Annotated in this window: 79 protein-coding genes (1 of these 79 cut by a window edge); 53 read left to right on the top strand and 26 right to left on the bottom strand. The window is 72.6% G+C overall.

Annotated elements, in window-relative coordinates; all coding sequences use genetic code 11:
* The 3 genes in view from CLV70_RS15645 to pseB are tightly spaced (at most 4 nt apart) and all read right to left on the bottom strand, a layout consistent with a single transcriptional unit that may run on beyond the window.
* Nucleotides 1-656: the 5' portion of a hypothetical protein gene (locus CLV70_RS15645; protein WP_106127205.1), read on the bottom strand. Its footprint begins 154 nt before the window's first position; 656 of the gene's 810 nt are visible here — the first part of the coding sequence; it begins with the start codon at nucleotides 654-656; its stop codon lies off the left edge, out of view.
* Between the two features lie 4 nt (nucleotides 657-660).
* Nucleotides 661-1,785, bottom strand: a complete 1,125-nt coding sequence (locus CLV70_RS15650; RefSeq protein ID WP_106127206.1) for a DegT/DnrJ/EryC1/StrS family aminotransferase — start codon at nucleotides 1,783-1,785, stop codon at nucleotides 661-663.
* A complete protein-coding gene (gene pseB, locus CLV70_RS15655; protein ID WP_106127297.1) occupies nucleotides 1,785-2,759 on the bottom strand; it encodes a UDP-N-acetylglucosamine 4,6-dehydratase (inverting) in 975 nt (324 codons plus the stop codon). Before pseB ends, CLV70_RS15650 begins: the two co-directional genes overlap by 1 nt.
* A gap of 194 nt (nucleotides 2,760-2,953) precedes the next feature.
* On the opposite strand from pseB, the gene CLV70_RS15660 reads away from it, so the two are divergent.
* From CLV70_RS15660 to CLV70_RS15695, 8 genes are all read left to right on the top strand, one after another.
* The gene (locus tag CLV70_RS15660) at nucleotides 2,954-3,196 is read left to right on the top strand and encodes an acyl carrier protein (protein WP_106127298.1); all 243 of its coding nucleotides are present in this window, start codon (nucleotides 2,954-2,956) and stop codon (nucleotides 3,194-3,196) included.
* Nucleotides 3,189-3,926, top strand: a complete 738-nt coding sequence (locus CLV70_RS15665) for an SDR family NAD(P)-dependent oxidoreductase (protein ID WP_106127207.1) — start codon at nucleotides 3,189-3,191, stop codon at nucleotides 3,924-3,926. Before CLV70_RS15660 ends, CLV70_RS15665 begins: the two co-directional genes overlap by 8 nt.
* A complete protein-coding gene (locus CLV70_RS15670) occupies nucleotides 3,923-5,254 on the top strand; it encodes an AMP-binding protein (protein ID WP_106127208.1) in 1,332 nt (443 codons plus the stop codon). Before CLV70_RS15665 ends, CLV70_RS15670 begins: the two co-directional genes overlap by 4 nt.
* Nucleotides 5,251-6,288 carry a LuxE/PaaK family acyltransferase gene (locus CLV70_RS15675; protein WP_106127209.1) on the top strand — a complete coding sequence of 346 codons (1,038 nt, stop codon included), beginning with the start codon at nucleotides 5,251-5,253 and terminating at the stop codon, nucleotides 6,286-6,288. The genes CLV70_RS15670 and CLV70_RS15675 overlap by 4 nt, the downstream gene beginning before the upstream one ends.
* Complete coding sequence (locus CLV70_RS15680; protein ID WP_425440158.1) at nucleotides 6,285-7,481, top strand: acyl-CoA reductase; 1,197 nt, start codon at nucleotides 6,285-6,287, stop codon at nucleotides 7,479-7,481. Before CLV70_RS15675 ends, CLV70_RS15680 begins: the two co-directional genes overlap by 4 nt.
* A complete protein-coding gene (locus CLV70_RS15685) occupies nucleotides 7,478-8,464 on the top strand; it encodes a glycosyltransferase family 2 protein (RefSeq protein WP_106127210.1) in 987 nt (328 codons plus the stop codon). The genes CLV70_RS15680 and CLV70_RS15685 overlap by 4 nt, the downstream gene beginning before the upstream one ends.
* Nucleotides 8,461-10,677 (top strand): hypothetical protein, encoded by a 2,217-nt coding sequence (locus CLV70_RS15690; protein ID WP_106127211.1) that lies wholly within the window; start codon nucleotides 8,461-8,463, stop codon nucleotides 10,675-10,677. The genes CLV70_RS15685 and CLV70_RS15690 overlap by 4 nt, the downstream gene beginning before the upstream one ends.
* Nucleotides 10,678-10,751: 74 nt before the next feature.
* Nucleotides 10,752-11,648, top strand: coding sequence for a LysR family transcriptional regulator (locus tag CLV70_RS15695; RefSeq protein WP_106127212.1), 897 nt, complete (start codon nucleotides 10,752-10,754; stop codon nucleotides 11,646-11,648).
* On the opposite strand, the gene CLV70_RS15700 is transcribed toward CLV70_RS15695, so the two are convergent.
* The gene (locus tag CLV70_RS15700) at nucleotides 11,640-12,494 is read right to left on the bottom strand and encodes an SDR family NAD(P)-dependent oxidoreductase (RefSeq protein WP_211303772.1); all 855 of its coding nucleotides are present in this window, start codon (nucleotides 12,492-12,494) and stop codon (nucleotides 11,640-11,642) included. The two genes, CLV70_RS15695 and CLV70_RS15700, sit on opposite strands and share 9 nt — an antisense overlap.
* Before the next feature lie 97 nt (nucleotides 12,495-12,591).
* On the opposite strand from CLV70_RS15700, the gene CLV70_RS15705 reads away from it, so the two are divergent.
* Nucleotides 12,592-13,101, top strand: coding sequence for a MarR family winged helix-turn-helix transcriptional regulator (locus CLV70_RS15705; protein WP_106127300.1), 510 nt, complete (start codon nucleotides 12,592-12,594; stop codon nucleotides 13,099-13,101).
* A 36-nt stretch (nucleotides 13,102-13,137) separates the two neighbouring features.
* Here the strand turns inward: CLV70_RS15705 and CLV70_RS15710 are convergent, their stop codons facing one another.
* Nucleotides 13,138-14,445, bottom strand: coding sequence for a sensor histidine kinase (locus CLV70_RS15710; protein WP_106127214.1), 1,308 nt, complete (start codon nucleotides 14,443-14,445; stop codon nucleotides 13,138-13,140).
* A 118-nt stretch (nucleotides 14,446-14,563) separates the two neighbouring features.
* Between CLV70_RS15710 and CLV70_RS15715 the strand changes: the two genes are divergently transcribed.
* The 5 genes from CLV70_RS15715 (at nucleotide 14,564) to CLV70_RS15735 (ending at nucleotide 19,172) form a co-directional block, all read left to right on the top strand.
* Nucleotides 14,564-15,667: a serine hydrolase domain-containing protein gene (locus tag CLV70_RS15715; RefSeq protein WP_106127301.1), complete on the top strand. Its 1,104-nt coding sequence runs from the start codon at nucleotides 14,564-14,566 to the stop codon at nucleotides 15,665-15,667.
* Between the two features lie 145 nt (nucleotides 15,668-15,812).
* Nucleotides 15,813-16,775: a hypothetical protein gene (locus tag CLV70_RS40405; RefSeq protein ID WP_211303773.1), complete on the top strand. Its 963-nt coding sequence runs from the start codon at nucleotides 15,813-15,815 to the stop codon at nucleotides 16,773-16,775.
* Nucleotides 16,776-16,818: 43 nt separating this feature from the next.
* Entirely contained in the window at nucleotides 16,819-17,130 is a 312-nt protein-coding gene (locus CLV70_RS15725) for a hypothetical protein (protein ID WP_245908266.1), read from the top strand.
* Nucleotides 17,131-17,308: 178 nt separating this feature from the next.
* Nucleotides 17,309-17,908: a DUF8175 domain-containg protein gene (locus tag CLV70_RS42220; protein ID WP_483880085.1), complete on the top strand. Its 600-nt coding sequence runs from the start codon at nucleotides 17,309-17,311 to the stop codon at nucleotides 17,906-17,908.
* Nucleotide 17,909: 1 nt separating this feature from the next.
* Entirely contained in the window at nucleotides 17,910-19,172 is a 1,263-nt protein-coding gene (locus CLV70_RS15735; protein ID WP_106127216.1) for a hypothetical protein, read from the top strand.
* A 355-nt stretch (nucleotides 19,173-19,527) separates the two neighbouring features.
* Here the strand turns inward: CLV70_RS15735 and CLV70_RS40410 are convergent, their stop codons facing one another.
* On the bottom strand, nucleotides 19,528-20,934 hold the full coding sequence (locus CLV70_RS40410; RefSeq protein WP_211303775.1) for a glycoside hydrolase family 19 protein: 1,407 nt from the start codon (nucleotides 20,932-20,934) through the stop codon (nucleotides 19,528-19,530).
* Between the two features lie 115 nt (nucleotides 20,935-21,049).
* On the opposite strand from CLV70_RS40410, the gene CLV70_RS15745 reads away from it, so the two are divergent.
* A complete protein-coding gene (locus CLV70_RS15745) occupies nucleotides 21,050-21,694 on the top strand; it encodes a response regulator (RefSeq protein ID WP_106127217.1) in 645 nt (214 codons plus the stop codon).
* A gap of 88 nt (nucleotides 21,695-21,782) precedes the next feature.
* Nucleotides 21,783-23,972, top strand: a complete 2,190-nt coding sequence (locus CLV70_RS15750) for an MMPL family transporter (protein ID WP_106127218.1) — start codon at nucleotides 21,783-21,785, stop codon at nucleotides 23,970-23,972.
* Nucleotides 23,973-24,030: 58 nt separating this feature from the next.
* On the opposite strand, the gene CLV70_RS15755 is transcribed toward CLV70_RS15750, so the two are convergent.
* Nucleotides 24,031-24,204: a CsbD family protein gene (locus CLV70_RS15755; protein WP_106127219.1), complete on the bottom strand. Its 174-nt coding sequence runs from the start codon at nucleotides 24,202-24,204 to the stop codon at nucleotides 24,031-24,033.
* 141 nt (nucleotides 24,205-24,345) lie between these two features.
* On the opposite strand from CLV70_RS15755, the gene CLV70_RS15760 reads away from it, so the two are divergent.
* On the top strand, nucleotides 24,346-24,900 hold the full coding sequence (locus CLV70_RS15760) for a M10 family metallopeptidase domain-containing protein (protein WP_146164073.1): 555 nt from the start codon (nucleotides 24,346-24,348) through the stop codon (nucleotides 24,898-24,900).
* 8 nt (nucleotides 24,901-24,908) lie between these two features.
* Nucleotides 24,909-25,484 (top strand): hypothetical protein, encoded by a 576-nt coding sequence (locus tag CLV70_RS15765; protein ID WP_146164074.1) that lies wholly within the window; start codon nucleotides 24,909-24,911, stop codon nucleotides 25,482-25,484.
* Nucleotides 25,485-25,538: 54 nt separating this feature from the next.
* Here the strand turns inward: CLV70_RS15765 and CLV70_RS15770 are convergent, their stop codons facing one another.
* On the bottom strand, nucleotides 25,539-27,815 hold the full coding sequence (locus CLV70_RS15770) for a putative bifunctional diguanylate cyclase/phosphodiesterase (protein WP_245908247.1): 2,277 nt from the start codon (nucleotides 27,813-27,815) through the stop codon (nucleotides 25,539-25,541).
* Nucleotides 27,816-27,960: 145 nt separating this feature from the next.
* Between CLV70_RS15770 and CLV70_RS15775 the strand changes: the two genes are divergently transcribed.
* The 8 genes from CLV70_RS15775 (at nucleotide 27,961) to crcB (ending at nucleotide 35,002) form a co-directional block, all read left to right on the top strand.
* Complete coding sequence (locus CLV70_RS15775; RefSeq protein WP_106127305.1) at nucleotides 27,961-29,004, top strand: glycosyltransferase family 2 protein; 1,044 nt, start codon at nucleotides 27,961-27,963, stop codon at nucleotides 29,002-29,004.
* Between the two features lie 21 nt (nucleotides 29,005-29,025).
* On the top strand, nucleotides 29,026-29,502 hold the full coding sequence (locus CLV70_RS15780; RefSeq protein WP_425440159.1) for a GNAT family N-acetyltransferase: 477 nt from the start codon (nucleotides 29,026-29,028) through the stop codon (nucleotides 29,500-29,502).
* Nucleotides 29,499-30,539, top strand: coding sequence for a pseudaminic acid synthase (pseI, locus tag CLV70_RS15785; protein ID WP_106127224.1), 1,041 nt, complete (start codon nucleotides 29,499-29,501; stop codon nucleotides 30,537-30,539). Before CLV70_RS15780 ends, pseI begins: the two co-directional genes overlap by 4 nt.
* A 15-nt stretch (nucleotides 30,540-30,554) precedes the next feature.
* The gene (locus tag CLV70_RS15790; RefSeq protein WP_106127225.1) at nucleotides 30,555-32,135 is read left to right on the top strand and encodes a hypothetical protein; all 1,581 of its coding nucleotides are present in this window, start codon (nucleotides 30,555-30,557) and stop codon (nucleotides 32,133-32,135) included.
* On the top strand, nucleotides 32,132-33,094 hold the full coding sequence (locus tag CLV70_RS15795) for a hypothetical protein (protein WP_106127226.1): 963 nt from the start codon (nucleotides 32,132-32,134) through the stop codon (nucleotides 33,092-33,094). Before CLV70_RS15790 ends, CLV70_RS15795 begins: the two co-directional genes overlap by 4 nt.
* Nucleotides 33,091-34,113, top strand: a complete 1,023-nt coding sequence (locus tag CLV70_RS15800) for a right-handed parallel beta-helix repeat-containing protein (protein ID WP_106127306.1) — start codon at nucleotides 33,091-33,093, stop codon at nucleotides 34,111-34,113. The genes CLV70_RS15795 and CLV70_RS15800 overlap by 4 nt, the downstream gene beginning before the upstream one ends.
* Before the next feature lie 104 nt (nucleotides 34,114-34,217).
* Entirely contained in the window at nucleotides 34,218-34,646 is a 429-nt protein-coding gene (locus tag CLV70_RS15805) for a fluoride efflux transporter FluC (RefSeq protein ID WP_245908248.1), read from the top strand.
* The gene (crcB, locus tag CLV70_RS15810) at nucleotides 34,643-35,002 is read left to right on the top strand and encodes a fluoride efflux transporter CrcB (protein ID WP_106127227.1); all 360 of its coding nucleotides are present in this window, start codon (nucleotides 34,643-34,645) and stop codon (nucleotides 35,000-35,002) included. The genes CLV70_RS15805 and crcB overlap by 4 nt, the downstream gene beginning before the upstream one ends.
* A 21-nt stretch (nucleotides 35,003-35,023) precedes the next feature.
* Here the strand turns inward: crcB and CLV70_RS15815 are convergent, their stop codons facing one another.
* Entirely contained in the window at nucleotides 35,024-37,273 is a 2,250-nt protein-coding gene (locus CLV70_RS15815; protein WP_245908249.1) for a putative bifunctional diguanylate cyclase/phosphodiesterase, read from the bottom strand.
* Nucleotides 37,274-37,667: 394 nt separating this feature from the next.
* On the opposite strand from CLV70_RS15815, the gene CLV70_RS15820 reads away from it, so the two are divergent.
* From CLV70_RS15820 to CLV70_RS15845, 6 genes are all read left to right on the top strand, one after another.
* Nucleotides 37,668-38,429 (top strand): DeoR/GlpR family DNA-binding transcription regulator, encoded by a 762-nt coding sequence (locus CLV70_RS15820; RefSeq protein ID WP_106127229.1) that lies wholly within the window; start codon nucleotides 37,668-37,670, stop codon nucleotides 38,427-38,429.
* Nucleotides 38,430-38,509: 80 nt separating this feature from the next.
* Nucleotides 38,510-39,871 (top strand): ABC transporter substrate-binding protein, encoded by a 1,362-nt coding sequence (locus tag CLV70_RS15825; protein WP_106127230.1) that lies wholly within the window; start codon nucleotides 38,510-38,512, stop codon nucleotides 39,869-39,871.
* A gap of 59 nt (nucleotides 39,872-39,930) precedes the next feature.
* Entirely contained in the window at nucleotides 39,931-40,860 is a 930-nt protein-coding gene (locus tag CLV70_RS15830) for a carbohydrate ABC transporter permease (protein WP_106127231.1), read from the top strand.
* A complete protein-coding gene (locus CLV70_RS15835) occupies nucleotides 40,857-41,696 on the top strand; it encodes a carbohydrate ABC transporter permease (protein WP_106127232.1) in 840 nt (279 codons plus the stop codon). Before CLV70_RS15830 ends, CLV70_RS15835 begins: the two co-directional genes overlap by 4 nt.
* The gene (locus CLV70_RS15840) at nucleotides 41,693-42,682 is read left to right on the top strand and encodes a zinc-dependent alcohol dehydrogenase family protein (RefSeq protein ID WP_106127233.1); all 990 of its coding nucleotides are present in this window, start codon (nucleotides 41,693-41,695) and stop codon (nucleotides 42,680-42,682) included. The genes CLV70_RS15835 and CLV70_RS15840 overlap by 4 nt, the downstream gene beginning before the upstream one ends.
* An 82-nt stretch (nucleotides 42,683-42,764) precedes the next feature.
* Nucleotides 42,765-44,219, top strand: a complete 1,455-nt coding sequence (locus CLV70_RS15845) for an APC family permease (RefSeq protein WP_106127234.1) — start codon at nucleotides 42,765-42,767, stop codon at nucleotides 44,217-44,219.
* Nucleotides 44,220-44,228: 9 nt separating this feature from the next.
* On the opposite strand, the gene CLV70_RS15850 is transcribed toward CLV70_RS15845, so the two are convergent.
* Nucleotides 44,229-44,771, bottom strand: coding sequence for a hypothetical protein (locus CLV70_RS15850; RefSeq protein ID WP_245908250.1), 543 nt, complete (start codon nucleotides 44,769-44,771; stop codon nucleotides 44,229-44,231).
* Nucleotides 44,772-44,842: 71 nt separating this feature from the next.
* Nucleotides 44,843-45,436, bottom strand: coding sequence for a TetR/AcrR family transcriptional regulator (locus tag CLV70_RS15855; protein WP_106127236.1), 594 nt, complete (start codon nucleotides 45,434-45,436; stop codon nucleotides 44,843-44,845).
* A gap of 77 nt (nucleotides 45,437-45,513) precedes the next feature.
* Here CLV70_RS15855 and CLV70_RS15860 point away from each other — a divergent pair, with 77 nt between their 5' ends.
* The 6 genes from CLV70_RS15860 to CLV70_RS15885 all read left to right on the top strand — a co-directional run bounded on the left by CLV70_RS15860 (nucleotide 45,514) and on the right by CLV70_RS15885 (nucleotide 51,298).
* Nucleotides 45,514-46,743: an MFS transporter gene (locus tag CLV70_RS15860; RefSeq protein ID WP_106127237.1), complete on the top strand. Its 1,230-nt coding sequence runs from the start codon at nucleotides 45,514-45,516 to the stop codon at nucleotides 46,741-46,743.
* A gap of 101 nt (nucleotides 46,744-46,844) precedes the next feature.
* Nucleotides 46,845-48,428, top strand: a complete 1,584-nt coding sequence (locus CLV70_RS15865; protein WP_106127238.1) for an alpha/beta hydrolase — start codon at nucleotides 46,845-46,847, stop codon at nucleotides 48,426-48,428.
* A 263-nt stretch (nucleotides 48,429-48,691) separates the two neighbouring features.
* A complete protein-coding gene (locus CLV70_RS15870; protein WP_106127239.1) occupies nucleotides 48,692-49,279 on the top strand; it encodes a TMEM165/GDT1 family protein in 588 nt (195 codons plus the stop codon).
* Nucleotides 49,280-49,289: 10 nt separating this feature from the next.
* Nucleotides 49,290-50,252, top strand: a complete 963-nt coding sequence (locus tag CLV70_RS15875; RefSeq protein WP_106127240.1) for a cyclase family protein — start codon at nucleotides 49,290-49,292, stop codon at nucleotides 50,250-50,252.
* On the top strand, nucleotides 50,249-50,506 hold the full coding sequence (locus CLV70_RS15880; protein ID WP_146164075.1) for a hypothetical protein: 258 nt from the start codon (nucleotides 50,249-50,251) through the stop codon (nucleotides 50,504-50,506). Before CLV70_RS15875 ends, CLV70_RS15880 begins: the two co-directional genes overlap by 4 nt.
* Before the next feature lie 54 nt (nucleotides 50,507-50,560).
* On the top strand, nucleotides 50,561-51,298 hold the full coding sequence (locus tag CLV70_RS15885; protein ID WP_106127242.1) for a tetratricopeptide repeat protein: 738 nt from the start codon (nucleotides 50,561-50,563) through the stop codon (nucleotides 51,296-51,298).
* On the opposite strand, the gene CLV70_RS15890 is transcribed toward CLV70_RS15885, so the two are convergent.
* From CLV70_RS15890 to CLV70_RS15900, 3 genes are read right to left on the bottom strand one after another with little or no spacing between them, the layout of a single operon-like run.
* A complete protein-coding gene (locus CLV70_RS15890; RefSeq protein WP_245908251.1) occupies nucleotides 51,258-52,286 on the bottom strand; it encodes a lysylphosphatidylglycerol synthase transmembrane domain-containing protein in 1,029 nt (342 codons plus the stop codon). The genes CLV70_RS15885 and CLV70_RS15890 overlap by 41 nt on opposite strands.
* A gap of 19 nt (nucleotides 52,287-52,305) precedes the next feature.
* Nucleotides 52,306-53,460, bottom strand: a complete 1,155-nt coding sequence (locus CLV70_RS15895; RefSeq protein ID WP_106127244.1) for a PD40 domain-containing protein — start codon at nucleotides 53,458-53,460, stop codon at nucleotides 52,306-52,308.
* The gene (locus CLV70_RS15900; protein WP_106127245.1) at nucleotides 53,457-53,987 is read right to left on the bottom strand and encodes a SigE family RNA polymerase sigma factor; all 531 of its coding nucleotides are present in this window, start codon (nucleotides 53,985-53,987) and stop codon (nucleotides 53,457-53,459) included. The genes CLV70_RS15895 and CLV70_RS15900 overlap by 4 nt, the downstream gene beginning before the upstream one ends.
* Nucleotides 53,988-54,407: 420 nt before the next feature.
* Here CLV70_RS15900 and CLV70_RS15905 point away from each other — a divergent pair, with 420 nt between their 5' ends.
* The 10 genes from CLV70_RS15905 to CLV70_RS15950 all read left to right on the top strand — a co-directional run bounded on the left by CLV70_RS15905 (nucleotide 54,408) and on the right by CLV70_RS15950 (nucleotide 64,077).
* Nucleotides 54,408-55,475 carry a PTS transporter subunit EIIC gene (locus CLV70_RS15905; RefSeq protein ID WP_425440160.1) on the top strand — a complete coding sequence of 356 codons (1,068 nt, stop codon included), beginning with the start codon at nucleotides 54,408-54,410 and terminating at the stop codon, nucleotides 55,473-55,475.
* Between the two features lies 1 nt (nucleotide 55,476).
* The gene (locus CLV70_RS15910; protein ID WP_106127246.1) at nucleotides 55,477-55,797 is read left to right on the top strand and encodes a PTS lactose transporter subunit IIB; all 321 of its coding nucleotides are present in this window, start codon (nucleotides 55,477-55,479) and stop codon (nucleotides 55,795-55,797) included.
* A 14-nt stretch (nucleotides 55,798-55,811) separates the two neighbouring features.
* Complete coding sequence (locus tag CLV70_RS15915; protein WP_146164076.1) at nucleotides 55,812-56,564, top strand: magnesium transporter MgtE N-terminal domain-containing protein; 753 nt, start codon at nucleotides 55,812-55,814, stop codon at nucleotides 56,562-56,564.
* The gene (locus tag CLV70_RS15920) at nucleotides 56,561-57,010 is read left to right on the top strand and encodes a PTS mannitol transporter subunit IIA (RefSeq protein WP_245908252.1); all 450 of its coding nucleotides are present in this window, start codon (nucleotides 56,561-56,563) and stop codon (nucleotides 57,008-57,010) included. Before CLV70_RS15915 ends, CLV70_RS15920 begins: the two co-directional genes overlap by 4 nt.
* Nucleotides 57,007-57,279 carry an HPr family phosphocarrier protein gene (locus CLV70_RS15925; protein WP_106127248.1) on the top strand — a complete coding sequence of 91 codons (273 nt, stop codon included), beginning with the start codon at nucleotides 57,007-57,009 and terminating at the stop codon, nucleotides 57,277-57,279. Before CLV70_RS15920 ends, CLV70_RS15925 begins: the two co-directional genes overlap by 4 nt.
* The gene (locus tag CLV70_RS15930; protein WP_106127249.1) at nucleotides 57,272-58,891 is read left to right on the top strand and encodes a putative PEP-binding protein; all 1,620 of its coding nucleotides are present in this window, start codon (nucleotides 57,272-57,274) and stop codon (nucleotides 58,889-58,891) included. The genes CLV70_RS15925 and CLV70_RS15930 overlap by 8 nt, the downstream gene beginning before the upstream one ends.
* 46 nt (nucleotides 58,892-58,937) lie before the next feature.
* Nucleotides 58,938-60,215 (top strand): hemolysin family protein, encoded by a 1,278-nt coding sequence (locus CLV70_RS15935; RefSeq protein WP_106127250.1) that lies wholly within the window; start codon nucleotides 58,938-58,940, stop codon nucleotides 60,213-60,215.
* Nucleotides 60,216-60,288: 73 nt separating this feature from the next.
* On the top strand, nucleotides 60,289-61,614 hold the full coding sequence (locus CLV70_RS15940; protein WP_106127251.1) for an NAD(P)/FAD-dependent oxidoreductase: 1,326 nt from the start codon (nucleotides 60,289-60,291) through the stop codon (nucleotides 61,612-61,614).
* 104 nt (nucleotides 61,615-61,718) lie between these two features.
* Nucleotides 61,719-63,224, top strand: coding sequence for an MFS transporter (locus CLV70_RS15945; protein ID WP_106127252.1), 1,506 nt, complete (start codon nucleotides 61,719-61,721; stop codon nucleotides 63,222-63,224).
* Between the two features lie 37 nt (nucleotides 63,225-63,261).
* On the top strand, nucleotides 63,262-64,077 hold the full coding sequence (locus CLV70_RS15950; RefSeq protein ID WP_106127253.1) for a LamG-like jellyroll fold domain-containing protein: 816 nt from the start codon (nucleotides 63,262-63,264) through the stop codon (nucleotides 64,075-64,077).
* Nucleotides 64,078-64,080: 3 nt separating this feature from the next.
* On the opposite strand, the gene CLV70_RS15955 is transcribed toward CLV70_RS15950, so the two are convergent.
* From CLV70_RS15955 to CLV70_RS15970, 4 genes are all read right to left on the bottom strand, one after another.
* Nucleotides 64,081-64,494, bottom strand: a complete 414-nt coding sequence (locus CLV70_RS15955; RefSeq protein ID WP_106127310.1) for a VOC family protein — start codon at nucleotides 64,492-64,494, stop codon at nucleotides 64,081-64,083.
* 10 nt (nucleotides 64,495-64,504) lie between these two features.
* Nucleotides 64,505-64,879, bottom strand: a complete 375-nt coding sequence (locus CLV70_RS15960; RefSeq protein WP_245908268.1) for a helix-turn-helix transcriptional regulator — start codon at nucleotides 64,877-64,879, stop codon at nucleotides 64,505-64,507.
* An 83-nt stretch (nucleotides 64,880-64,962) separates the two neighbouring features.
* Nucleotides 64,963-66,180, bottom strand: a complete 1,218-nt coding sequence (locus tag CLV70_RS15965) for a glycoside hydrolase family 18 protein (RefSeq protein ID WP_106127254.1) — start codon at nucleotides 66,178-66,180, stop codon at nucleotides 64,963-64,965.
* A gap of 34 nt (nucleotides 66,181-66,214) precedes the next feature.
* Nucleotides 66,215-66,682 carry a DUF6174 domain-containing protein gene (locus CLV70_RS15970; RefSeq protein WP_211303776.1) on the bottom strand — a complete coding sequence of 156 codons (468 nt, stop codon included), beginning with the start codon at nucleotides 66,680-66,682 and terminating at the stop codon, nucleotides 66,215-66,217.
* A 127-nt stretch (nucleotides 66,683-66,809) separates the two neighbouring features.
* Here CLV70_RS15970 and CLV70_RS15975 point away from each other — a divergent pair, with 127 nt between their 5' ends.
* From CLV70_RS15975 to CLV70_RS15985, 3 genes are read left to right on the top strand one after another with little or no spacing between them, the layout of a single operon-like run.
* A complete protein-coding gene (locus tag CLV70_RS15975; protein WP_106127312.1) occupies nucleotides 66,810-68,915 on the top strand; it encodes an alkaline phosphatase family protein in 2,106 nt (701 codons plus the stop codon).
* A gap of 7 nt (nucleotides 68,916-68,922) precedes the next feature.
* Nucleotides 68,923-70,065, top strand: a complete 1,143-nt coding sequence (locus CLV70_RS15980) for an NHL repeat-containing protein (RefSeq protein ID WP_245908253.1) — start codon at nucleotides 68,923-68,925, stop codon at nucleotides 70,063-70,065.
* A gap of 47 nt (nucleotides 70,066-70,112) precedes the next feature.
* Nucleotides 70,113-73,283 carry an ATP-binding protein gene (locus CLV70_RS15985; RefSeq protein ID WP_106127314.1) on the top strand — a complete coding sequence of 1,057 codons (3,171 nt, stop codon included), beginning with the start codon at nucleotides 70,113-70,115 and terminating at the stop codon, nucleotides 73,281-73,283.
* Between the two features lie 9 nt (nucleotides 73,284-73,292).
* On the opposite strand, the gene CLV70_RS40415 is transcribed toward CLV70_RS15985, so the two are convergent.
* The 4 genes from CLV70_RS40415 to CLV70_RS16005 all read right to left on the bottom strand — a co-directional run bounded on the left by CLV70_RS40415 (nucleotide 73,293) and on the right by CLV70_RS16005 (nucleotide 76,850).
* On the bottom strand, nucleotides 73,293-73,883 hold the full coding sequence (locus CLV70_RS40415; protein ID WP_211303777.1) for a hypothetical protein: 591 nt from the start codon (nucleotides 73,881-73,883) through the stop codon (nucleotides 73,293-73,295).
* A gap of 268 nt (nucleotides 73,884-74,151) precedes the next feature.
* Nucleotides 74,152-74,982 carry an ABC transporter permease gene (locus CLV70_RS15995; protein ID WP_106127256.1) on the bottom strand — a complete coding sequence of 277 codons (831 nt, stop codon included), beginning with the start codon at nucleotides 74,980-74,982 and terminating at the stop codon, nucleotides 74,152-74,154.
* On the bottom strand, nucleotides 74,979-75,941 hold the full coding sequence (locus tag CLV70_RS16000; protein WP_106127257.1) for an ATP-binding cassette domain-containing protein: 963 nt from the start codon (nucleotides 75,939-75,941) through the stop codon (nucleotides 74,979-74,981). Before CLV70_RS16000 ends, CLV70_RS15995 begins: the two co-directional genes overlap by 4 nt.
* Before the next feature lie 66 nt (nucleotides 75,942-76,007).
* Nucleotides 76,008-76,850 carry an SDR family NAD(P)-dependent oxidoreductase gene (locus CLV70_RS16005; protein ID WP_245908254.1) on the bottom strand — a complete coding sequence of 281 codons (843 nt, stop codon included), beginning with the start codon at nucleotides 76,848-76,850 and terminating at the stop codon, nucleotides 76,008-76,010.
* Nucleotides 76,851-76,889: 39 nt separating this feature from the next.
* On the opposite strand from CLV70_RS16005, the gene CLV70_RS16010 reads away from it, so the two are divergent.
* On the top strand, nucleotides 76,890-77,849 hold the full coding sequence (locus CLV70_RS16010; protein ID WP_106127258.1) for a Dyp-type peroxidase: 960 nt from the start codon (nucleotides 76,890-76,892) through the stop codon (nucleotides 77,847-77,849).
* Here the strand turns inward: CLV70_RS16010 and CLV70_RS16015 are convergent.
* The gene (locus CLV70_RS16015) at nucleotides 77,840-78,505 is read right to left on the bottom strand and encodes a DedA family protein (protein WP_106127259.1); all 666 of its coding nucleotides are present in this window, start codon (nucleotides 78,503-78,505) and stop codon (nucleotides 77,840-77,842) included. The genes CLV70_RS16010 and CLV70_RS16015 overlap by 10 nt on opposite strands.
* A gap of 153 nt (nucleotides 78,506-78,658) precedes the next feature.
* Complete coding sequence (locus CLV70_RS16020; protein ID WP_106127260.1) at nucleotides 78,659-81,520, bottom strand: GH92 family glycosyl hydrolase; 2,862 nt, start codon at nucleotides 81,518-81,520, stop codon at nucleotides 78,659-78,661.
* Nucleotides 81,521-81,685: 165 nt separating this feature from the next.
* On the opposite strand from CLV70_RS16020, the gene CLV70_RS16025 reads away from it, so the two are divergent.
* Entirely contained in the window at nucleotides 81,686-83,614 is a 1,929-nt protein-coding gene (locus CLV70_RS16025; RefSeq protein ID WP_245908255.1) for a sulfatase-like hydrolase/transferase, read from the top strand.
* On the opposite strand, the gene CLV70_RS16030 is transcribed toward CLV70_RS16025, so the two are convergent.
* Both CLV70_RS16030 and CLV70_RS16035 read right to left on the bottom strand, forming a co-directional pair.
* Complete coding sequence (locus CLV70_RS16030) at nucleotides 83,611-84,867, bottom strand: alpha-amylase family protein (RefSeq protein ID WP_106127316.1); 1,257 nt, start codon at nucleotides 84,865-84,867, stop codon at nucleotides 83,611-83,613. The two genes, CLV70_RS16025 and CLV70_RS16030, sit on opposite strands and share 4 nt — an antisense overlap.
* A gap of 82 nt (nucleotides 84,868-84,949) precedes the next feature.
* Nucleotides 84,950-85,150 (bottom strand): sigma-70 family RNA polymerase sigma factor (locus tag CLV70_RS16035; protein WP_146164077.1); only part of this gene is annotated, 201 nt, incomplete at its 5' end.

Raw genomic sequence — 85,150 nt, forward strand, 5'->3', positions numbered from 1 at the left:
GTGCGGACCTCGCCGGCCAGCTGCATCGGGTCGCCGTAGACGGCGGGCTCGCAGCCCACCGCGGCGCCGTAGAGGACCGCGCTGCTGAGCCGGTTCGACGCCACCCGGCGGTGCCGGCGCAGCTCGGTCAGCTGGTGGTGCAGGAACCGGGTGTCCGTGTCGCGCCAGCGCAGGCCGCGGTAGCCGTGGCAGATGACCCGGCCCGCTTCCTCGTACCGGCGGCGGGTGCGGTCGTCGCGGTACTCGTGCCAGTAGAGGCAGAACGTCACCGGGCCGTCCTCGGTCTCGAGGATCTCGTCGATCAGCCGCTGGTGGTCGCCGGCGATGTGCTGGCCCTCCCAGCCGTGGAACGGGTACCAGATCGTGCCCTCGCGTGAGGTGCCGTCGCCGGGCTCGGCCATGCTCAGCAGGTAGAGGAAGGGCGCGCCGACCGTGGTGGCGTACCGGCGGCCCATCGACCACGCCCGGCGCCGGGTCTGCTCGGACCAGACGTAGATCGGCCGGCCGGAGACGTACGGCGTGCCCGCCCCGAGCCCGTCCACCACGTTCCAGCCGTGCTGCAGGTAGCCGTTGATCCGGGGCGGATCCTCCGGGTCCAGCCCGCAGTACGCGGCCAGCACGTGCGCGTGGCCGTAGAAGTGGTTCGCGTGGTGCACGGCCTCAGCTCTCCAGGATGGTGCGCAGGGCCTCGACTACGCGGTCCTGGTCGGCGTCGGTGAGGTCGTAGAAGAGCGGCAGCGACAGCTCCTCGGCGTAGAAGGCCTCCGCGTTCGGGCACATGCCCCGCCGGTACCCGAGGTCCTTGTAGACCGGGTGCCAGTACGCCGGCACGTAGTTGACCTGCACCCCGATGCCGGCGGCGCGCATCCGGTCGAACACCTCGCGGCGGCGGCCGTCGAGGACGCGTACGGGATAGAGGTGCCGCATGGGGTCGACGTGCCCGCGCGTGACCGGCAGCCGCAGCCCCGGCACGCCCGCGAGCAACTCGTCGTAGCGGGCGCACAACTCCTGGCGGCGCGCCTTGAAAGCGGGGAGCCGCACCAGCTGGGAGCTGCCCATCGCGCAGAGCACGTCGGGCAGCCGGTAGTTCAGCCCGAACTCGTGCACCTCCTGGTGCCAGCCGCCCTCGTCCGGGTGCCGCATCCGGTCCCGGTCGCGCACCAGGCCGACCGTGCGGAACACGCGGGCCCGCCGCAGCAGCTCCGGGTCGGCCGTCGCGACCGCCCCGCCCTCGCCGGTGGTGAGGTTCTTGGTCGGGAAGAACGAGAAGGTGGTCAGGTCGGCGAGCGTGCCGACCGGCCGCCCCCGGTACGCCGACCCGATCGCGTGCGCCGCGTCGGCGATCAGCACCGCGTCCGCGCTGTCCGCGACCTTGCGCAGGGCGTCGTACTCGGCGGGATGCCCGGCGTAGTCGACCGCCGCGATCGCCCGGGTGCGCCCGGTGACCGCCGCCTCGGCCGCGTACGGGTCCAGGTTGGCGGTGTCCTCCTCGACGTCCGCGAAGACCACCGTGGCGCCGAGCATCGAGGCGGTGCCGGCGGTCGCGTAGAAGGTCATCGGCGTGGTGACCACCTCGTCGCCGGGCCCGACCCCGGCCGCCGCGTACGCCGTGTGCAGCGCCGCCGTTCCGTTGATCACGGCGACGCAGGGCGCGCCCGCGACCCGGGCCAGGTCGTCCTCGAACGAGACGACCCGGGGGCCGGTGGTGAGCCAGTCGCTGCGCAGCGCCGACGTGACCGCCTCGACGTCGGCGTCGGTGACGTTCTGCCGTCCGTACGGCAGCATCACTTCTCACCGATGAGGTCGCGCATCTCGTCGACCTCCAGCCAGAGGTCGTTGTTGTCGGAGCGGTAGTTGAAGCCGTCGGCGACCGGCTCGCCGCCCCGCGGGGTCTCGTAGCCCCAGCTGGCGACGACCGGCTGCACCACGTAGCGGTCCGGGAAGCGCAGCGTCCGGCGGCTGTCGTCGGAGGCGATCATCTCCTCGTGCAGCTTCTCGCCGGGCCGGATGCCGGTCTCGTGCGTGGGCGCGTCCGGCGCGACGGCCTCGACCAGGTCGAGGATGCGCATGCTCGGGATGCGCGGCACGAACAGCTCGCCGCCCTGCATCACGTCGAAGGAGTCGACGACGAACTTGACCGCCTGGTCGAGGGTGATCCAGAAGCGGGTCATCCGCTTGTCGGTGATCGGCAGGCTCTTGCCCTCGGCGTTGAGCTTGCGGAAGAACGGCACGACCGAGCCGCGGCTGCCCATCACGTTGCCGTAGCGCACCACCGAGAAGCGGGTCGGGTGGGTGGCCGCGTAGTGGTTGCCCGCGATGAACAGCTTGTCGGCGACCAGCTTCGTGGCGCCGTACAGGTTGATCGGGCTGGACGCCTTGTCGGTGGAGAGCGCGACGACGCGCTGCACGCCGGCGTTGATGGCGGCGTCGATGACGTTCTGCGAGCCGTTGATGTTCGTCGCGACGAACTCGGAGGGGTTGTACTCGGCGGTGTCGACCTGCTTGAGGGCGGCCGCGTGGACGACGTGGTCGACGCCGTGCATGGCCCGGTCGAGCCGGTCCTTGTCGCGGATGTCGCCGAGGAAGAACCGCAGCCGGGGATCGTCGCCGAACATCTGGCGGACCTCGTACTGCTTGAGCTCGTCGCGGCTGAACACCACGATCCGCTGGGGGTCCAGGTGCGCCAGTGCATGGCCGAGGAAGGCCTTCCCGAACGAGCCGGTCGCACCGGTGACCAGGATCGAGGATCCGCTCAACACACTCATGAAATTGCTCCCGGGGGTGGGCACGGGCAATGAACGGCGAAAGCATAACCACGCCGATCGACTATTCCAGGGGCTGCGGAAAATGCCAGGCGCAATTCACGCCGAGTTCAACTCGGCTTTGTCGCCGCGTCGTGACCGCTGAGGCAAGGTGGTTTCCTTCGCCCATCCGCCCTTGGAGTCATACCGTGATTGAGCTGCAGAGACTACGTGAAGCGTTCCGGACCTCGCTGGACCTGCCGCCGGACGCCCCCGTGGACGATCTGCACTACCAGGACAATGAGAAGTGGGACTCGCTGGCGCACATGTCGCTCGTCGCGGCCATCGAAGATGAATTCTCGGTAATGATCGACACCGATGACGTGATCAATATGTCCAGCTTCCACGAGGCCATGCGAATTCTGGGTAAATACGGGGTGGACTTCGATGCCTGATCGGGTTGCGCTCGTCACCGGCGCTTCCCGGGGTATCGGCCGCGCGGTGGCCCAGCGGCTCGCCGAGCAGGGCCACCACCTCGTCGTGCACGGCCACCGCGCCGACGTGATCGAGGAGGCGGCGGCCCAGCTCGCCGACAAGTACGGCGTCGAGGCCGTGCCGGCCCACGGCGACATCGCCGACCCGCAGACCAGCCGCGCGATGATGCGCCTGGCGTTCGAGCGGTTCAAGCGGCTCGACGCCCTGGTCGTCAACGCCGGCACGCACGCCGCCGGGATGCTCGGCATGACCGACGACGCCACGGTCCAGCGGCTGTTCGCGGTCAACGCGGCGGGTGCGGCGTACACGTTGCAGGGCGCCGTACGCCTGCTCGGCCGCGGCCGGGACGCCGCGGTCGTGCTGGTCTCCTCGGTCACCGGCACCCACGGCATCGCCGGCCAGGCGGTCTACGCGGCGTCGAAGGCCGCGGTCAGCGCGCTGGCCCGCTCGGCCGCCAAGGAACTCGGCCCGCGCGGCATCCGGGTGAACGCGGTGGCGCCCGGCTTCATCGCCACCGACATGCTCGGCTCGCTCGACGACAAGGGCCGCGCCGAGCGGATCGCGGACACCGCGCTCGGCCGGCTCGGCGAGGCCGACGAGGTCGCCGACGCGGTGACCTTCCTGCTCTCCGGGCAGGCCCGGTTCGTGACCGGCCAGGTGCTCGGGGTCGACGGAGGACTCACGCTGTGAACCTGCTCCATCCCCGGGCCCGGGTGATCGACGACGCGACCGGTGAGGTGCTGCACTCAGCCCAGGTGGACGCCGCCGCGGCCAGCTTCGAGAAGCTGCCGCCCGGCGTCGTCTTCGCCCTCACGCCCACCGAGATCGGTGCGGTCGCCCGCTACCTGGGCGCGCTCGTGGCCGGCCGGCCCATCGCCCTGCTCGACCCGGACCTCGACCGGTCCGTGCTGCTCGCGCTGCTCGAGCGGTTCGCGCCCGTGCAGGTCACCGGGGTGACCGGGGCGCCGCCGGACGGCTACCGCGCCGATGCGGACACCTGGCTCCGGGAGACGCCGGCCGCCGAGCCGCACCCCGAGCTGGCGCTGCTGCTCACCACGAGCGGCTCGACCGGCAACCCGAAGCTGGTCCGGCTGTCCCGCTCGGCGGTGCTCACGAACGCCGCCGCGATCGGCGACAGCCTCGGCATCAGCGGCGACGACGTGGCGCTGACCACGCTGCCGCTGTTCTACACGTACGGGCTGTCGGTGCTGAGCAGCCACCTTCTGCGCGGGGCGACCGTGGTCCTCGAACGCGGCGGCATCCTCCAGCGCGACTTCTGGACGGCGGTCGGCACCCACGGGGTCACCACGCTGGCCGGGGTGCCGTACCAGTACGAGATGCTGCGCCGGCTGCGCTTCGACCCGGCCGCGCACCCGAGCCTGCGGACGCTCACCCAGGCGGGCGGCCGGCTCCGCCCCGAGCTGGTCGAGGACTTCGCGCACCGGATGGCGTCCGTCGACGGCCGGCTCTTCGTCATGTACGGCCAGACCGAGGCGACCGCGCGGATGGCGGTGCTCCCGCCGGACCGGATCGCCGACAAGCTCGGTTCCGCCGGGCTGCCGATCCCCGGCGGGTCCTTCGCCGTCGCCGACGGCGAGGTCGTCTACACCGGACCCAACGTCATGCTCGGGTACGCCGAGAGCGCCGCGGACCTGGCCCGGGGCGACGACCTCGGCGGCGTGCTGCGCACCGGCGACCTGGGCCGCCTGGACGACGAGGGCTTCCTGTTCCTCACCGGCCGGCTCAAGCGGATCGGCAAGGTGTTCGGCGTCCGGGTCAACCTCGACGACGTCGAGCGCACCCTCGCGGCCCACGGCGCGGTGGCCGCCATCGCCGGCGACGACAAGCTGCACGTCTTCGTCGAGGGCGCGGACGCCGCCCGGGCCCGCTCGGTCCGCGGCGAGCTGGCCGGCTTCCTCGGCACCCACTTCACCGGCCTGGACGTCCGCGGCATCGACGCGCTGCCCCTGCTGCCCACGGGCAAGATCGACTACCGCTCGCTGGAGGCCTCGGTATGAGTGTGTTCACGCTGGCGCAGGAGGCCCGCGAGGCGCTGCTGCACAAGGAACTGGCCGAACTGACCGAACACCACCGGGCCCACTGCGCCGAGTACGACCGCATCCTCACCGCCTCGGGCTTCACCTCCGCCGCCACGGTCGCGGACCTGCCCTGGCTGCCCGTACGCCTCTTCAAGAACCTGAAACTGAAGAGCATCCCCGACGACGAGGTGTTCAAGGTCCTCACGTCGAGCGGCACCACCGGCGAGGTGAGCCGGATCTACCTGGACAAGGCGGCGGCCGCGACGCAGACCCGGCAGCTCGGCGCCACCCTGCAGACGGTGCTCGGCCGCAAGCGGCTGCCGATGATCCTCGTCGACTCGCGGGGCATCCTGAAGGACCGCCGCTCGTTCAGCGCCCGTGGCGCCGGGGTCCTCGGCATGGCGACCTTCGGCCGCGACCACGCCTGGGCGCTCGACGCCGACGGCGAACCGGACGTGCCCGCCCTGCGGAGCTTCCTCGAGAAGCACGGCGCGGAACCGTTCCTCGTCTTCGGCTTCACCTATCTCGTCTGGCTGCACCTGTACGAGGTCGCCCGCGAGCACGGCCTGGACCTCAGCAACGGCATCCTCATCCACTCCGGTGGCTGGAAGAAGCTCGTCGACCGGGCGGTGTCGCCCGGGGAGTTCCGCCGGCGCCTGCGCGAGGACACCGGCCTGACCCGGATGCACAACTTCTACGGCATGGTCGAACAGATCGGCACGATCTTCCTCGAGGGGCCGTCGGGCGGCTCGCTGTACTGCCCCGACTTCGCCGACGTCATCATCCGCGATCCGCACACGTGGGCGGAACAGCCGGTGGGGGAGCCGGGGCTGATCGAGGTGGTGAGCACGCTGCCCACGTCGTACCCGGGCCACGTGCTGCTCACCGAGGATCTCGGGGTGCTCGACGGGATCGACGACGGGGACTGGCCGGGCAAGCGCTTCTCGGTGCTCGGGCGGCTTCCCCGCGCCGAGGCCCGCGGCTGCAGCGACACGTACAGGGAGGCGTCGTGAGGTTCCGTTTCGGCGAGCCGGGGGAGCTGACCGCGCCCTCGGACGAGCGGCTGGCCGTCGGCGACCCGCGGGTCATGGACTTCCTGAGCCGCTTCGCCCGGCGCCTGCTCGCGCCCGCGATGGCCCGCCGTCACCCCGAGCTCGGCTCGCTCGGCTACTTCCTGCGACCGGCCGAGCTCGCCCGGGCCACCAGCCGGATGCGGCGCGACGACGACACGTACGTCTTCCCGCGCGGCACCGTCTTCCACGTGCCACCGGCCAATGTGGACACCATCTTCGTCTACTCGTGGGCGCTGTCCGCGCTGGCGGGCAACCACAACGTCGTCCGCATCTCGTCGCGTTCGGCCGGTGCCGCCGAGACCGTGCTCGAGACCCTCAACGCGACGCTCGCCGACGCGGACCCGGTGATCGGGCGTACCCAGCGGATGGTCACGTACGGCCGGGACGACCGGCTGACCGCGGCGCTGAGCGCGTGGTGCGACCTGCGGGTCATCTGGGGCGGCGACTCGGCGGTGGAGGCGATCCGGCGGCACCCGCTGCGGCCCTCGGCCCGTGACCTCACGTTCCCGGACCGCACGTCGTGGGCCGCGCTGTCGGTGCCCGGGTGGCACGCCGCCGACCCGGCCGCCCGTCGCGCCGCCGTGGTCGGGTTCTCCAACGACGCGTACTGGTTCGACCAGGCGGCGTGCTCGTCCCCGCGTACGGTGTTCCTGGTCGGCGGCGGACCGGCCGAGGCCGGGACGGCGCGCAAGGAGTTCCTGACGCTGCTCGGCGACGTCGTGGAACAGCGCGGCTGGGTGATCGACGCCGCGATGGCGGTGGAGAAGCGGGTCAACGCGTACGGGCTCGCGGCCACCGGCGCGGCGTCCGCCCTGGCCTTCCCCGGCAACGCGGTCACCGCCCTGTCGCTCACCGGGATCGACGCGGCCCCGCGCCGCTGGATCGGCGCGGGCGCGTTCCCGTTCGCCCACGTCAGCACCCTGGCCGAGCTGGTGCCCGCGATGAACCGGCAGGACCAGACGTTCAGCCACTTCGGCTTCGCGCCGGACGACCTGCGCGGGTTCGCCGCCGCGCTGGGCGGCCGCGGCGTGGACCGCATCGTGCCGTTCGGGTCCGCGCTCACCTTCAGCGCGATCTGGGACGGCTACGACCTGCCGCGGGAGTTCACCCGGCTGACCACCCTCGAGACGTGACCGGCGTCGTCCTGTCGGTCGTCGTGCCGATGTTCAACGAGGAAGCGGTCGTCCCCGCGCTCGTCGCCCGGCTGCGTCCGGTGCTCGACGGGCTGGCCGTCGCGTACGAGGTGGTCGCGGTGGACGACGGCAGCGGCGACCGGACCGCCGCGCTGCTGTTCGAGCAGGGCCGCACCTGGCCCGAGCTGAGGCTGCTGCGGTTGCGCCGCAACAGCGGACACCAGGCGGCGCTCACCGCCGGGCTGCACCGGGCGCGCGGCGACTGGGTGGTCAGCATCGACGCCGACCTCCAGGACCCGCCCGAGGCCATCGCGCCGATGCTGGCCGCCGCCCGCGAGCGGGGCCTCGACGTGGTCTACGGCGTGCGCTCCGACCGCAGCAGCGACAGCCTGTTCAAGCGGAGCACCGCGGGCGCGTACTACCGGCTGATGCGCCGGCTGATCGGCGGCGACGTGCCCGCGCAGGCCGGCGACTTCCGGCTGCTCAGCCGCGAGGTGGTCGAGGTGCTCAAGGTGCTGCCCGAGCGCACCCCGGTCTACCGGCTGCTGGTGCCCTCCCTCGGGTTCGCCTCCGGCTCCGTCTCCTACGTCCGCGAGAAGCGCGCGGCGGGCGAGACGAAGTACCCGCTGCGCAAGATGGCCGGCCTCGCCTGGGACAGCGCCGCGGACTTCTCCGCCGCACCGCTGCGGCTGGCGACCTGGCTGGGCGCGCTCGCGTTCCTCGCCTGCCTCGGCCTGATGGTCTTCGGCCTCGTCGTGTGGGCCAACGGCACCGTGATCCCCGGCTGGACCTCGCTCTTCCTGGCCGTGCTCCTGCTCGCCGCGGTGCAGCTGATCTGCCTCGGCCTGCTCGGCGAGTACGTCGCCCGGATCTACCGCACCGTGCAGAACCGCCCGGCGTTCCACATCGGATTCGACTCGCTCGCGCCGGATCCCGGCCCGGTCGACATCCCTCGGCAACGGCCGGCGGCCGCGGCCCGGTGATCCGCGCCCTGCCGTGGCTCCTCGTCCTCGCCGGGTGGGCCGGCACCCTGCTGGGCACCGGTACGCCCGGCGACGAGATCGCCGTCTACGCCGCGTACCTCGTCCTGGCGGTCGTGCTGCCCGGGACCCTGCTGCACCGGGCGCTGCGGGGCAGCCGCGGCAACCTGCCCGAGGATCTGGGGCTGGGGGCCGCCACCGGGCTGCTGATGCAGCTCGTCGCCTGGGCGCTCGCCGCGGCGGCCGGGCTCCAGCCGCTGCTGCGGTGGTGGCCGCTGCCGGTGATCGCGGCGTTCGTGGCCGTACCCGCGCTGCGGCGGCACTGGCGGATCGCCGAGCCCCGGCCGCTGCCGCGCCGCTGGTCCTGGATGATCTGCGGGGTGCTGGCCGGCGTCCTGGTCCTGGGCGCGGTCGCGTGGACCACCAACCCGCTGCCGCCCGCGGACACCGTCTACTACCCGGACGTGCTCTACCACCTCGCGCTGGTGCACGAGATGACCCGGTCGATGCCGTTCGAGGTGCCGCAGCTCGCCGGGGAGACCCTGCGCTACCACTACCTCTCCGACGCCGACATGGCCGCCGCGAGCATGATCACCGGCATCGATCCGGCGACCGTGCTGCTGCGGTTCTGGATGGTGCCGATCGGCGCGATCGCGGTGCTCGTGTTCGCCGCGCTGACCCGCGACGTCAGCGGCAGGTGGTGGGCCGGGCCGCCGGCCGCGGGGGTCGCGCTGACCGGGCTTCCGCTGGTGCTGGGGGCGCCGGTGCAGGCGTACGGCGGCACGTCGTTGTCGTTCTCCAGCCCGTCACAGACGTACGCGATGCCGCTGCTGGGTCTGCTCGTCACGATCGCCGTCGACGTGCTGCGCGGCGGCCGGCCGCGGGCCGCCTGGTTCCTGGTGCCTCCGCTCGCCCTGGCCTGCGCCGGCGCCAAGGCCAGCACGCTCCCGCCGCTGGTCGCGGGCCTGATCCTGGCAGGTCTGGCGGCGATCCGGCGTCGCGCGATCCTGCCGCGGCTCGCCCTGTTCACCGCCCTGGTGGTGGCGGCGATGCTGGCGGGGCTGCGACTGTTCGCCGGCGGCGGCGCGGGCACCCTCGGCGTGCAACCGCTGAGCCTGCTCCGCTGGATGGAGCCGTACGCCGACACCCTCGGCCGCTTCGACGGCGTCGTCCCCGGCGGCCCGCTGCCACCCGGGGTGCAGCAGGCGGACGAGCCGGGCCGCTACCTCATCGCCGGCATCGTCGTGTGGTGGCTGATGTCCCAGTCCCCGCGCCTGTTCGGCGTCGCCGGCCTCGGCACCCGCGGCCTGCGCCGCGACCCGGCGGCCTGGCTCCTCGGCGGGATGGCCGCCGCCGGTACGGGCGCGGCCTGGCTCCTCTGGCACCCGTCGGCGAGCCAGCTCTACTTCTTCCTGTGCGCGGCGCCGTTCGGGGTGGTGCTGACCACCTGGCTCCTAGCCGGCCTGACCCGCCGCTGGTGGCTGCCGGCGGCGGGCTTCACGGCCGGCGCGCTGTGGGCCGTCTTCGCGCCCGGCGTGGATCCCCCGGCCGACCCGGCGTCGGTGTCCGGCTGGGGCTGGGCGATCGCGCTGCCCGGCCTGCGCACCCTCGCCTTCGTGGCGGCGGCCGCGGTCGTGGTGGCGATCCTGCGCAGGCCCGTACGGGTCCTGGCCGCCGCGGTGGTCGCGGCGGTGCTGGGCGCGAGCCTCGCCACCGGCCTGGCGGCCTCCGTCCGCGACCTGACCCGGCAACCCGTTCCGGAACCGTTCCCCAACCCGCGCGTGGTGACGGCGGCCGAGATGAGCGCCGCCCGGTGGCTCGACGAGCACGCCGCACCGGACGACGTGGTGGCGACGAACGTGCACTGCGTACCGATCGACCGCACCCCGCCGTGCGACGCCCGCGCCTTCTGGGTGGCCGGCCTCGGCGGCCGGCGAACCCTGGTGGAAAGCTGGGCCTACTCCGACGCCACGGTCGCGGCCAACGGCTACGAGGGCCGCAAGTACATGTTCCAGCCGGCCCCCGACCCGGTGCGCTACGAGAACAACCAGCGCGTCTTCACGGAGGCATACCCGGCGGGGTTGTCCGAACTCCGCACGGCGGGCGTCCGCTGGCTCTTCGCCGACAGCCGAGCCACCGCGATCTCCCCCCACCTCGCCGACGCGGCCCCGATCCGCCACGTCTCCGGCCCGGTGACCATCTACGAACTCCGCTGACCCGGCTCAGGGCTGTTCGTAATGGATGTTCATCGACATCCAGGAGGGTCGAGTCGGCGTGGCAGACTCGGGTGATGGCTGAGGTGGATCTGCGGCAGTTGCGCTATCTCGTGGCCGTCGCCGACGAGGGGGCCTTCACCGCGGCTGCCGATCTGCTGGTCATGACGCAGCCGGCGCTGTCGCGGGCCGTGGCCGCGCTGGAGCGGGCCGTCGGGGCCACGCTGCTCGACCGGACGCCGCGCGGCGTGGAGCTGACCGCCGCCGGCAAGGTGCTCGTGGACGAGGCGCGGGACATTCTCCGGCAGGTGGACCTGGGCGTGGCGCGTACCCGCCGGGTGGGTGACGCCGCGCCCCCGGTGCGGATCAGTGCCCGCGGGTGCGACCTGGTCTTCCTGCACGGGTTGGTGCGGGGCTACGGCGACCGCCACCCCGGGGAGGGGTGCGAGCCGGTCGAGACGGACTGGCACCGGCAGATCGGCGAGTTGCGCGCCGGCGAGGTGCAGGTCGCGCTGTTCGGCGGGGAGTTCGAGGCGGACGGCCTGGACTCCGAGGTGCTGGCCGTGCAGGAGCGGGTCGCGCTGGTGCCGGCGTCGCACCGGCTGGCGCACCGGACGGTCGTCGACCGCGCCGAGCTGCTCCCCGATCCGGTGGTGAACTGGTCCGGTCACAGCGCGGCCGAGCGGGCGTACTGGCTGGGTGCCAAGGGGGTCGAGGGCGAGGTCGTCGCCGGGCCGCAGGTGAACGACGTGCTGAAGCTGATGGCCCACCTCCGGCTGGGCACGGCGATCGCCTTCGTGCCGCTCGTGCACGTCGAGCACGTCGGGCTGCCGCCGGACATCGCGGTCCTGCGCGTCGACGGCCTGGCCCCCTGCCGGCTCCGGCTCGTGTGGCCGGAGCACGAGACCTCGCCCGCCGTGGCCCGCTTCGTCAGGTTCGCCGCGGACCGTTCAGCCCTGGCCCGCTCAGCGTAGGGCAACCGCCAGGGTACGGGCGGTGAGCAGGGCGGCTGCCTCGCGCAGGGCCGGGGTCAGCGGCTGGACCAGCGCGTCGGCGGGTTCCCGGTCCAGGCCGACGACCAGCCCGCCGCGGCCGGCGAGGTCCGGGTTCGTCGCGGCCCAGATGATCGGGTCCGCCGCCACCTCGGGCGGGGTCTGCACGCCCAGCATGATGTCGTCCCAGTGCGGCCGCAGCGCGGGCGGCACGATCTCCGGGGTCATCTCGGCGGCGTTCGGGGTGGCGGCGTGGCGGGGGTCGGCCGCCAGGACCGTCACGCCGCGGCCGGCCAGCCGGTCGGCGAGGTCCAGCACGTACGCGAGGTGGGCGAGCTTCGCGCGGCCGGACGCCGGCATGCCGTAGTAGTCGCCGGCCACCCGGGTCTCGCGGTATTCGAGCTCGCCCGCCAGCGGCAGGGAGCCGATCGACGCCGAGGTCACGGCCACCACGCGGCCGCCCGGCGCGAGCGAGTCCACGAGGTTCTCGGTGAGGACCAGCGGGGACAGGTGGTTGAGGGTGAAGACCCCGTCGAGGCCCTCCGCCGTGGTCCAGGGGCGTACCCACATGCCGCCGACGTTGGTGACCAGCAGGTCCAGCGGGCCCTCGCCGGCGAGCCGGGCGGCCAGCGCGCGTACCTCGGTGAGCAGGGAGAGGTCGGCGCGCAGGAACCGCCCGTCGATCTCCTTGGCCGCGGCGGCCCCGCGGGTCTCGTCGCGGCCCACGACCGTCACCTCGTACCCGGCGGCCGCGAGCGAGCGCGCCACCGCCAGCCCGATGCCACCGGTGCCGCCGGTCACCACTGCCTTCTTCATCGTTTTGCTCACGGCTCAAGCGAAACGCCGGGAGGCCCCACGCGCCAATGCCGTCTGGTCATGGCTGCCATGCCGGAACGGTCCGGCCCGAAATACATAGGATGTGGCGGTGACCGATGCCTCGTCGCTGGACGCCGGACAGCTCGCCGCGTACCTGGCGTTGAAGGAGGTCGGCAGCCTGATCGAGCACGCCGTCGAGCAGCAGTTGCGGGCCGACGGCGGGCTGAGCGGCCCGCAGTTCCAGATCCTGGCGTCGCTCGCCGACGCGCCGCGCGGCCGGCTGCGGATGACCGATCTCGCGGACGGCCTGGTCTACAGCCGCAGCGGGCTCACCTACCAGGCGGCCCAGCTCGAGAAGGCGGGGCTGGTCACCCGGGCGCCGGCCGAGGAGGACGAGCGCAGCATCATCGTGACCCTGACGCCGCGCGGCCGCGAACTGCTCGGCAAGGTCATGCCCGGGCACGTCGAGGTGGTGCAGCGGCTGCTCATCGACGTGCTGGACCCGGCGGACCTGGCGACCATGGCCGGGATCCTCAACCGGGTCCGGGACCGGATGCGCACCGGCCCGCCACGCTCGGCCGCGCCCCGGCGCTCGGCCGGGGCGCGAAAGCCGCGGTAGAGCTAGCGGGGCGCTCGGCCGGGCTCGGAAGCCGCGCTAGAGGGGCAGCACCACGGTGACGGTCGTGCCGCCGCCCGCCGGGCTGGCCAGGTCCATCACGCCGCCGGCGGCTTCCACCCGGTCGGCCAGCCCCGCCAGGCCGTGGCCCTTCGCCAGGCTCGCCCCGCCCACCCCGTCGTCCGCGATGGTGATCAGCAGGCCGGTCGGCGCGCGGCGGACGCCCACCTGGACCTCGGCGGCGTGGCTGTGCTTGGCGACGTTCGTGAGCGACTCGGCGACCACGAAGTAGGCGGTGGTCTCCACGGCGGCGTCGAGGCGCTCCAGCGGCGGTGCGTCGAGGTCCACCGGGACGGTCGAGCGGCCGGCCAGCGCGGTCAGCGCCGCCTGGAGCCCGCGGTCGACCAGGATCGGCGGCGCGATGCCGCGGGAGAGCGCCCGCAGTTCGTCGAGCGTCTCCCGGGTCTGGGTCAGCGCCTCCGCCACAGTGGCCCGCGCGGCCTCCGGGTCCGTGCTGAACTGCTGCTCGGCGCGGCCCAGGTCCATCGCCAGCCGGACGAGGCGCTGCTGCGGGCCGTCGTGGATGTCCCGCTCGAGACGGCGCAGCGCGGTCGCCTCCGCGGACACCGCCGCCGCCTTCTGGGCCTGCGCGGTGTCCCGGGCGGCCTCCGCCTCGGCGACCTGCTCGCGCAGCTCGTTCACCCCGCTGAGCAGCCCCCGGGCGAACCACGCCTCCAGCAGGGCCGTCCCGCGCAGCACCGGGTAGAGGGTGCCGAGGAAGAAGAACCCGACGGCCAGGTAGAAGACCACCCGGGTGCCCCACGCGTCGCCCATGCCGAGCAGCTCGGGCAGGTCGGTGTCGTCCGGGCCGCGCGGGATCGACCAGTCCCACAGCGGGAAGGTGAGCCCGCCCAGCGTGCCGGCCCACCAGGTCACCGCGAAGGCGAACGCGATGGTGCTCGGGATGATCCGGAAGATGCCGTGCAGGAAGTCCAGCCACACCTGGCCGTCGGAGAGCGGGGTGAACACCCGGCGGACCAGGGAGGCGCCCGCGGCGGCCCGCTTGTAGTACGGGTGCGGCAGCCGCCGGCCGAGGACCGGGGCGATCCGGATCCGCTCGATGGCGGCGAAGCCCCGGGCCAGCATCAGCGTGCCGAGCAGGATCGGGACGCCGACCCAGATCACGACGGTGCCCAGGCCGACGGCGAAGCCGGTCACGAACAGCACGAGGGTGATGAGGCCCAGCGGGAAGCCGAGCAGGATGAACTGGGTGTCGAGCCCGATTCCCCGGAGGATGCGCCAGGCGGGGGACCGGTGCTCCGGCGCGGCGGCGATGCTGGTGGTCATGCCGTTGACGCTAGTCACCCGACGCCGGTCCACCGATCCCGCTGACCGGCCGATCGACAGTAGGGTTAACCCCACCGGAATCGCTGCTGCACGTTTCGCCATGAGCGATGCTGAGCTGATGAGGGACCTGGCCGGGCTGCAGACCGCCGTGCAGCGGCGGCTCGACGAGCTGGTAGCCGGGGGACGCGAGCTCGGGGTGCAAGTCGCTGCCTACCTCGAAGGGCGACTGATCGTCAGCGCCGCCTCCGGGATCGCCGACGAGTCCACCGGGTTGCCCGTCACGCCGGAGACCCCGTTTCTCTGCTATTCGGTCGGCAAGGGTCTGACCAGCGCGATCGTGCATGTCCTGGCCGAGAGGGGAGAGCTCGACTACGACCTGCGTATCGCGGACGTGTGGCCGGAGTACGCCCGCCACGGCAAGCGGGACACCACCCTCCGGCACGCCTTGACCCATATGGCCGGCGTTCCGGTTCTGCCCTCATACACAATGCCGGAGGATTTGCTCGATTGGGACAGGATGTGCCACGTCATCGCGGGTACTACGCCGGTGTGGGAGCCCGGCACGCGGCACGGCCTGCATGAGTGGACGTACGGATGGCTCGTCGGGGAGGTGGTCCGTCGCGTCACGAGCCGGCCGATCGGGCGGGTCCTCGCCGAGGAGATCGTCCGTCCCCTGGACATCGACCGGGAAGTGTTCTTCGGCGTGCCGCCGGAGTTGGCGCACCGCGTCGCCCGGCTCAAGGATCGGACCTGGGCCGCGGCGCTGGAGCGGCTCAGCGCGGACCTGGAGAATTTCGACCGGGCCGTCCCACCGGGCATCCGCCCGGATGCCGCCCTGGCGAACCGCCACGGCCTTGTGCGCGCCGACATCCCGTCGGCTGCCGCCGTGAGTGCCCGGGGCATCGCTCGGGTATACGCCGCGATGACAGCCGAGGTCGACGGCGTCCGGCTGGTTTCGGCGCAACGGCTCCGGACGATAAGTGCCGTGCGGACCGCCGGCCCGGACTGGACGACCGGCCGGGACCTGCCCAAGACCCTCGGCTACGCGGCCGTCCCCGGCACCACGCGCGTCGGATGGAACGCCGCCGGCGGTGGACTGACCGGCTTTTATCCCGAAGCGGGCCTAGCGGTAGGGGCAACCCGTAACCAACTTCGCGCGGACGACAACGACCCGTTGGAGGGCATCGTTGCGGCGATTCATGCCGCCGTCGTCAAAGTGTGACTTCCTCACGAAGAGAATCCGGCCGGTCGTGAACCTGCGCGCCCGGGCGCCCGTTGTTGCAGTCCGAACCACCCGCCCGCACGGCGGGCCCAGCCCCAGGACCGCTCAACAGGCTTCCCGGACCACGAGGAGGAGTGAACCCCGCATGCACAAGACGGTGAACCGGTCAAGGATGTGGCGGTGGATCGCCTTCGTCCTCCTCGGCTCGCTGATGGCGGCCGGAATGGGTGCACTTGCGCCGACACCTGCCGTTGCCCGCGCCGAGAAGTACAAGCTCGACGTCGAGAACAAAATGGGCGCGGACGTGGAGTTCTGTCTCCGGAGCGTCTCTTCCGGTGTGGTCCGGGACTGCACCGGCAAGATCAACACGGCGAAGACCGATACCCTCTACATCGACTTCAATCAGGGCGAACAGATCTACCTCGACTACGAGGTCTTCGGCGAGCACACCCACGACGGCAACCTGATCACGGGTGCCAGCCAATGCACGCTGACCGGGACCGTCACCTCGCCGAGCCTTTCCTGCAACATTCCGAACTCCGGGAACGTGTACAAGGTCGATGTCGACAACAAGATGGGCGCGGACACCGAGTTTTGTATCCGGACCACCACGTCGGCTACGAAACGGGCCTGCTCGGGACGGCTGCAGGCGCGCAAGACAGCGACTCTCTACATTGAGTACAAAGAGGGTGACGTCGTCTATCTGGACTTTGAGATCTTCGGCGAGCACACCCACGACGGCAACGTCATCACGGGCGGACACCAGTGCACCGCTGAAGGCATCATCAACTTCGCCAAAGTGGACTGTCACATCCCCAAAGAAGCCGGGGCCGGGCAGAAGTTCACCCCCGCACCGATGGCACCGTATGCGCTCGACGTCGCCAACCCGAACGCCGGGGTGATGGCGTTACTCGGTCTGCTGGCCTGGTGCGTCAGCGCCTGCTGCGTCGCGGGCCTGCTCCTGATCGGCATCAGCATGGCCCTTCAGCTCAACCGGGGTGTACCGGGCGAGTTCGGCGAGCATTGGCGCGGCACCGCACTCGTCGCCATCGCCTGTTTCATCGGGACGACGGCCGGGCCGATCGTCGCCTTCCTCGATCTTGTTTGACCGGTACGCCACGACCATCAACACCTAGGGAGTAATCGTGTCCATGTCGGGTCTGTACTACAGCGCGCTGGGCCGGGTCCTCGCCGAGCCTGCTCCGGCTCCCGGGGGCGCCGGAGTCCCGACCCCCGTGAAGAACGCCCCGAGCGAACTGGTCACCGCGGTCGGCAAAGGGCTCGGCCTGGTGGCCTGGGCCGGTACCGCGGCCGGGGTGGCCGGTGTGCTGATCACGGGCTTGATGATGGCGATCTCGCACAAGCGTGGCGAGACGTCGGAACACATGAGCCGGCTGGGCATGGTCCTCGGAGGTTGCGTCCTGGTCTCCGTCGCTGGCCCGGTCGTCAACTTCTTCTTCTGATCGGACCGCCAACGGTTATCAACCAGGGAGCGAACTTGTGAGGCGCGTCACCGAATCCGGTGCGGTCGACGACCGGCCGTTCTGGCAGCAGCGGGGATGGCAGTTGTCAGCTGCCTTCCTTGTGCTCGTGCTTTGTTCGGGCGTCGTCACCGCCGTGGCCAGGATTTCCGGCAGCGAGGTGGACAACCGGCAGCGGCCGGTAGCTGGGCCTCTGGCCGCCGGCGTCGCCTCCGGTCAGTCGCGTCCGGAAGGTTGCCGGACCGACGACGCGGATCAGGACCCGCCCCGGAAGGCGCCGGCAGACGTCAAGTGGCAGAACCTGAACGGTGCGAAGGTGCCGTTGTCCGCGTCGGCTGGTCCGGTACGCAGGAGCGGCCCAGTTCTGTGGTGTTTCGCCCACACGCCGCTGGGCGCCGTCATGGCGGCGAACGTCATCCCGCGGCACATGAGCGGCGCCGACTGGGAGACCGTGACGGTCCAGCAGGTCGTGGCGGGCACCGACCGAGATGTCTTCGTTGCCCGGCGATCCTCCATGCCGGCCGTGTCGGCGCAGTACACGGCAAGCTCCCTGGCCGGCTTCATGCTGGTCGAGTACGGGCCGGAGAAGGCGACGGTACGCCTGCTGATCCGGCAGGCCGCGACCCTGTACGTCCGGACGGACTACACGGTCGTCTGGGACGGCGGTGATTGGAAGCTGAGGCCTTATGAGGGCGGAGAGCTGCACTCGCAGGTCACCGAGGTGGCGGGCAACGGCGGCTTCGTGATGTGGACGGTGTGAGATGGCTGACTGTTCCACTGGCGACCCGATGTACTTCGGTGGCGGGTCGGGCGTCACCAAGTTGTTCGATCAGGGTATCGACGGCATTCTCAGCTCCCTCGCGAGCGCGATTCTCAAGGCCGCGATCAGCCTCTTCTCGGATGCCGCGAGCAAGATCGACACCTTCGACAAGGACGGCACCTCCGTCAAGACGATAGCTATGCAGCTGAACTGGCTGGCCGTCGCTATTGCCGTCGCCTCGCTGCTCTTCGCCGCCGCCCGGATGGCGCTCGAACGCCGTGGTCAGGCCGGCATCACCGCGCTCAAGGGCCTCGTCAAGATGATCCTCGTCGGCGGTGCCGCGTCGGTCGTCCTGCTCAACTTGGCGCAGGAGGGCGACAAATACACGAACTATCTGTACGAGGCCGGCGTCAAGGAGCAGATCAAGGTCATCGCCGATTGCGGCACCAGTGGCGGCACCGCGTTCCTGCTGATCATTATCGGCTTGCTGCTGATCATCGCCGGAATCATCCACGTCATCCTGCTCTACATCCGCCTCGGCGTGATGGTCGTGCTGTCCGCCACCTTGCCGCTGGCTGCCGCGGCCTCAATGACTGAGTGGGGCGCCTCCTGGTGGCGTAAGCACATCGCCTGGACGGTCGCCTGGCTGGTCTTCAAGCCCGCGACCGGGTTGGTCATCTACGCGGGCACCGTCATGATCAATTCGACGAGCTCCAACGCCGACCAGCAGAAGATCGCCGGCTGCGGTGTCCTGTTGCTGTCCGCGGTCGCACTCCCCGCGCTGCTTCGCCTGGTCGTCCCGGCCGCAGCCGCTCTCGGCTCCTCCGACGGCGCCTCCGGCGTGGCAACGGCCGCCGCGGGTGGCGCTGGCAAGCTGGCTACCGGTGCCATCGCCGCGGGTGCCGGCCGGGCGGCGCAGCTGGGTGCCGGTGGCGGACAGAAGAGCGGCCCCAGCGGCGCGCCGTCTGCTGCCGGCAGCGGCTCCAGGGGGCCGGCCGGCGGCCAGGGGCCGTCCGGCGGCAACGGCTCGTCGGGGCCCGGCGGTTCTTCCGGCACCAACGGGTCGTCCAGCGGTGGCTCGTCCAGCGGCGGCTCGTCGGGCAACCGCGGCGTGCGGATCGCCTCCGGCGCCGTACGTGGTGCCGCCGCAGCGGTCGGTTTCGTGGCCGGGGCGGCATCCAAGTCCGCGCCCGCAGCCGCCCAGCACGCCAGCCACGTGGTATCGGGCGCGTTGCCAGGCGTGCACGACGGCGACGGTCACTAGTCTCACCCGGACAGGAACAGCCGGCGCAAGGCCGGCGAAGGTAGAACCCGAGGGCCGGGCGCTCACACAGAGCGTCCGGCCCTCGGTGTTTGCACCCCGGATCGCGAAGCAGTCGAAGGTTCGGAGCACTCCAGGGCCGCACGCGTTCGGGGGAGGGCCATACGAGCGATCCTGGTGCGTCGGGACCCGCCCGGGCCGGCATGGCCGTGAACAGCCTAGCCATGCCGGGTCCCCTGCGGGCTGAGCCGTGCCGGTCCGGAAGGTGCAGGTTCGGAGAGATGGTGCAGGTTCGGAGATGGTGCACAGTTCCGGAGACGGTCCGGCAGCAGGCTCGGTAGAGCGCCCCGAGCCCGGGTCAGCAGCTGATATTGTCGCCGGGCTCGACGCCCAGTTTCTTCGTGATGGCGCGGTACGAGGCGATCCGGTTCTCCACCTGCGCCGGATTTCCGCCGTTGCACTCCAGCGAGCCGTTGATGCTGCGTATCGTTCCGCCGAATCCGGCGGTGCCGGTGATGGCGGCGTGCGCTGGCATCGGTCCCGCGCCGCTCTGGGTCATCCAGAACCACATAGCCGTCTGCCACGCCACGGCGGATTCGGTACTGACCTTGTCCGGTTCGTTCAGCAGGTCGACACCGATCGCATCGCCGGCAGCCTTGTAGTTGTTGTTCCAGCTGAGCTGGATGGGACCGCGGCCGTGGTAGGCCGTCTGGCCGGCCGGGCAACCGTAGGGTTGCGCAGCATCACAGTAGTTGCCCCAGTTCGCGGTGTTCACCTCTTCGGTGTACTTGAAGCCTCCGGACTCGTGGTCCAAGTTCGCGAGGAATGCCGCTATCTCCCGCTTGCGTACGGTGTCGTCGCCCGTGCCGGCGAAGGCGGGGAATTTCGCCATCGCGGCTTGCAGGCCGGCGTACGTGTACAGCGGGTCGCGTGCCGGGAACAGCTCGTCGAACTGTTTCGCGGACAGCCGAGCCGAGCCTGCCGCGGCCAGCGGGTCCTCGAGGTCAGGGGCGGACGAGCCCGATGAGGCAGCCGAACTGGGCCCAGCCGACTCCCCGGACAGATAGTTGGCGAACATGGACCGTACCCGGAACGGGTAGCCGCTCAGGTCGAACTGGCCGGCACCCCCGGCTTCCTTGACGTAGTCGATGCCCTTCTCCCAGGCGAGCAGCGTGAGGGTCAGCTTGTCGCCGATCGCCTTCTTGTCGTCGAGGAGTTGCTGCACCTCCTTGGCGAGAGAGCACAGATAGCGCGCCTGAGCGAAGATCGAGTCCTCGGCGTCGAGAGCGGAGACCTTGCCGTTGTTGTCGTCGTCCTTGCCGAACTTCTCGAACGCCTTGGCCGGCACCTGAGAGATGCCCTTCTTGCCGTCCGGGCCTTCCTTGTCCGCCCGGAAGCCCGATTCGACCTCGATCTGGGCCGCGAGGATGGCCGGGCTGAGCAGGTCACACTCCTTCGCCGCATCCTTGAGCGGTTTGACGAGGTTCTTGTCCGGAATCTTGTCCTCGGCCAGGGTGCCCTTGCCGTCGCCGCCGACGGTCGTACTCATGTAGTCGGAGCCACTGGACGAGAAGGGGTTGGGCGACGATGCGGCGTTGCCGGTGATTGCGATGATCACGATGAGCAAGATCATCGCCAGGGCCACCACCGGCCAGAAGCCGATGAGACTGACGATCGCGAGGAAGATGTTGGTGGCGTTGGGCTGCAGGATGGACTTTGTCGCGTCGTGCGCTTGGGCCGCTTTGCGCAGCTTACCGGCCGCCATCTCATCTCCGCATTCGTCGGCTGCCGCCGAGCGAGTCCGGCGGTCATCGCAACAACGGCTGGATCTTGCCGCCGGTTCACCCCGCCGGGCCGTCGTCTGCCGTTAGGCTCTCGGCATGCGGGTGGTGATCGCCGACGACGCGGTGCTGTTGCGAGAGGGCCTGGTCAGGCTCGTCGAGGAGAACGGCTGCACCGTCGTGGCGGCGGTGGGCGACGGGCCGTCGCTCGTCGAGGCCGTCGTCGAGCACCAGCCGGACGTGTCCATCGTGGACGTACGGATGCCGCCCACGCACACCGACGAGGGCCTGCGCGCCGCCACCGAGGCCCGCAAGCGGGTGCCGGGCAGCCCGGTGCTGGTGCTCTCCCAGTACGTCGAGGTCGAGTACGCCGACGACCTGCTCGCCGACCGCGTCGGCGCGGTGGGCTACCTGCTCAAGGACCGGGTCGCCGAGGTGGCGGACTTCGTCGACGCGCTGCGCCGGGTGGCCGGCGGCGCGACGGTCCTCGACCCCGAGGTGGTCGGCCAGCTGCTGGTCCGGCGCCGGCGCGACGATCCGCTGCGCAACCTGACGCCGCGCGAGCGCGAGGTGCTGGCCCTGATGGCGGAGGGCCGGTCCAACACCGCGATCGCCCGGAAGATCGTGGTGACCGAGGGCGCGGTGGAGAAGCACGTCCGCAACATCTTCACGAAGCTCGACCTGCCGCCGGACGACGAACAGCACCGCCGCGTGCTCGCCGTGCTGGCCTATCTGCAGGGCTGACCGCCGGCCGCGGTGGTGCTAGCCCTACCGGGCACCGGGTGGCTGGCCGGGTCGTTTCCGCCCTCCCCGCTTCATAGCGTCGGATGTCATGAAGCACAGGGAGAACGTCACGGGCATGGCGGCACGCGCCGCGGTGTGGAGCGCCCGGCACCGCACTCTGGCGATCCTCGGCTGGATCGCGTTCGTCGTCGGGGTAACCATCCTCAGTGGACACCTCGGCCTGCGCGAGGCCTCCGCCGGTGACCAGGGGCACGGCGAGTCCGGCCGGGCGGACCGGATCGTCGAGCAGGCCGGCTTCCCGGTCCGGCCGGCCGCCGAGATGGTCATCGTCCAGGGCGCCGGACGGGACGCCGCGGTCAAGGACGCGACGCGGACGCTCGAGGCGCGGCCCGAGGTGGCCACCGTCGCCGCCCCGCTGGTCTCGCCCGACCGCACCTCGACGCTCGTGTCCTTCACCCTGAAGGGCGACCCCGAGACGGCGAAGGACCGGGTGCAGCCGGTGCTCGACGCCGTCGCCGGAGTGCAGGGGCGGCACCCCGGCCTGTACGTCGCCGAGGCCGGTGACGCCAGCGGCGACAAGTTGATCGGCGACTCGCTCGACGAGGGCCTGAACCGGCTGTCGATGCTCTCCATCCCGATCACCCTCGGCATCCTGCTGGTGGCGTTCGGCGCGGTGGTCGCCGCGCTGCTGCCGGTCGGGCTGGCCGTCACCGCCGTGGTCGCCGCCGTCGGACTGCTCGCGGGGGCGAGCCGACTGGTGCCGGCCGTGGACACCACGATGCACGTGATGCTGCTCGTCGGCCTGGCGGTCGGCGTCGACTACTGCCTCTTCTACATCCGCCGGGAACGCGACGAACGCCGCCTCGGCGCCGATCCGCACCGGGCCCTGGTCATCGCGGCGCAGACCTCGGGCCGCTCGATCTGGGTGTCCGGGCTCACCGTGATCGTCGCGATGGCCGGCATGTTCCTGACGTACGACGCGACGTTCCAGAGCTTCGCGGTGGGCACGATCCTGGTGGTCTCCACGGCCGTGCTGGGCTCGCTGACCGTGCTGCCCGCCCTGCTCTCCGCGCTCGGCGACCGGGTCGACTCGATCAAGCTGCCCGGGCTGTACCGGCGGCGCAGCGAGGGCAGGGTGTGGAACGCGGTGCTCCGGGTCGTCCTCGCCAAGCCGCTGCTGTCCGCCGTGGTCGCGGTCGCGGCGCTCGCCACGCTGGCGGCACCGATGCTGGACCTGCGGACCAAGGGCGAGGGCCTGGCCGACCTGTCCCCGAAGGCGCCGATCGTGCAGGCGTTCACCCGGATCAACGCGGCCTTCCCGAGCGAGACGTCGCCCGCCGAGGTGGTGGTGCGGGCCACCACGGTCCGCGGCCCGGCCTTCGCGAAGGCCCTGGCGGACTTCAAGCGCACCGCGGTGCGCACCGGCGGGCTGCGCGAGCCCTTCGAGGTGCGGGTCAATCCGGCGGGCACGGTCGCGGTCGTGTCGGTGGGCCTGCCCGGCGACGGCAGCGACCGTACGTCGGAACGCGCGCTGGAGACCCTCCGGACGTCGGTGGCGCCCCAGGCGTTCGGCCGGCTGCCGGGTGCGACGGTGGCGGTCACCGGCGAGACGGCCGGCAACGTCGACTTCAACCGGCGGCTCGACGCGTCGCTGCCCTGGGTGTTCGGCTTCGTCCTGGGCCTGGCGTTCCTGCTGCTGCTGGTCTCGTTCCGCTCGGTCGTGGTGGCGGCGACCGGCGTGGTGCTCAACCTGCTGTCCGTCGCGGCGGCGTACGGAATGCTGGTCTACGTCTTCCAGTACGGTCACTTCGAGTCGCTGCTGGACTTCCGGGCGGCCGGCGGCATCACCAACTGGATGCCGCTGTTCCTGTTCATCATCCTGTTCGGGCTCTCGATGGACTACCACGTGTTCGTCCTGAGCCGGATCCGTGAGGGCCACGACCGCGGCCTGCCCACCCGGGAGGCGGTGGCCCGCGGCATCGGCGGCACGGCGGGCGTCATCACCAGCGCGGCGGTGGTCATGGTGGCGGTGTTCGGGCTGTTCGCGACCCTGCCGCTGATCTCCACCAAGCAGCTCGGGGTGGGCCTGGCCGCCGCGGTCCTGCTCGACGCGACGATCATCCGGGCGGTGCTGCTGCCGGCGGTGATGGCGCTGCTCGGCGAGAAGAACTGGTGGCTGCCGCGCTGGCTGGGCTGGCTGCCGCAGGTCGCGCACGAGCCGCCGCCGGCCGCGCCCGCGCCGGTCGCCGGCGACCGCGAGCTCGTGCCCGCGGCCTGATCGCCGGGACGAGGGGCGACCGCGGAAGCGGTCGCCCCTCGTGGTGTCCCGGGGGACGTCAGCTCTTGAAGGCGTCCTTGATGTTCTCGCCGGCCTGCTTGAGCTTCGAGCCGGTCTGGTCGGCCTTGCCCTCGGCCTCGAGCCGCTCGTCGTCGGTGGCCTTGCCGACGCCCTCCTTGGCCTTGCCGCCCAGTTCCTCGGCCTTGTTGTCGATCTTGTCGTCGATGCCCACGGAAACCTCCTGGGGAGCGTTGTCTACGAGTTCTCCCTACCCCCGGACGCGGCACCCAATCCTGCGGGGACGGGGCAGCGGGGCGTCGTTCGCTTCTCTACACTCCGTCGATATTGATCGACGTCGACGAATGGAGACCGCGTGAGACGCTTCCTCAGGGCCGTGATGGCCGCCGCGCTGCTCGGCTCGGCGGCGGTGATCGTCGCGCCGGGTGCCGCCCAGGCCGCGGTGCCACCCTTCGACGCTTGCCGGTATTCGGGCAGCAATCCCACCATCAAGGTCAACAGCCATGCCACGACCGCCTACCACGACGCGCTCGGCGCCGGCATGAACCGGTGGAACGCCACCTCGGCCCCCGGTGTGTTCCAGTTCGCCGACCGGGGCGCGAACATCGAGGCGTGGACGATCTACAGCGCGGAGGACTGGTGGGCCGAGACGGGGGCCCCGTGCAACTCCCAGCGGTACTGGACGTCCACGGTGCAGATGAACTTCAACGACCGCATGATGGCGGGCTTCAGCGTCCGGGAGAAGTGGGTCGTCGCCACCCACGAGCTGGGCCACGCCTACGGGCTCGGCCACGTGGAGATGAGCTGCGCCGGCCGGCCCTCGGTGATGGAACAGGGCACGGACAAGTTCGGATGCCCCGGCACGCCGCCCTGGGCCGACGACGTCGTCGGCGTCGACAACATCTACTAGGAGGCGTCGTGAGAATTTTCCGAGCAGTGACCGTGCCGGCCGCCGTCGCGCTGATCGCCGCCCTGAGCGCTTGTGGCAGCACCGCGGGCCCGGCAGCGAGCGAGCCCGGCGCGAACACCAGGAACGTCGCGCACTTCGACGGCCCGGTCTACCGGACGGTCGACGCCCTCGACGCCGCCGCCGACATCGTGGTGCGGGGCACGGTGACGCGGTTGCGGGCCACCACGACGGAGCAGCGGTTGCAGCACGTCAGCACGCGGGCGAGGGAGCTCCCCCTGGCCCTCTACGAGGTGAGCACCGCCGAGGTGCTCCGCGGCTCGGCCGCACCGACGATCCTGGTCACCAGGATCGACACCGAGCGGCTCGCGACGGATGCGCAGACCCCGTTCGAACCGGGCGGCGAGGTGGTGCTCTTCCTGCGCGACACGACGTACGAGTGGGAGGGCGCCGACGTGTACTCGGTGGTCGGCATGGATCAGGGGTTCTTCGCCGTCGAGGGCGGCAAGCTGCGCGGCGTGCAGAAGTCGGGCACCCCGGCTGCCGGGGGCCGCACGGTGGCCGAGGTCGCCCAGCAGGTGCGGTGACCTCCGGCGGCCCGGGGCGTGACACTCCCCGGGCCGCCGGCCGGCCGCGACCGGTCAGGCCGGGGACACCGCCGGCGAGGGCATCAGCGAGGTCTTCGCCGCGAGGAGCTCGCTGAGCCGGGCCGGGGGCATCGGCCGCGCGAAGTGGTAGCCCTGCGCCGCGACGTAGCCCAGCGACAGCAGCTGCTCGGCCTGATCGGCCGTCTCGACGCCCTCGGCCACCGCGTGCAGGCCGAGCGCCTGGGCCAGGTGGATCACCGCGGCCGAGACCGGCGGGCGGTCGTCGACCTGCGACTGGGTGAAGGAGCGGTCCAGCTTGATCTCGTCGATCGGGCAGTCGTGCAGCAGCGTCAGCGTCGAGTGCCCGGTGCCGAAGTCGTCCAGGGAGACGCGGACGCCCATCCGCCGCAGCCGCAGCAGGTTGATCACCGACGGCCCCGGCTCGAGCGCCATCGTCTCGGTGATCTCCAGGACCACCCGGTCGGCGTCGATGCCGTACTCGGCGAGCAGCGTGCCCACGTGCTCGGCGAAGCCGGGTTCGCGCAGGTCGCGGGCGGAGACGTTGACGTTGAGCACCCGCGGGGCGGCGTCGCCGTGGATGACGTTCCACTCGGCGAGCTGGGCGAAGGCCGTACGCATCACCCAGTGCCCGAGCTGCACGATCAGGCCGGTGCGCTCGGCGACCGGGATGAACGCGTCGGGGGCGAGCGTCCCGCGCAGCGGGTGGGCCCAGCGGACCAGCGCCTCGGCGCCCATGATGTGGCCGTCGTCCAGCGAGACGATGGGCTGGTAGAGCAGGAACAGCTGGCCGTCCTCGATCGCGCCGCGCAGCTCGGAGCCCAGGTCGTTGCCGGTGACCGCCATGGTCGGGTCGTAGTGCAGGCAGGCGGTGCCGGGGATGGTCTTGGCCGCGTACATCGCGATGTCGGCGTGGCGCAGCAGCACCGAGGGCCGGTCGCCGGTGCGCCCGTCCGCGATGCCGATGCTGGCCCGGATGGGCAGCTCGTGGCCGTCGGCGTACACGGGCTGCTTGAGGGCGTTCATCATCCGCTCCGCGGCCAGGTCCGCGGCGGCCGGGTCGGCGTCGTCCAGCACGACGACGAACTCGTCGCCGCCGAGCCGGGCGACGGTGTCCTCGGCGCGGACGCAGCCCTCCAGCCGCTTCGCCACCCCGACCAGCAGCAGGTCGCCGACCTCGTGTCCGAGGGTGTCGTTGACCTCCTTGAAGTCGTCGAGGTCGATGAGCGCCACGGCGACCGGGCGGTCGCCGGGCGCGTTGAGGGCCTTCTCGAGCCGGGTGTGGAACAGCACCCGGTTGGGCAGCTCGGTCAGCCCGTCGTGGGTGGCGCTGTGATCGAGGCGGGCGAGCAGCCGGCTGTTGTCGCGGAACGCGGTCAGCTGGCGCAGCACCACCAGCGCGGTGAGCACCACCGCGGAGGCGACCACGACCGCCGCGTCGGAGCTGCGCGTCGCGGTCACGTAGATCAGCAGCCCGTCGACGGCGGCGACGGCCACGTACGGCAGCACGCTGAACGACCGGCGCCGGGGCTCGACCACGCCGCGGCGGGTGCCGCCGGGGGTGGTGCGCTGGCGGGCGGCGGCCAGGACGGCGAAGTAGTAGACGATCGGCGTGCTCACCATGTCGGGGAAGAGGTGCGCGTCGACCGCCTCGAACGTGCCGCGGAACAGCGGCGCGACCGCACCGACGAACATGGCGACGGCGAGCAGCCGCAGCGCCTCGTTGTCGATGTGGGAATGACTGGACAGTACGAACTTGGCCACCGCGAACACGGCCAGGATGGCGATCATCGTGACGAACAGCGACAGGTAGAAGCCCGCGTCGTCGCCGTTGCTCAGGGCCGTACGGGTGGAGAAGTGCCAGAGGAACACCGCGGCGGCCAGCATCATCGTGCCGGCGTCGAGCACCACCCGGAGCAGCTCGCCGGCCGACCGGCGGCCGAGTGGGAGCCGGAAGAGCGCGTACATGATGATCAGCACCCCGGTGCCGCACATGATCAGCATCACCGGCCCGGTCTGCGCCCCGCGCGGGTGGTCCTCGGAGAGGACGTCCACCGCCTGCGCGGCCACCCCGAACGCGATGAACACCGCGGCCGCCGTCAGGTGCCGCCAGAACCGCCGGGCGGCCGGCAACAGCGTCTCCGTCCGCGCGGTCCGGCGCAGGCCGACCACCAACAGGGCGCCGCCGACGATCGTGGGCAGCCAGAGGAGCAGGCGGGGCCCGACCGGGTGCACCACATTGACGGCGAACCAGAGGGTCGCGACGAGTGCGGACACGCCGGACGCGCGCAGCAGCCGGTCCGATCCGTGCACGGTGACTCCTTCAGCTTCCGATCCGATACCGCTCCATCGGTCGCCGAGGGCCCGGGGTGAGAGATTGCGGCCCGACTCACCGCGGACGCGTCCCGGACAACTCCGGTTCCGCCTTTCGTCACCCGGGGGGACGAGCGTGATCGGCATGAATACCGTGCTGCTGTCGGTGGTCGTGCCGGTGTACCGGGTCGAGGGCTACCTCTATCAGTGCCTCGAGTCGATCCGGGCCGGGCTGACCGCCGCGGAGTCGGCGTCGGTCGAGGTCATCGCGGTCGACGACGCGTCGCCGGACGGCTGCGGGGCGATGCTCGACGGGTACGCCGACCGCCACGGCGACCTGCGGGTGGTGCACCTGAGCCGCAACGTGGGCCTGGGGCTCGCGCGCAACGCCGGGCTCGCCGAGGCCCGCGGTGACTACGTCTGGTTCGTCGACAGCGACGACTGGCTCCCGCCCGGCTCCGTCCGCGCCGTGCTCGACCGCCTGCGCGCCGACCGCCCGGACGTGCTGCTCGTGGACCACCTCCGGGTGCACGAGAACGGCCGCCTCGAGCCCGACGCCAGCAGCGGCGCGCTCAAGGACCCGGGCCTGCCCAGCCTGATCAGGCTCCAGCACACCGCCTGGAACCGGATCGTGCGCTGCGGCCTGCTCGAGGAGCTCGACCTGCGCTTCCTGCCCGGTTGGTACGAGGACGTCCCGTTCAGCAACCCGGTGCTGATCGCCGCCCGGAGCGTCTCCGTGCTCGACCGGGTCTGCTACCACTACCGGATCGGCCGGCTCGGGGCGATCACCGCGACCCGCAGCGAGCGGCACTTCGAGGCCTTCGACCAGTACGACCGGATGCTCGCCTGGGTCGCCGCGCGCGATCCCGAGCCGTGGCTGCGGCACCAGCTGTTCACCTTGATGGTCAACCACCTGCTGGTGGTGGCGGGCAACGACGGCCGCCTGCACCCGGGCCGCCGGCGGGCGTTCTTCAAGCGCCTGGTCGCGCACTACCGCCGCTACCTGCCGGCGGGCTATCCGGGCCACCCGGGGATCAAACACCGCCTGGTCCGGCTGGGCAGCTACGCGCTGTACGCGGCGCTGCGGCAGGCGTACCGGATCGGCAAGCGTGACCCCGAGCTGTCACCTGCGGTTCGCCCGGTCCTCGCCTCGGCGCCACAACCGGCTCAGGCGGCGACCATACGGTGACGCCTCCACAACGTGAGAGGTGTGCCAAGAGTGCTCCGTGCTGCCGTCGATGCTGATCGCGACACCGTGCTCGCCTGGCGCAACCATCCGGACGTGCGCGCGGTCAGCCTGACCACCCACGTCATCACGCCGGAGGAGCACGCCCGGTGGTGGGACGCCGCGATGGGCGACCCCCGGCGGCACCTCCTGATCTTCGACGACAAGGGCGTCGTCATCTTCGACCTGCGGGAGGACCCGCCGAGCTGGAGCTTCTACCTGGACGTCGAGGGGCTCGGCGGCGCGCTGCTGCCGACCTGGATGCGGCTGGAACAGGCCGCGGTCCGGTACGCCTTCGACGACCTCGGCCTGCGGCGGCTCGGCGGCGAGACGCTGGCGGGCAACACCCAGGTGCTGGCCCTGCACCGGCGCTTCGGCTTCCGCGAGACGAAGCGCTACGAACGGGTGATCGACGGCACGCCGCAGACCGTGGTGTGGACCGAGAGAGGGACCGACCAGTGATTGTGAACGACGTGGAGATCGGCGCCGGGCGGCGGCCGTACATCGTGGCCGAGATGTCCGGCAACCACAACGGGTCCCTGGACCGGGCGCTGGCCCTGGTCGACGCGGCCGCGGACGCCGGCGCGCACGCCATCAAGATCCAGACGTACACGGCCGACACCATGACCGTGGACGTGAAGCACCCGCGGTTCCAGATCTCCAAGGGTCACGAGCTCTGGGGCGACGAGTACCTCTACCAGCTGTACGAGCGCGCCCACACGCCCTGGGAGTGGCACGAGGCGATCTTCGAGCGGGCCCGTACGCGCGGCCTGACCCCGTTCTCCAGCCCGTTCGACCGCACCGCGGTGGAGCTGCTCGAGAAGCTCGACGCGCCGATGTACAAGATCGCCTCGTCGGAGATCACCGACCTGCCGCTGATCCGGCTCTGCGCGAGCACCGGCAAGCCGCTGATCATCTCCACCGGCATGGCGAGCGTGCAGGAGATCGCCGCCGCCGTGGACGCCGCCCGCGGCGCCGGCTGCGCGGACCTCGTCGTGCTGTCCTGCACCGCGTCGTACCCGGCCCCGCCGGAGCACACGAACCTGCGGCGCATCCCGGTGCTGGCCGAGGCCTTCCGGGTGCCGATCGGGCTGAGCGACCACACCCTCGGCATCGGGGTCCCGGTGGCGAGCGTCGCGTTCGGCGCCTGCCTCATCGAGAAGCACGTGACGCTGGACCGCGGGGACGGCGGCGTGGACTCGGCCTTCTCGCTCGAGCCGCAGGAGCTCGCCGCGCTCGTCGTGGAGTCGGAGCGGGCCTGGCAGGCGCTCGGCACCACGTCCATCGGCCCCACCGAGGCGGAGCGGGAAGGCCTGCGCTTCCGCCGCTCGCTCTACGTGGTGGCCGACGTCCAGGCGGGCGACGTCCTCACCGAGGAGAACGTCCGCTCCATCCGGCCCACCGGGGGCCTGGCCCCGGACGCCATCGGCATGGTGCTCGGGCGCACCTTCCAGCGGGACGCGGCCAAGGGCACGCCGCTGTCCTGGGACCTGATCTGAGAGGCACGAGTAACGGTGTGGCTGAACGCGAACGGCAAGGAACTCCAGTGGTTCCTGGAGTCGGCGACGGTGTACTGGGAGAAGAACCTCCCGAAGCCCGCTGACGACGCGGTGATCGTGGTGGAGGCATTCCACCAGGACATCCGCGTGAACCTGCGCAACCTGGCGTTCGCGAACGCCATCCGGCGGCTGCACCCGGCGCGGATGGTGGTGCTGACCGGCGTCGAGGACCAGTGGATGAAGACGCTGTGGAGCGGCTTCGACGTGGACGTGGTCCGCAAGGTGTCGGAGGCCTTCGCCGCCTCCGAGGTGATCGACGTCTGGGAGCGGGTCCGCCGCTCGGAGGCGCCGGCCCGCGACGAGGAGACGATCGTCGCCTACACCGACGCGACGTACTGCCGCCTCGCCAAGGTGCCGCGGCTGCCCGAGGACTACCGGTCGCGGCCCGACTACCGGCTGCGGCACGCGTACGCGACCCGGCTCGCCGACTACTACGGGGAGCTGATGCGGCGCAACGTCGTCGCCCTCGTCACCAGCCACGTCGACTACGACCAGTGGGGGCTCGCGGCCGAGGCGGCGCGGCGGGCCCGGGTGCCGATCATCCACACCCAGCAGACCGGCTGCCTGAAGGCGTACGGGCTCTACCCGGAGACCGACACCGGCACCGGCACGTTCCGCGAGGAGCTGACCCGGCAGATCGGCGACGTCTTCGAGACGCAGGTCTGGACCCGGCGCGAGGAGCTGCGGTCCAGCGCCGAGCTGGTGGCGTGGCGGGCCAAGGTCAACCTCGGCCGGCCGAGCTGGTGGCGCGGCGGCGTGACCGCGTCCGTCGACCTCAACAATCCGGCCGAGCGGGCGCGGCTGCGTACCCACGTCGTGGACCGGCTGGGCTTCGATCCGGCCAGGCCGGTCGTCACGGTCTTCAACCACGCGGTGTCCGACGCGCTGGGCACCAACCGGGAGCTGTTCCCCAGCCTCGCCGACTGGTTCGCGGACACGGCGGCGCACGCGGCGGAGAACACCGGCGCCCAGTGGCTCTTCCTCGACCACCCCAGCCAGGCCCTGTACGACTCCACCGGCTTCTTCGACTCGCTCGCGGCGAAGTACAAGCGGGTGAAGCACCTGGCGTTCCGGCCCAGCGCGACGCTCAGCAAGAACGCGCTGTGGAGCCTGACCGACCTGGGCGTCACCGTGCGGGGCAGCGTCAGCAACGAGCTGCCGGCGTACGGGATCCCGGTGATCCAGGCCGGCTGGTCGGAGTGGAGCTCGTGCGGGCTGTCCACGGTCGTCGACGATCAGGACGCGTACTGGAAGACGCTGGAGCAGAGCATCACCGCGATCCGCGACGGCGCCGAGCTGGTCACCGAGGAGCAGGTCCGGCGCGCCCGGCTCTGGCTGTGGCTCTACCGCAGCGGCACCGACGTGGTGACGCCGCTGGTGCCGCAGTGGGAGGTCTGGCCGGCCGACACCCTGCTCAAGACGATGCGCGCCACGTTCCGGCACATCGAGGCCGACGCCGACCCGCTGTTCACCGCGGTCGAGCGGATGTGGACGCGCCGGGAGCCGATGCTGACCCGGACGGACTTCCGCGCATGATCGGCTCCTGGTTCGCCACCGACTACGACGAGCCCCAGCACGTCATCGAGGGCCTGCCGGTCGAGGTGGGCAGCGGCCGGGACCCCGGCCTGTGCATCGTCGACCAGGTGGTGCGCGGCGCCGCCATCCTGGGCCGGGTGACCGGGGACTACGGCGCGGCCGGGCTGAAGGTGAGCAGCCCGGGCGTGCCGACCCGGGTCTCGGTGGTGATCCACCTGGACGAGACCGGCACCCGGTGGTGGTCCGACCGGGTGCGCCCGCCGCGGCTCGCCCCGGAGCTGCCCCGGCTGGTGCTGGTCCGGGCGCAGGGCGAACTGCGCGGCGCCGCCGTCCTCGCGCGGCGGCAGGGCCTGCGCCGCGCCGGGGGAGCGAAGGTCACCGTCGAGTTCGACCTCACCGCGGCCGAGCTCGACGGCGACGGCCTGCTCATGGTCGAGCTGGCCGAACCCCCGCGACCGGACTGGCTGCGGGACCGGGTTGCCGCGCGGTCCGCGCTGGGCGTGCGGATCGACAAGATTTCGGTACGGGCACAGCCTCCCACGACCGCAACCCCGGTGCCGGCCGGTCCGACGGGTTGCGACCTGGCGCTGCTGCCCCCGTCCGGCCCCGAGCGGTTCCGGCTGGAGCTGGCGCCGGTCACCCCGGCACCGCCCCTGCCGCGGTCGCCGTCGACGAAGCTGACCCGCCGCAAGCCCGCCCGGGCCGGCTTCAAGGTGCTCCGCGCCGCCCGCCGCGCCGGCACCCGGGTCATCGCCGAGGTGAACAAGTCGCGGCCCGGCTCGGGAACCGGTGTGCGGGCGGTCGACCTGCTCACCGGCGTACCCGTGGAACTGGAGCTCGTGCGCCGCGAGGCCGCCGCCCTGGAACTGCGCCGCACCGGCCCGGCCGCGGGCCCGGTGCTGATCGGCCTGGACCCGGCCGACCGGGGGTTGTCGTGCCGCGTGGTGCCGGGCCGATGATCCATCGCCCGGCGCTCGGCGCCGACCCGGAACGCAACCGCCGCCTGCTCCAGGAGGCGCTGGACACCTCGCCGCCCGGGAAGCTGGAGCTGCCGCCCGGCACCCACGTCGTCGGCGACGGCCTGCGGGTTCCGGGCGGCTGGACGATCCGCGGCGCGGAGGTGGCCGGCGCGAACGGCGGCCGCCCGGCCACCTGGCTGGAGTCGATCGGCACGACGGGGCATCCGGTGCTGCACATCACCGGCTCCGACGTCGCGGTGAGCGACCTGGGGCTGCGCCCGCCGCCGGCCGACCCGGGCGAGCACGGCGGCGACCGCGGCACGGCCGTCACGATCGGCGACTACCTCTACCGGGAGACGCCGGAGTGGATCGCCCGCGTCGACGTGCGGCGGGTGCACGTGGAGCGGCCGTCCGAGAAGCACGCCAACTGCGTCGCCCTGATGGGGGCGGTCCGCGACATCACCCTGCACGACCTCACCGTCCGGGGCGGCTACACCGGCGTCGCCGTGCACTGGGGAGCGGTCGGTACGGACGTCTCCACCATCAGCGGGCCGACGTACCACCCGCACCGGCTCACCGTCACCGACCTGCGGGTCAGCGACGCGATCGAGGGCTTCTACCTCAGCTCGGTGCACGACGTCCGGGTCGAGGGCGCCTGCCTGCGGGACGTGGAGATGGGCTTCCGGCTGCTACCCGGCGACAACACCGACCGTTTCGTCCCCGAAGGCGTCGTCGGCTCCGGCATCCACGTCTCGGACGTCTGCGTGCGCTGGCGCGGACCCCGGTACGCCATCCGCGCCGCCGGCTGGGGCCGCAGCGAGGTCGACGGCGTGGTGAGCGTGCTGCGCTACCGCGACACCGTGATCCGCGACTGCCGTCTCCGGGGCACCGGCACCGGGGAGTCGTGGTCACCGATCGTCATGGAACGGGCGGAAGGTGTCGAACTGCGCGACAACTCCTTCGAGTCCGATCTTCTCGGCGAAGCCGCAGCGTGCTGCCCCCGGGCGGCCCGCCCCTGAGCACCGGTCACCCGGCGTCGCGGCGCCGCCTCCCCTACAGTGGACGGCCAGCCGGGGGTGGACGCCGCCACGTCCACCCCCGGCCCCTGGGTTAGCGTGATCGGGTGGATCCCGATGTCGACCTCCGCGTCGCCGCCGATCGCACGGAGCTGCGGCCCAGCCCCTGGCCGGTGCTGGGGATGATCTCGGCCGGCGGGATGCTCGGCGCGCTGGCCCGCTACGGCATCGGCGCCGCCTGGCCGCACGCACCGGCCGGCTTCGCCTGGGCGACCTGGACGGTCAACGTCACCGGCTGTTTCCTGATCGGCGTCCTGATGGTCCTGATCCACCGGTTCCGGCCGGAGCAGCGGCTGTTGCGCCCGTTCTGGGGCGTCGGCGTCCTGGGCGGCTACACGACCTTCTCCACCGCGACCGTGGACGTGCTGCGGGCCGCGCCGGCGACGGCCCTCGGCTATCTCGCGGCGACCCTGGCCGGTGCGCTGATCGCGGTCTGGCTCGGCACCGCGCTGACCGAGGCCGTGGTGCGCCGGTGACCGTGCTGCTGGTCGCGCTGGGCGCGGCGATCGGGGCGCCGCTGCGCTACCTGACGGACCGGTTCGTGCAGTCGAGGCACGAGTCGCCGTTCCCGTGGGGCACCTTCGCCGTCAACGTGGTCGGCTCGCTGCTGCTCGGCTTCGTCGTCGGCCTGCCCGTCGCCCCGCCGCTCGCCGCGCTGCTCGGTACGGGCTTCTGCGGCGCCCTCACCACGTATTCGACGTTCGGCTTCGAGACGCTCGGGCTGGCGCGCTCGGGGCAGCGGTTCCTCGCCGTTGCGTACGCCCTCGGCAGCGTCCTGGCCGGCCTCGGAGCCGCCTCGATCGGCTTCCTGATCGCCCACGCCGCGGCCTGAGCCCCGCCGCGTGGGAAAGGCTCAGTCCTTGCGGTCGAGCAGGTCGCTCATTGCCTGCTCGGTGAGCGGCTCGGCGAAGTAGTAGCCCTGTCCCAGCTCGCAGTTGCCGTCGGTGAGCTCGAGCAGCTGCCCGGCGTCCTCGATCCCCTCGGCGATCGTCGACAGGCTGAGCGCCTGCCCGAGCTGGATGATGCCCAGGGTGAGCGCGGCGGCGGCCGGGACGTCGCCGACGTCGTCCACGAAGCTCTTGTCGATCTTGATGATGTCCACCGGGAAGCGGCGCAGGTACGCCAGCGACGAGTAGCCGGTGCCGAAGTCGTCGATGGCGAGCCGCACCCCGAGCTCCTTGATCCGTTCCAGCTGGCGCAGCGTCGACGGCCGGTGGTCCACCAGCAGCGACTCGGTCAGCTCGATGACCAGGTTCGCCGCGGGCAGCCCGCCGCCCTCCAGCGCGGCCGCCACCACCTCGGGCAGGTCCGCCTGGTCGAGCTGGACGGCGGACATGTTGACGCTCACGGTCAGCGGGCGGCGGCCGGCCCGTTGCGCGTTCCAGTCGGCGGCCTGGCGGCAGGCCTCACGCAGCACCCACTCGCCGATCGGCACGATCATCCCGGTCTCCTCCGCGAGCGGGATGAAGTCCAGCGGCGGGATCAGCCCGCGCTCCGGGTGCTGCCAGCGGACCAGCGCCTCCAGGCCGGTGATCTCGCCCGTACGCAGGTGCACGATCGGCTGGTAGCGCAGCTCGAACTCGTGACGTACGACCGCACGCCGCAGGTCCGCCTCCAGCCGCAGCCCGGCCTGGAACGACGCCTGTAGCTCCGGCCGGAACACCTCCACCCGGTCCTTGCCCTGCTTCTTCGCCTGGTACATGGCCAGGTCGGCGCGGACCATGAGCTCCTGGACGGCGTCGACCTCCTCCGGCGCGGCGTACGCGATGCCGACGCTGCCGCTGACGTACGTCTCCTTGCCGGCCAGCACGAACGGCTCGCGCAGCGACTCGAGGATCCGCTTCGCCACCGGTACGGCCTCGTCCGCGTCGTGCGCCAGGGGCAGCAGCACCGCGAACTCGTCCCCGCCCAGCCGCGCCGCGGTGTCGCCCGGGCGCAGGCAGGCCGTGATCCGCTCGGCCACCCCGACCAGCAGCTCGTCGCCGGCCGCGTGCCCGAGCGAGTCGTTGACGACCTTGAAGCGGTCGAGGTCGGCGAAGACCACCGCGACCCCGGCCCGCGCGTCGCGGGCCGCGGCGAAGGCCCGTTCCATCCGGGTCAGGAACAGCGCCCGGCTGGCCAGCCCGGTGAGCGAGTCGTGGAACGCCTGGTTCATCGCCTCGAGGGTCTGCGCGTCGGTCAGGGCGAGGCTGACGTGCTCGGCGAACGCCCGCAGGATGTCCTGGGACGGCTTGTCCCACTCCCGCGGCCCGGCGTACGTGCCCACGGTCAGGCAGCCGACGGCCGCGCCGTTCTCGTGCACCGGCACCGCCATGACGGCCTTGAGCTGCGTACGGATGTCCGGGATGGCGATCGGCGAGTTCTCGTAGTCCGTCACCATGACCAGCTCGTCGCCCAGCACCGCGAGGCCGGCGACGCCCGCCGACGGCAGCGGGATGCGGTGCATCCGGGGCAGGACGTCGGGGGCGAAGCCGATGCTCGAGACCATGCTGCCGACCGACGGGTCGTCCTTCTCCAGCAGGTTCAGCGAGGCCATCTCGACCCCGAGCAGTTCGGCGGCAGCCGAGGTGATGGAGTCGAGGATGTGCTGGAGCGGGGCGCGGCGGGCGATCAGCCGCTGGATCCGGCTGAGGTGTTCGAAGAGCCGCTGCCGTTCCTGGAGGGAGTCGACGAGCCGGCCGTTCTCCCGGGCCTGCCGGCGTTCCGCCTCGATGACGTGCAGCGCTTGCAGGCTCAGTTCGAGCACCCGGGTCATGCCGCGCAGGAGGCAGATCTCCTCGTCCGAGAACGGCTCGTCGCGGCGGCCGAGGACGAGCAGGCCGGGGGTGGGATCGGCGAGCGGGGCGTGGGCGATCGCGTACGGCCGGCCCGCCAGCTCGAGGCTCAGCTGCTGCTCGGCGGCGGCCCGGTGCAGCGCGGCGATCGGCACCTGTTCGGCGCGCAGCCCGGCGCAGGCGACCACGCCCGCGTCGACGACCAGCATGGCGACGTCCGCCCGCAGGGCACGCGCGGCGCACTCCACGGCCGCATGCTGGGCCGCGGGCCCGTCCGGCCGATCAGCCACGGCGGAGAGGAACTCCGTCAGTTGCTGCGTTGCGCGCATGCCCATGACCCCGTCTGTCGGTACGGGCCGTACGGAGCTGAGCCTTTCGCATGACCGTTTTGGTCACGAGCCCTCCGGTAAAGGTCCGGTAACGACGGGCCGGAGGGCCTGCCGGGGGTCGTCCGCGCCCGAACTCACACGTGGAGCCCTACCGAGCTCACACCCTCGGGCACGACCCGGGCAGGATTTCCGGGCATTCGGGCACCACGTTCGTCCGGATTTTTCCGGCGGTGAGATGATATCGGACGGGCCGTGGCCGCGGGTGAACGGGCAGAGACACACCGAATCCGCCTGGCTTGTGATGGGGACCACACGTTTCTCCGGTGTTACAAATGGTCCACACGGCAGGCGCGATAGGAGCGACCGCCCGGGGCGGGGCGGCCGGAGGTGCGGATTGAATGCGGAAGAGCGGCAGCATCAGATCGTCGCCCTGGCGCGGCGTCAGGGCGAGGTCGATGTCGCCAAGCTCTCCGCCGAGCTGAGCGTTTCCGCGGAAACGATCAGGCGTGATCTGCGACTGTTGGAAAAGCACGGACTGCTCCGCCGTACGCACGGCGGCGCGTATCCCGTGGAGACCGCCAAATTCGAGACCGACCTCGCCATACGGACCACCCGCGGGGTTCCGGAGAAGCGGCGCATCGCGGCCGCGGCCGCCGGGCTCATCGGCGACGCGGAGACCATCTTCATCGACGAGGGCTTCACCCCGCAGCTGATCGCGGAGGCGTTGCCCACCGACCGGCCGCTGACCGTCGTGACGGCCTCCCTCCACACGGCGGCGTGGCTGTCCACGAACACGCCGGTCACCGTGCTCCTGCTGGGCGGCCGGGTGCGCGGCCGCACGCTGGCCACGGTCGACCACTGGGCCAGCGGCATGCTGGCCGGCTTCGTCATCGACCTCGCCTTCGTCGGCGCCAACGGCATCTCCCGCGAGGTGGGCCTGACCACCCCGGACCCGGCCGTGGCGGACGTGAAGGCGCAGGCGGTGCGCGCGGCCCGGCGCCGGATCTTCGTCGGCATTCACACCAAATTCGGCGTACGCACGTTCTGCCGTTTCGCCGAGATATCGGATTTCGAGTCCCTGGTCACGGACACCGGGCTGCCGGCGTCCGAGGCGCACCGCTATTCACGGCTCGGCCCCCAGGTCATCCGCGTCTGACGCTAATTCGTCTTCGTTTTCGTTCACGGTCGGCGATTGCCCGGCCCGGTGGTGCATGTCTTCAATACGGAGGATCTGCTGTGCAAAAACCAGGTAAGAAACTCTCCTTTCTCATTGCCGGTGCGACCGTCGGCGCGCTCGTGCTCTCCGGGTGTTCCGGGGCCGGATCGAGCGGCAGCGGCGACTCGGCGGACAACACGATCACCGCGCTGATGGTGGGCAACCCGCAGATGGAGGACATCCAGAAGCTGACCGCGGACAACTTCACCAAGCAGACGGGCATCACGGTCAAGTTCACGATCCTCCCGGAGAACGAACTGCGCGACAAGGTGACGCAGGACGTCGCCAACCAGGGCGGGCAGTACGACGTCGCCACCGTTGGCGCGTACGAGGTGCCGATCTGGGCGAAGAACGGCTGGCTGCACGAGCTGTCGACGCAGGCGAACGCGGACAGCGCGTACGACACCGCCGACCTGATCAAGCCGATGGTCCAGTCGGTCACCGGCGACGACGGCAAGATGTACGCGGCGCCGTTCTACGGCGAGTCCTCGTTCCTCATGTACAACAAGGAGATGTTCGAGGCCAAGGGCCTCACCATGCCGGAGAAGCCGACCTGGGCGCAGGTGGCCGAGTTCGCGCAGAAGCTCGACGACAAGAAGAAGGGTGTGGCCGGCATCTGCCTGCGCGGCCTCCCCGGCTGGGGCGAGCTCTTCGCGCCGCTGACCACCGTGGTGAACACGTACGGCGGCACCTGGTTCGAGAAGGACTGGACCCCCAAGGTCGACTCGCCGGAGTTCAAGGAAGCCACGAACTTCTACGTCAACCTCGTCAAGCAGTACGGCGAGTCGGGCGCACCGCAGGCCGGCTTCACCGAGTGCCTGAACACGTTCGGCCAGGGCAAGGCCGCCATGTGGTACGACGCCACCTCCGCCGCCGGCACGCTCGAAGACCCGAACGCGTCCAAGGTCGCCGGCAAGGTCGGGTACGCGTACGCCCCGGTGAACAAGACCGAGTACTCCGGCTGGCTGTGGACCTGGGCGTTCGCCATGCCCAAGACGACCAAGAAGGCCGACGCCGCCTGGAAGTTCATCTCCTGGGCCACCAGCAAGGACTACGAGCAGCTCGTCGGCAAGAACCTCGGCTGGCCCCGGGTGCCGTCCGGCAAGCGCACCTCGACGTACGCGATCCCGGAGTACAAGGAGTCCGCGAAGGCGTTCGCCGACGTGACCCTCGGCTCGATCGAGCACGCCAACCCGCAGAACCCGGGCGTGCAGCCGCGGCCCGCGCTGGGCGTGCAGTTCGTCGGCATCCCGGAGTTCGCCGACCTCGGCACCAAGGTGTCGCAGGAGGTCAGCGCCGCCATCGCCGGCAGCACCACGGTCGACAAGGCCCTGGCCGACGGCCAGAAGCTCGCCGAAGACGTGGCGAAGAAGTACAAGTAGCGCGCACGCCGGGCGCCGCCACGGCGCGGCGCCCGGCACGCCCACCGGAAGGCCGACCAATGACCGATGTCATCACCCGGACGGATCCGAAGCCGGAGGTCGTGGCGCCCGTCAAGAGCGGTAGCGCGAAGGACCGCTGGGTCCGCCGGGCACCCCTCCTGCCCGCTCTGATCTTCGCCATCATCGTGACCCAGGTGCCGTTCCTGGTCACCATCTATCTCTCCACGCTCAGCTGGAACGCCCTGCGCCCGGGCGACCGTTCGTTCGTCGGCCTCGAGAACTACGTGACCGTGCTGACCGACCGGCGGCTGCGTTCCGCGCTGACCAACACGGTGCTGCTGACGGCCGGGGCGGTCATCTTCTCGATGATCCTGGGCCTGGCGCTCGCGGTCCTGCTGGACCGCAAGTTCTTCGGCCGCTCGGTGGTGCGGACCCTGCTCATCACCCCGTTCCTGGTGATGCCGATCGCGGCGGCCCTGCTCTGGAAGCACGCCATCTACAACCCGGCGTACGGCTTGATCAACGGCATCTTCGGCGGCTCGACGGACTGGATCTCGTCCTACCCGAAGGCGGCGGTCATCACCACGCTGGTGTGGCAGTGGACGCCGTTCATGATGCTGATCCTGCTCGCCGGGCTGCAGTCGCAGAGCGAGGAGGTGCTCGAGGCGGCCCGGGTCGACGGCGCCAACGCGTGGCAGATCTTCACCCGGATGACCTTGCCGCACCTGCGCCAGTACCTCGAACTGGGCGCGCTGCTCGGCTCGATCTACCTGGTCAACACGTTCGACGCGGTGTTCACCATCACGCAGGGCGGCCCCGGCTCGGCGACCACCAACCTGCCGTACGAGATCTACCTGACCACGTTCCGCAAGTTCGAGTACGGCGAGGCCTCGGCCGCCGGCGTCATCGTGGTGATCCTCACGATCATCGTGGCGACCTTCGCCCTGCGCGTCATCTCGAGCCTGTTCCGGATGGAGGAGAGCCGATGACCACGCTCGCCGCGCCGCGGAGGAAGCGCAGGCCGGCGAACTCGGTCTGGGGCGTCGTCGCCTGGGTCGCCGGGATCGTGTTCGTCTTCCCGGTGATCTGGATGGTGCTGACCAGCTTCAAGCAGGAGCAGGACGCGGCCAGCAACCCGCCGTCCTGGGTCTTCAGCCCGACGTTCGACCAGTACGCGCAGGTCTTCGACCGCAACATCACGCCGTTCCTGCTCAACTCGCTGATGGCCAGCGTCTTCTCCACGCTGTTCGTGGTGCTGCTCGCCACGCCGGCCGCGTACGCGCTCTCGCTGCGCCCGGTGGCGAAGTGGACGGACGCCCTGTTCTTCTTCATCTCGACCAAGATGATGCCCGCGGTGGCCGCCCTGCTCCCGGTGTATCTGCTGGTCAAGAACCTGGGCATGCTCGACAACGTGTGGACGATGGTCGTCCTCTACACCTCCATGAACCTGCCGCTGGCGGTCTGGATGATGCGATCGTTCCTGCTGGAGGTGCCCCGCGAGGTGCTCGAGGCGGGCGAGGTGGACGGCGCCGGCCTGATCACCTCGATCCGGAAGATCATCCTGCCGATCGTCTCGCCCGGCCTCGCGGCGACGGCCCTGATCTGCTTCATCTTCGCCTGGAACGAGTTCTTCCTCGCGGTGAACCTGACCGCGACGAACGCCGGTACCGCGCCGATCTTCCTGGTCGGCTTCATCTCCTCGGAGGGCCTGTTCCTCGCCCGGCTGTGCGCCGCGGCGACGCTGGTCTCGCTGCCGGTGCTGATCGCCGGCTGGCTGGCGCAGAACAAGCTGGTCCGCGGCCTGTCGATGGGAGCCGTCAAGTGAAGGCAGCGGTGGTCGTCACCCCCGGGACGATCGAGATTCTCCAGGTGCCGGATCCGGCGCCCGGACCCGGCGACGTCGTCGTGCGACCCGCCGCGGTCGGGATCTGCGGCACCGACCTGCACATCATGGACGGCGAGTTCGCGCCCGCCTTCCCGATCATCCCCGGGCACGAGTTCGCCGGCGAGATCGTCGAGGTCGGCTCCGCGGTCACCGGCTACGCCGTCGGGGACCGGGTCGCCGTCGACCCGTCGCTGTACTGCGGCCACTGCTACCAGTGCAAACGCGCCCGCGGCAACCAGTGCGAGAACTGGAACGCGATCGGGGTGTCCAGGAGCGGCGCGGCGGCCGAGTTCGTCGTCGCGCCGATGGCCAACCTGTTCCGGCTGCCGTCCCACCTGGCGGCCCGGGACGCCGCCCTGATCGAGCCGCTCTCCTGCGCGGTCCGCGGCTTCGACGTGCTGCCGCGGCGGATGGCCGACACCTTCCTGATCTACGGCTCCGGCACGATGGGCCTGATGATGCTGGAGCTGGCCAAGCGGGCGGGGGCGGCGACGGTGTCGATGGTGGACCTCAACCCCGAGCGGCTGGAGACGGCCAAGCGGCTGGGCTGCTCGGCGGCGGTCACGAACGCCGAGGAGCTGGACGCCCCGCACGGCTGGGACGTCGTCATCGACTGCACCGGGGCGGCCGCCGCCATCCGCGACGGGCTGCGGCGGGTCGGGCGGGGCGGCACGTTCCTCCAGTTCGGGGTGTCCGCGTACGACGCCCGGGTGGAGATCGAGCCGTACGAGATCTATCGCCGGGAGCTCACCATCACCGGGTCGATGGCGGTGCTGCACAGCTTCGACCGGGCCGGCGAGCTGATGGCCTCAGGAGTGCTCGACCCGGAGGTCTTCGTCAGCCACCGCTTCCCCCTGGACCGGTACGCCGACGCCCTCGCCCAGTTCCGGGCCGGTGTCGGCAGGAAGACCCTCATCGAGCCGTGAGGCGTGCCATTCTTTTCACCTTCAGTTAGTAATAGGTCACGTGGTGTTGTCGGCACCGGTCCGGATGGGTCTCAATGGATCGGTGCCTTCGCCACCCTCACCGGCGGCGAGACGCTTCGGTGGCGCGTCCGTCGTCTTCCTCGCGCTCGCCGCTGCCGCTCCGCTGACCGTCGTCACCGCCGTCGTCCCGGGTGCGTACGCCGACAGCGGCCTGCTCGCCCTCCCCCTCCTCTTCGTCGCCCCGGGCCTGCTGCTGCTCACCTTCACGGCCGGGCACACCGCGATGATCCGGCGCCTGCCCGGGGCCGGGGCGCTGTATACCTTCGTCGCCCGGGGACTGGGCCGGCCGGCCGGCGTCGGCGTGGCCTGGCTCGCCCTGCTGTCGTACAACGCCCTGCAGATCGGGCTCTACGGCGTCGTCGGCGCGGCGGCGGCGCCCCTGCTCGCGGTGCCGTGGTGGGCCGCCGCCGGGGCGTGCTGGCTGGTGGTGGCGGTCTGCGGGATGCTGGGCCTGCACCGCACGGCGTGGCTGCCGGCGGTGCTCGTGCTCGGCTCGGTCGTGGTGATCGCCGGGTACGCCGCCGCGAACCTGCTCGACCCGGCCGGCGGGCGGATCACGTGGGCGGCGCTGGAGCCCGTACACCTGGCCGACGTCTCGCGGCCGGTGCTCGGGCTGCTGCTCGTGGCCGCCGCGTTCGCCTTCGTGGGGGTGGAGACCACGGCCGCGTACGCCGCGGACGTCCGGGACCCGCGCCGCGCCACCGCCCGCGCCGCCGTCCTCGCGGTCCTGTTCCTGACCGTGCTGTACGCCGTCGCCGGCTGGGCGATGACCGTCGCCGCGGGGCCGGACCGGATCGTCGCCGCGTCGGCCGGCCGCGGCTCCGAGCTGGCCTTCGACCTCGCCGCCGAACGCCTCGCGCCGTGGGCGGTCACGGCGGGCCGGGTGTCCGTCGTCGCCGGCCTGCTCGCCGCCATGCTGTCGCTGCACTTCATCGTCACCCGCTACGTCATGGCGCTCGGCCGCGAGCACGTGCTCTCCGCCGGGCTGGCGCGACCGCGGCCGGCCTCGCTCACCCAGAGCCTCGCCGCGGGCCTGGTGATCGGGGTCTGCGCGGCGTTCGGCCAGGATCCGGTGGTGTCCCTCGGGCGGCGGCTCGCCGTCGGGGGCGGCCTGGGCATCCTGCTGCTCCTGCTGGCGACGTCGCTGGCGGCGCTGCTGTTCCTCAACCGGCATCCGGCGGGGGAGGGGTTCTGGCGGCGGTTCGCGGCGCCCGGGCTGTCGACCGTCGGATTCGGGGCGCTGGCGTACCTGGCGTACCTGAACTTCCCGGATCTGATCGCCGTGGCCGGCGGGATCGTCCTGCTGGGCCTGCTCTACGGCCTGGTCCTGCGGTTCGCCCGGCCGGTGGTCTACGCGGGCATCGGCCTCGGCGGCGCGGCGGTGGTGGTGGCGCCCTCGCCCTCGGCGGTCGTGCTGCCGCAACCCCGCACGCCGGGCGCCCACCGGCCGGAGCGGATCAACCGCCTCGCCGGTTAGGCCGGGGGCCTACGGCCGGTGCGGGGCCGGGTCGTCGCCGAAGAACTCCTGGATCTGGGTGAGGGTCAGGTAGCCCTGCTGCTCGACCTCGTCGGTGTCCGGCGGCAGCGGCCGGCGGGTCACCTCCAGCTCGCCCGGGTGCTCGGGCAGGTCGGGCAGCGGCGGGACCGGCGGGAGGTCGCCGAGGCCGATCGCCTCCCGGATGACCTCGAACATGCCGGTCACCTCGCGCACGGCCAGCGGGAACAGCTCGGCCGGGCGGCGGCCCGCGGCGGCCGGCGCGGCGCAGGTGAAGTTGGCCCGGATCTTGCCGCGTACCTGGCGGATGTCGGCGCTCGGCCGCAGGTGGTCCAGGTGGTTCTCGGCCACGATCCCGAGTTCGCAGCTCGCCACGCCGGAGTCGCGCCACCACTGCCGCCACCCGGGATCCCCGTCCAGCGTGACGACCACGTGCTGCAACGCCAGCATGTACGCCTGCGGGACCCGGCCGTCCACCGTGATCGTGCCCATGTGCGGGTGCAGCCAGCAGGGCTGCCGGCCCCAGGAGTCCATCACCGCATGGTGGCATCCGCATCACACCTTGTGGGTGCATATGGGTGGGCGCGTACGGGTGGTCCCGGCGGTCAGGCGCGGCCGGCGGCCAGGGCGGCGTCGAGCAGGGCCTCCGCCACGACCCGGGCGGTGGTGGCCGCGGCCGGGCTGCGGTCCATGCGCGCGCCGACGGTGGAGCCGTCGTACAGGATGACGAGCCGGTCGGCCAGCCCGGCCGGGTCCGGTGCGCCGGCGTCGCGCGCCAGCTCGGTGAGGAGGCCCCGGGTCCAGGCGCGGCTGGTGTCGCTGACCTCCTGGACGGCGCCGCCGGTGGACTCGGCGCTGGCGTTGTAGAAGGCGCAGCCCCGGAAGTTCGCCGCGGCGGCCTGCTCGGCCAGCACGTCGAAGACGCCGAGGAGCCGGTCGCGCGGGGTGGTGAAGCGTTCGAGGCCCGCCCGGAAACGCTCCTGGCGGCGCCGGTGCCGGCCCTCGAGATAGGCCCGGACCAGGCCTTCCTTGTTGCCGAAGCAGGAGTAGAGGGACGCCTTGGCCACGCCGGCCCGCTCGATGACCCGATCGATGCCGACGGTGTGCACGCCCTCGGCGTAGAACAGCTCGTCGGCGGCGGCGAGCAGCCTGTCCCGCGCGGAGGGCCGGCGCAGGGCAGGGGGTGATGCGGCAGACATGCGTTTGACGATAGCAGACAGGTCTGTCTAGTGTCGGGTGTCGCCAGACAGACCTGTCTGTTCAGTTCGGGAGTGTCATGAACACCTCACTTACCCTCGCGCCCACCGCCGCCGACGAGCGCACGGTGCGCCGCAGACGCCTGTCCCACCCGGCGGCGTTCGCGGCGATCGCGGCGATCCTGGTCGCCTTCACCGCCGCGTCCAGCGCGCCCTCGCCGCTCTACGTCGTCTACCAGCAGCTGTGGTCCTTCTCCGCGGTCACCCTGACGGTCGTGTTCGCCGTGTACGTGGTGGGCCTCATCGGCGCGCTGCTCGTCCTCGGCGCCCTCTCCGACCACGTGGGCCGCCGCCCGGTCCTGGTCGCCGCGATCGGGCTGGAAGCGGTCGCGCTCGTGCTCTTCCTAGCCGCCGGCGACGTCGGTGTCCTCCTGGCCGCCCGCTTCCTCCAGGGCATCGCCACCGGCGCGGCGCTCACCACGCTGGGCGCGACGCTGATCGACCTCAATCCGCCGCACGCGCCCGGCCGGGCCGGCCTGGTCAACAGCATCGTGCCGCCGGCCGGCCTCGCGCTCGGCTCGCTGGGCACCGGTGCGCTCGTGCAGTACGCCCCCGGCCCCACCCACCTCGTGTACGCGCTCCTGCTCGCCGGCATGGTGCTCGCGGCGGTCGTGGTGCTGCTGATGCCCGAGACCTCGCGCCGCCGCCCGGGTGGCGCGCGGTCGCTGGTGCCGCGGCTGGGCGTACCGGCCCGGCTGCGCGCCGACATGCTGGCCCTGGTGCCGATCATCGTGGCGAGCTGGGCGCTGGGCGGCCTCTACCTGTCGCTCGGCCCGTCCGTGGCGGTCGAGGTCTTCGGCCTGTCCAGCCACCTCATCGGCGGCCTGGTGGTGACGCTGCTCTGCGGCACCGGCGCGGTGACCGCCTTCGCGCTGCGGAGCTACCCGACCCCGCGGGTGCTCACCCTGGCGGGCGCCCTGCTCACCGCCGGTACGGCCGTCACCCTGCTCGGGGTCCAGGCCGGATCGGTCCTCCTCGCCGCGGCGGGCACCGTGATCGCCGGCGTCGGGTTCGGCGCCTCGGCCCTGGCCTCGTTCGGCACCCTGGCGGTCCTGGCGGCGCCCGCCGAGCGCGGCGAGCTGTTCGCGGTGGCGCTGACCATCGCGTACGTCGCCTTCAGCCTGCCGGCCGTGGTCGCGGGGCTGGCGGCCACCTCGTACGGGCTGCACGGCACCGCGCTCGCGTACGGGCTCGTCGTGGTCGCCCTCGGCGGCACGGCGCTGGTCGCCCAGCGGAGCCGCCGCGCCTGACCTCCTGCCTGCTCTTTCGTGGTATGTCCCCGGCGTGGACGGCCTCCGATCCGCCGTTCCCGCCGGAGCATAAGGGACGAACCCGACACGAAAGGCTGGGGATGAGAAGACTTCTGGCGGCCGTTGCCACGTTGGCCCTGGTGACCGGCGGTGCCGCCGCGGCCTCCGGCGCACCGGCCGGGCCGCTCCGCGAGAGCGCCACCCACCCGGGCATCGCCTGGGGCAAGTGCGAGAGCGCGGGCCTGCAAGCGCGCAAGGCGGAGTGCGGCTTCCTCAGCGTGCCGCTCGACCACGCCCGCCCCGGCGGCAAGCGGATCAAGCTCGCCGTCTCCCGGATCAGGCACACCGTCGCGGACGCCGACTACCAGGGCGTCATGCTGGTCAACCCCGGCGGCCCCGGCGGATCCGGGCTCACGCTGTCGGTGCTCGGCGACTACGTGCCGCACGGCGCCGGGGCGGCGTACGACTGGATCGGCTTCGACCCGCGCGGCGTCGGCTCCAGCAAGCCGGCCCTGGCCTGCGACGGGGACTACACCGGCTACGACCGGCCGCCGTACGTGCCGACGAGCGCCGCCATCGAGAAGGCGTGGCTGAAGCGGGCGAAGGGTTACGCCGCGGCGTGTGCCCGCCGTGGCGGCGACCTGCTGAACCACCTGCGGACGACCGACTCCGTCCAGGACATGGACAGCCTGCGGGCGGCGCTCGGCGCGGAGCAGATCAACTTCTACGGCTTCTCGTACGGCACCTACCTCGGCCAGGTCTACGCGACCCGTTACCCGGACCGGGTACGCCGCATGGTGCTCGACGGCAACGTCGACCCCCGGCGCGTCTGGTACGACGCCAACCTCGACCAGGACGTGGCGTTCGACCGCAACATGAAGATCTACTTCGGCTGGCTCGCCACCCACCACGACGTCTACCATCTCGGGCGTACCGGCAGGGCGGTGGAGAAGCTCTTCTACCGCGAGCAGCAGCGGCTGATCGCGAAGCCGGCCGCCGGGGTGATCGGCCCGGCCGAGTTCACCGACGTGTTCCTCCAGGCCGGCTACTACGTCTTCGGCTGGGAGGCGGTCGCCTCCGCCTTCTCGGCGTGGGTCAACGACCGCGATCCGGCGCCGCTCAGGGCGCTGTACGACCAGGCCAACCCGCAGGAGGAGGGCTCCGACAACGGGTACGCCATCTACCTCGCCGTCCAGTGCACGGACGCCCGCTGGCCGCAGTCCTGGAGCACGTGGCGCGCGGACAACTGGCGGGTGCACCGCCGGGCGCCGTTCGAGACCTGGGGCAACGCCTGGTTCAACGCGCCGTGCCTGACCTGGGCCGCGAAGCCCGGCAAGCCGGTCGCGGTGACCGGCCGCGGCGTCGCGCCGATCCTGTTGATCAGCGAGACGCTGGACGCGGCGACGCCGTTCACCGGCAGCCTCGAGGTGCGCAAGCGGTTCCCCCGGGCGGCCCTGATCGAGGGCGTCGGCGGCACCACCCACGCCGGCTCGCTGTTCGGCAACGCCTGCGTGGACGACGCCGTCGCGGACTACCTCGCCACCGGCAAGCTGCCCAAGCGGGTGAAGGCGAACACGTCCGACAAGCGCTGCGCGCCCCTGCCGCAGCCGGACCCCTCGGCCGCGGCGGCCAAGCGCGCCGCGGACGGCCGGGGCGAGCTGCAGAAGCTGATCGCCGCGCACTGAGCGTAAGGTCACAGGCCTGCCCGGTCCGTCGTCGCCGCCGGACCGGGTAGGCTCCCTCTCGCGAAGGGGAGTAGCTCCCAACGTCGTGGTCGACATACTGATCCGCCGAATCTGCCGGTCCGTCCGGTCGCCGGCGGCTCCGGCCACACGGCCTCGGTCCGCCGGGGCGAGCGAGACCTTCGACTTGGCCAGATCCCCTGGCCGGGTCGAGGCCGCCCCCGCGTCTGAGTCCCGGCCCGAGAGTGCACCGGGAGTTTCCCCTCATGGACGGTTTCCTCGTCGCGACGGCGGTCAGCTTCGCCGTCATCTTCGTGGCCGAGCTCGGCGACAAGTCGCAGCTCATGGCCCTGACCTTCGCCACCCGCTTCCGCACGATGCCGGTGCTGATCGGCATCACGGTCGCGACCGCGGTGGTGCACCTGGTCTCGGTCGGCATCGGGTACGGCCTCGGCGCCGCGCTGCCCACCGGCTGGATCTCCCTGGTGGCCGGCGTGGCCTTCCTGGCGTTCGGGGCGTGGACGCTGCGCGGCGACAAGCTCACCGACGACGAGAAGTCGAAGGCCGAGCGCTCCACCGGCTCGGCGATCCTCGCCGTCGGCGGCGCGTTCTTCCTCGCCGAGCTGGGCGACAAGACCATGCTGGCCACGATCACCCTGGCCACCCAGTACGGCTGGTTCGGCACCTGGCTCGGCTCGACCCTCGGCATGGTGGCCGCCGACGCCCTCGCGATCCTGGTCGGCCGCCTGCTCGGCCGGCACCTGCCGGAGAAGGTCATCAAGTACGGCGCCGCCGCGCTCTTCGCTATCTTCGGCATCTGGCTGCTCGTGGAGGCGGTCATCGAACTGTCCTGAGGGGGACGCCGTGTTGCAGTATCGCGCCGAGTTCGACGCCGTCGTGACCTTCAGCAACGGCGGCGGCCTGCGCGCGCACGGGTTCCGCGTGGACGTGCCGCACCCGGACGTCACCGAGGCCGAGATCGCCGAGCTGTTCGTCACCGCGTGCCGGCTGCTGCTCGCCGAGAGCGTCGAGCTCAGCGGCGTCCGGATCTTCGCCGAGCCGCACCTGGGCACCCCGGGCGGGCCGTCCGAGCGGCGTTCGCGTACCCGCTGGGTGGAGCTCAGCCACGTGATCTCGGCGGGGCTCGTCACGTACCCGGGCCTGCCCGCGCCGGTGATCACGCCGCACCTGACCCGGGAGGCGTCGCGGTCGGTGTACGCCGAGGGCACCGAGTTCGCCATCGACACGATCAGCATGGTCGGCAACACCGGCACCTACCTGGACAGCCCGTTCCACCGGTACGCCGACGGCGCCGACCTGGCCGGCCTCCCGCTGGAGCGCCTCGCCGACCTGCCCGCCGTGGTGGTCCGTACGGCCGGCGCCGGCCCACGCGGCGTCGGCGTGGCCCAGCTCGAGAACCTCGACGTCGCCGGCCGGGCGGTGCTGCTGCACACCGGCGGCGACGCGCACTGGGCCACCCCGGCGTACGCCGAGAACGCGCCCTTCCTGACCGGCGAGGGCGCCCGGTGGCTGGCCGGCCACGGCGCCGCGCTGGTGGGCATCGACGCCGTCAACATCGACGACATCTCCGCCGGTGCGGCCGGCGGCCGGCCCGCGCACACCCTGCTCCTGGCCGCCGGCATCCCGATCGTCGAGCACCTGACCGGCCTGGCGGACCTGCCGCCGGCGGGTGCCCGGTTCACCGCCGTGCCGCCGCGGGTGTCCGCGTTCGGCACCTTCCCGGTGCGGGCGTACGCGGCGGTCCCGGAGCTCGAGCCGCACGACCACCTCAGGTCCGGAGGGTGGCTGCCGACTGCACGCGCATGATCCCGAGCCCCGGCGAACCGGCCGATCTCCGGGCCGAACTGGCCCGCCGGGCGGCGCTGCGCCGGTCCACGCCGGAGCCGGCCCGCGCGCCCGGACGGCTGCGCGCCCTTTTGCTGGTCCTCGGCGCGGCCGGACTCGGCGGCGGTACGCTCATGCTCTCCCGCGGCAGCACCGGCGCGGCGCTGGCCTGCTTCGGCGTGGCGATGGCATTCCTGATCGGTGGTTTTCCCCGAAACCGCTCAGAAGCGCCGTGACGCTGCCGATGATGACCGTGTGACCTTTATCTTCGCGAGGCCCCGGGCACGCCGATGACCGATGTCGACGCCGCGCGCCAGGCGCCGCCACGGCCGCAGGAAGCTCCCCGCACCGGGCCCGCCGGGCTCAGCACGCCCACCGAGATCGGGGTGGCGCGCGCCGCCGCGTACTTCGAGCGGGTCGACCCGCGGGCCGCGGCGCAGCACCTGGAGCCGATCCTCGCCGCCGACCCGTCGTCGGCGGCCGGCTGGATCCTGATGGCCCGCATCCGGCTCGTGCTCGACGAGGTGGAGAGGGCGCTGGACGCGGCCGGCCGGGCGATCGAGCTGGCGCCGGAGGACCCGCGGCCGCTGGCCACCGCGAGCCGGGCGCTGACCCTGCTCGGGCGGCACGAGGAGGCGGTCACGATGGCGTACCGGGCGGTCATCGTCGAGCCGAAGAACCCGCTCTGGCACGACCGGGTGGCCTGGTCGCTGCTGGCCGCCGACCGGCAGTACGCGGACGCCGAGCAGGCCGCGCGCACGGCGGTGGGGCTGGACCCGAACGAGGCGCACTACTACTTCACCCACGGCGTGACGCTGGACGCGCTCGGCCACACCGACCAGGCCCGGCAGGCGTTCCTGGTGTCGCTCAAGCTGGAGCCGGAGAACCCCGTCGCGCAGCACCGGCTGGCCGTCCTGAACGGCGAGAACGTCCGCGAGCCGGAGAAGAAGAAGCGGGGCTGGAAGCTCTTCGGCCGTCGCAACGGCGCTACGGGTGGGCCGGCCCGCCCCGAGGAGTTCCTGCCGTGACGCGGGCGCGCAGCACCAGCCACACCAGCCAGCCCGTGCCGATGATGAAGCCGAAGCTGATCAACCGGTAGAGCACCACGGCCGCGACGGCCGAGCTGCTGGTCAGGCCGCCGGCCACCAGGCCGAGGATGAGTGCGCCGTCGACCACCCCGAGCCCGCCCGGCACGATCGGTACGCTCGCCGCCGCCATGCCTGCGCAGTACGCGATGACGAGCTGGGCCGGCCGGATGTCGTCCGCCCCCACGGCGATGCAGCACATCCAGAGGCACAGCGCGTCGAGCAGCCAGTTGGCGATCGCCAGGAGCACCGCGTACCCGAGGTCGAGGGGCCGGACCCGCACCGAGCGCAGCTGGTCGACGAAGCCCGTCAGCCGCGCGTGGCCGGCGTCGGCGGGCCTGCGGCGCACCCGGTTGACGCCGCTGAGCAGCCGCCGGGCGGGATTGATCAACCACTCCGGATGCTGCGCCACGAGCCGTACGCCCACCGCCACGACCAGCGCCCCGCCCATGTACGTCAGCAGCGTCTGCCAGCTGCCCGTGCTGCGGGTCAGGATGCCGAACACCGCGCCGATCACGACCAGGGCGCCCGCCGACAGCACCCCGCTGAGCGCGATGCACCAGGACGCCACCGCGGAGGATGCCCCGAAGCGCCGCATGTGCTGGAAGTTGAACGTGGTCGAGAACACCGGGCCGCCGGGCAGCGTGGCGCTCAGCGAATGCGCCGCGTACGCCAGCGCCACATGCCGCCGCATCCGCACCGTCGTGCCCGCCCCGCGCAGCAGGGCCCGTTGCATGCGGGCGTACGTCCCCATCGACGCGATCTCGGCGACCACCGCTCCGGCGACCCAGTTCCAGTGCGGGGTACGCAGCTGCCCGACCGCCTCGACCAGCGGGCGCCAGCCCAGCACCAGCTCGACGAGCAGGATGGCCACCACCACCGCGACCACCACGGGTGCGCGGCGCCACCAGGGCGGGGCGGGGGCGCTCATCGTCATGATCGTCGCACCCTCAGCGGGTGTACGCGACCAGATCGAGTCCTCTCAGCGATCTGGGCTCCCTGGCCTGCACGAGCAGGCTGAACGCGGGGTCGAACAGGGACAGCCGGGTCCGGCCGTCGCGCACCGAGCGCACCAGCAGGTTGCCGTCGGGGTCGAAGACCGCGCCGACGATCGTCCCGCGGACGGGCAGCTCGACCAGCTCGCCGGTCCGCGTGTCCAGCACGGCGTCCGCGGGTGCGTCGGCGGCCGCTCCCGCGGCGGGCGCTCCGGTCTGCACCGTGACCAGGTCGCCGGTGGCGTCCACGCTGACCGGACGGCACGCCGCCGGACCGGACGTGGCCGTCTGCTCCGGCACCGGCGTGCCGGTCTGCGCGTCCACGCCGGCCACCTCCAGCCCGCAGGACGGTGTGGCGTACACCAGCGTGGTGCCGTCGCCGGACCAGCGGTAGTGCTCGCCATCGAGGCCGCTGGGCAGGGGTTCCAGGTGCCCGGTCGCGACGTCCAGCACGCCGGGGTCGGCGGCGTCGATGAGCAGGCGGTTGCCGTCCGGGGACCACGCGGGCGCCTGGTCGGAGGAGGTGGTGCCGGCGTACACCTGCTGGGCGTCGGAGCCGCCGGTGCCCACGACCATCAGCTGCCCGTCGGTCACGTACGCGATCCGCTCGCCGTCGGGGGAGACGCCCGCCGTGGAGAAGGGCGCGGAGAGGACCCGCTCCGGCACGCCGTGCCGGGTCAGCCGGAAGAGGCCTCCGCCGGTGCCGGCCTCCTCGTAGAACGCCTTGCCCGGGAGGGCCGCCAGCGACGTCGACCGCGGCTTGAGCGAGATGGTCGACGTCGGCCGGGGCCGATCGGGGCGATCCGGCCGGCCGGTGGGCGTGCCGGGGCTCACGGCCGAGCCGGCGGCGTGGCTGGTGGCCGGCGCGTGCGCGGACGGGCTCAGCGGGGCGCTGACCACGCCGTCCGCCCGGGGCCCGGTCGAATGGGGGAGCTGCCAGAGACCGCTGCCGAGCAGGCCGAGTGCCAGCAGGACGGCGCCGGTGCCGACCGCGGCTTCCCGGCGGCCGATGCGGCGCGACCGGCGCAGCGAGCGCTCGTACAGGTCCGCCGGGGCGACGGTGCCGGCGAGATCCTCCAGAGAGGTCCGTAGCGGGTCCTGGCCGGTCATCGCGGGCCTTCGCGGGCGTCGGCGAGCAGGCGCAGGTCTGGCACGAGGGTGCGCAGCCGGTCGAGCGCGCGCGAGCACTGGGTCTTCACGGTGCTCACCGACACGCCGAGGATCTGCGCGGCCTCCACTTCGGTGTGGTCCTCGAAGTACCGCAGCACGATCACCGCGCGCTGCTTGGGGCTCAGCGACAGCAGCGCCCGGCGCAGGGCGACCCGGTGCACCGCGGCGTCCGCCGGATCGTCGGTGCGGCCGCCCTGCCGCTCGAGGTCGTCGCCGGGGAGGATCTCGGCGACCCTCGGCCGCCGCCAGAAGGAGACCTGGGCGTGATACATGACCTTGCGGGCGTACGCCTCGGCGTTGGCCCGCCTCTCCAGTCGCGACCAGGCGCGATGGGTGCGGGCGAGCGCCTCCTGCACGAGGTCCTCGGCGAGGTGCTGGTCGCCGGTCAGCAGGAACGCCGAGCGGAGCAGGGCGTGCGAGCGATCACGGACGAAATCCGCATAGGCGGCATCGCTCGTATCGTCCATTCCCCGCGATCCGATCGGCGTACGGAAAGAGAAGTGAGCGTATATCGGACGGTCAATTGCCGCCTCTGGGCTCACGACGCTCCCCTCTCGTCCGCCGCGTCGTCCGGGGCGGGGCCGGTACCCCCCGTTTTCGGTACCGGCCCGCACTCCGTACGTCTGCAAGGACGCGGAGCGGGGCCGGGCCGGGTGACAGGCCGTTCGGCTGATTCCGATCGGCCGATCGGCCCGGCTGTTCCGCAACCGGTCGCCCCGATGCGCGGGACGGGGGTGAAAACCGGCGTCGTGCGCAGCTTCGCGCAGGCGCGCGCAGATTTCCGGGGGTGATCGTCCGCGTCGATTGACAGTCGGTGATCTCGTCGGTACAACATAGCCACTTCCCCCCTCCCGGCCTCCCTCTCGGCCTCCGGTTAGGAGCAGTCTGTGGCAGAGCTGTACGCGCCCGCTGCCCAGGACACCAGCGTCAAGGCGCGCGTGCAGCGCTTCGGGGGACATCTCGCCGGCATGGTGATGCCGAACATCGCCGCATTCATCGCCTGGGGACTGATCACCGCGCTGTTCTTCGAGAACGGCTGGCTGCCGAACGAGAAGTTCGCCGCGCTGATCGACCCGATGTCGCACGTGCTGCTGCCCGTCCTCATCGGATACACCGGCGGCCGGATGGTGCACGGCCAGCGCGGCGCGGTCGTCGGCGCGGTCGCCACGATGGGCCTGGTGGTCGGCTCCGACTCGCCGATGTTCTTCGGCGCCATGATCGTCGGGCCGCTCGCCGCGTACGTCCTCAAGCTCGTCGACGGCCTCATCGCCGAGCGCGTCCGCCCCGGCTTCGAGATGCTGGTCGACAACTTCTCCGCGGGCATCGTGGCCGGCCTCGCCGCGCTGGCCGGCGTGCTCGCGATCGGGCCGGTCATGCGGGTGTTCACCACCGCGGCCGGCGACGGCGTGCGGTTCCTCGTCGAGCACCACCTGCTGCCCGGCGCGGCGCTGCTCATCGAGCCGGCCAAGGTGCTGTTCCTCAACAACGCCATCAACCACGGCGTGCTGGGCCCGCTGGGGATCGCGGAGTCGTCGGACAGCGGCAGGTCGATCCTGTTCATGCTGGAGACCAACCCGGGGCCGGGCTTCGGGATCCTGCTCGCGTACCTGCTCTTCGGCCCCCGGGCGTTGCGGCCCAGCGTGCCCGCGGCCATGGCGATCCAGTTCCTCGGCGGCATCCACGAGATCTATTTCCCGTACGTGCTGATGAAGCCGAGCATGGTGTTCGCGGCGATCTCCGGCGGGGCCGCCGGCATCCTGACGTTCATGGTGACCGGCGCCGGCCTGGTCGCCACGCCGTCGCCCGGCAGCATCTTCGCCTACCTCGCCGAGACCCCGCGCGGCGGCTACTTCGGCGTGCTGGCGGGCGTGGTGGTCGCCGCCGGGGTGTCCTTCGTGGTCGGTTCCCTGCTGCTCGGCTTCGGCCGGTTGGCCCGCGACGAGGAGGGCATGTGACGTGAGCAGCATCGAGGGTGAGCGCATCCGCAAGCTCGTGGTGGCCTGCGACGCCGGCATGGGCAGCAGCGTCATGCTCGCGGGTCAGTTGCGGCGGGAGCTGCGCAAGCTGCCGGTGACCGTCGAGCATCACCCCGTCGCCGCGATCCCGCCGGACGCCGACGTCGTGCTCTGCCAGGCCGGGCTCGCCGAGCGCGCGCGGGCCGGCGCGCCGGGCTCCGTCGTGGTGGGCTTCCGGATGTTCCTCGGCGACCCGGCCGTGGCGCGCGTCGTCGCCGCCGTCAAGCAGGGGGGCGTGGTCGTCGGCACCACGGGGAACTGACCGTGCTCGGCGCCATGCCGACGGAACACGTCGTCACGATGCTCACCGCGTCGCCGCCGCAGCGCGCGGTCGGCGTGCTGCTCGCCATGCCCCGCGACCGGATCGACGCGCTGCTCGCCGCGATGGACGGGCGGCTGATCGCCAAGATGCTGATCGCGGCCGAGCCCGAGCGCCGGGCCGCGCTGCTCCACCACCTCGACGACGCCCGGCTCGCCGCCGAACTCGCCCTGCTCCCGCTGGTCGAGGCGGCCGCCGTGCTGGCCGCCCTGCCCGCGGAACGGGCCCGGCCGCAGCTCGAACGGGTCACCTCGGAGAACCTGGCGATGCTGCTCGACGCCATGCCCGGCCCGCAGCGGCGGCGGCTCGTCGACGTGCTGGAGCCGATGCGCCTCGCCGACCTGCGCCGGGTGGCGTACGAGAAGAGCGTCATCGAATCGCTCCGCCGCACCGCCGCGGGCCTGCACTGGGTGCCCGACGACCACGGCAGCAACCTGCTCGCCGGGGTGCTGCACCGGCTCTTCGGCGTCTCGCTGTGCTATGTGGACAGCGGCCCGCTGCGGTCCACGGCCGTCGTCGCCGCCCAGCGGGTCTTCGCCGGCCAGCAGGTGCACGGCCTGCTGATCGTCACGAACGCCGTGCCGAGCGTCCGGGCCGTCGAGCTGGTGACCGATCCCCGTTACGGCGGCGCGCCCGCGCTGGTGGTCAGCTGGGACGCCGACGACAACGACGGCGTGCTGGCCCGCGCGCTGGTGAGGCTCGCCGGATGATGCCGCGCTGCCGTCCCGTCCTCGAACCCCGCGGCGTCCGGGTACGGGAACACGCCGCCGACCGGGTCGCCGCCGTCCACCGCTGCGCCGACGTGCTCGAGGAACTCGGCGCCGTCCACCCCGCCTACCGCGAGGCCATGCTGGACCGCGAGTGGGCGATGTCGACGTACGTGGGGGAGGGCGTGGCGATCCCGCACGGGCTGGACCGGTCCCGCGCGCTGGTCCGCCGCGACTCCCTGGCCGTGCTGCGGTTCCCGGACGGCGTCGAGTGGGACGGCGCCACCGTGACCGTCTGCGTGGCCATCGCCGCCCGCGGGGACGGGCACGTGGCGCTGCTCTCCGCGCTGGCGCGGATCCTGCTCGACCCGCTGCGCGCGAAGGGCCTGCGCGAGGCGACCGATCCGGCGGAGATCGTCGGGATGCTCAACGCGGAGGACGAGCCATGATCCGTACGGTTCTGCTCGCCGGGCGGGCCGGGCTGCACCTGCGGGCGGCGTCCCGGATCGCCGTGGCCGCCGCGCTGCTCCCGGCGGCGGTCACCGTGCGCACCCTCGACCGGCCCGCGGTGCCGGCGGACAGCGTGCTCGCCCTGCTCAGCCTCGGCGCGCTCTGCGGCACCGAGCTGATCCTGGAGGCGCACGGCGCCGGGGCGGCCGAGGCGCTCGACAGCCTGGCGGACCTGTTCGCCACCGACCTGGACGTCGCCGGTGCCTGAGCTGCTCCGCGGGCTCGGCGCCAGCGCCGGGACCGCCACCGGGCCGGCGTACCGGCTGGCCGACCCGCCGCGCCTGCCCGCGCCCCGGCCGGTCACCGACCCGGACGCCGAGGTGGACCGGGCGTACGCGGCCATCGACGCGGTGTGCCGCGACATCGGCCTGCGGGCCGCGGCGGCCGGGGACGCCACTGCCGCCGAGATCCTGCGGGTGCAGGCCACCCTGGCCGGCGACCGGACGCTGCGGGACGGCGTCGCGATGGCCGTACGCGCCGGCCACGAGGCGCCGCACGCGGTGGCGGCCGTCCTCGCCGAGCACCGGTCCGCGCTGCTCGCCGCCGGGGGCCTGCTGGCCGCCCGCGCCGCCGACCTCGACGACCTGCGCGACCGGATGGTGGCGCACTGCCTGGGCCTGCCGATGCCGGCCCTGCCCGAGCCCGGCTGCCCCTTCGTGCTGATCGCGGTCGACCTCGCGCCGGCGGACGCGGCCCTGCTCGACCCGGCGCGGGTGCTCGCCGTGGTGACCTCCGCGGGCAGCTTCGTCAGCCACACCGCGATCCTGGCCCGCACCCGCGGCCTGCCCACGGTCGTCGCGTGCGGGGGCGCCCTCGACATCGCCGACGGCACGGTCGTCACCGTGGACGGGACCGCCGGCCGGGTCACGTTCGGGTTCACCGCGGCGGCGCCCGTCGCGGTGCCCGCGCCCGACGAGCCCGCCGACCTGCGCGGGCGTACGGCCGACGGGCACCCGGTCGCGCTGCTCGCCAACATCGGCCGCGCCGCCGAGCTGAGCGGGGTCGCGGTCGAGGGAGTCGGGCTGTTCCGCACCGAACTGCTCTTCCAGCACCACATCGATCCGCCCACCGACGCCGAGCAGGCCGCCGCGTACGCCGAGGTGTTCGCCGCGATGCCCGACCGGCAGGTGGTCGTGCGCACCCTCGACGCCGGTTCGGACAAGCCGCTGCCGTTCCTGCGGGAGCACGACGAGCCCAACCCGGCGCTCGGCATCAGGGGGCTGCGGATGGCCCGGCGGCGCGCCGACATCCTGCGTACGCAGATCGCCGCGATCGCCGCCGCCGCGCGCGAGTCGACCGCCCGGGTCTGCGTGATGGCGCCGATGGTCACCACGGTCTCGGAGGCGGCCCAGTTCGCCGCGCTCTGCCGGGACGCCGGCCTGCCGACCGTCGGCGTGATGATCGAGGTGCCGGCCGCCGCCGTCCGCTCGGCCGAGATCCTCCAGGTGGTCGACTTCCTGAGCGTCGGTACGAACGACCTGAGCCAGTACACGTTCGCCGCCGACCGCCGCAGCGGCGAGCTGGCCGACCTGCTCGACCCGTGGCAGCCGGCGCTGCTGTCGCTGATCGCCCTGTGCGCGGCCGCGGGCGTGGCGGTCGGCCGTCCGGTCGGGGTGTGCGGGGAGGCGGCGGCGGACCCGGCCTTCGCGGTGGTGCTCGCCGGGCTGGGCGTGACCAGCCTGTCCATGTCGCCGCCGGCGGTGGGTGCGGTCCGGGCCGCGCTGGCCGCGTACACGCTGGACGAGTGCCGTGCCGCCGCGCAGAAGGCGCTGGCGGCGAGCGACCCGGCAGCCGCCCGCGCGGCCGTCACCCGTTGCTGAGCGGCGGCGGGAATTCACCGGGCCACAACTGGGTAAAGCAGCGCGGGTGGGTGGTTATGGCTGGCAGATAGCGCTCGTCGCGGTCCTCGTTCTGCTCAACGCGGTCTTCGCCGGAAGTGAGATGGCCCTCGTGTCGCTGCGCGAGAGTCAACTGCAACGGCTGGAGCGCGAGTCGCGTACGGGCGGCACGCTGGCCCGCCTGGCCCGCGACCCGAACCGCTTCCTCGCCACCATCCAGATCGGCATCACGCTCGCCGGGTTCCTCGCCTCGGCCGCGGCGGCGGTGTCCCTGGCCCAGCCGCTGATCGGCCCGCTCGGCTTCCTCGGCGGCGCCGCCGAGCCGGCCGCGATCGTCCTGGTCACCGTCGTGCTGACGTTCTTCACGCTGGTGATCGGCGAGCTCGCGCCGAAGCGCATCGCCATGCAGCGCGCCGAGGGCTGGGCGCTGGCCGTGGCCCGGCCGCTGGACGTCCTCGCCACGCTCACCCGGCCCGCTGTCTGGCTGCTCGGCAAGGCCAGCGACGCCGTCGTCCGGATCACCGGCGGCGACCCGTCCGCCGCCCGCGAGGAGGTGACCAGCGAGGAGATCCGCGACATGGTCTCCGCGCAGGAGAACTTCTCCGCCGAGCAGCGCACGATCATCAGCGGGGCGTTCGAGATCGCGGACCGTACGCTGCGCGAGATCGTGATCCCGCGGCGCGACGTGGTCACCCTGCCGGCCGTCCTGCGCGCCGACGAGGCCCTGCGGCAGCTGGTCGCGGCGGGCCACTCGCGGGCGCCGGTCACCGGCCCGCTCGGCCTGGACGACGTGCTCGGCGTGGTGCACCTGCGCGACCTGGTCGACGCGACGGGGCCGGTGATCGGGTACGTCTTCGAGCCGCTCTTCCTCCCCGAGACGCTGAAGGTCTCCGACGCGATGCACCAGATGCGCGTCCAGCGCCAGCAGTTCGGGCTGGTGGTGGACGAGCACGGCACCGCCGTCGGCATCGTCACGATGGAGGACCTGGTCGAGGAGGTGGTCGGCGAGATCTACGACGAGACCGACCGGGACCTGCGCTCGGTGGTGCACGAGGACGACGGCGCGATGCTGCTGCCGGGCACGTTCCCGATCCACGACCTGCCGGACATCGGCGTCGACGTGGAGCGGCCCGAGAGCGACTACACCACCGTGGCCGGGTTGCTGCTGTCCCGGCTCGGCCACATCCCCACCCGGACCGGCGAGATCGTCGACCTGGACGGGCACACCGCCGAGGTCACCGAGATCACCGGACGGGCCATCACCGGCGTGCGGCTGCGGGCCGTACCCGCCCGGGCCGAGGAGTAGAACTCACCGTCCGCGCGGGGTCCCTTTTCGGTAGCGTCGACCGGTGTCCCCGACGCTTGACGGAAGGACCAGGATGGCCCGCCCTCGGATCGTGATCGTCGGCGCCGGTTTCGCCGGCTTCGAGACCGCCCGGACGCTCAGCCGGCTCTCCCGCGGAGCGGCCGACATCGTCGTCATCAACCCCACCGACTACTTCCTCTACCTGCCCCTGCTGCCGGAGGTCGCGGCGGGGATCCTGGAACCGCGGCGGGTGTCCGTGTCGCTGGCCGGGGCGCTGCCCGGGGTCCAGGTGATCCTCGGCGAGGTGGACGGCTTCGACTTCTCCGCGCGTACGGTCTCGTACGCCGACCCGGACGGCGGCAAGGGCAGCATCGGCTACCACCGCCTGGTGATCGCCGCGGGCAGCGTCAACAAGCTGCTGCCGGTGCCCGGCGTCACCGAGTACGCGCACGGCTTCCGGGGCATTCCCGAGGCGCTCTTCCTGCGCGACCACATCACCCGGCAGATCGAGATGGCCGACACCGCGACGGACCCGGCCGAGCGCGAGGCCCGCTGCACCTTCGTCGTGGTCGGCGCCGGCTACACGGGCACGGAGGTCGCCGCGCAGGGTGTCCTTTTCACCGAGGCGCTCACCCGGCACCGCCACGGCCTGCGCGGGCGGCCCCGGTGGCTGCTCGTCGACACCGCCGACCGGGTGCTGCCCTCGCTGGACGTCCGCCTCGCGCACGCCGCCGACGAGGTGCTGCGCCGGCGTGGCGTCGAGGTGCTGCTCGAGAGCTCGGTCAAGCAGGCGACCCCGGACGGCGTGCACCTCAGCGACGGTGACTTCGTGCCCACCCGCTCGCTGATCTGGTGTGTCGGCGTGCGCCCCGACCCGCTGGTGGCCGGCCTCGGGCTGGCGACCGACCACGGCCGGCTGGTGGTCGACGAGTTCCTCAACGTGCCCGCGATGCCCGACGTGTACGCCTGCGGGGACGCCGCCGCCGTGCCCGACCTCACCCGCCCCGGCGAGGTCACCGGCATGACCGCCCAGCACGCCACCCGGCAGGGAAGGACCGTCGCGCACAACATCGCCGCCTCGTACGGTCACGGCCGGCGGCGCGCGTACAAGCACCACGACCTCGGCTTCGTGGTCGACCTCGGTGGCCTCGACTCGGCGGCGAACCCGCTGGGCGTCCCGTTGCGCGGGGTGCCGGCCAAGGTGGTGACGCGCGGTTACCACCTGCTGTCGATGCCGGGGAACCGGGTGCGGGTGGCGGCGGACTGGGCGCTCGACGCGCTGCTGCCGCGCCAGGGTGTCCAGCTCGGACTGGTCGCCGCGACGGCCGTGCCGCTGGACAGCGCGCTCCCGCAAGGCCTTCCGGACACCGGCGCGACGAAACGGACGACCGGCGACTGAGACCGCGATCACGGTGCGAGCCGCGTCTCATTCGCAGCTCAGGGGCCTGATCGCGGACGGCTCGTCAGTAGCATCGCGCAGGTCCCACCGTGAAAGGACCGCCGATGTCCGCTGCCCCGCAAGCGCCCGAGACCGACCGCGAGGTGCCGGGGCCGCATCCCCGCCGCTGGGCCGCGCTCGGCGTGATCGCGATCTCCCAGCTGATGGTCGTGCTCGACGCCACCATCGTCAACATCGCGCTGCCCAGCGCCCGCGTCGACCTCGGCATCACCGAGGCCGACCAGCAGTGGGTGGTGACGGCGTACACGCTGGCCTTCGGCGGCCTGCTGCTGCTCGGCGGCCGGATCGCCGATTACTGGGGGCGTAAGCGCACCTTCATGGTCGGCGCGATCGGGTTCGCCGCGGCGTCCGCCGTCGGCGGCCTGGCCACCACCGGGCCGCTGCTGTTCGGCGCCCGCGCCCTGCAGGGTGTCTTCGGGGCCCTGCTCGCCCCCGCGTCGCTCGCGCTGCTCACGGTGCTGTTCGTCGAGGCCCGGGAGCGCGCCAAGGCCTTCGCCGTGTACGGCGCCATCGCCGGCGGCGGTTCGGCGGTCGGCCTGCTGCTCGGCGGCGTGCTCACCGAGTACGCGAGCTGGCGCTGGTGCCTGCTGGTGAACATCCCGATCGCCCTGCTCGCCCTCGCGCTGGCGATCCCGCTGGTGCCGGAGAGCAAGGCGCACGGCGACACCTCGTACGACGTACCCGGCGCGGTGGTCGTCACGCTGGGCCTGGCCTCGCTGGTGTACGGCTTCACCGAGGCCGCCAAGCCGGACAAGGGCTGGGACGCGGGCACGACCTGGGCCTTCATCGGCGCCGGCCTGGCGCTGCTGGTCGTCTTCGTGGTGATCGAGCTGCGCAGCCGCAACCCGTTGCTGCCGCTGCGCATCGTGCTCGACCGCAACCGCGGCGGGGCGTACCTGACGTCCATGCTGGTCGGTGCGGGCCTCTTCGGCGCGTTCCTGTTCCTGACCCTCTACCTGCAGAACGTGCTCGGCTACACGCCGCTGCGCGCGGGCTTCGCCTCGCTGCCGGTGACGGTCGGCGTGCTCATCTCGGCGACGGTCGCCTCGAACCTGCTGCCCCGTACGGGCCCGAAGCTGCTCATGATGGTCGGCCCGGTCCTGGCGGCGGCGGGCATGCTGTCGCTGCGCTTCATCGACCTGGACACCTCGTTCTGGGCCCACCTCATGCCCGCGCAGGTGCTGCTCGGCCTCGGTCTGGGCTTCACCTTCGTGCCGCTGTCGAGCCTGGCCCTGGTCGGCGTCCCCGAGCACGACGCGGGCGCGGCGAGCGCCGCGCTGAACGCGACCCAGCAGATCGGCGGCTCGCTCGGCACCGCGCTGCTCAACACGATCGCCACCAGCGCCATCGCGGCGTACCTGGTGGCGCACCCGCCGGCGGGCCCGGAGGAAGGCCGGCAGGCGGCGCTGTCGGCGCAGGTCGACGGGTATGCCGACGCCTTCACGTGGGCGGCGGCGCTGATCCTGGTCGCCGGCCTCATCACGGCGGTCTTCATCCGGGTCGGCAGGGAGGACCTGCCGACGGGCGAGACCGTCGCGCACGTCGGTTGACCGAGCGGTAAATCACACCACAAGTAATAATTCGGGCATGGGATCTCGTCGCACCGCCCTCGCCGCAGCCCTCGCCGGTCTCCTCGCCGGAACCGCCGGTGTCACCCCCGCGGCCCCCGCGCAGGCCCGGGCGACGGCCGGCCTCATGCCGGCCCGGGCGCTGGCCGGGCCCACGCCGGCCCGGGCGGCCACCGCGCCCCTGCCGGCCCGGGCGGTGACCGGCACGGTCGTCGCCCGGTACGCCTTCGACGGCGGCCGGTCCAGCCAGATCCGGGACGACTCCGGGCACGGGCACACCCTGCGCCTGATCGCCGGCAACGGCGGCACCGCCCGGCCGGTGCCGCACCGCAGCGGTCAGGCCCTGCGCTTCCCGGCGAAGTGCCGGGCCGGCCGGTGCCCGCACGCCGCCCTGCAGAGCCCCACCTCGGCGCGCCTCAACCCCGGCACCCGGGCGATCGCGTACGGCGCCTCGGTGCTGCTCGCGCCCAGCCAGACCAGCAAGGGCCAGAACGTCGTGCAGAAGGGCTACTCGACCACCAGCAGCCAGTGGAAGTTGCAGATCGACGGCGTCGCCGGCCGGCCGAGCTGCGTGCTGGTCGGCGCGCGCCCCGGCATCAAGATCGTGCGGAGCGCGGTGTCGGTCGCCGACGGCAGCTGGCACACCGTCGAGTGCCGCCGGACCCCGACCGCGCTCACCGTGCTGGTCGACGGTGCGGTCCGCGGCACCCGGGCCATCTCGGCGCGGCTGTCCATCGCCAACAACCGCCCGCTCAGCATCGGCGGCAAGGGCGCGTACGCCGACAACGACCAGTTCCACGGCATCCTCGACGACGTGTGGGTCAGGATCGGCTGACCGTCAGGCCCGCGGCTGGTTGAAGCGCAACATGTTGCCCGACGGGTCGCGGAAGGAGCAGTCGCGCACCCCGTACGGTTGATCGATCGGTTCCTGGATCACCTCGGCCCCGGCGGCGCGCAGCCGCTCGAAGGTGGCGTCGCAGTCGTCGGTGCGGAAGATGACGCCGCGCAGCAGGCCCTTGGCCAGCAGCTCCGCCATGGCCTCCCGGTCGGCGGGCGAGGCGTTCGGGTCGGCCAGGGGCGGCTCGAGGACGATCTCCACGTCCGGCTGGGACGGCGAGCCGACCGTGACCCAGCGCATGTTCTCGAAGCCGACGTCGTTGCGGACCTCCATGCCGAGGACGTCGCGGTAGAAGGCGAGGGCCTTGTCGTGGTCGTCGACGGCGAGGAAGCACTGCGAAAGCCTGATGTCCATGCGGCTCACGCTACGGCCGGGAGGCGGCCCCGGCTTCTCCGTTCCTGACCGGCCGGGTGAAAATCTTGGCGACGCAGGCCGGGATGGCGGCGCCGTCGTCGTGGCTGCGGGCCCGGTACGCGCTCGGGCTCTCGCCCACCAGCTCGGTGAACCGGGAGCTGAACGACCCCAGCGACGTACAGCCGACGGCGAAGCACACCTCGGTCACCGACAGGTCGCCGCGCCGCAGCAACGCCTTGGCCCGTTCGATCCGGCGGGTCATCAGGTACGTGTACGGCGTCTCGCCGAACGCGGCGCGGAAGCTGCGGGCGAAGTGGCCCGTCGACATGAGGGCCACCCGGGCCAGCGCCGGCACGTCGAGCGGCTGCGCGTAGTCGCGGTCCATCGCGTCGCGGGCCCGGCGCAACCGGACGAGGTCCTCCAGCGTCGTCACCCGACCACCATCCCACAGCGCCCGGGCGCCGAGCACTACCTGGTCAGGCCGTCCGCCATCGCCGACACCAGCTGCGCGTCCGGGGTGTCGCCGGACAGTTCCCAGGCGAAGGCGCCGCCCAGGCCGGTGCTGCGGGCGTACGCCATCTTGGTCTTGATCGTGCCGGGGGTGTCGTAGCTCCACCACTGGCCGCGGCAGAGGGCGTAGGCCGTGCCGCCCACGATGCCGGTCGGCGGGCAGGACTCGCGCAGGACGTCGTAGTCCTCCATGCCCTTCTCGTAGCTGCCGGGCGCCGGGCCGGCCGCCGGGCCGCCCGGCTCCGCCGAGGTCACCCCGGCCCAGCCGCGGCCGTAGAAACCCAGGCCGAGCAGGATCTTCTCCTTCGGTACGCCCCGGCCGGCGAGTTCACGGACGGCCGCGTCGGTGGTCGCGGTCTCGCGCGGAATTCCCGGGTACGCGGTCAGCGGCGAATGCGGCGCGGTGGGGCCGGGCGTGTCGCCCGTACCGAAGAAGTCGTAGGTCATCGCGCTCAGCCAGGTGGCCGGCCGGGCCGCCGCCGCGTAGTCGGTCGCGGCCAGCTTGCCGGGGTCGGCCGGCACCGCGGCGGTGACCAGGGCGTCCGGGCCGAGTTCGGCGCGCAGCGCGGCGAGCAGGCCGGCGAGCGCGGACGGCCCGCTGCTGTCGCAGGTGAGGCCGCACGTGTTGGGGTACTCCCAGTCCACGTCGATGCCGTCGAACAGCCCGGCCCAGCGCGGGTCGCGGAGCAGGGCGGCGCACGAGCGGGCGAAGGCGGCCGGGTCCCGCGCCGCGTCGGCGAAGCCCTTCGAACCGGTCCACCCGCCGAACGACCAGAGGATCCGCAGCCGGGGGTGCCGCTCCTTGAGCTTGCGCAGCTGGCCGAAGTTGCCGCGCAGCCCGGTGCCGCGCGTGTCGGCGACCCCGTCCACGGCGGCCGCCGCCCCGATCGGTTTCTGGAAGTCGGCCCAGGCGTCGCCGGTGGTGCAGGCGCCGCCGGAGACCTTGCCGAAGGCGTACACGAGGTGGGTGAGCCGGTCCGCCGCGCCGCTGCGGTCGACGTCGCGGACCTGGAAGTTCCGGGCGTAGACGCCCCAGTCGGTGAAGTACGCCACCACGCTCGGCGCCGGGGCCGGCGCGGCGGCCGACGGGACAGCCGGAGCGGGCGCGGGGCCGGCGGCGGCCGAGCATCCGGCGAGCAGGGCCGCCACGGCGGCCAGAACGGGCACGACCCGCACGCGGGCCTCCCCATCCCTCGCAGGTCCGGCGAACCTACCTCGAAGCGGTGGCCGACGGCTCGGCCGCTAACCCGATCGTGTAGTCCTGGATCGTGTAGCACTCCTCGTCGTCGGTCGCCGCGGACGACGGGTCGATCACGATCCGGGTCGGGTGTGCGTCCGACGGCTCCCGGTCGACCTGGACCACGTCGGCGCCCTCGCCGCGCGCCGTCTCGGCCTGCTTCTCCAGCTGGCGCAGGGTGGGCACGAGGTCGGCCAGGCGCAGCAGCAGCGCCCGCCGGGCCGAGTCGTCCAGCCCCTCGGCGTGTGTCACCTTGTCGCCGACGACGGTCACCCGGAACCGGCCGATCAGGGCCCGCTCGCCGCACTCGGACGTGAGGGTGAACGCGTACTTGTCGGGCACCGTCCAGGTCGCCGGCGCTTCGTTCATGACACTCGGTCCGGGCTCGCCGCAGCCACCCAGCAGCAGGGAGAGCAGGGCACAGGGGACGAGACGACGCATAGGGCCCTCCACGGGTTCGACGCTATCGCCTCCGACCGCCCCGGTGGCAGTACGGTTCCGCCGAGCGGGTGAGTGTCCTTCGCTACGCGGCGGGCGCGGGCCCGCCCGGCTGTGCGATCGTGTGCCGGTGGCCGTACAACCAGGGGGAAGCCGCGGAGCCGAGCTGCGCGCGCTCTTCGCCTGGCCGCGTGTCCTCGACCGGATACGGGCGGTCCTGCGCAACGGCGTGACCACCTTCGTGGTGCTCACCGTGACCCTGTGGCTGATGCCGGGCGTGCGCGCCACCGACGTGGTCGACACCATGGGCCTGGTCGTGCAGGTGGCCGTCGTCGGCGCGGTGCTGCGCCCGCTGCTGCTGGCCGGCGTGACGGCGCTCGGCGGCTGGGGCGCGATGCTGCTCGGCGTGGTGGCCCAGGTCATCGTCATGGCCGTGGCGCTCGAACTGGACCCGTCGAAGCGGCTCAGCGGCTGGCCGACCGTCGGCGTCGCGGCCCTGCTCGCCGTCGTCTGCGCGGCGATCTTCGACTGGATGGTCGACAGCGGCACCGAGGACACGTTCCTCAAGGAAGCCAAGCGGCTGATGCGGGGGATCCGCAGGCGGCAGGCCCGGCAGGACGGCGCCCGGCTGCTCACCCTCCGCCGTCCGCCGCCCGGCACCGAGCCCGGCCTGCTGGTGATCCAGCTCGACGGGGTCAGCGAGCCGGTGCTGCGCTGGGCCGTACGCGCCGGCAACCTGCCGACCATCGGCCGCTGGCTGCGGTCGGGCACGCACTCGATGCGCGGCTGGCACACCGGCCTGCCGTCGACCACCCCGGCCGCCCAGGCGGGCATCCTGCACGGTTCCGCCCGCGAGATCCCCGGCTTCCGCTGGTTCGAGAAGGAAACCGGCAAGGTGATGGTCTCCAACCGGCCCCGGGACGCCGCGGTGATCGAGCCGCGCCTCTCCGACGGCCGCGGCCTGCTGCGCGACGGCGGGGTCAGCATCGGCAACGCGTTCTCCGGCGACGCCACGATCAGCCTGCTGACGGTGAGCCACGCCGCGCTGCCCGGCCGCTCGGCCCGCGGCTGGGCGGCGTTCATGGCCAGCCCGTTCGGCTTCACCCGGGCGCTGGTGCTGGGCGTCGGCGAGGTGTTCACCGAGCTGCACCAGGCGCGGTTGCAGCGCCGCCGCAACCTGCAACCGCGGGTCAGCCGGTCCGGGGTCTTCCTGGCGCTGCGGCCGGCCTCGATCCTGCTCCGGGACGTCAACGTGTCGCTGGTGGCGGAGCAGATGGCCCGCGGCGCCCCGGTGGTCTACTGCGACCTGGTGGATTACGACGAGGTGGCCCACCACGCGGGTCCCGCCCGGCCGGAGTCGATGCTCCAGTTGGAGAGCCTCGACCGGATGCTCGGGGTGCTGGAGAGGCTGGGGCCGGAGGCGGCGCGGGCGTATCGGATCGTGGTCCTCTCCGACCACGGTCAGAGTCAGGGGCCGACGTTCCGGCAGCGGCACGGCGAGACCCTCGAGGCCGCGGTCGCCCGGTTCTGCGCGCCCGACCCCGCCGAGGCCACGTCCGCCCTCGCCGAGCGGGAGGCGCCCAAGGAACCCGAGGTGCGGCGCTCGCCGGTCGCGCCGGTGCTGGTGGTTCCCTCCGGCAACCTCGCCCTGGTCTACTTCACGCGCTTCCGTGAGCGGCTCGACCGGGAGCGCATCGACGCCGTCTATCCGCAGCTGATCGGCGGGCTGGCCGGGCATCCCGGCATCGGCCTGGTGGTGGTGCGGGAGGGCGACGGGCCGGTCGCGTACGGCGCCGCCGGCTCGCACCGGCTGGTGGACGGCGCGGTCGAGGGGCAGGATCCGCTGCTGCCGTACGGCCCGCACGCGCGCGGCGACCTGCTGCGCCACCAGGACGCCCGGCACGTCGGCGACCTGGTGCTGATCAGTGCCGTCGACCCGGTGACCAGCGAGGTGTCGGCCTTCGAGGAACTGGTCGGCTCGCACGGCGGCCTCGGCGGCTGGCAGACCGAGGGCATGCTGGTGCACCCCGCCGAGTGGCAGATCACGCAGGCCGGCCTGATCGGGCCGGACGCCGTGCACCGGCAGTTGCTCGAGTGGCTGGAACTGCTCGGCCTGCGGACGCGGGACGAGGAACAGCTGACCGCCGGGGAGCCGGTGGAGGTCGAGGACGCCGTCCCGCTCTCCACGGACCGGGACGGCGCGGCGGCGAGACTTTCGCCCAGCCGGGATGGTTGATTGAAATGTGCGCTTTATCCACTTTGCCCGCAGGGCACTGCTGACCACCGTCGCCGCCACCACCCTCGTCGCCGCCGGCAGTGCGCCCGCCCTCGCGGTGAGCGCCGTTCCCGACAAGGCACCGCTGTTCAACGGCTCCGTGTACGCGATCGCGTACCGCGGCAGCACCGTCTACGTCGGCGGTTCGTTCACCAGCGTCGCGTGGGGCGGCCGCAACTACCCGCGCGCCCGCCTCGCCGCCTTCGACGCCCGCTCGGGCGCGATGCTGGCCTGGTCGCCCACCGCCAACAGCACGGTACGGGCCCTCGCGATCAGCGGCTCCGCGGTGTACGCGGGCGGCGACTTCACCAAGGTCTCCGGCTCGTCGCGCGACAACCTGGCCCGGATCGACGCGGCGTCCGGCGCGGTCGGCTCCTTCTCGCACCGGGTGAGCGGCGTGCCGTACGCCCTCGCGGCCGGCAACGGACGGCTCTACGCGGGCGGCAGCTTCACCGCCGTGGACGGCAGCACCCGGCGCAACGCCGCGGCGTTCTCGCTCTCCAGCGGCGCCCTCGACGGCGGCTGGCGGCCCAGCGCCGACGACTCCGTGCACGCCCTCGCGGTGACGAGCGCACGCGTCTACCTCGGCGGCGCGTTCCACAAGGTCAACGGGGTCAGCCGGACCCTGCGCATCGCGGCGGTCGGCCCGTCCGGCGGCGCGGTCGACCGGGGCTTCCTGCCCACGGCTCCGGCCCAGGTCAACGGGCTGGCCACCGACTCCGCCGGGGTGTACGCGGCCACCGGCGGGCAGGGCGGCCGGGCGATCGCGTACGGCTCCGGCGGCGGGATGCGCTGGCAGCGGGTTTTCGACGGCGACGCGGTGGCCATCGCGTCGCTGGGCGGGACGATCTACGTCGGCGGCCACTTCGACCGGGCCTGCACCACGGTCCACAACGGCGCGCACGGCGCCTGCTCCGACGGTTCGGTCGCGCGGGTCAAGCTCGCTGCGATCAGCTCCGGCGGGGCGCTGACCGGCTGGGCGCCGCAGGCCAACGGGATCATCGGGGTGCGTACGCTGGCCGTCGACCGCAATCGGGGCGCCCTCGGCGCGGGCGGCGACTTCACCACGATCGGCGGCCAGAACCGCAAGCGGTACGCGTCCTTCGACTGACCGGCCGCGGCCCGGGGCGGTGACCTCCTCCGGCTATAACTGTGCAGGTGCGGATCACGACGCTCGGCCCGCTGGCCGTGAACGGGCAACCCGTGCGGGGCGAGCGCCTCGCCGCGGTGATCCGCGAGCTCGTCGGCGCGCGCGGCCGGGCCGTCTCGACCGCCGGGCTGGCCGACGCGGTCTGGCACGGTGCGCCGCCGGAGGACGCCGGCGGGGCCGTGCAGGCGCTGATCTCCCGCGTACGCCGTCTCGGGGTGCCGGTCGTGGCCGGGCCCGGCGGCTACCGGGTGCCGCCCGACCGGGTGGAGAGTGACGTCGTCGCGGCCCGGGCGCTGGCCGACCGGGCCCGCGCCGCCCTGGGGGCCGGCGACCCGCGGAGTGCCCGGCGCGACGCGGATGCGGCCCGCGCGCTGTTCCCCGAGGTGCCCGAGCTGGCCGACGACGAGGCCGTCCGGCTCTTCGGCGACGTGGCCGCGGTGCGGGCCGAGGCGGCGCTGGCCGGTGCCGGGGCGTACGACGAGGTGGACCTGCGCCGGCTCGCCGCCCGTACCCCGCCCGACGAGCCCGCCGTGGCGCTGCTGGTGCGGGTGCTGGCCGCCCAGGGCCGCGACGCCGAGGCGATGGAGGCCATCGAGCGGCTCCGCGCCGAGCTGGCCGACCGGTACGGCACCGACCCGTCCGCCGTGATCGCGGCCGTGCATCTCGCCCTGATCCGCGGGGAGCTGACGGCCGGGCTCCCCGCCGCCCGTCCGGCGCGGGTGACCATGCCCGGCTCGTGGCGCCGGCCGGGCACCGCGCTGATCGGCCGGGACGGCGACGCGGCGGCCGTCGAGCGCCTGCTGGCCGAGGCGCCGCTGGTGACCGTCGTGGCGACCGGCGGCGCGGGGAAGACCCGGCTCGCCGCCGAGGTGGCCCGGCGGGCGACCGGCCCGGTCCGGGTGGTCGAGCTCGCCGGTGTCCGTACCCCGGCCGAGGTCCTGCCCGTGGTTCTGGCCGCGCTCGGCGGCGCGGAGACGGCCGGCGGCGCGTCGGCGATCGGCCTGGACCGGCGGGTGCTGGGGCCGAGGGACCGGCTGCGCATGGTCGCCCCGGAGCTGGACGGCCTGCTGGTGCTGGACAACTGTGAGCACGTGCTCGACGCCGCCGCCGTCGTGGTCGCCGACCTGCTCGCCGCCGCGGGGCCGGGCCTGGCGCTGCTGGCCACCAGCCGGGCGCCGCTGGGCCTGGCGGGCGAGGCGGTGTACCGGCTCCACAGCCTGCCCGACGCCGAGGCGCTGTGCCTGCTCGAGAGCCGTGCGCGGGCCGGCGGCGCGGCGGTGACCTGGGACGACGAGCGGATGCTGGCGCTGTGCCGGCGGCTCGACCACCTGCCGCTGGCCCTGGAGCTGGCCGCCGCCCGGCTGCGGCACATGCCGATCGACGACCTGCTGGCCAGCCTCGGCGACCGGTTCGCGCTGCTGGACGACGCCCTGCGCGGGCTGCCCGAGCGGCACGCGAGCCTGTGGGCCATGGTGGACTGGAGCCGGGAGCTGCTCGCCCCGGCCGACCGCGACCTCTTCGCCCGGCTCGCGGTGATCCCGGCGCCGTTCACCGCCGAGGCGGCGGCCGCGGTCGCCGGCGCGCCCGAGGTCCGGCGCGGGCTGGCCGTCCTGGTCGAGCAGTCGCTGCTGAACCTCGAGGAGGGCGACGGCGGCCCGGCCCGCTACCGGATGCTGGAGACCGTCCGCGAGTACGGCGAAGCGCGGCTCGGTGACCGCGACGCCGCGATGGCCGGCCTGGTGTCCTGGGCCAGGGCCCGCGCGATCGAGCTCGCCTCCGGCCACGTCGGGCCGAGCCAGGTGGAGAGCCTCGACGCCACCGCCCGGGAGCAGGAGAACCTGGTCGCCGCGCTGCGCTGGGCCGTGGCGCACGGAGACGACCGGGCCGCGGTGGACCTGGCGGCGGCGGTCTTTCAGCTGTGGAGCATCCGCGGCCTGCACCTCGAGGTCTCCACCTGGGCGCGCACGCTGTTCCTCGTGGACGACCCGGTGGCGCGGCGGGGTTCGGCGATCGTCCGGGGCCGGGCCTCCGGGCGGCCGCTGCCGGACGCGGACCGGCTGGCCCGGCTCTGCCTGATCGTGGGCGTCAACTCCGGGATCACCGGCCCGGTGCGGCTGACGGTGCTCGCCCGCCGGGCGCTGACCCGGCTGATGACCGAGCGCCGCGCGGAGGTCTCCGGGCGGCACGCGGCGCTGGCGGAGGCGATGCCCGGCTTCGACCGGTTCGACGCCGAGGCGAACCTGCGCGGCGCGGAGCAGCTCGTCGGGCACCCGGACGCGTACGTGCGGGCCTTCGGCTTTTTCATGCGCGCGGTGATGCGCGAGAACGGTGGAATGCCCGAGGCCTCCAGGGCGGACGCCGAGATCGCGTACGGGCTGTTCGGCACCGAGGGCGACCACTGGGGCATGGCGATGGCGGCCCAGGCGATCGGCCACTCCTTCAGCGCGCGGCGCGACTCCGCGGTCACCTGGATGGCCCGCAGCGTCCGGCACATGGAGCTGGTCGGCGCCGAGCAGGACGCCCGCTCGATGCGGATCATGCTCGACGCCCGGCTGGCGCTGGACGGCGACGCGGAGGCCGAGCGGCGGCTGCGCGAGACGGTGACCGCCCGGGGCGCCGGCGAGAACCAGGCCGAGCAGGGTGACGCCGCGCAGGCGTACCTGGGCCTGGCCCACCTCGCGTGGCAGCGGCGCGACTTCGCCGGGACCCTCGCGTGCGCCGACGAGGTGGTCCGGATGACCGGGGACTTCTCGATCCCCATGCCGCAGCCGCGGATCATGTTCCGGGTGGCCGCCGCGGTGCTGTACCTGACCGTGGCGGCGGAGCATCCGGTGGCGCACGCGGACGCGTACGCGACCGATCTGCTGCGCCGGTCGCGCGACGACACCCTGTCCGCCCAGGACATTCCGCTGGCCGGGGCGTGGGCGATGGGCGGGGCGATGCTGGCCGCGTACCGGGGCGACCCGGACGCCGCGGGTGAGCTCTGGGCGCTCGCGATCCGGGCCGGCGCCACCATGAGCATGCTGCTGCCGCCGGGGGACGACGGCCGGCTGACGGCGGCCCTCGGTGACGAGGACCGCCGTCGTGCCGTGCTCGACGAGCGCCGCGAGGAGCCCGTCGCCGTCACCGTGGCGCTCATCCGCGACCTGATGGACAGGTTGCTGGGCGCCGGCGACTGAGCGGAGCGGTTACAGCGCCAGCAGCGCCAGGATCTGGTTGAGCAGGTTCGAGAGCAACGGCAGCGGGAGCGGCAGGCCGCCGTTCAGCAGGTTGGTGATCGCGCACAGCAGGTTGCCGAGCAGGTTGCCCGGGCCGGAGACCGCGGTGATGTCGAGCACGACCCGGTTCAGGTGCACCTGGAGGCCGAGCAGGTCGAGGTCCAGCGGGCCGAGCACCAGGTCCAGGACGGGACATTCGGCCCGCGCGCCCGCGGCGCCGGCACCGGGCAGCTGCACCGGCAGGGTGGCCGTGGTGTCCGTCGTGCCGACCGCGGTGCCGGCCGAGTCGGTGAGGACGCTGTGCAGGGTGCCGGTGGCGAGCAGGCGCTGGCCCTGGGCCACGAACCGGGTCGGGGTGAAGGTGCCGGTCACGGCCCCGGTCCCGCCCAGCGCGTCGGTGAAGGTGCCGGTGACCGTCGAGGTCATCGTGCCGGCCGTGGCCCGGGGGGCCGCCGGAGCCGCCGGGGCCGGCGCCGCGGCTGCGGAGACCCCGGTGGCCAGCACCGCGGAGAGGGCGACGGCGCCGGCGAGCAGGGCCTGGGTGAGCTTGTTCGGTCGCATGTGCGAGTCCTTTCATCGACGAACTTCGTCACGCCGCCAGTGCCCCGCCGCCTTCCGCCCAATCAGCAGATGTATCGATAGAAACTCATTTAGTGCGATGTCGATGTTGCGCCGGCCAATCGGTCCGTGGGCGCACTGAGCTGCGCAACCGTCAAGGACGGTCGCGTGCGGGGAAGCGGGCCGCACGAGGACCCGCGATGTCCCGGGCGCCCCGAGGGGGCGGCCGGGCATCAAACGGGTCCCAGGGTTCACCCGCGGTGCAAAGCTGTCAAGACGCCTTTTTCCGGTACGCCCGCAACGCCAGCGGCATGAAGACCACCACCAGGCCCGCGCACCACGCCAGCGTCCACCAGACGTGATTGCCGATCGGCGCGCCGAGGAACAGGCCGCGTACCGCCCCGACGAGGTGGGTGAGCGGGTTGACGTCCACGAAGCCCTGCATCCAGCCGGGCAGCGTGGCGGTGTCCACGAAGACGTTGGAGGCGAAGCTCAGCGGCATGATCAGGGCGAACATCAGGCCCTGTACGGCGCCGGGCGTACGCACCTTCATCGCCACGTAGACCGGCAGCCAGCTCAGGCACAGCGCGAACAGGACGGCGAGCAGGCAGCCGGCGAGGGCGCTGAACGGGTCGGTGGTGATCCGGAAGCCCAGGACGTAGCCGAAACCCACGGTCACCATCGTGACGATGACGTAGCGGACGATGTCGCCCAGCACCGCGCCCAGCAGCGGCGCGGACCGGGGCACCGGCAGTGACCGGAACCGGTCGAAGATGCCCTTCTCCAGGTCGGTGTTCAGATTGACGCCGATCGCGATGCAGCCGGTGGCGATCGTCTGGGCGAGGATGCCGGGCAGCAGGAACTGGAGGTAGTCGTGGGTCGAGCCGGCCACCGCCCCGCCGAAGATGTAGACGAAGATGACCAGGAACAACGCCGGCTGGAGGCTGACGTCGATCAGCGCCTCGGGCGTGCGCCACATCTTGATCAGGCTGCGCTTGGCCAGCGCGAGGGAATGCCGCAACAGCCGCAGCGGGCGTGGATTCGGTGCCGCCCGCGCGGGGCGCAGCGGTGCGGGCGTACGGGCCTCGGCGACGGTGGTCATGCCGCCACCCCTTCCTTCTCGATCGTGGGAGCGCCGGTCAGCGTGAAGAACACCTCGTCGAGGCTCGGCAGGTGCAGGGAGAGCTCGGTGACCGCGATGCCGGCGCCGGCCAGGCGGGCGACGACCTCGGTCAGCGCGGCGTCGCCGGCGACCGGTACGGCCAGCACGCCCTTGCGGATCTCGTCGGCCGCCGCACCCGACGAGACCCCGGAGAGGATGGCGGCGGCGCGCCCCAGGTCGGCCGGGTCGTCCGGGCGTACCTCGAGGGTCTGGCCGCCGACGATCCGCTTGAGGCCCTCGGGCGTGTCGTGCGCGATGACCCGGCCCTGGTCGATCACGGTGATCTCGTCGGCGAGCGCGTCCGCCTCCTCGAGGTACTGGGTGGTGAGCAGCACCGTCGCGCCCTGTGCGACCAGCGTGCGGACGACCTCCCACATGTCCTCGCGCTTCGCCGGGTCCAGCCCGGTCGTGGGCTCGTCCAGGAAGATCACGTCGGGGGAGCCGACCAGGCTCGCGGCCAGATCGAGCCGGCGCCGCATGCCGCCGGAGTACGTCTTCGCCGGCCGGTCGGCCGCGTCGGTGAGGCCGAACCACTCGAGCAGTTCCACGGCCCGGGCCCGCGACCCGGCCCGGCCCAGGTCGAGCAGGGTGCCGAAGAGTTCGAGGTTCTGCCGGCCGGTGAGGTCCTCGTCGACGGAGGCGTACTGGCCGGTGAGGCCGATCGCCTGGCGGACCCGCTCGGCCTGGCGGACGACGTCGAAGCCGCTGATCCGCGCGTGGCCGGCGTCGGGCACGAGCAGGGTGGAGAGGATGCGTACGGCCGTGGTCTTGCCGGCGCCGTTGGGCCCGAGGACGCCGAGCACCGTGCCGCGCCGCACGGCGAGGTCGACGCCCCGCAGCGCCGTGGTGCTGCCGAAGCGTTTGACGAGGCCTTCCGCCTCGATCACGAGTTCTGTCATGCCGCCAGCGTGCGCGCGCCCGCTGACACCGGGCCGACACGGCGCCGACACGGGCGCCGGCGGCCGTCAGAGGTTCTTGCCGCGCAGCCCGCGCTCGATGACGGACCAGTAGCGGCCGGGCGCGACGCGGGCCAGCAGGTCCGCCAGCTTCGCCGCCCGGGTGATCACCAGGCGTGGCCTGCGGGCCTGGACGGCGGCGACGATCTGCCGCGCCGCCTCCTCCGGCGGCAGGGTCAGCGCCCGCTCGGTGAACCGCTCGTGCTGCGCGGCCTGCGCGCCGTCGTCGTCGGGCAGGCTCATCCGGGCGTTGCGGGCGATGTTGGTGCGTACGCCGCCGGGGTGCACGACGGTCAGCCCGACCCGGCGACCGGCCAGCTCGTGCCGCAGCGCCTCGGAGAAGCCGCGGACGGCGTACTTGCTGGTCACGTACGCGACCTGGGTCGGCGGCGCGACCAGGCCGAAGAGGCTGGAGATGTTGACCACGTGCGAGCCGGGGCGCGCGAGCAGTTGCGGCAGGAAGGCCTTCGTCAACCGCACCACGGCGTGCAGGTTGATCTCCATGAGCCAGTCGAAGTCCTTCATGCTGACCTGCTCGAAGGTGCCGCTCAGCACCACGCCCGCGTTGTTGATCAGCAGGTCGGCGCCGCCGTGCCGGGCGGCGACCTCGGCGGCCAGGTCGAGCCGGTCGCCGCCGTCGGAGAGGTCCACCACCCACGTGCTGACGTCCCCGGCGCCGACCTCGCGGGCCAGCGCCGAAACCCGCGCCAGGCCGTCGGCGTCCCGGTCGACCAGCGCCAGGACCGCCCGCCGCTTGGCGAGTTCCAGCGTCAGCGCGGCGCCGATGCCGCTCGCCGCTCCGGTGATCACGCACGTACGCCCGGCGAACGCGAACCGCTCCATGGTGGCCATGGCATCGATTATGGCGGTCGGACCCGTAGGCTGCGGTCCGTGACCGCGCCCAGATCAGTCGGACCCACCGTCACGTCGCAGGCGGTGCTCGCGCCCCTGACCGACGCCGCCATCTTCCTGGTTGCCACCGTCCGCGAGGGCGGTGAGGAGACCGTACGCGAGCTGCTGGAGGATCTCAGCGGCCTGCAGCGGTCGGTGGGCTTCCGGGTCCCCGCCGCGCAGCTGTCCTGCGTCACCGGCATCGGATCGGACCTGTGGGACCGGCTCTTCGCCGGGCCGCGCCCCGCGGGCCTGCACCGCTTCCGGCAGTGGAAGGGCCCGGTGCACACCGCCCCCGCCACCCCGGGCGACCTGCTGTTCCACCTGCGGGCCGGCCAGGTCGACGTCTGCTTCGAGATGGCCACGAAGATCGTCCAGCGGCTGGCCGGCGCGGCGGACGTGGTCGACGAGACGCACGGCTTCAAGTATTTCGACGAGCGGGACCTGCTCGGCTTCGTCGACGGCACGGAGAACCCGACCGGCGTGACGGCGGAACGGGCGGTGCTGGTGGGCGAGGAGGATCCCGGTTTCGCCGGGGGCAGCTACGTGCTGGTGCAGAAGTACGTGCACGACATGGCGGCCTGGAACGCGCTCACGGTCGAGCAGCAGGAGGCGGTGATCGGCCGGACCAAGCTCGACAACATCGAGCTGGCGGAGAAGCCCGCGAACTCCCACGTGCGGCTGAACGTGGTCGAGGACCACGAGGGCAACGAGCTCAAGATCCTGCGGGACAACATGCCGTTCGGATCGCCCGGCTCCGGGGAGTTCGGCACCTACTACATCGCGTACGCGGCCAGCCCCGACGTGCCGGAGCTGATGCTGCGCCGGATGTTCCTGGGCGAGCCGTACGGCACGTACGATCGCATCCTCGACTTCTCGACGCCGCTGACCGGCTCGCTCTTCTTCGCGCCGACCGGGGACTTCCTCGACGACCTGCCCGGTCCGCCCGCTCAGGCCTGAGAGTCCTGGACCACGGTCTGCGCCTCGCGGGCCCGGCGCCGGCGGATGTGGCGCACGTGCAGGAAGACGTATGTGCCCACGGCGAGCACGCCGGCCGCGATCGCCCACCACTTGTACCGGTGCGCCTGATCGATGATCTCGACGAGATGGGTGCCGAGCAGGTACGCGACCGTGGTCCACCAGCCGACCCAGAGCGCCGCGCCGATCGCGTTGTAGAGCAGGAACGCCCGCCAGGGCATCGCCGTGATGCCCGCGATCACGCCGTTGAGCTGCCGCAGGCCGTCGATGAACCGGGCCACCACGACGATCCGGTTGCCGCGCCGGGCGAAGAACTTCTCGGCGCGTTCCAGGCGGGCCGGCGTGATGAAGATGTACCGGCCGAACCGGTGCACCGCCTTGCGTCCGCCGCGCACCCCGATCCAGTAGCCGATGTTGTCGCCGAGTACGGCCGCCACGAACGAGATCGCCGCGACCGCGAAGATGTCGAGGCGTCCCCAGCTGGAGTAGATGGCCGCCGCCACCATGATCGTCTGGCCGGGCGCGGGCACCCCGAAGCTCTCCACCCCGATCACTCCGGCCACCGCGAGGTAGCCCCAGCGGTCCAGGATCGGGGCGACTCCGTGCAGGAAGCTCGGCAGATCGTCGGTCGGCGGCATGGGGTCGAGGGGCTCCCGTCATCGGTGTCGGGCCGGCGGCTCCGGCCTCACACGGTATCCACCGGCGGGGCGGGCAAACACGGGTGTGCCCCGACGATCCCTCGCCGGGGCACACCTTGTCCCGCTCTCGTGCCGATAGCAACCGCTATGCAACTAGTTCTGCGGAGGGACGTCTCCCGGGCCGCTGCCCCAGGTGAGGCTGGGTGCCGTACCGAGGGTGTAGGTGAGCTTGCCGCCGGTGGTCACGGCCGACGCGGGCAGCCAGCCCTTGGTGGTGGACCGGCCGTCGACGGTGAGCTTCTGGACGTAGATCGCCTTCGGGTCGGTACGCGGCGCCTCGATCACCAGGTCCTTGCCGCTGCCCAGGTGCACCACCGCGCGGGGGAAGAGCGGGCTGGTCAACGCCAGTTCCGCACGGGTCGGCACGGTGGGGTAGAGGCCGAGGGCGGAGAAGACGTACCAGGCGCTCATCGTGCCGGCGTCGTCGTTGCCCGGGATGCCGCCGGTGCCGTTGCTCCACAGGCCGTCCAGGATCGCCCGCACGGTCTCCTGCGTCTTGTACGCCGCCCCGAAGTAGTTGTACAGGTACGGCGTCTGGATGTCCGGCTCGTTGGTCGCGTCGAACCTCGTGCTCTTCGTGGCGCTCAGGTCGAACGTCCCGTCCGGGTTGCGGAAGAAGCCGTCCAGCCGCTCGATCGCGGTTTTGTTCCCGCCCATCCGCTGCGCGAGCGTGACCACGTCGGAGTAGACCATCCAGGTGTACTGCGCGCTGCTGCCCTCGACGAAGCCGTTCTCGGTGGAGGGGCTGAAGCCCTCGGCCCAGGTCCCGTCGCTGTAGCGGTCGCGCATCCAGCCGACGGCGGTGCCGTCGCCGGGCACCGGGGTGGGCACGGCCGGGTCGGCCAGTTCGAGCTCGGCGAGCTGCACGATCGGCGCGCCCCCGTTGGCGGTCACGTTCAGCCGGTAGTACGCGTACGGCTTCGGGTCGCTGACCTCGTACTCCCTGGTCTGGCCGCGTTTGGTGAAGCTCTGCCCCGAGCGGGTGTCGACGGTCGTCCACGTGCTGCCGTCGGCCGAGCCCTGGAGCTCCCAGTCCTTCGGGTCACGCTCGGGCACGTCGTTGGCGGAGGTGATCGCGTAGCGGTCGACGGTCAGCGGGGAGCTCAGCTTCGCCTGGATCCAGCCGGTGGTGGCGAAGGTGAGCCACTTGGTGCCCTTGTCGCCGTCGAAGGCCTGCGCCTTGCCCTCGTCGGGGGCGTTCTCGGCGCTCGCCTGGATCTCGGTGATCCGCTCGCGGACGCTGTGCTCGAGGCCCGTGTCGGCCTTGGCGTTCTCGTCGAAGACGTTGCGCCAGTTGTGCGAGCGCCGCAGGAATTCGGCGTGGTTCTCGTCGTCGCCCAGCGCCTTGGCCAGCTCGGCGATGCCGTAGTCGGCGGCGGAGTCCTCGAGCGTCTCGGCGGCGCCGCCCCAGCAGTGGCAGTTCTCGGCGGGGACGTAGCCGAGGGTCAGGTACTTGTCGAGGGACGGGCGCTGGCCGACGCACTCGACGTTGCAGCCGCGGTCGCTGGAGTCGTTGGCGGTGGGGACGGTCGCCGCGTGCACCAGGGAGTCGTACGCGCCCCGGACGTCGAAGTCGCGGGCGCCGAACGCGTACATGCCCGCGACCGCGGCGGCGGCCGGGTCGCCGGACATCACCGCGGTCTTGCCGTGCTGCAGGAGCCAGCGGTCCCACTCGCCGTCGCGCTGGGTGGCGTAGTTGAACAGGCTCTGCGCGTAGTCACCGGCCATCTTCGGGTCGAGCAGGGCCAGCAGTTGCACCTGGGCGCGATAGACGTCCCAGCCGGAGAACGTCCCGTATTGCGCCTTCTGTCCTGTGGACAACGTGTGGATATTGTCGTCGGCGCCGTAGTAGCTGCCGTCGACGTCGCTGGTCAGCGTGGGTTCGAGCATGGCGTGGTAGAGGGCCGTGTAGAAGGTCGTCTTCTGGTCCTCGGTGCCGCCGCCGATGCCGATCTTCTTCAGCCGCTGCGACCAGCCCGCGCGGGCGCCCGCCTGGATCGCGGCGAAGCTCAGCCGCTCCGGCGACTCCGCGGCCAGGTTCTTCTCCGCGCCGGCGAGGCTCACGTACGAGATCGCCACCCGCATGGAGACGCTGGTGGTGCCGGGCGCGAAGGTGACATAGCCGCCGGAGCCCCGGTTCGGGTTCGGCCGGCCGGCGTCGCTGTAGCCGCTGCCGCCGGTCGCGTCCGTGCCGCCCGGGGTGACGGCGGTGTCCCGCCAGGTGCCGGTGGCCGCGAACGGCTGGTCGAGCTTCGCGGTGAAGTGCAGCCTGTAGTACGCGTGCGAGTTGTCCGTGCTCTGCGGCCCGCAGAAGTTGCCGGCGCTGACCCAGCCGCTGACCGTACGCGTGGCCGGGTCGAGGTGGACGCTCGCGTCCTCGCTGCCGGTCTCCGACATCGACGTGCGGAACAGCAGGCTGGCCGCCTTGTCCGCGGGGAAGGTGAACCTGCCGAACCCGGTGCGCGGGGTGGCGGTCAGCTCGGCGGTCGCGCCGCTGTCCAGGCCGACCCGGTAGTAACCGGGCTTCGCGATCTCGTTGGCGTGCGAGAACGAGCTGGCGTAGACGGCGTCGGTGACGTCCGCGCTCGGGGAGGTGGTGACCGCGCCCACGTGCGGCATGATCGGGATGTCGCCGTTGGCGCCCGAGCAGCCCACGCCGCTGAGGTGGGTGAGGCTCAGCCCGCGGATCCGGGTGGCCGTGTACTGGTAGCCGCCGGGCGCGGGGGTCCGGAGCTGGTCGCCGCGCGACGTCTGCGGGCTCCAGGCCAGCATGCCGAACGGGGTCACCGCCCCGGGGTAGGTGTTGCCCAGGTTGGTGCTGCCGATGAGCGGGTTCACGTACGCCGTGGGCTCGGCGACCAGCGGCGGGGGCGCCGCGGCGGCCTGCGCGGCCACGGCCATGGGAACGGTCAGCACCACCCCGGCAAGGGCGGCGGCGGTACGGCGTCCGAGCATGCGAGTCTCCCTGATGACATCGATGTCAGGCCTTGTCGCAGGTCAGCTTGTATCGACTCCCGCCAATGTGTCAACCCGATCTTCCCGGCGTGCGGGCGCGGCATTGAACCCCTGCCGTCCCGCATCCGTGTCTCTCCTCGGAACGTCCCGGAGGAGGGCCCCGTCTTGTCTGTCTCGATCCGCGCCGCGCTGGTCTCGCGCTTCCGCCGCCCGGCCACCCCGACCGCGACCGAGCCCGACCCGGCGCCCGACCCCGCCACCGCGCCCGCGCCCGTGCCCGACCCCGCCACCGCGCCCGACTCCGCGCCCGTGCCCGACTCCGCGCCCGTGCCCGACTCCGCGAGCGGCACGGACTCCGTGAGCGGCGCGGACCCGGCAGTTGCGCCGGACCCGGTCGCCGAGCCGGCCGCCGGGCCCGAGCCGGCCGCCGAGGTGCCCGCCGCGCCGGGGCGGGTGCGCCGGATCGCCGCTCGGACGCTGACCACCGGCGCCTTCGCGCTGATCGCGGCCGCGCTGATCATGCCGAACGTGATCAGCCGGCTCTACAAGCCGGGCACCTACGCCCGCCTGCCGATCGAGGGCTTCGTCGCCGTCGGCCTGCTGCTGTTCCTGCCCGGGCGCTGGAACCGGATCGTGGCCGGCGTGCTCGGCGCCGGGCTGGGCGCGCTGACCATCGAGAAGATGCTCGACATGGGCTTCTACAAGGTGCTGGCGCGGCCCTTCGACCCGGTGCTCGACTGGGTCCTCCTGGACGACGCGCGGGAGTTCCTCCAGGGCTCGTTCGGGCGGGCCGGCGCGATCGGCGCCCTGGTCGCGGTCGTGCTCCTGGCGCTCGTCGTGCTCTCGCTGATGACCCTGGCCGCCGTCCGGGTGGCCAAGGTGGCCGGGCGCCACCGCACGGCCACCGCCCGTACGGCGCTCGCCGGCACCGCCGTCTGGACGGTCTGCTTCCTGCTCGGCGTGCAGGTCTTCAACAACATCCCGGTCGCGGCCCGCTCCAGCGCCCTGTACGCCTGGGACCGCGCGCACTCCGTGAAGGCAGGCATCAACAACGAGAAGATCTTCGCCCGCGAGGTGAAGGTCGACGCGTTCGCGGCCACCCCCGCCGACCAGCTGCTCACCGGCCTGCGCGGCAAGGACATCATGATCACGTTCGTGGAGAGCTACGGGCGCTCGGCGGTCGAGGACCCGGTGCTGAACGCGGGCACGGTCGAGGTGCTCGACGAGGGCACGGAGACGCTCGCCAAGGCCGGGTATGCGGCGAAGAGCGGCTGGCTCACCTCCCCGACGTTCGGCGGCGGCAGCTGGCTGGCCCACTCGACCCTGCTCTCCGGGCTGTGGATCAACAACCAGAAGCGCTACCGCAACCTGACCGCCAGCGACCGGCTCACCCTCACCAGCCTGTCGAAGAAGGCCGGCTTCGACACGATGAGCGTGATGCCGGGCGCGACCCGGGCCTGGCCGGAGGGCAACTTCTACGGCTACAACCGGGTCTTCGACTCCCGCAACACCGGCTACGCCGGCCCGAAGTTCGGCTGGGGGCCGCAGCCGGACCAGTACACGCTCTCCTGGTTCCAGAAGAACGTGCACGGGCCGTCGCACGCCCCGCTGTTCGTGGAGATGCCGCTGGTGTCGAGCCACACGCCGTGGGCGCCGATCCCCACCTTCATCGACTGGGAGGACGTCGGCGACGGCGCGGTCTACGAGCAGATCCGCAAGGACGCCAAGAAGGCCGGGGCGGTGTGGAAGGACCCGGCCAAGGTGAAGCGCGAGTACAGCCGGTCGATCCGGTACACGCTGACGACGATCGTGTCCTACCTGGAGAAGTTCGGCGACGAGAACACGGTGATGGTCTTCCTCGGCGACCACCAGCCGTCGCCCATGGTGGTCGGCGACACGGCCAGCCACGACGTGCCGATCACCATCGTCGCGAAGGACAGGGCGGTGCTGGATCGGGTGGCCGGCTGGAACTGGACCGACGGCCTCCGGCCCGCGCCGGCCGCGCCCGTCTGGCCGATGGACCAGTTCCGGGACAGGTTCCTGACCGCCTTCGGGCCCTCGGGCGGCGACGTCACCCGGGCGCTCGGGCGTTAGGGCGTCAGCACCGACCAGCTGGCCGGGGCCAGCTCCACCGTGCCGCCGCCGGGGGCGGGGACCGTGGCCGGCTCCTTCGCCGCGTTCAGGGCGATCACCAGGCTCCGGCCGTCGGCGTACGCCTCGTAGACGAACTGCTCGTTGGTCAGGTGCAGGGTGCGCGTGCGGGCCCGGTGCAGCCAGGCGTTGCGCCGCCGGAGCCCGATCAGCTCCTGGTGGACCCGGTAGAGCGGCCGGCCGTACGGGGCGAGTTCGGCGGGCCCGGCGGGGAACGGCGGGCGCACCGCGTCGTCGCCGCCAGCCCGGTCCTCCTTCACGCCGCGGAAGCCCTGCTCGTCGCCGGAGTAGATGCTGGGCGTGCCGCCGACGGTCAGCAGCACCGCGACGGCGAGCGGTACGTGCCGCTCCTCGCTGAGCCTGCTGGCCAGCCGGGTCACGTCGTGGTTGCCGACGAACGTCTGCGGCACGAACGTGTCGAGGAACCCGTTGTGCCGTTCGAGGGCCCAGCTCAGCTCGAAGAAGTTGGCCGACTCGAGGGAGCTCCAGATCGCCTTCCACAGCTCGTACTGGGTCACCGAGTCCAACGTGGACATCCCGACGATCGTGGGATAGTCGCCGTGGATGACCTCGCCGAAGACGTACGCCTCGGGGAATTCGGCGCGCACCCGGGGGAGCACCTTCGCCCAGAAACCGGGCGGCACCGCGTACGCGGCATCCAGGCGCCACCCGTCGGCACCGCGCCGCAGCCAGTGGGTCATCACGTCGGCGACGTAGTCGGCGACGGCGGGCTCGGCGTGGTTGAGGGTGACCAGCGCGTCGTGCCCCTCGAAGGTCACGAGCTCGGGGTGGTCCGTCCCCCGCCCGCGCACCCGGAACCAGCGCGCGCGGGCCGAGTCGTCGCCGTGCGCGAGGTAGTCCTGGAACGCGGGGTGCCCGCGGCCGACGTGGTTGAAGACGCCGTCCAGGACGACGCGCAGGCCCCGCTCGTGCGCGGCGCCGACCAGGGCGTCGAAGTCGTCGTCGCCGCCCAGCCGCGGGTCGATGCGGAAGTGGTCGACGGTGTCGTAGCCGTGCGTCTCGGACGCGAAGACCGGCCCGAGCAGCAGGCCCGACGCGCCCAGCTCGATGGCGTAGTCCAGCCAGGCGTCCAGCCGCCGGAGTCCGCCGTTGTCGTGCTCGGGGTACGCGCCGGCGAAGCCGAGCGGATACACCTGCCACCACACGGCATGCTCGACCCACGCGGCTTCCGTCACGACCGCCACTCTACGGCCGGAGGCGCAGACAAGGACGCCGGCCCGAACCGGGCCGGCGTCCTCGCGACGGGGAAGCCGGCGATCAGAGGCCGTCCGCGGCCAGCTGGGTGCGCAGCTTCGTCAGGGCCTTGGTGAGCAGGCGGCTGACGTGCATCTGGGAGATGCCGACCTGGTCGGCGATCTGGGACTGGGTGAGGTTGCCGTAGAAGCGCAGGGTGAGGATTTTCTGTTCGCGTTCGTCGAGGGTGGCGAGGGCGGGGCCGAGGGCGACGCGGGTTTCGGC

The organism is Pseudosporangium ferrugineum (assembly GCF_003002065.1).
Classification (GTDB): Bacteria; Actinomycetota; Actinomycetes; order Mycobacteriales; family Micromonosporaceae; genus Actinoplanes; species Actinoplanes ferrugineus_A.

Coding starts and splice junctions, on each gene's coding strand:
- CLV70_RS15650 (WP_106127206.1), bottom strand. CDS start 1,785: ATGCTGCCGTACGGACGGCAGAACGTCACCGACGCCGACGTCGAGGCG.
- CLV70_RS15665 (WP_106127207.1), top strand. CDS start 3,189: ATGCCTGATCGGGTTGCGCTCGTCACCGGCGCTTCCCGGGGTATCGGC.
- CLV70_RS15675 (WP_106127209.1), top strand. CDS start 5,251: ATGAGTGTGTTCACGCTGGCGCAGGAGGCCCGCGAGGCGCTGCTGCAC.
- CLV70_RS15695 (WP_106127212.1), top strand. CDS start 10,752: ATGGCTGAGGTGGATCTGCGGCAGTTGCGCTATCTCGTGGCCGTCGCC.
- CLV70_RS15710 (WP_106127214.1), bottom strand. CDS start 14,445: ATGACCACCAGCATCGCCGCCGCGCCGGAGCACCGGTCCCCCGCCTGG.
- CLV70_RS15715 (WP_106127301.1), top strand. CDS start 14,564: ATGAGGGACCTGGCCGGGCTGCAGACCGCCGTGCAGCGGCGGCTCGAC.
- CLV70_RS40405 (WP_211303773.1), top strand. CDS start 15,813: ATGCACAAGACGGTGAACCGGTCAAGGATGTGGCGGTGGATCGCCTTC.
- CLV70_RS15725 (WP_245908266.1), top strand. CDS start 16,819: ATGTCGGGTCTGTACTACAGCGCGCTGGGCCGGGTCCTCGCCGAGCCT.
- CLV70_RS15735 (WP_106127216.1), top strand. CDS start 17,910: ATGGCTGACTGTTCCACTGGCGACCCGATGTACTTCGGTGGCGGGTCG.
- CLV70_RS40410 (WP_211303775.1), bottom strand. CDS start 20,934: ATGGCGGCCGGTAAGCTGCGCAAAGCGGCCCAAGCGCACGACGCGACA.
- CLV70_RS15745 (WP_106127217.1), top strand. CDS start 21,050: ATGCGGGTGGTGATCGCCGACGACGCGGTGCTGTTGCGAGAGGGCCTG.
- CLV70_RS15750 (WP_106127218.1), top strand. CDS start 21,783: ATGAAGCACAGGGAGAACGTCACGGGCATGGCGGCACGCGCCGCGGTG.
- CLV70_RS15775 (WP_106127305.1), top strand. CDS start 27,961: ATGAATACCGTGCTGCTGTCGGTGGTCGTGCCGGTGTACCGGGTCGAG.
- CLV70_RS15795 (WP_106127226.1), top strand. CDS start 32,132: ATGATCGGCTCCTGGTTCGCCACCGACTACGACGAGCCCCAGCACGTC.
- CLV70_RS15800 (WP_106127306.1), top strand. CDS start 33,091: ATGATCCATCGCCCGGCGCTCGGCGCCGACCCGGAACGCAACCGCCGC.
- CLV70_RS15815 (WP_245908249.1), bottom strand. CDS start 37,273: ATGCGCGCAACGCAGCAACTGACGGAGTTCCTCTCCGCCGTGGCTGAT.
- CLV70_RS15830 (WP_106127231.1), top strand. CDS start 39,931: ATGACCGATGTCATCACCCGGACGGATCCGAAGCCGGAGGTCGTGGCG.
- CLV70_RS15835 (WP_106127232.1), top strand. CDS start 40,857: ATGACCACGCTCGCCGCGCCGCGGAGGAAGCGCAGGCCGGCGAACTCG.
- CLV70_RS15850 (WP_245908250.1), bottom strand. CDS start 44,771: ATGGACTCCTGGGGCCGGCAGCCCTGCTGGCTGCACCCGCACATGGGC.
- CLV70_RS15855 (WP_106127236.1), bottom strand. CDS start 45,436: ATGTCTGCCGCATCACCCCCTGCCCTGCGCCGGCCCTCCGCGCGGGAC.
- CLV70_RS15860 (WP_106127237.1), top strand. CDS start 45,514: ATGAACACCTCACTTACCCTCGCGCCCACCGCCGCCGACGAGCGCACG.
- CLV70_RS15865 (WP_106127238.1), top strand. CDS start 46,845: ATGAGAAGACTTCTGGCGGCCGTTGCCACGTTGGCCCTGGTGACCGGC.
- CLV70_RS15870 (WP_106127239.1), top strand. CDS start 48,692: ATGGACGGTTTCCTCGTCGCGACGGCGGTCAGCTTCGCCGTCATCTTC.
- CLV70_RS15880 (WP_146164075.1), top strand. CDS start 50,249: ATGATCCCGAGCCCCGGCGAACCGGCCGATCTCCGGGCCGAACTGGCC.
- CLV70_RS15885 (WP_106127242.1), top strand. CDS start 50,561: ATGACCGATGTCGACGCCGCGCGCCAGGCGCCGCCACGGCCGCAGGAA.
- CLV70_RS15890 (WP_245908251.1), bottom strand. CDS start 52,286: ATGAGCGCCCCCGCCCCGCCCTGGTGGCGCCGCGCACCCGTGGTGGTC.
- CLV70_RS15895 (WP_106127244.1), bottom strand. CDS start 53,460: ATGACCGGCCAGGACCCGCTACGGACCTCTCTGGAGGATCTCGCCGGC.
- CLV70_RS15900 (WP_106127245.1), bottom strand. CDS start 53,987: ATGGACGATACGAGCGATGCCGCCTATGCGGATTTCGTCCGTGATCGC.
- CLV70_RS15915 (WP_146164076.1), top strand. CDS start 55,812: ATGCCGACGGAACACGTCGTCACGATGCTCACCGCGTCGCCGCCGCAG.
- CLV70_RS15920 (WP_245908252.1), top strand. CDS start 56,561: ATGATGCCGCGCTGCCGTCCCGTCCTCGAACCCCGCGGCGTCCGGGTA.
- CLV70_RS15925 (WP_106127248.1), top strand. CDS start 57,007: ATGATCCGTACGGTTCTGCTCGCCGGGCGGGCCGGGCTGCACCTGCGG.
- CLV70_RS15940 (WP_106127251.1), top strand. CDS start 60,289: ATGGCCCGCCCTCGGATCGTGATCGTCGGCGCCGGTTTCGCCGGCTTC.
- CLV70_RS15945 (WP_106127252.1), top strand. CDS start 61,719: ATGTCCGCTGCCCCGCAAGCGCCCGAGACCGACCGCGAGGTGCCGGGG.
- CLV70_RS15950 (WP_106127253.1), top strand. CDS start 63,262: ATGGGATCTCGTCGCACCGCCCTCGCCGCAGCCCTCGCCGGTCTCCTC.
- CLV70_RS15955 (WP_106127310.1), bottom strand. CDS start 64,494: ATGGACATCAGGCTTTCGCAGTGCTTCCTCGCCGTCGACGACCACGAC.
- CLV70_RS15960 (WP_245908268.1), bottom strand. CDS start 64,879: ATGGACCGCGACTACGCGCAGCCGCTCGACGTGCCGGCGCTGGCCCGG.
- CLV70_RS15970 (WP_211303776.1), bottom strand. CDS start 66,682: ATGCGTCGTCTCGTCCCCTGTGCCCTGCTCTCCCTGCTGCTGGGTGGC.
- CLV70_RS40415 (WP_211303777.1), bottom strand. CDS start 73,883: ATGCGACCGAACAAGCTCACCCAGGCCCTGCTCGCCGGCGCCGTCGCC.
- CLV70_RS15995 (WP_106127256.1), bottom strand. CDS start 74,982: ATGACCACCGTCGCCGAGGCCCGTACGCCCGCACCGCTGCGCCCCGCG.
- CLV70_RS16000 (WP_106127257.1), bottom strand. CDS start 75,941: ATGACAGAACTCGTGATCGAGGCGGAAGGCCTCGTCAAACGCTTCGGC.
- CLV70_RS16005 (WP_245908254.1), bottom strand. CDS start 76,850: ATGGCCACCATGGAGCGGTTCGCGTTCGCCGGGCGTACGTGCGTGATC.
- CLV70_RS16015 (WP_106127259.1), bottom strand. CDS start 78,505: ATGCCGCCGACCGACGATCTGCCGAGCTTCCTGCACGGAGTCGCCCCG.
- CLV70_RS16020 (WP_106127260.1), bottom strand. CDS start 81,520: ATGCTCGGACGCCGTACCGCCGCCGCCCTTGCCGGGGTGGTGCTGACC.